The sequence below is a fragment of the Microbacterium canaveralium genome, assembly GCF_047238045.1.
Lineage (GTDB): Bacteria > Actinomycetota > Actinomycetes > Actinomycetales > Microbacteriaceae > Microbacterium.
Map to the genome: position 1 here is coordinate 1,526,803 of NZ_JBDFMA010000003.1, position 114,943 is coordinate 1,641,745.

A 114,943-nucleotide genomic window follows, 5' to 3' on the forward strand; every position below is an offset into this window, starting at 1 on the left:
GTCGAAGGCGACCGCGAGATGCGTGGGCTTCTCGGCCTTCACGAGGTTGACGAACATCGACAGGAAGCCGTAGATGCCGTTCGTGTGCTGACCGTCCTTCGTGGAGAAGTTGTCGACGGGGAGAGCGTAGAACGCCCGGTAGGCCAGCGAGTGGCCGTCGACGACGAGGAGAGTAGGCTTTTCGGCATCCGTCACTCGTCCAGCGTAACGAGAACCACGGACACTCCCCCGGCCGCGGCCCTCGGAAGGCGACGATGACCTCCACGACACCCGACACCACGTCCGGACTCGACTGGGCGAAGCAGCGCGGCATGGGCGCCCTCGCCGAGAAGATGGGCATCGAGTGGGTCGAGTTCTCGATCGAGCGCTGCGTCGCCACGATGCCCGTCGAGGGCAACACTCAGCCCGTCGGTCTCCTCCACGGCGGCGCGTACGTCGTTCTCGGTGAGTCGCTCGGCTCGATGGCGGCCAACCTGCACGCCGGAGCCGGACGGCTCGCCGTGGGCATCGACATCAACGCCACCCACACCCGCTCCGCGACCTCGGGCGTCGTGACCGGCGTCTGCACCCCGATCCACCTCGGCCGCTCGCTCACCGTCCATGAAATCGCCGTCACCGACGAGCAGGGTCGCCGCTGTTCGACGATCCGCATCACGAACATGATCAAGGACGCGCCGGCCTCTTGAGGCCGGAAACAGAAATGGATGCCACCGCGGTGGCATCCATTTCTCGTTGATCTGCGAGCGTCAGCCCTTCTTCGGGGCCAGCTGCTCGATGATGGCCTTCGCCACGTCCTGCATCGTGAGGCGGCGGTCCATGGACGCCTTCTGGATCCAGCGGAACGCCTCGGGCTCGGACAGGCCCATCTTCTCGTTCAGCAGGCCCTTCGCGCGGTCGACGAGCTTGCGCGTCTCGAAGCGCTCGACCATGTCGGCGACCTCGGCCTCGAGCGTGATGATCTGCTCGTACCGGGCCAGGGCGATCTCGATCGCCGGAAGCAGATCGTTGGGCGTGAACGGCTTCACCACGTAGGCCAGCGCGCCGGCCTCGCTCGCGCGCTCCACGAGCTCCTTCTGGCTGAACGCCGTCAGCAACACCACCGGGGCGATGTGGTTCTTGCTCAGCTTCTCGGCCGCGCTGATGCCGTCGAGCTGCGGCATCTTCACGTCCATGATCACCAGATCGGGGCGCAGCTCGGTGGCCAGCTGGACGGCGGTCTCGCCGTCACCGGCTTCGCCGACGACGTCGAAGCCGTTGTCGCGCAGGATTTCGACGATGTCGAGGCGGATGAGCGACTCGTCTTCCGCCACGACGACGCGACGGGGGGCGGTGGGCGCGCTCACCGGCGCGGCTTCGTGATCTGTCACGGTTCCATCCTATGGCTGAGTCTGCGAGGAGCACCGGTACGGCGACCTCGGAGTGCGGTGCTGTCCGGCACCGCGGGGAAAAAGGATATCGGGTCGACCCCGCGAAGGAGCCGACCCGTCATCGTGCCGGTGGTGGGATTCGAACCCACACGCCCTTTCGGACAGAGCATTTTGAGTGCCCCGCGTCTGCCATTCCGCCACACCGGCCGGTGTTTCGCTTCCCCAACCTACCTGGCGGGGAGGAGGCGACGCGCGCCGGCGGAACCGGCGCGCGTCGCCCGAGGGTCAGTTGTCCTTGTAGCCCGGAGCTGCGCCGTGCAGTGCGTCGCCCACGCGGTGCACGCGCAGGTCGTTCGTGGAACCGGCGATTCCGGGAGGGGAACCGGAGATCACGACGACCTTGTCGCCGACCTTCGCGAGGTCGTTCGACAGGAGGTGGTCGTCCACCTGGAGGAACATCTTGTCGGTGTGCGACACGTGCTCGACGAGCGTCGAGCGCACGCCCCACGTCAGCGCGAGACGGCGGCGGATGCCGGGCTCGGGCGTGAACGCGATCATCGGGATCGTGGAACGCAGGCGCGACATGCGGCGGGCCGAGTCACCGGACTCGGTGAACACGCACAGGTACTTGGCCTCGACGAAGTCGGCCACCTCGACGGCGGCGAGCGTGATCGCGCCACCCTGGGTGCGCGGCTTGTTCGTCAGCGGAGCGATCCGCTCCAGGCCGTGCTCCTCGGTGGACTGCACGATACGGGCCATCGTCTCGACGACGACGACCGGGTACGCGCCCACGCTCGTCTCGCCCGAGAGCATCACGGCGTCGGCACCGTCGAGCACCGCGTTGGCGACGTCGCTGGTCTCGGCGCGCGTGGGCACGGGGTTCGTGATCATCGATTCGAGCATCTGGGTGGCCACGATGACGGGCTTCGCCATGCGGCGCGACAGCTCGACCGCGCGCTTCTGCACGATCGGCACAGCCTCGAGCGGGAGCTCCACACCCAGGTCGCCGCGGGCGACCATGATGCCGTCGAACGCGTCGATGATCTCTTCGAGGTTGTCGACCGCTTGCGGCTTCTCGATCTTGGCGATGACGGGGATGTAGCGTCCCTCTTCGCCCATGATCTCGTGCACGCGCTCGATGTCCGTGGCATCCCGGACGAACGACAGGGCGATGAGGTCGGCTCCCGCGCGCAGGCCCCAGCGCAGGTCGGCCTCGTCCTTCTCGCTCAGGGCGGGGACGTTCACGGCCACGCCGGGAAGGTTGATGCCCTTGTTGTTGGACACCGGTCCGCCGACGATGACCTTGGTGGTCACGACGGTGCCGTCGGTCTCGACGACCTCGACCCGGACCTTGCCGTCGTCGATGAGGAGGAAGTCGCCGGGACGCACGTCCTGCGGCAGCCCCTTGAAGGTGGTGCCGACGATCTCCTTCGTGCCGAGGATGTCCTCGATCGTGATCTTGAAGATGTCGCCGGGGGCGAGATCGTGGGGACCGTTCTCGAACTTGCCGAGGCGGATCTTGGGACCCTGCAGGTCGACGAGCGCGGCGACCGGGCGGCCCGCGTCTTCGGCCGCCTTGCGCACATTGGCGAAGTTGGCGTCGTGCACGGAATAGTCTCCGTGGCTCAGGTTCAGTCGGGCGACGTCCACCCCGGCGTCGATGATGGCGCGAACCATTTCATACGACGACGTGGCGGGGCCGAGGGTTGCGACGATCTTGGCGCGTCTCATCCGTTTTCAAGCTCCGTGAGGATATTCGGGAAGTGGCCGATCGGCCCTTGCCAGCTTAGGCGGGCAGGAGGCCGATGGCGACATCGGTCGGGCGCACGGGTGCGGGGAGCACCGTCTCGCCCATGAGGAACGTGTCGACCTCGGACGCCGCGGCACGACCCTCGGCGATGGCCCAGACGATCAGCGACTGGCCGCGACCGGCATCGCCCGCGACGAACACGCCGGGCGCGGTCGTGGCGTAGGTGGCGTCGCGCTCGACGTTCCCGCGAGAGGTGAACTGCGCGCCCAGCTGCTGCTCGAGGTTCTCCCGCTCGGGACCGGTGAAGCCCATCGCGATGAGCACCAGGTCGGCGGGGATCTCGCGCTCGGTGCCGCTCTTGGGCACACGGCGTCCGTCGACGTACTCGGTCTCGGCGACGCGCAGAGCGCGCACCTCGCCCGCGTCGTTGCCGAGGAACTCCACCGTCGAGGCGAGGAACGTGCGCTCCCCGCCCTCCTCGTGTGCGGAGGCCATCTCGAACAGGTTCGGCATCATGGGCCAGGGCTGGTCCATCGGACGCTCGGAGGGCGGCTGCTTGCCGATCGCCAGGTTGGTGACGCTCAGCGCACCCTGGCGGTGGGCGGTGCCGATGCAGTCCGCACCCGTGTCGCCACCGCCGATGACGACGACGTGCTTGCCGTGCGCGGTGATCTGCTGCGGAACCTGGTCGCCCGCGACGACCTTGTTTCCCTCGACGAGGTACTCCATGGCGAAGTGCACGCCGTCGAGGTCGCGGCCGGGGATCGACAGGTCGCGCGGAACGGTGGAGCCCGTGGCCACCACGACGGCGTCGTAGCGGGCACGCAGGTCGCTCCACGAGATGTCGGTGCCGATCTCGACGCCCGCGCGGAAGCGGGTGCCCTCGGCCTGCATCTGACGCAGCCGCAGCTCGAGGTGGCGCTTCTCCATCTTGAAGTCCGGGATGCCGTACCGGAGGAGTCCGCCGATGCGGTCGTCACGCTCGTACACGGCCACCGTGTGTCCGGCGCGCGTGAGCTGCTGAGCGGCGGCGAGTCCGGCGGGACCGGAGCCGACGACCGCGACGGTCTTGCCGGTGAGGCGCTCCGGCGGCTCGGGCTCGACCCAGCCGTTGGAGAACGCCTCGTCGATGATCGAGACCTCGACCTGCTTGATGGTCACGGCCGGCTGGTTGATGCCGAGCACGCACGAGCTCTCGCAGGGCGCGGGGCACAGCCGACCCGTGAACTCCGGGAAGTTGTTCGTCGCGTGCAGGCGCTCGATCGCGGCACGGCCCTCGCCGCGCCACGTGAGGTCGTTCCACTCCGGGATGAGGTTGCCCAGCGGGCAGCCCTTGTGGCAGAACGGGATGCCGCAGTCCATGCAACGACCGGCCTGGCGGCGGATGACGGCCTGGTCACCCGGCTCGTACACCTCTTTCCAGTCCATGATCCGCACGGGAACGGGACGACGCGGCGGAAGCTCCCGCTGCGTGGTCTTGAGAAAGCCCTTCGGGTCAGCCACCCGTCACCTCCAGAATGCGCGTCCAGACGACCTCGCCGTCGGGGTCGAGCCCCTCGGCGACGGCCTCCTGGCGGGTCTGCATCACCGCGGCGTAGTCGCGCGGCAGCACCCGGACGAAGTTCTCCACCTCGGCCTCGAAGTCCGCGAGCAGACGACGGGCGAGCGTGGAATCGGTTTCCGCGACGTGCTTCTCGAGCAGGTCGCGCAGGATCTCGGCATCCCCCGATCCGAGGGGGCCGAGTTCGAGCTCACCGGATGCCACGGCCTCACGGTTCACCAGGTCGGTGTCGAGCTTGTACACGTAGGCCTGTCCGCCGGACATGCCGGCGCCGAGGTTGCGGCCGGTCGCGCCGAGGATGACGGCCAATCCGCCGGTCATGTACTCCAGCGCGTGATCGCCGACGCCCTCGACGACGGCGGTCGCGCCCGAGTTGCGGACGAGGAACCGCTCCCCCACGACGCCGTTCAGGAACATCTGCCCCTGCGTGGCGCCGTAGCCGATGACGTTTCCGGCGATGACGTTCTCGGAGGCCTCGAAAGACGAACCGCGGGGCGGGCGCACGACGATCTTGCCGCCCGACAGGCCCTTGCCGACGTAGTCGTTCGAGTCGCCCTCGAGGCGCAGCGTGATGCCGGAGGGCATGAACGCGCCGAAGGACTGCCCGGCCGATCCGGTGAGCCGCACGTCGATCGCGCCGTCGGGGAGACCGTGCTCGCCGTGCGCCTTGGTGACGTGGTGGCCGAGCATCGTCCCCACCGCGCGTGCGGTGTTGCGCACGGGCAGCTCGATCGTGATCTGACCGCCGTGGGCGACGACGTCCTGCGCGCGCTCGATGAGCTGCACGTCGAAGTGCTCGTCGAGCTCGTGGTTCTGATTGCGGCCGTGGCGACGCGGCTCGTCGTCGGCGAACCGCGGACCCTCGAGGATCGGGGCGAGGTTCAGACCCCGTGCCTTCCAGTGCTCCACGGCGCCGTTGACGTCGAGAAGCTCGGCGCGGCCGACGATCTCGTCGATCGAGCGGTAGCCGAGGGCGGCGAGATACTCGCGCACCTCCTGCGCGATGAACTCCATGAAGTTCACGACGTACTCGGCCTTGCCCGTGAAGCGCTGGCGGAGGACCGGGTTCTGCGTCGCGACGCCGACCGGACACGTGTCGAGGTGGCAGACACGCATCATGATGCAGCCCGAGACGACGAGCGGCGCCGTGGCGAATCCGAACTCCTCGGCACCCAGGAGCGCACCGATGATGACATCGCGCCCGGTCTTCATCTGACCGTCGACCTGCACCACGACGCGGTCGCGCATGCCGTTGAGCATGAGCGTCTGCTGCGTCTCGGCCAGGCCCAGCTCCCACGGCGTGCCCGCGTGCTTGAGAGAGTTCATCGGGCTCGCGCCCGTGCCGCCGTCCTGTCCGGAGACGAGGATGACGTCACTCAGGGCCTTCGCCACGCCCGCCGCGACCGCGCCGATGCCCGACTGGCTCACGAGCTTGGTGTGGATGCGAGCCGCGGGGTTGGCGCGCTTGAGGTCGAAGATGAGCTGCTTGAGGTCTTCGATCGAGTAGATGTCGTGGTGCGGCGGCGGAGAGATGAGTCCGACGCCCGCGGTCGCGTGGCGGGTGCGGGCGACCCACGGGTACACCTTCGTCGGCGGCAGCTGCCCGCCCTCGCCGGGCTTGGCGCCCTGGGCGAGCTTGATCTGGATGTCGTCGGCCTCGGTGAGGTAGAGGCTGGTCACACCGAATCGACCAGACGCCACCTGCTTGATCGCGCTGCGGCGCTCGGGGTCGAGCAGACGATCGACGTCTTCTCCGCCCTCGCCCGTGTTCGACTTGCCGCCGATGCGATTCATCGCGATCGCCAGCGTCTCGTGCGCCTCCTGGGAGATCGAGCCGTAGCTCATCGCCCCCGTCGAGAAGCGCTTCACGATCGCCGAGACCGGCTCGACCTCGTCGATCGGCACGGGCGGCCGCTGGCCGGTGCGCAGCGAGAACAGGCCGCGCAGCGTCTTCAGCTCGTGGGCCTGGTCGTCGATGAGCTTGGTGTACTCGCGGAAGATGTCGTACCGGCGCTCGCGCGTGGCGTGCTGCAGGCGGAACACCGTGTCGGGGTTGAACAGGTGCGGTGCGCCGTCGCGGCGCCACTGGTACTCGCCGCCGGTCCACAGGCGCTCGTGTGCGCGGGCAGCGGCATCCTCGGGGTAGGCGTACTCGTGACGCGCGGCGTTCTCGGCCGCGATCACGTCGAGTCCGACGCCGCCCAGCTTGCTCTCGGTACCGGTGAAGTACGCGTCGACGAACTCGCGCGAAAGGCCGACGGCCTCGAACACCTGCGCACCCGCGTACGACGACACGGTCGAGATGCCCATCTTCGACATGATCTTCAGCACGCCCTTGCCGAGCGCGTAGATCAGGTTCTTCACGGCCTTCTCGGGCGTGACACCGGTGATGAAACCGGCGCGGACGAGGTACTCCACCGTCTCCATGGCGAGGTACGGGTTGACCGCCGACGCGCCGTACCCGATGAGGGTCGCCACGTGGTGGACCTCCCGCACGTCGCCGGCCTCGACCACGAGCCCGACCTTCATACGGGTCTCGTTGCGGATGAGGTGGTGGTGCACGGCCGCGAGCATGAGCAGCGACGGGATCGGAGCCAGGTCCTTGTTCGAGTCGCGGTCGCTGAGCACGATGAACTCGGCGCCGTCCTCGATGGCGTGGTCGACCTCGGAGCACATCTGCGCGATGCGCTTCTGCATGCCCTTGTGGCCGGCCTCGACCCGGTAGAGGCCGCGGATCGTCACCGACGAGCGTCCCGGCAGGGCTGTGTCGATGTGCTGGATCTTCGCGAGCTCGTCGTTGTCGATCACCGGGAAGTCCAGCGTCACGGTACGCGTGTGCTCGGGACCCCAGTCGAGGAGGTTGCGCTCGGGACCGAGTCCCAGCGACAGCGATGTGACGACCTCTTCGCGGATCGAGTCCAGCGGCGGGTTCGTGACCTGGGCGAACTGCTGCGTGAAGTAGTCGAACAGCAGGCGCGGACGGTCGCTGAGCACGGCGACCGGTGCGTCGCTGCCCATGGCGCCGAGGGGCTCGGTGCCGTTCTGGCCCATCGGGGTCAGCAGGATCCGGACTTCCTCTTCGGTGTAGCCGAAAGTCCGCTGGCGGCGGGTGATCGACGCGATCGGGTGCACGATGTGCTCGCGCTCGGGGAGCTCGGACAGGCGCACGCGTCCGGCATCCAGCCACTTCTGCCACGGCTCGAGCGTCGCGAGCTGCTTCTTGATCTCCTCGTCCTCGACGATGCGACCCTCGGCCGTGTCGACGAGGAACATGCGACCCGGCTGGAGGCGCCCGCGCCGCTTGATGCGGTCGGGTGCGAAGTCCAGGACACCGGTCTCGGAACCGATGACGACGAGTCCGTCCGTGGTCTCGGTCCAGCGGCCGGGGCGCAGGCCGTTGCGGTCGAGCGTGGCGCCCACGAGCGTGCCGTCGGTGAAGATGAGGGCCGCCGGGCCGTCCCACGGCTCCATCTGCATCGAGTGGTAGTCGTAGAACGCGCGCAGGTCGGGGTCGATCGTGGCCTGCTTCTCGTAGGCCTCGGGCACCATCATCATGATCGCGTGCGGAAGGCTGCGACCGGTCAGCGTCAGCAGCTCCAGCACCTCGTCGAAGGATGCCGAGTCGCTCGCGCCCTCCGTGCAGATGGGCAGCAGCGGACGCACGTCGCCGATCAGCTCGGACTCGAGCTGCGACTGACGCGCGCGCATCCAGTTGCGGTTCCCCTTGACCGTGTTGATCTCGCCGTTGTGCGCGAGCATGCGCAGCGGCTGCGCGAGCGGCCACGACGGGAACGTGTTCGTCGAGTACCGCGAGTGCACGACCGCGAGCTCGGAGGCGAAGCGCTCGTCCTGCAGGTCGGGGTAGAAGGGCTCGAGCTGCAGCGTCGTGACCATGCCCTTGTAGCCGAGGGTCCGGCTGGACAGCGAGACGAAGTAAGCGTCGAGCTCGTGGCGGGCACGCTTGCGAAGCCGGTACACGCGGCGGTCGAGGGCGATGCCCGACAGTGCAGGCTGGTCGCCCCCCGCGGGGTGCGAGACGAACAGCTGCTCGAAGGCGGGGCGTGCTTCGAACGCGAGCTTGCCGAGGTTCTCGGGCTCGGTAGGCACCTCGCGCCAGCCGAGGACCGTGAGGTTCTCCGCCTGGGCGAGCTTCTCGATGCCCGCCTTCTGCGCCGCGCGCTCCTCGTGACCGACCGGCAGGAAGACGAGACCGGCGGCGTACTCCCCCACCGGCGGCAGGTCGAAGTCCACGACCGCACGGAGGAAGGCGTCGGGCATCTGCGTCAGGATGCCCGCGCCGTCGCCGGTGCCGGCATCCGACCCGATGGCACCGCGGTGCTCGAGGTTGCGCAGAGCCGTCAGCGCCAGGTCGATGATGTCGTGTCCGGGCTCGCCGCGAAGCGTGGCGACCATGGCGAGACCACAGGCGTCCTTCTCGAACGCCGGGTCGTACATGCCCTGCCGGGCGGGGAAAGCGCCACCGACGGCGCCGGAACGGGAGCTCGAAGCCATACCAACCGTCCTCATGTTGATGCTGCGGATGGGACGACGTCGGCCCAGAAAGTTACTTCGTGGCGGGGCTGCTTGTGGCGCTGGTGCCGACGGTGTCGTTCGTCGCGGGCGGCTCGCTCACGTCGACGAAGTCAGTGGGGTCGGTCGAGTCTACAGCCCCGGGAGCCTTCGATTCGCGCCCCGGCTGGTACGGAGAGGGCTCGAGGCCGTGGTGGCGACGCGTCTGCACGATGAAGATCACGATGCCGAGCACGACACCGAAGATCGCAGCCCAGACGTTGGTGCGCAGGCCCAGGATGATGTCGCTGGGGTCGATCCGGATGGATTCCCAGACGATACGGCCCGCGCTGTACCAGACGAGGTACACGGCGAACTGCTTGCCCCACTGGAGGGCGAAGCGCTTGCCGACCCACAGGATCACCGCGGCGCCGAGAAGGTTCCAGATCACTTCGTAGAGGAAAGTCGGCTGGAAAAGAGTGCCGGCTGGCAGTCCGACGGGGATCGCGGAGTTGCCCGGAGCGATCTCCAGACCCCACGGGAGGTCGGTCGGCTGGCCGAACAGCTCCTGGTTGAACCAGTTGCCGAAGCGCCCCATCGCCTGCGCGATGATGAGGCCCGGGGCCAGCGCGTCGGCGAAGGTCCAGAAGCGGATGCCGGTCCACCTGCAGCCGAGGTACGCGCCGATGGCACCGCCGATCAGGGCGCCGTAGATCGCGATGCCGCCTTCCCAGATAGCCCAGACCGAGCCGGGCTGGAACGGGTTCCAAGGGTTGGACCCGGGGCCGAAATAGAAGCCCAGGTGGGTGACGACGTGATAGATCCGCGCGAAGACGATCGCGATGGGTACCGCCAGCAGGCAGATGTCGATGACGACCCACTTCTCGGCCCCGCGACGGGTCAGGCGCGCGTTCGTCAGGAACACGGCCACGATGATGCCCGCGACGATGCACAGGGCATAGAAGTGGATGCGCAGGGGTCCGAGATCGATGTACGAGATCGAGGGGCTCGGGATGCTGGCGAGCACGCCGGAGGCGGCGCTCGAGAGGGCGAACGTCATGCAGACGAGTCTAGGCGCGACGTGCGGTGCCCGCAGACAGCTCCTTCGCGAGGGAGCGGAGGGCATCGACTCCGCCGTCGCGCAACGCCTTCACGAGCGCCGTGCCGACGATCGCGCCGTCGGCGTACTCGATGACACCGGCGACCTGCTCGGCGTTGGAGATGCCGATGCCCACGCACGCGTGCGCCGCGCCGTGGGAGCGGAGACGCTCCACGAGGCCGCGGGCCGCGGCATCCAGCTGTGCCCGCTCCCCCGTGATGCCCATCGTCGACACCGTGTAGACGAAGCCCGTCGATGCTCCGACGATCATCTCGAGACGCTCGTCGGTGGACGTGGGGGCGGCGAGGAAGACCCGGTCTACGCCCGTGCGCTCGCTCACCGCGATCCACGCCGACGCGGCGTCGGGCGTGATGTCGGGCGTGATGAGACCCGCGCCGCCGGCGGCGATCAGGTCATCGGCGTAGCGGTCGACGCCGTACTGCTCGACGAGGTTCCAGTACGTCATCACGAGCACCGGGACGTCGGTGCGGGCCGTGACCTCACGGATGATCGTGAACAGGTCGCGCATGCGGAAGCCGTTGGCCAACGCCGTCTGCGTGGCCTCCTGAATGACCAGGCCGTCCATCACGGGGTCGCTGTAGGGCGGACCCAGTTCGATGACGTCGACGCCCGATTCGGCGAGAGCGACCGCGGCCTCGATGCTCGTCGCCACGTCGGGGAATCCCGCGGGGAGGTATCCGACCAGGGCACCGCGCCCGGCCGCGTGCGCAGCGTCGATCGCCGCCGAGACGCGCGAGGTCACAGCTCGACCCCCGCACCGCTCGCGGCGTCCTGGGCCGGTGTCACGTCGACCGGTGACCCGGAAGCGTCGGCGACCTTTTCGGCCGCGTGCGTCTGGGGCGAACCGCTCGGTGCGTCGGCGGCGTGCTCGGCGTCGTAGAGGTCGAAGTAGCGGGCGGCGGTGTCCATGTCCTTGTCACCGCGGCCGGAGAGGTTCACCGCGATGATGGCATCCGGGCCCAGCTCCTTACCGATGCGGAGTGCGCCGGCCAGGGCGTGGGCGGACTCGATCGCGGGGATGATCCCCTCGGTGCGCGACAGGAGACGCAGGGCCTGCATGGCTTCGTCGTCCGTCGCCGGGATGTACTGCGCGCGGCCGATGTCGGCGAGCCACGCGTGTTCGGGGCCGACGCCGGGGTAGTCGAGACCCGCCGAGATCGAGTGGGACTCGGTGGTCTGGCCGTCTTCGTCCTGCAGCACAAACGTTCGGGCGCCGTGCAGTACGCCGGGACGACCGCGCTCGATCGACGCCGCGTGCTTCGGGGTGTCGACGCCGTCGCCGGCTGCCTCGACGCCGTACAGGGCGACGCCCTCGTCGTCGAGGAACGCGTCGAACATGCCGATCGCGTTCGACCCGCCGCCGACGCACGCGAACACAGCGTCGGGCAGGCGTCCGAGGCGCTCGAGGAACTCGGCGCGCGTCTCTTCGCCGATGACCTTCTGGAAGTCGCGCACCATCGCCGGGAAGGGATGGGGGCCCGCGGCGGTGCCGAAGATGTAGTTCGTCGTCTCGACGGTGGAAACCCAGTCGCGGTACGCCTCGTTGATGGCATCCTTCAGGGTGCGCGAGCCGGTCGTGACCGGTACGACTTCGGCGCCGAGGAGGCGCATGCGGGCGACGTTGAGGGCCTGGCGTTCGGTGTCGACCTCGCCCATGTAGACCACGCAGTCCAGGCCGAACAGCGCGGCGGCGGTCGCGGTGGCCACGCCATGTTGTCCGGCGCCGGTCTCGGCGATGACACGGGTCTTGCCGAGGCGCTTGGTGAGGAGCGCCTGACCGAGGACGTTGTTGATCTTGTGCGAGCCCGTGTGGTTGAGGTCTTCACGCTTGAGGAAGACGCGCGCGCCGCCCGCGTGCTCGGCGAAGCGCGGGACCTCGGTGAGCACGGACGGTCGGCCGGCGTAGTCGTGCAGCAGCGCTGTCAGCTCGGTGAGGAACGCCGGGTCGGCCATCGCCGACTCCCACTCCGCGGTGAGCTCGTCGATCGCGGCGATGAGGGATTCGGGCATGTAGCGGCCGCCGAAGTCGCCGAAGAACGGCCCCTTCTGGTCGCGCAGGCTCACGGTGGTCATGCAGTCTCCTGGAGGAATGCGCGGAGCGTCGCCACGGGGTCGCCGGTGACGAGTGCTTCACCGACGAGGACGACGTCGGCGCCCGCCGCGCGATAGTGGGCGACGTCGGCGGGGGCGAGCACGGCGGATTCGGCGATCTTCACCGCGTCCGCGGGGAAGCGGTCGGCGAGCGAGCCGAACAGGTCGCGGTCGAGTTCGAAGGTGGAGAGGTTGCGCGCGTTGACGCCGATGAGCTTCGCACCCAGGTCGGCGGCACGTTCGAGCTCCTCCTCGGAGTGCGTCTCGACGAGCGCTGCCATGCCCAGGTCGGTCGCGAGTCCGTAGAGCTCGGTCAGCGTCTTCTGGTCGAGCGCCGCCACGATCAGCAGCACCAGATCGGCGCCCGACGCTCGGGCCTCCAGCACCTGGTAGGGCGTCGCGAGGAAGTCTTTGCGCAGAACCGGCACCGACACCGCGGCGCGGACCGCCTCGAGGTCGGCCAGGGTGCCCTTGAACTTACGGCCCTCGGTCAGCACCGAGATCGCGGAGGCGCCACCTTCTTCGTACAGCCGAGCCTGACGGGCGGGGTCGGGAATCGTCGCGAGGTCGCCGCGCGAGGGGCTCGCACGCTTGACCTCGGCGATAATCTTCACGCGTTCGGCGGGGGCGAGCATCGCGAGCGCGTCGCGCGCGGGCGTCTGCGCGAGAGCGTCGCGCTCCACCGTCGCGAGCGGACGCGCCTGTGCGCGCTGCTCGGCGTCTTCCACCGCTCCGGCCGTGAGATCGGCCAGCACGGTCAGTGCGCCTTCGACTGGTACTTGTCGCCAGTGGCGCCGTAACCGGCCTTCGACATGGCCCACCCGACGATCGCGCCCACGATGAGCAGACCGACCGAGGCCCACACGAGAACCGGGAGATCGAACCAGAAGAACAGCGTGCCCAGCGTGATGGCCACCAGCATGATGATCACGGCCGTCCAGGCAGCGGGCGAGTGTCCGTGGCCCGGGTCGCCGATGGGGTTGCTCATGGTTCTCCTTCGAGTCGCGCGCGGGCGCGGGGAACAGCGTCGATCGAGTCTATCGAAACGGACGGGTTCGGCCCGCGCCGTCGTCTCGACGTCGACCGAAGCCGCGGCTCAGGTGGTGGGGTCGGCGCCGCGGGAGAGGTCGTCCCACGAATCGATCGCGTCGTGCGGCCGGGAGGCGTCCGTCGACGCGTCGCCGGACGTCCGGTACTTGCGCCCCGCACTCCCCTGCCACCGTCGAGCCGTGACGAGAGTGAACAGCGCCGCGGCGGCGAGGATCACCTCAGCCAGCAGCGTGATGGCGGGCCAGGGGGTCAGTGACATCGACGACACGAGGTCGGAGATGGCATCCACCCCCGAGATTCCGGTCGCGTCGCTGACCGTTGCCGCCGTCGCCGACACGGGCAGCGTGAAAAGCACCTGCGCCGTCGCGACGCCGACGACGCCCGCGATCGCGAGGGCGATCACGCCGAGCACGTACCGCAGGACGCGGCCGACGATCGACAGCGCAGCCCCGAGCGCGAGGGCGGCGAGGCTCAGCGGGGTGAGCACCGGCACGGCATCCGAACCGGGAACCGCCAAGGTCTGCTGCGCTCCGTCGGCGAGGGTCACGTCGATCCACGTCTGGGTCGACGAGATGACGCCGAGGGCTCCGGCCAGGAGCATCCCGACGACGGCGAGAGAACGGGCTCGACGCATCAGGGCTGCCCGACGACGGGTTCGAGATCGGTGGAGTCGAAGCACGTGTGGTCGCCGGTGTGGCATGCGGCGCCCACCTGGTCGACCTCGATGAGGAGCGTGTCACCGTCGCAGTCGAGGCGCGCGCCCTTGACGATCTGGATGTGGCCCGACGTGTCGCCCTTGCGCCAGTACTCCTGGCGGGAGCGCGACCAGAAGGTCACGCGTCCGGTGGTGAGGGTGCGGCGCAGGGCCTCGGCATCCATCCACCCGACCATGAGCACTTCGCGGGAGTCGAACTGCTGGACCACCGCGGTCGCGAGTCCCTGGGCGTCGTACTTCACGCGTTCGAATGCTTCGACGTTCATCGGCGCACCTCGATTCCTTCGGCGGCCATCGCGTCTTTGACCTGGCCGACCGTGAGCTGGCCGGAGTGGAACACGGATGCCGCGAGCACGGCGTCGGCGCCCGCCTCGACGGCGGGGGCGAAGTGCTCGAGCGCACCGGCGCCGCCCGAGGCGATCACCGGAACCGCGGCGACCTGGCGCATGAGCCGGACGAGCTCGAGGTCGAAGCCCTGCTTCGTCCCGTCGGCGTCGATCGAGTTGACGAGCAGTTCGCCGGCTCCGCGCTCGACGGCCTCGCGGGCCCACTCGAGGGCGTCGAGCGTCGTCTCGGTGCGGCCGCCGTGGGTCGTCACGACGAAACCGGAGGGGGTGGATGCCGCGCGCTTGACGTCGAGCGAGAGCACGATCACCTGCGCGCCGAAGCGGTCGGCGATCTCGTCGATCACGCCCGGGCGCGCGATCGCGGCGGAGTTCACACCGATCTTGTCGGCCCCGACGGAGAGCAGTCGGGCGACGTCCTCGGCGGAGCGCACTCCCCCGCCCACCGTCAGCGGGATGAACACCTGCTCCGCGGTGCGGCGCACGACGTCGTACGTCGTGGCGCGCTCGTCGACGGTCGCGGTGACGTCGAGGAACGTGATCTCATCGGCGCCCTGGTCGAAGTAGAGCTTCGCGAGTTCGACGGGGTCGCCCATGTCGCGCAGGTCGAGGAAGTTCACGCCCTTGACGACGCGACCGGCGGCGACGTCGAGGCACGGGATGACGCGGCGGGCGAGCGTCATCAGAGCCTCGCGGCCAGGATCTCGGTCACCAGGATCGCCCGCGCGCCGATCGCGTACAGCTCGTCCATGACGCGGTTCACGTCGCGGCGGGGGCTCATCACACGCACGGCGACCCACTCCGGGTCGCGCAGCGGCGAGATCGTGGGTGATTCGAGGCCGGGCGCCACGGCGATCGCCTGCTCGATGAGCGCGGTGGGGAGGTCGTAGTCGATCAGCACGTACTTCCGCGCGGCGAGGACGCCGCGGAGGCGCCGCAGCAGCGTGTCGGTGCCCGCGACCTCGTTCGGACCGGCGATGAGCACGGCGTCGCTCTCGAGCAGCACGGGGCCGAAGATCTCGAGCCCCGCCTGCCGCAGCGTCGTCCCGGTCGAGACGACGTCGGCCACGGCATCCGCCACGCCCAGCTGCACCGCGGACTCGACCGCGCCGTCCAGCGGCACGATGTCGACGGCCACGCCGCGCTCGTCGAGGAACGCATCGACGAGACCCGGGTAGGCGGTCGCGACGCGCAGGCCCTGCAGGTCTTCGACGTCGGTGAAGCGGCCGGGGCGACCCGCGAAGCGGAACGTCGACCCGGCGAAGCCGAGCGACTCGACCTCGCGGGCGCCGGGCATGCGGGCGTCCAGCAGCAGGTCGCGGCCGGTGATGCCGACGTCGAGGGCGCCCGAGCCGACGTAGGTCGCGATGTCACGCGGACGGAGGTAGAAGAACTCGACCTCGTTCACGGGGTCGACGGTGTACAGGTCTTTCGAGTCGCGACGTCCGGTGTACCCGGCCTCCGAGAGCATCTCGGCGGCGGTCTCGGCGAGCGACCCCTTGTTCGGCACGGCGATTCGCAGCATGACAGGGGCTTTCGTGTGAGGTGAAGGAAAAGGGCGCGGCGCGGGCTCAGAGATGTCGATAGACGTCTTCGAGCGACAGGCCCTTCGCGAGCATGAGCGTCTGGAGGTGGTAGAGCAGCTGCGAGATCTCTTCCGCAGCGGCCTCGTCGGACTCGTACTCGGCGGCCATCCACACTTCGGCGGCTTCCTCGACGATCTTCTTGCCGATGGCGTGCACTCCGGCATCGAGCTGGGCCACCGTACCGGAGCCGGCGGGGCGCTCGACGGCCTTGGCACTGAGCTCGGCGAACAGGTCGTCGAAGGTCTTCACGCTTCCAGGGTATCGGCTCGGCGGGGGTGGGGCCGTCGCGGGAAGCGCAGCATCGTCGATAAACGGCATCTGTTGCGAGGAACGGCGCGACCCCGCGTGTCTCAGGAGGATCGGCGTTTATCGCGGGAGGAGGGGGGCTCAGTGGCGGTGGCGGGCGGCGGAAGTGCGCAGAGATTGGATGGCGCGGTCGGGGTCGTCGGCACCGAAGACCGCGGAGCCGGCGACGAACGTGTCTGCCCCGGCCTCGGCGGCCTGGGCGATCGTGGACTCGCCGATGCCGCCGTCGACCTGCAGCCAGACGTTCGACCCGCGACGGCGGGCCTCGTCGGCGAGGGTGCGGAGCTTCGGCATGGTCTCCGGCATGAACGACTGGCCACCGAAGCCGGGCTCCACCGTCATGACGAGGATTTGGTCGAACTCGTTGAGCACCTCGAACAGGTTCTCCACGGGCGTCGCCGGCTTCACGGCCACGCCGGCGCGCGCGCCGATCGAGCGGAGAGTGCGCGCGAGCGCGACGGGCGACGCCGCGGCCTCGAGGTGGAAGGTGACGGATGCCGCGCCCAGCTCCGCGTACTCCGGAGCCCAGCGGTCGGGGTCGTCGATCATCAGGTGCACGTCCAACGGCACGGGGCTCGTCTCCTGGATGCGGCCGACCATCTGCGGACCGAAGGTGAGGTTCGGCACGAAGTGGTTGTCCATCACGTCGACGTGCACGAAATCGGCCCCCGAGATGCGGGCGAGCTCCGCCTGCATGTTCACGAAGTCGGCGGCGAGGATGCTCGGATTGATGCGGGGCACGGCTCCATTATCGGCGCCGCACCCGTCGCCCCCTCGCGTGAGGGGTCAGAATCTGTCGCTTCGGGGCCGCTCAGGCGACAGAATGTGACCCCTCACGCGTCAGGTAACTCGACGCAGGAGGGCGATCGACATCGCGTCGGTGCCGTGGCGATGCGGCCAGAGCTGGGCGCGGAGGGAACCGTCGGCCTGCGGCGGCAAGTCGATGTCGGAGCCGGCGATGTCGCGAACGACCGCTCGAGCGTCGACCTCTTCGACGGCGTCGCCGAACTCGCGGCGCACCTCGGCGAGCACCCCGGAGGTCTCGGCCAGGTGCGGCGAGCACGTCACGTACGCCAGCACACCACCGGGCTTCAGCGCCCCGAGCCCCGCGCGCACGAGCTCGAGCTGCAGCGCCGTCAGGTCGGGCACATCCGCAGGGGTCTTTCGCCACCGCGCCTCGGGGCGACGGCGCAGGGCCCCGATGCCCGTGCACGGCGCGTCGACGAGGATGCGGTCGTACTCCCCCGCCGCGCGGGCGGCGCGGTCACGCCCGTCCTCCTCGGTCACCTCGACGGCGAGCGGGACGGATGCCACGGCCCGGCGCACGAGCGCGGCACGATGCGGCGAGATCTCGTTGGCGTCGAGCTGAGCCCCGCCCGCGAGTGCTTCCGCCGCGAGCAACGCGGTCTTGCCGCCGGGACCCGCGCACAGGTCGAGCCACCGCTCCCCCGGTTCGACGGGTCGCACGCGACTGAGCGCGAGGGCGGCGAGCTGCGACCCCTCGTCTTGGACCCGGATGCGCCCTCCCGAGGCGCGGATGAGCGCTTCCGGATCACCGCCCCGTGTCGTGAAGGCCGTGGGGGCGAAGCGGGCGGGGCGAGCGTCGTCGGGGATCTCCGCCAGTCCGGGGAGGGCGACCATCGCGACGCGCGGGGCGTCGTTGTCGGCGGTGAGGAGAGCGTCGAGCTCGTCACTGCGTCCCTCGGCCGCGAGGGCGCGGCGGAAGGCGCGGACGATCCACACGGGGTGCGCGCTCGTGAGGCCCAGACGCTCGTCGTCGCTGCGGGCCGTGGCCGTGATGCGCTCCATCCAGTGCCCGGGGGTCTCGCGCGACACGCGCCGAAGCACCGCGTTCGCGAACCCCGCCGCCCCGCGTCCGCCGCCGTGGCGGCGCGCGAGCTCGACGGACTCGTTCACCGCGGCGTGCGAGGCCACGCGCGTCGACAGGAGCTGGTGCACGCCGAGGCGGAGGGCGTCGAGCACCGGCGGATCGATACGATCCACCGTGCGATCGGCTGCGGCCGCGATGATCGCGTCGTACGTCCCGCGTCGCCGCAGCGTGCCGTACGTCAGTTCGGTCGCGAGACCGGCGTCCTTGGCATCCAGCTTCGCCCGCTCGATCGCATGCGGCAGCGCAAGGTTCGCGTAGGCCTCGTCGGTGGTCACCGCCCGCAGAACGTCATACGCGACCGCGCGGGCGCCCTGGACGCTCACGAGCCCAGCACCGGGTTCTCGCTCCGGAGGCCGCGGAACCAATCGCCCGCGGACATCGCCCCTTTGCCCGCGGGCTGCACGGTGTCGAGCCGCAGCGGGGAGGTCGCCGTGCCGACGAGAATGTCCTTGCCGGATGCCACGACCCGACCCGGCGGGATCGGATCCGCCGCGCTCGCCGCAACCCGCAGCACCTTCACCCGCGCGCCGTCCAGGGTCGTGTGGGCGCCGGGCTCGGGGGTGACCCCGGCGATCCGTGCGCGGAGGGTCTCGGCATCCTGCCGGAAGTCGAGGGCCCCGTCCTCGAGGGACAGCTTGGGCGCCAGGGTCGGTGCGCCGCTCTGCGGGACCGCGACCGCCGAGCCGTCGGCGATGCCGTCTACGACGCGAGCGAGGAGCGGCGCCCCCACCTCGGACAGGGCCTCGAGGAGATCGCCCGCGGTCGCGTTCCACGGCACCTCGTAGCGTTCCTCGGCGAAGACGTCGCCGGCATCCAGTTCGGCGACGAGCTGGAACACGCTCGCACCCGTCTCACGGTCACCGGCGATGAGGGCGCGCTGCACCGGAGCGGCTCCGCGCCAGCGCGGCAGGAGCGAGAAGTGCAGATTGATCCAGCCGTGTGCCGGGGCCGACAGCAGCGGCTCGCGGACGAGACCGCCGTACGCGACGATGACACCCAGATCCGGCTCGAGCGCGGTGATGCGGGCGGTGGCATCGGCATCCAGCCGGTCGGCCTTGATGACGGGCAACGCGAGCTCTTCGGCCGCCTGGGCCACGGGCGACGGCGTCAGCACGCGCTTACGGCCGAGTGGCGCGTCGGACCGCGTGACGACGGCGGCGATCTCGTGCGGACCGTCCGCCAGGGCACGGAGGGAGGGGACGGCGACGGCGGGGGTGCCGGCGAAGACGAGGCGCATGGTTCTCCTCACGCTTCGGATGCGGGTGGGTGGGACCGGGCGGCGGCGCTCAGAGGTCGGGCTCGGGGAGGTCGAGTCGCACTCTGAGTGTATTCCGGGGTCTCGGGCCCTTGTCCTTGGTCGACTTGCGGGCGCGGAGGGCATCGGCGATGACGCTCGCGCGAAGGGCGTCCGCGACGGCCCGCCCGTGGGCGTAGTCGAACCGCACGAGTGCGCGGGACGTGGCGGCGTCGGGGACCGTGGAGGTGTCGACGGGACCGAGGACGGCGAGCGCATCGAGGTCGGGAACGGCCTCGCGGAGTTCCGTCAGGAGGGTGTCGACGCTCCGGGCGTGTCCCTCGACGCTCGCGACGCGGACGGCCGGCGGCATCCGCAGCGGTGCGCGGTCGACCAACTCGGCGCGCGCGTACGCGGGCTGCGTCCACGTCGCGAGCGCTCGCGCCACCGGGCCCGCGACGCCCACGAGATGCACGGGAGCGCCGGGGGCCGCGAGGGCGGCGGCGTTCGACCACCAGCGCAGGCAGTGCTCGCCCACGCGCAGCGCCTCGTTCTGCAGCATGCGGTCGCCGTCCAGGAGGATCACCGCGCGATACCCGCCGCGCGCGAGAGGCTCGGCCCCGCGCGTCGCGATGACCAGGGCGGGAGTGGCATCCACTTCGGCGACCGGGTGCGCGCCGTCGGCGATGATCACGCGCGTGTTCGGGAAGGCGCGGCCCAGCTCATCGGCCGTCCGTTCGCTGCCCGAGGACGCCATGCGCAGCTTCACCGAACCGCAGTGCCCGCAGGTCCAGGCGTGGGCGCTGCGTCCGCACCACGCGCACACCGGAACGGCGCCCGGCCGCGCGGCGCGCAGGGGCCCCGCGCAGTGCGCGCACCGGGCCGGCCGGCGGCAGTCCGCACACACGAGCGACGGCGCATATCCGGGACGCGCGACCTGCACGAGAACGGGGCCGTGCGCCAACGCCTCGCGCGCCGCCGCGAACGCCGACGACGGCACGCGCGCGGTCCGCGACTCCCCCTCGCGCGTCGCGCTGAGCACGACGCGGGGACTCTGGCGCCGCGCCGGCGCCGACTCGCGGACGTAGCCCACCTCGACCAGACGCTGGACGTCGGTGGAGCGAGTGTGGCCCGCGAAGACGAGCGCCGAACCCTCCAGTTCCTGTCGCACCAGCGCCGCGTCGCGTGCGTGCACTCCCGGGGCCAGCGGCTCGGCGAGCAGCGTGTCACCGTCGTCCCACAGCGCCACGAGGCCCGTGTCGTGGGCGGGCGCGTACACCGCTGAACGTCGGCCCACGACGATCACCGGAACCGGGGCGAGCGTACGGAGGTACTGCCCGTAGCGGACCGGGCCGGACTGATCGGCGTCATCGCGCACGATCGCCTCAGGCGGTACCAGGTCGTTCAGCGCCGCCATGAGTTGCGCCTGGTCGCGGTAGTCGGGGACCACGAGCACGGCGCTCCTCCCCCGTGCGAGCGTGTGCGCCGCCGCGGCGGCGAGCAGATCCGCCCACGCCCCGCGGGGCAGATCGCCCGTGGGGTGCGGAGGCGCGTCGACGGCGAGGCGCTCGCCGCCGTCGATGGCGTCGATGAGGCCCACGTAGGGTGCGAGCAGCGTGTCGGCGCGCGCGAGCGCGTCGGCCGAGACCGAGGGTGTCTCGGGCGGAGGGGCGGCGAGCCAGGCCTTCTCGGCTCGCACCATGCGCTTGGGCACCGCGAGACGCAGCACGTCGCTCACCGACCCGGCGGCGCGGTCGGCGACCTTGCGCGCCAGCCGGTACAGGCGCTCAGGAAGGACAGGCATCGTCGACACGACGCTCTCCACCGACGACAACGGACGCTCGGTGCCGTCGTCGGCCACGACCTCGACGACGAAGGCATCCGTCATCCGCCCCGCCGACCGCAGCGGGACCTTCACCCGCACGCCGGGTGCGACGTCCGCCACCAGCGGGTGCGGGACGGCGTAGTCGAACAGGCGGTCGAGCTGGGGAACCGGGGAGTCCAGCTGCACCCGAGCGACCCGGCGGGCGCTCACGCGCGCGCCCCCATGTCAGAGACCGGCGGCGGCGCGCAGCTCGTCGACGCGGTCGGTGCGCTCCCACGTGAAATCGGGCAGCTCGCGGCCGAAGTGCCCATACGCCGCCGTCTGCGCGTAGATCGGCCGGAGCAGGTCGAGCTGGTCGATGATTGCCTTGGGGCGGAGGTCGAACACCTCGCGGATGGCGGTGACGATCGTCTCGTCGGCCACGTGCGCGGTGCCGAACGACTCGACGTACAGGCCGACGGGGTTCGCCTTGCCGATGGCGTACGCCACCTGCACCTCGAGGCGGTCGGCGAGACCGGCGGCGACGGCGTTCTTCGCGACCCAACGCATCGCGTACGCGGCCGAGCGGTCGACCTTGGACGGGTCTTTGCCGCTGAAGGCTCCGCCGCCGTGACGCGAGGCGCCGCCGTACGTGTCGATGATGATCTTGCGGCCGGTCAGGCCCGCGTCGCCCTTGGGGCCGCCGATCACGAAGGGCCCGGCGGGGTTGATGTAGTACTGGACGTCGGGGAGTTCGAGTCCGGTGTCGCGGAGCACAGGGTCGATGACCTCCGCCTGCACGAGCGCGCGCAGCTCTTCCTGCGAGATGTCGGGGTGGTGCTGCGTCGACAGCACGACGGAGTCGACCGTCCGCGGCGTGTGACCGTCGTAGCCGAGGGTGACCTGCGTCTTGCCGTCGGGGCGGAGGAACGGCAGCGTGCCGTCTTTCCGGACGGATGTCAGTCGCTCGGCGATGCGATGCGCCGTCCACACCGCCATCGGCATGAGCTGCGGCGTCTCGTTCGTGGCGAAGCCGAACATGATGCCCTGGTCACCGGCACCCTGCAGGTCGCGCGGATCGATCGAGCCGCGCTCGCGCTGCTCGAACGCCTTGTTGACGCCAGCGGCGATGTCGGACGACTGCGCGCCGATCGAGACGCTCACGCCGCACGACTCGCCGTCGAAGCCGGTGTCGCTGGAGGTGTATCCGATCCGGTTGACGACATCGCGGACGATCGCCGGGATCTCGACGTAGGCACTCGTCGACACCTCACCCGCGACGTGCACGAGCCCCGTGGTCACGAGGGTCTCGACGGCGACGCGCCCCGTCGGATCCTCGCTGAGGATCGCATCCAGGATGCTGTCGGAGATCTGGTCGCAGATCTTGTCGGGGTGTCCTTCCGTGACGGACTCGGACGTGAACAGGCGCAGGTCGGTCAAGACGACTCCCGGTGGGTTTCGGGCTGGGGACGAGCACAAGTATGCCCCGGACGGCGGACAGCCGCCCGGGGCATCGTCACATCTGTGAACGGATCACTCGGCGGCGCGAAGGCGCAGCTTGTCCTCGTGGATCTCGTGCAGTGCGATGGTGAGCGGCTTGTCCTCGACGGTGGAGTCGACGAGCGGCCCCACGTTGTCGAAGAGGTTGCCCTCGTGCAGGTCGGAGTAGTAGTCGTTGATCTGGCGCGCGCGCTTGGACGCGTAGATCACGAGCTGGTACTTCGAGTCGACCTTGTCGAGCAGCGCGTCGATGGGCGGGTCGATGATGCCCTTGTCACGTCCGGCCATGGGGAACCTCCTGGTTCGGCGGGATGGGGTGGATGCGGCGCCCGTCGGCGCCGAAGCATCCTCGTATTCTATCCGACGCCGGGGCGTCGTGCGGCGAGGGCCACGACCTCGGCCGCGGCGCGCGAGACCTCGTCGTTGACGACCCGGTAGTCGAACTCGTTCTGGGCCGCCAGCTCGGTGCGCGCGGTGCGCAGGCGGCGGGCGCGTTCCTCGGCATCCTCGGTCCCGCGGCCGACCAAACGCTGGACGAGTTCGTCCCAGCTCGGCGGCAGAAGGAACACGAGCGTCGCCGACGGATCGGCCGCGCGCACCTGTCGCGCGCCCTGCAGATCGATCTCCAGCAGCGCGGTGCCGCCGTCGGCGAGGACGCGTTCGATCGGCTCGCGCGGCGTGCCGTAGCGGTGGGTGTTGTGCACCGTCGCCCACTCCAGCAGCTCCCCCTCGTCGACCAACCGGTCGAATTCGGCGTCGTCGACGAAGAAGTAGTGCTCGCCGTCGACCTCCCCCGGGCGCGGAGCGCGAGTGGTCGCCGAGACCGAGAGGTGGATCTCGGGGAAGTGCTCCTTGATGTACGCGGCGACCGTGCCCTTGCCGACGGCTGTCGGGCCGGCCAACACCACGAGGCGGCTGCGTCCCTCGCGCGGCCCGGGCTCCGGCCACCGTGCGTCGAGGTACGCGCGCAGGGCGTCGCGCTGCCGCGATCCGAGGCCCCCGAGGCGCTTCACCGGGGAGATGCCCAGCGAGACGAGAATGCGGTCGCGCTTGCTCTCCCCGATCGCGGGGATGGCGGTGAGGAACTCGGTCACGCGCATCGCCCCGGCCGCGGACAGGGGGTCGGCGAGGCCGCGACGGAGGAGTTCCTGCGGGGTGATGACGCGCGTGGAGACGTCGCGCTTGAGGGCGGCGCGCTCCCGGCGGGCGGCGACCGCCCGGCGGGAGGCTGCAGCCCGATCTACCTCGGGGGGACGGCGGGGATCAGTCATTGAGCGCCTCCCGGTACAGGTCGGCGCGTGCCGTGATCCGGTCGGCGAGCCGCGCCGGACCGACGGCCAGGACGCTGCGGCTCTCGTTGGCCACCACCGCCTTGGCGACGTAGCCGAACAGGCGGCCGAGGTCGGCGGGGTCGGCCCCCTGCGCCCCGAAGCCGGGAGCGAGGATCGGCATCCCGGCGAGCGTGATGTCACCGAGGCCGAACGCTGCGCGATCCACCGTCGCCCCGACGACGACGCCGATCGACCCGAGCGCCCCGGGAAGCCCGAGGTTCGCCTCGTTGACGTCGTGCGCCACGCGCGCGGCGACGTGCTCGTGGTCGCCGACGGCCAGAGCGTCGTCGACGATGGCACTCTGCACGGCGCGGGCTTCGGGGTTGCTCGTGGCGGCGAGGACGAACGCGCCCTTGCGCGCCCGCAGGGCGACCGCGAGCGTTTCGCGCAGCGAGTCCGCGCCGAGGTACGGCGTCAGGGTCACGGCATCCGCCTCCAGGGGTGAACCGGGCTCGAGCCAGGCCGAGGCGTAGCCCTCCATGGTGGTGCCGATGTCTCCCCGCTTGGCGTCGGCGATGACGAGGAGGCCCGCCGCGCGGGCGGCGGCCATGACGTCCTCGAGGGCGGCGAAGCCTTTCGATCCGTAGCGCTCGTAGAACGCCACCTGCGGCTTGACCACGCCGACGCGACCCGCGGCGGCGTCGACCACGCGCAGACCGAACTCGCGTGCGCCGTCGGCGGTGGCATCCAGCCCCCACGCCGACAGCAGCGCGGCGTGGGGGTCGATGCCGACGCACAGGGCGCCGTGGGTCTCGAGGGCAGCGGCCAGCCGCTGACCGAACGTCTCGCTCACAGGCGGCCCGCGCGGTCGACCGCGTATTCCTGGAGGCTGCGGACGTCGAACCCGTTCTTCATCGCGCCGAGCGCGCTCACCGCCGCGCCGAGCACGGCCATCGTGGTGAACAGCGCCTTGTCGGCGGCGACGGCCGCGGCGCGGATCTCGTACCCGTCGGCACGCGCCGTGCCCCCGCTCGGCGTGTTGACGATCATGTCGATCTCGCCGGCGTTGATGAGGTCGACCACGTTCCGCTGGCCGGAGCCCTGCGTCTCGGAGTACTTCTCGACGACCTGGACGCGGATGCCGTTGCGGGCGAGGATCTCCGCCGTGCCCTCGGTGGCCATGAGCTCGAAGCCGAGCTCCTGCAGCCGGTGGGCCGGCAGGATCACCGCGCGCTTGTCGGCGTCGGCGACCGAGATGAACACCGTGCCCGAGGTGGGCATGCCGCCGTACGCGGCCTCCTGCGACTTCGCGAACGCGGTCGGGAAGTCGCGGTCGATGCCCATGACCTCACCGGTCGAGCGCATCTCCGGACCGAGCACGGAGTCGACGGTGCGTCCGTCGGCGGTGCGGAACCGCTTGAACGGCAGCACGGCCTCCTTCACGGCCACGGGAGCATCCAGCGGCACGCGCGATCCGTCGCTCTCGGGCAGCAGCCCCTCGGCGATGAGCTCGGCGACGGTGGAGCCGGCCATGATGCGGCTGGCGGCCTTCGCGAGCGGGATGCCGAGCGCCTTCGACACGAACGGCACGGTGCGGCTCGCGCGCGGGTTCGCCTCGATGACGTAGAGCACGCCGGCCGAGATCGCGAACTGCACGTTGAGCAGACCCCGGACGCCGACGCCCTTCGCGATCGCGAGGGTCGCCTCGCGGACCCGGTCGACCTCGGTGCGTCCGAGGCTCACGGGCGGCAGCGTGCACGACGAGTCGCCGGAGTGGATGCCGGCCTCCTCGAGGTGCTCCATGACGCCGCCGATGTACAGGTCGGTGCCGTCGTACAGCGCGTCGACGTCGAGTTCGATCGCGTCGTCGAGGAAGCGGTCGACCAGCAGCGGCAGCCCGGGGCCGATGATGGCCTGGTCGGCCACGCGCACGAAGTAGTCCCGCAGGGCCTCGGTGGAGTACACGATCTCCATGCCCCGACCGCCGAGCACGAAGCTCGGGCGCACGAGGACCGGGTACCCGATCTCCTCGGCGACCGTCACGGCGCCCTCGACGTCGATCGCGGTGCCGCTGCGCGGCGCGACGAGACCGGCCTCGTCGAGCAGACGCGAGAACAGCTCGCGCTCCTCGGCGAGGTCGATGGCCTCGGGGCTCGTGCCGAGGATCGTGTAGCCGGCGGCTTCGATGCCCTTCGCGAGGCCCAGGGGCGTCTGGCCGCCGAGCTGGCAGACGACGCCGAGGATCGTGCCGGACCGACTTTCCGCGTGGAGGACCTCGAGCACGTCCTCCAGGGTCAGCGGCTCGAAGTACAGCCGGTCGGAAGTGTCGTAGTCGGTCGACACGGTCTCGGGGTTGCAGTTGACCATGACGGTCTCGTAGCCGGCCTCCGACAGCGCGAACGAGGCGTGCACGCAGGAGTAGTCGAACTCGACGCCCTGACCGATGCGGTTCGGGCCCGAGCCGATGATGACGACCTTCGTGCGGTCGGACGGCGTGACCTCGGTCTCCCAGTCGTAGCTGGAGTAGTGGTACGGCGTGAGCGCCGGGAACTCCCCCGCGCACGTGTCCACGGTCTTGTACACCGGACGCACATCCAGGGCGTACCGGATGCCGCGCACCTCGGCCTCGTCGAGGCCCCGGATCTGCGCGATCTGGGCGTCGCTGAAGCCGTGCTCCTTGGCGAGGCGCAGGGTCTCGGCATCCAGCTCGCCGGCCTCGCGGATCATCTCGGCGACCTCGTTGATGAGGACGATCTGGTCGATGAACCACGGGTCGATGGCGGTGGCGTCGAAGGCCTGCTCGGGCGTGGCGCCGAAGCGCAGCGCCTGCTGCAGAACGACGATGCGGCCGTCGGTGGGGGTCTTCGAGATCTCGAGGAGCTCGTCGACCGACCGGGACTCCTCGCCCCAGTGGAAGCTCGACCCGCGCTTCTCGAGCGAGCGCAGCGCCTTCTGCAGGGCCGTGCTGTAGTTGCGGCCGATCGCCATGGCCTCGCCGACGGACTTCATGGTGGTCGTGAGCGTCGTGTCGGCGGCGGGGAACTTCTCGAAGTTGAAGCGGGGCACCTTCACCACGACGTAGTCGAGCGTCGGCTCGAAGCTCGCCGGAGTGACCTTGGTGATGTCGTTCGGGATCTCGTCGAGGCGGTAGCCGATCGCGAGCTTCGCGGCGATCTTGGCGATCGGGAAGCCCGTCGCCTTCGACGCCAGGGCCGACGAACGAGAGACGCGCGGGTTCATCTCGATGACGATGATGCGCCCGGACTTCGGGTCGACGGCGAACTGGATGTTGCAGCCGCCGGTGTCGACGCCCACGGCGCGGATGATGTCGATGCCGATGTCGCGCAGCCTCTGGTACTCGCGGTCGGTGAGCGTCAGGGCCGGCGCGACCGTGATCGAGTCGCCGGTGTGCACGCCCACGGGATCGACGTTCTCGATCGAGCAGACGACGACCGTGTTGTCGGCCGTGTCGCGCATGAGCTCGAGCTCGTACTCCTTCCACCCGAGGATCGACTCCTCGAGCAGCACCTCGTGCGTGGGCGAGTCGTGCAGACCCGCCCCGCCGATGCGCCGCAGGTCGGCCTCGTCGTACGCGAAGCCGGAGCCGAGCCCGCCCATCGTGAAGGAGGGACGCACGACCAACGGGTAGCCGAGCTGCTCGGCACCGGCGAGGAGCTCCTCCATGGAGTGGCAGATGACGGATGCCGCGACGTCGGCGCCCGCCTCGATGACCAGCTCCTTGAAGATCTGGCGGTCCTCGCCCTTGTTGATCGCCTCGAAGTCGGCACCGATGAGCTCGACGTCATACTTCTCGAGGATGCCGCGCTTGTGCAGCTGGATCGCCGCGTTCAGAGCCGTCTGCCCACCGAGGGTGGGGAGGATGGCATCCGGCTTCTCCTTCGCGATGATCGTCTCGATCACCTCGGGGGTGATGGGCTCGATGTAGGTCGCGTCGGCGAAGTCGGGATCGGTCATGATCGTCGCCGGGTTGGAGTTGACCAGGATCACGCGCACGCCTTCTTCGCGCAGGACGCGGCAGGCCTGGGTTCCGGAGTAGTCGAACTCGCAGGCCTGACCGATGACGATCGGGCCGGAGCCGATGACGAGGACGGAGTGGATGTCGTCGCGCTTAGGCATTCTTCTTCGTCTCCTGGGTCGCGAGCACCATGTCGCGGAAGCGGTCGAACAGATAGTTGGCATCGTGCGGGCCGGCGGCGGCCTCGGGGTGGTACTGCACGCTGAATGCCGGGATGTCGAGGGCGCGCAGGCCCTCGACCACGTTGTCGTTGAGACCGATGTGGCTCACCTCGACCCGGCCGTAGCCGTGCGGGCTGTCGATGACGGCGTCCAGCGGCGCCTCGACGGCGAAACCGTGGTTCTGCGACGTGATCTCGACGCGGCCCGTGGTCTTGTCGAGCACCGGCTGGTTGATTCCACGGTGACCGAACGGCAGCTTGTAGGTGCCGAAGCCGAGGGCACGGCCCAGCAGCTGGTTGCCGAAGCAGATGCCGAAGAACGGCAGCCCGTCGTCGAGCACCGCGCGGAGCAGCTCGACGTGCTGGTCGCTCGCGGCCGGGTCGCCCGGGCCGTTGGAGTAGAACGCCGCGACCGGCTCGATCGCGCGGATCTCCTCGATCGTCGCGGACTGCGGGAAGACGTGCACGTCGAACCCGCGGCCGGCGAGGTTGTCGATCGTGGACTGCTTGACACCGAGGTCGAGCACGGCGAGGTTGCCGATGCGCTCGGCGGTCGCACGGGTGACCTCGACCTCGGTGACCGACACCTCGGCCGACAGGTTGCGCCCGGCCATCCCGGGGGCGGCGAGGACGCGACGCAGCTGCTCGTCCTCATCGAGGCTCACCGCGTCGCCCGAGAAGACGCCGCCGCGCATGCTGCCCGAGGAGCGGATGCGACGCGTGAGCGCGCGCGTGTCGATGCCGGAGATGCCGACGATCCCGTCCTCGACGAGGGCGTCATCGAGCGAGCGGTTGGCGCGCCAGTTCGAGACGACGCGGGAGGGGTCGCGCACCACGTATCCGGCGACCCAGATGCGACGGGACTCGGGGTCTTCGTCGTTGACACCGGTGTTGCCGATGTGCGGGGCGGTCTGCAGCACGATCTGGCCCGCGTACGAGGGGTCGGTGAGGGTCTCCTGGTACCCGGTCATGCCGGTGGCGAACACGACCTCGCCGAAGGTCTCGCCGCGCGCACCGTAGGCGCGGCCGGGGTAACGGGTGCCGTCTTCCAGCACCAGGACGGCGGGTTCGCGCGAGATGCGCGGAGGGGAGATCAGGGCGGTCATTCGTCGCTTCCTGTCGAGATGAGCGGACGGATGGCGTCGGCGAGGGATCGGGCCGAGGCATCCTGGGGTCGGAGGTAGGTGTCGACGACGGTGTCGTCGTCGATGCGCCAGCTGACGCGCGTCAAGCCGTCGCGCTCGACCACGCGGTCGATCGCGACCGTCGCCTGAGCCGCGTCGACGAGGCGGTCACGGGTGAGCGCGATGCGGGGCTGGCCCGGCAGGTCGAGGGCGATCCCGGCCGAAGTGACCGTGACGTCCACGCGGGAGCGGAACCCGAGGCCACGGATCGCGAGGCGTTCGAGGGGCTCGCCGTGACGCGTGGTCGCGACGTACAGGCCGGGGAACACGCCCGTCTCCACGGCGCCGTCGGGGAGCTCTCCCACCGGGGCGGAGTAGCGCGCATCGCGCCGCGTTCGTCGAAGCCAGGCCACGGCCAGCACGAACAGCACCGCGACGGCGACACCGGCCATGACCAGCAGGGCGCCCTCGCGCGTCACGCGAGCACCCCCGGGGCGTCCAGCACGGCGCCGTCGACGACGGTGGGGATGCCGGCGTTCACGGTCCAGCGGACCTCTCCGGGCAGCTCGCGACCCAGGTACGGCGAGTTCTTGCTGCGACCGCGGAGGTCGTCGATACCGAACGTTCGCGCCGGGCGCGGGTCGTACAGCGTGAAGCTCGCGGATCCGCCCGCGGCCACCGGCGTGCCGTGGCCGTCGAGACGACCGATGCGCGCCGGGGTACGGGACATCACACGGGCGACGTCGGTCCACTCCAGCAGCCCGGTCTCGACCATGGCCTGGTGGACGACGCGCAGCGCGCTCTCCAGGCCCACCATGCCGTTCGCGGCAGCGGCCCACTCGCACGACTTCGCCTCGGCGGGATGCGGGGCGTGGTCGGTGGCCACGATGTCGATCGTGCCGTCGGCCAGGCCCTCGCGCACGGCGAGGACGTCCTCTTCGCGACGCAGCGGCGGGTTGACCTTGAACCGCGCGTCGTAGTCGCGCACCAGCTCGTCGGTCAGCAGCAGGTGGTGCGGCGTCACCTCGGCGGTCACGTTCACGCCGCGCTTCTTGGCCCACCGGATGATGTCGACCGACCCGGCCGTGGACAGGTGGCACACGTGCAGACGCGAACCGACGTGCTCGGCGAGTAGCACGTCACGCGCGATGATCGACTCCTCCGCGACGGCGGGCCACCCGGTGAGCCCCAGTTCCGCCGAAACGGCGCCCTCGTTCATCTGCGCGCCCTCGGTGAGACGCGGATCCTGCGCGTGCTGCGCGATCACGCCGTCGAACGCCTTCACGTACTCGAGCGCTCGCCGCATGATGAGCGGGTCGAAGACGCAGAAGCCGTCGTCGCTGAACACCCGCACGCGGGCGCGGGAGTCGGCCATGGCGCCGAGCTCGGCGAGACGCTCGCCCTTCTGCCCGACCGTCACGGCACCGATGGGCTGCACGTGGACGTAGCCGGCGGCCTCGCCGAGGGCGAGCTCCTGCTCGACGACGCCCGCGGTGTCGGCGACGGGCGAGGTGTTCGGCATGGCGAAGACGGTGGTGAAGCCACCCGCCGCCGCCGCGCGCGATCCCGTCTCCACCGTCTCGGACGCTTCGTAGCCGGGCTCGCGCAGGTGCACGTGCAGGTCGACGAGTCCGGGCAGGGCGATGAGCCCGTCGGCATCCACGACCGTGGCTCCGGCGTGCGAGAGCCCCGTACCGGTCTCGGCGATGATGCCGTCGCGCACGAGGAGGTCGGTGGCATCCCGTCCCTCGATCCGCGCACCGCGCACCAGCAGGGTGTGGGAGGGGGCGTGGCTCATCGAAGGTCCTCTTTCTCGGAGTCGGTCCGCGCGCCCGCCAGCAGCAGGTACAGCACGGCCATGCGCACGGAGACGCCGTTCGCGACTTGCTCGAGAACCGTCGAGCGCGGCGAGTCGGCGGCTTCGGCGGAGATCTCCAGACCGCGATTCATCGGGCCGGGGTGTAGAACGATGCTACCGTCCGGCAGCGCGTCCAGGCGCCGCGCGTCGAGTCCGTACCGTCGGGAATACTCCCGTTCAGTAGGGAAATACGCGGCACTCATCCGCTCGAGCTGGATGCGAAGCATCATCAGGGCGTCGGGACCCTCGGCGATCGCGTGGTCGAGGTCGTAGTCGACCTCGACCGGCCACCCGCTCACGTCCTGCGGGACGAGCGTCGGCGGCGCGACGAGGGTGACGTGGGCGCCGAGGGTGTGCAGGAGCCACACGTTCGACCGGGCCACGCGGGAGTGCAGCACGTCACCGACGATCGTGACCCGGATGCCGTCGAGCCCGCGGCCGCGGCTGTCGTCGCCGAACAGGCGCTTGCGGATCGTGAACGCGTCGAGGAGCGCCTGCGTGGGGTGCTCGTGGGTGCCGTCACCGGCGTTGACGACCCCGGCGGTGATCCAACCGCTGGTGGCGAGGGTCCGCGGGGCGCCGGAGGCTCCGTGGCGGATGACGACGGCATCCGCCCCCATCGCCTGCAGGGTCTGGGCGGTGTCCTGCAGCGATTCGCCCTTGCTGACGCTCGAGCCCTTCGCCGAGAAGTTGATGACGTCCGCGCTCAGGCGCTTCGCGGCCGCCTCGAACGAGATGCGGGTGCGGGTGGAGTCCTCGAAGAAGAGGTTCACCACCGTCTTGCCGCGGAGCGTCGGGAGCTTCTTGACCTCGCGGCGCTGGGTGTCGGCCATGTCTTCGGCGACGTCGAGGATCTCGAGCGCCTTGGGGCGCGTGAGGTGCTGGGTGTCGAGGAGGTGCCTCATGACTCGATCGTCACCTCCTCGATGCCGTCGACCTCGGCAAGACGCACGTTCACGCGCTCGTCCCGGGCCGACGGGAGGTTCTTGCCCACGAAGTCGGGGCGGATGGGCAGCTCGCGGTGGCCGCGGTCGATGAGGGTCGCCAGCCGCACGGCGGCGGGGCGCCCGATGTCCTGCAGAGCATCGAGGGCGGCCCGGATGCTGCGGCCCGAGAACAGCACGTCGTCCACGAGCACGACGACCTTGCCGTCGATCCCGCCCGCGGGGATACGCGTCGCCTGCGGTGCCCGCGTGGGATTGCGGTGCAGATCGTCGCGGTACATCGTCACGTCGAGGGCGCCGACCGGCACGGCCGCTCCCCCGAACTCGCTGATCAGCGGGGCGATGCGATCGGCGAGGGTGACACCGCGCGTCGGGATCCCGAGGAGGACGAGTCCTTCCGGTCCTTTGTTGGACTCCAGGATCTCGTGGGAGATTCGCGTCAAAGCGCGGGCGATATCGGCATCGTGCATGACGGTGCGCGTACTCATCCGCTGCTCCCTTCTCCGCCTCACGGGACGGGGTTAAAGGTTGCTGTGGTTCCGGTTCGAGTGTAGCGGGTGTGGAGAACGGATGCCGGGTGCGCCGGGCTGTGCAGGAGGTGAGCCACCGCCGAGGGAGGAGATTCGGCGGGCGGAGGATGGAAGCCGCGGATGCGGTCCTCCCGCGACGAATTCTCCTCCGCTCGTGCGGTGATTCAGCCCGCGGCGATCTCGGCGGCCTTCTCCTTCGCCAGTCCCGACGGCGTCGAGCGGATCGGGTGACCGGTCGTCGTCAGGCAGCGGCCCGAGGCGAGGTCCCACTTCCAGTCGTGCAGCGAACACGTGAGGATGCCGTCCTCGATCTTGCCGGTCATGGTGAGGTCGGCGCGCAGATGCGGGCAGCGACGCTGCACGGTCCAGCCGTCGATCTCGGCATCCTCGGTCTGATCGGACTGCTCGGCATACCAGTTCTCGACGTACTCGATGCGGTCGCGCGACAGGCACTTGAGGAACGTCGTGAGGAACTCGTTGAACTTGCCCGAACGGCCCACCTCGAACTGCATGGACAGGAAGATCGAGTTCGACCAGTCGATCTCGTGGTCGCGGATGTTCGTCGAGACGAGGTCGGCGGGGATCGTGTACCAGTAGATGCACTCCTCGCCGGCGTACTCGCGGAGCTTCGCCTTCGGGAAGTCCACGACCATGTCGAGCTCGCCGATGCGGAACCGGACCATGCCACCGACGCCGTTGCGGATCGTGCGCGCGCGGCGCAGCAGCGGCTCCCACCACGCCTTCAGAGCCGCGAGCATCTCGTCCGGCGGGATGATCTCGGCCCGGGATGCCTCTTCCGCCTCGATCTCGGCCTGCCGGCTGTCGCGCTGCTCGGCGAGGTAGTCCCACTTGTCGCCGAAGATGCGGTCGATCTCGGCGTCGCTGTACAGCGTCTGGGTCACCGTCACGTCGGAACCCTGGACCTCGACTTCGGTGCCGGGGAGGAACAGGTAGCCCTTCTGATCGGGCCGCTGCTCTTTCATGTAGGCGAGGAACTCGCGCTGGTCGGTGAAGATCGAGTCGTCGTCGAGACCCGTGCCGTTGTACCGGAACAGCGCTTCGCGCAGGAACATCGGCGGGCCCGCCATGGGGAAGACGTGCGCCGCGTCGACCTTCTCGATGTAGTGCATCGCCCGCTTGTTCTGCGCGTCGCGCTTGAGCTGGGCGAAGTGCTGCTTGGAGTCCTGGGGCAGGTCGTAGACCATGGGCCACCAGATCGCGCCGGAGACCTGGGTGAAGTAGGCGTCGGGCGTGCCGAACGACATCAGCTTCGCGAGGTCGAGGGGGTGCGAGTCGTTCTGGTTCAGGATGGATGCCGTGCCGTCATCGACCGACAGCGACGAGTCGCCGATGGGGCCGTCGGAGGGGGCGCGGAGCGGGGTGATCATGAGCTTCAGGTCGCCGAACTGGAGCGGGACACCCGCCTCGGTGCGGACGAGGTTGGTGTAGCCGAGGGCCAGGAGGTCGTTCTCGAGGTCGTCGGTCGGATACTCGGGCAGCAGGACCTTGATGTCTTTCGAGACGTAGCGCTCGAGCATCGCCGGGTCGAAGTGATCGCGGTGGCGGTGCGAGATGTAGAGGAAGTCGGCCTGGCCGAAGCGCTCCCAGTCGAGCGCGCGATTGTCGGGGAACGGGAACCACGAGCCGAAGAAGCTCGGACCGATCACGGGGTCGCAGAGGATGCTGCCGCCCGCGGTCTCGATGAACATTCCCGCGTGGCCGAGGCCGGTGATCTTCATGTCGCTCCTGTCCGTGAGAACCCGTCGAGTCTACCCGCGGGCCGGTCGCGCGCTCGCCCGGGCCGCGCGCCGCGTCAACCGATCACCCAGCGAGGATTCCTCGGATGTCATCGGCATCCAGCGCGTTCGCGAACGCTTCGCCGTCGTCGAGCACCGCCCGCGAGAGGGCCGCCTTGCGCTGCTGGAGCTCGAGAACCTTCTCTTCCACGGTTCCCGCCGCGATGAGGCGATACACGAAGACGCTGTTCGTCTGCCCGATGCGGTGGGTGCGGTCGATCGCCTGCGTCTCGGCGGCGGGGTTCCACCACGGGTCGAGCAGGAAGACGTACTCGGCCTCCACGAGCGTCAGCCCGAAACCGCCCGCCTTGAGGCTGATGAGGAACACCGGGGCGTCTCCTCCGCGGAATCCCTCCACGACCTCGCCGCGCCGGGTGGTCGACCCGTCGAGGTGGGCGTAGGCGAGGCCGGCGGCATCCAGGCGTTCCGCCGCCAGATCGAGGAACGACGTGAACTGGCTGAAGACGAGGGCGCGATGACCCTCGGATGCCACCTCGACGAGCCGCTCGAGCAGCACGTCGAGCTTGGCCGATCCGAGGGGCGCGTCGCGCTCGTCGACCAGGGCGGGGGCGAGCGCGAGCATGCGAAGGAGCGTGATCGAGCGGAAGACGATGAAGCGCTGACGGTCGAGATCGTCGAGGAGCCCGAGTACTTTCTGACGCTCGCGCTGCAGCACGCGGTCGTACAGCTCGCGGTGCGCGGGGGCGAGCGGCACCGCGATCGTCTGCTCTTGCTTGGGCGGCAGGTCGGCGGCGACGACGTCCTTCGTGCGGCGCAGCAGGAAGGGACGGACGCGCGAGCGCAGGCGCGCCAGACTGCCGCGGCGGTGTTCGGCGGCCGCGGCGGCGGAGAGTTCGGTGGGGGCGTCGGAGGGGAGCTGCTCGATCGCGCGGACGTACTCCTCGCGGAAGCGTCGCGCCGAGGGATACAGGCCCGGGGCGGTCAGCGCCAGGAGCGCCCACAGATCGTCGAGTCCGTTCTCGATCGGCGTGCCGGTGACCGCGAACACCGAATCGGCCCGCAGCGCGGCCACGGCACGGTGGATGCGGGTCGCGGGGTTCTTCACGAACTGCGCCTCGTCGAGCACCACGCCTGCCCATTCGGGCACGGCGAACTCGGCGTCATCCGTCCGGACCACGCCGTACGGGGCGACGACGATGTCGGCTCCCCCGGCGAGCTGAGCGATCGTGCGCGTTCGACGCACGGCGGTGGCCTCGACGGTCACGACGCGCAACCCGGGCGCGAACCGCGCGGCCTCGGCGCTCCACGTCGGGAGCACGGACGTGGGCGCGATCACGAGCCACGGCCGACGTTCGCCCGCCGCCCGCGCGTGCGCGATGAGCGCGAGGATCTGCACCGTCTTGCCCAGGCCCATGTCGTCGGCCAGGATGCCGCCCAGCTTGTGCGCGTGCAGGAGCGCGAGCCACGACAGGCCGTCGCGCTGATACGGCCGCAGCTCCGCGAGGAACCCCGGCGGCGTGGCGACGGCGGGCACCTCGGAGACGTCGCGCAGCGCCCGCGCGAGGTCGCGCCACTCGACCGCGGCGGCGGATTCATCCGCGAGGTCCTCGAAGTCGCTCCACAATGCGAGGTGCCGTCGCGGGATGCGCGGGCCCGTCTCCCATTCGTCGAGTTCGGCTGCTTCTTCGAGCAGATCCCGGAGGCGCTGCAGCGACGGATGGGCGAGCGAGAACCACGCCCCGTCCGAGAGCTTGATCCGTGTGCGCCCGCGCGAGAGCGCGGTGAAGAGCGTGCCGAAGGGGATCGTGCGCCCGTCGATGACCACCACGATGCCGAGATCGAACCAGTCGCGGTCGGGAGACGGCACGGCGGTGATCGTCAGCGACGGATCTCCGCGCAGCTCGCGGAACCCCGGGACGGTTCCGCGCGTGACCACCCGGACGTCGGCGAGGAGGTCGAGGGCGGGCAGCAGCCGCGTCGCGAAGACCGCCGCGTCCGCGTCACGGAGCATCGCCCGTGCCCGCAGGGGCAGGTCGACCCGCTCGGTCCAGGTCGCCTCGACCCGGCCCGCGATCTCGGTCTCGGCGTGGGCGTCGCGCTCGCCGTCCGCCGGGGTGCCGTAGGCGGCGCGGATGCCGCCCGGGTAGACCCAGTCCAGCGCGTACTCGACGGCCTCCTCGTCGAGGTACGACGCGGTCACCTCGAGAACGGGCAGTGGAGGCGGCGGAGCGGGGACACCCGGGGCGACGGCAAGCGGCACTCGACGCGCGAGCCTCGGGTACGTGTCGGCGAGGAACTCCCCCGCGTCCTCGGTCGGCACGACGACGGGTCCGTCGGCCAGCAGCGACGGCAGGGGCGACGGCAGGGCGACAGGGGCGAGGACGAGCGGCACCGGATCGCGGTCGATCTCGAACGTGAACACCCCCGCCGTTCCGAGCGGCCGCACGGAACCGGCATCCATCGCCTGTCCCTCGATCTCGATCGCGGCCGCGAGGCGGAGCGCGCCGCCGTCGCCGGGCTCGACGGACACGCGCGCGGTCGCCTCCTCCGCGAGCCGGACGCTCTGCTGCGGATGCATCGACACGAGAGGGATGCCGAGGTCCCTCGCCGCGCGAAGGTGCGGCCACAGCAGCGGCGAGGTGATCGCGTCGAGGCCGACGGTGTCGCTGGCCGCGACGAACGGACCCGTCGTGCGCATCGCCTGTGCGAGGGCGTGGAGTTCGGCGAACCACCCGACGTGGGCGGGATCGAAGCGGCCGGTGGATCGACGGACCGTGTCCCACGTGGCATCCGCCCGGATCCACGTCTCGCGCGCGCCGCGCACGAGCGGTCGCGCGACGAGCTGCAGGTCTTCCTGCCGCCGCGCGAGCATGCGGGGCGTGACCGGATCGATCGACCGTGCCTCCCACCGCGCCGGGTCGTATGCCTCGCGCTGGCGCAGCTCGACGCCCAGGGCGAGAGGCTCGAAGCCGGGACGCTCGGCGTCGGGCAGGAGGCCGCGCCAGTCGCTCATGCCGCGATCCTGCCGCGAAGGTCCGACATCGCCGGGCTTCCGCCCCGATCCGGTGTCGGGGTCACGAGGAGGTGTGAGCCTCGATAAACGCGGTCCGTGACGAGAAACGGGCTGCCCTCGCGTTTCTCGTCACGGACCGCGTTTATCGGCGGATGAGGAGGTCGCGACGCCCGCCGGTTGCCCGTGCGCGTCGGCACACGCCACCACGCGACCCGCGAGGAACGCGAGCCGCGTCGGAACACGTCGGCGGAACTCAGGACGAGCGGGCGATCCGGGCGAGGACGCCGTGCACGAACGAGCCGGAGTCGTCGGTCGAAAACTCCTTCGCGAGCTCGACCGCTTCGTCGATCGCGACCGCGGTCGGCACCTCGTCGTTGTACAGGATCTCCCACGTCCCGATCCGCAGGAGGGCACGGTCGACGGCGGGCATGCGCTGGAGCGACCAGTCCTTCGCGAACGTCGTGATCTGCTCGTCGATCACGTCGCGGTTGTCGATGACGCCGTCCACGATGTCGCGGGCGTAGAGCCACGACGCCTGACGATCGGGCTCGGACGCTGCACGCTTGGCCTCGACGGCCAGCATGACGGGGAGTTCCTCACCGCGAACGTCGGCCTGGAAGAGGATGTCGAGGGCGCGCTTGCGCGCCTTGGTACGGGCGCTCAAGGTCAGCTGATGCGGCCGAGGTACTCGCCGGTGCGAGTGTCGACCTTGATCTTGGTGCCGGTCTCGAGGAACAGCGGGACCTGCATCTCGTAGCCGGTCTCGACGGTGGCGGGCTTGGTGCCGGCCGACGAGCGGTCGCCCTGCAGGCCGGGCTCGGTGTAGGTGACCTCGAGCACGACGGACGAGGGAAGCTCGATGTAGAGCGGGTTGCCGTTGTTCAGCGCGATCTGCACCTGCTGGTTCTCGAGCAGGAAGTTCGCGGCGTCACCGACCGTCGCGGCGCCTACGGTGATCTGGTCGTAGTCGGCCACGTCCATGAAGACGAAGCCTTCGCCGTCGTTGTAGAGGTAGGTGAAGTCGCGGCGATCGACGTTCTCGATGTCGATCTTGGCGCCGGCGTTGAACGTCTTGTCGACGACCTTGCCCGACATGACGTTCTTCATCTTCGTGCGGACGAACGCGCCGCCCTTGCCGGGCTTGACGTGCTGGAACTCCACGATGCTCCAGAGCTGACCGTCGATGTTCAGGACGACGCCGTTCTTGATGTCTGCGGTGGATGCCATGAGCTTCGATGTTCCGTTTCGTGAGTCGGTGGGGCGTCGCGTCGGCGCTCGCCCAGCGATCCAGTCTACGCGATGGGTCGCTCAGCCGTCGGCGCGGCCGCTGATGACGTCGACGAGCAGGTCGACGGCGCGCGCATACCCGGGAACGCCCTCCCCGATGACGTGGACCACCGCGACCTCCTCGATGTAGGAGAAGTGCCGGAAGCTCTCGCGCTCCTTGATGTTGGAGATGTGCACCTCGGCGACGGGAAGCGCCACGGATGCCAGAGCGTCACGGAGCGCGACGGACGTGTGCGTGAGCCCCCCGGCGTTGATCACGATGCCGGCGCAGTCGAGGCGGGCGGCGTGGATGGCGTCGAGGAGCACACCCTCGTGATTGCTCTGGATCGCGCGGAGCTCGAGCCCGTGGCGACCGGCGGCTTCGGCCGTGACGCGCTCGACGTCGGCGAGGGTGTCGCGTCCGTAGATCTCGGGCTGGCGCGTCCCGAGCAGGTTGAGGTTCGGACCGTTGACGAGGAGGAGGCGGCGTGGCGTGCTCACCCCAGGCACGCTATCAGCGCCCCCGCTGCGCGGTCAGTCGCACCGGCGCCGTGCCGGCCGCGAAGCCGCTGTACCCGCCGATGCGCTCGACGAACTCGAGGAACACCTCGCCGATGGTCCGTGTGTAGAAGTGCAGGTACTCGCCCTCGGCATCCCGGTCGTAGGCGAGGTGCAGGTCGCGCAGCTCCTCGACGAAACCGTCCGGCAGGTCGAAGCGGGCGGCGATGTCGTCGTAGTAGTTCGCCGGCATGGTCAGGGCACGGAACCCGCGAGCGCGAGACGCGCGAGCGAGTGCGCGCACGTCGGTGCAGCGGAACGCGGCGTGCTGCGGCAGAACGGATCCTTTCTCGCTCCCCCGCTCCGTGAGGATCGGCGGCGCCACGTTCAGCGGGATGCGGATCGCTCCGTTGGGGGCGGTGAGCACGCGGCTCTCGACCAGCCCTTGGGGTCCTGGAACGTCGGTACGGCTGTCGAGGGTCAGGGCGAACCCGGCGGTGTAGAACAGGGTCGACTCCTCCACCACCTGCCACGGCTGAGTCAGGCTGATGTGGTCGACACCGAGGATCGGGCTCTCGCGCGGCGGTTCGCCGTGCTCGAACTCGCTCACCCACGCGGGGTCGCCCTCATCGGCCGCCTGCGCCCAGTAGACCTCGGTGCCGTCGGGCGCCACCGCGCCGTCGAGCCGTTCTTCCCTGGCGTAGGTGCGCCGGTACGCCCGCGGCACCCGCAGGTCGTGCATGCGCAGGTCGACCGCCTCGGCGTCGTCGACCTCGAAACCGATCGCGGCGAGTTGCGGCACGCGGCCGCGGGCGTGCTGCTCGTTGAGGATGACTCGGGCCTCCCCCGCGGTCCAGAGCGTGACGGGCTTCGTGCGGTGGCGACCGCGCGGGGTGAAGCCGAGCTGAGCGAGCAGCTCCTCCACGTCGGACGTGTCCTCGGCGAGGATCTCGACGAAGTCGACCTCGGACGGCGCCGCCGAATCGGGCAGCATCTCGATGTCGGGGCGCTCGGCGACGGCATCCGGGGCGATCCGGGCGACCGCGTCCTCGAGCCACCGGAGGGACCGCCGCGCGTGCAGAGCCGTGCGTCGGGGGTCGGTCTGCCGGAACGTGTCGTTGAAGACCTCCAGCGACCACGGGCCCGTGTATCCCGCCGCCACCACGCGAGCGGTGAAGTCGGCGAGGTCGAAGCCTCCCTCGCCGGGGAAGAGCCGGTGGTGGCGGCTCCACGACAGCACGTCCAGGGTCAGCAGCGGCGCGTCGGCGAGCTGCACGAAGAAGATCCGGTCACCGGGGATGTCCGCGATGCCTGCGGGGTCGTGGCCCCGCGAGAGCATGTGGAACGAGTCGAGACAGATCCCCACGGCGGGGTGGTCGGCCTTCTCGACGATGCGCCACGCGCGACGGTAGTCGTCGACGAAGCGGCCCCACGCGAGCGCCTCGAAGGCGATCCGGATGCCATATCGCTCGGCGAGGTCGCCGAGGCGCCGGAGCTGGCCGGCCGAGACGTCGTCGTCGTCGATCGTCGCCGACGCGACGTTGCTGCAGCACAGCACGAGATCCATGCCCAGGCGGCGCATGAGGCGGAACTTCGCCTCGGCTCGTCGGAGCACGCCGCTGAACGTCTCCTCGTCGACGCCCTCGACGTCGCGCAGGGGCTGGTACAGGTCGAGGCTCAGCCCGAGACGCGCGGCCAGGGCGGCGATCTCCTCGGGGCTCTCGGGAGCCGCCAGGAGGTCGGGCTCGAAGATCTCCACGCCGTCGAAACCGGCGTCGGCGCAGGCGTGCAGCTTGTCGACGAGAGTCCCGCTGACGCCTACGGTCGCGATCGAGGTCTTCATGGGCGCCGAATGTACCATCCGGTACATAGCCCGTCCACTAGTCTGGGCCGATGCCCGAGGTCCGCCGAGACGCCGAGCGCACCCGCGCCGAGCTCCTCGCCGTCGCCACCGAGGTCTTCGCCGAAGACGGCTACTCCGGCGCCCGTGTCGACGAGATCGCGGCCCGCACGCGCACGACGAAGCGCATGATCTACTACTACTTCGGCGGCAAAGAAGGCCTGTACCGGGCGGTCCTCGAAGAGGCGTACCGCGGCATCCGTGAGGCCGAACGCGGCATCGACGTCGACCACTCCGACCCCGTCCAAGCTGTGCGCGCGCTCGCCGAGGTCACGTTCGATCACCACGTGCAGCACGACGCGTTCATCCGGCTCGTCGCGATCGAGAACATCCACCGCGGCGAGTTCATCCGTCAGATCGACGGTCTGCGCGAGGCGTCGAAGCCCGCGCAGGACGTTCTGGACGAGATCCTCCAGCGCGGTCGCGCCGCCGGACTCTTCCGCGAGGACGTCGAAGCGATCGACGTGCACCTGGTCATCAGCGCCTACTGCGTCTTCCAGGTCGCCAACCGCTACACGTTCGGCCACCTCTTCGACGTGGATCTCGCGGAGCCCGCTCGTCGTGCCCACCTGCGGACGGTCATCGGCGACGTCGTCGTCGGGTGGCTCACCGCCCCCGCGGCCTGACGCGCGTCGACGCGCGTTGTTGACACGCGTCGCTCGTCGTGCTTTTCTGTGAACGTACCGGTTAGTACATAACGCGAGAGCGTCGCCGACCGGGATCCGGAGACGAAGGAGTACCGTGATCGACTCGCACCCCTACCTCGTAGGCCTCATCGGCGCGGGGGTCCTGCCCTCGCTCACCCCGCCGATGCACATGGCCGAGGCGCGGGCGCTCGGTCTGACCTACGTCTACCGGCCGATCGACCTCCCCACCCTCGGCATCGAGCCCGAGCGCATCGGCGACGTCCTCGCGTGGGCCGAACGCCTCGGCTACGACGCCGTCAACGTCACGCACCCGTGCAAGCAGAGCGTCCTGGCCCATCTCGATCGGATCGACCCCGTAGCCGCAGCGCTCGGCGCCGTGAACACGGTGCTGTTCACGCCCGCCGGACGCATCGGCTACAACACCGACACGACCGGCTTCGCCGCGGCATTCGGCGAGGGGCTTCCGGATGCCGCCACCGACCGCGTCGTCCAGCTCGGCGCAGGCGGGGCCGGGTCGGCCGTCGCCGACGCGCTGCTGCGTTCGGGCACGGCGCACCTCACCGTGGTCGACCTCGACACGCAGCGCGCGGGGGCACTCGCCGACGACCTGGCGGCGCGGCATCCGGCCGCCGTCGTCGCAGCCGCCGCCCCCGCCGATCTCGCCGCGGTCCTCGCCGGAGCCGACGGACTCGTGCACTGCACACCGATCGGCATGGCGGAGCACCCCGGACTCCCCCTGGATGCCGACCTGCTGCGACCCGACCTCTGGGTCGCCGACATCGTCTACCGGCCGCTCGACACCGAGCTGCTGATCGCGGCGCGCGAACGTGGCTGCCGCACCCTGAGCGGCGGACGCATGGCGGTCCACCAGGCCGTCGACGCCTTCGCCCTCATCACCGGGACGCGACCCGACCCCGACCGCATGACCGCGCACTTCCTCGACCTCGTCGCCGCCGGCGACGTCCTCGCCCGCTAAGGAGCACACGTCCATGACCACCACCGCAACGACGCGGAAGACTCCCGTGAAGGCCGCCGCCGCGAGCTTCATGGGCAGCGCCGTGGAGTACTACGACTTCTTCCTGTTCGGCTCGGCGGCCGCGCTGATCTTCCCGACGGTGTTCTTCCCGTCGGGTGATCAGGCGGCGCTGGTGATGTCGTTCGCGACCTTCGGGTTCGCATACGTCGCGCGCCCCGTCGGCGCTGTCATCCTGGGTCACTTCGGCGACCGCATCGGCCGTCAGAAGGTGCTGATGTTCACGCTCCTGTTGATGGGCCTGTCGACGTTCATCATCGGATGCCTCCCCGGCTTCGCGCAGATCGGGTGGTTTGCTCCGGCCCTGCTCGTGGTCTGCCGCCTGATGCAGGGCCTCTCCGCGGCCGGCGAGCAGGCGGGCGCGTCCTCGCTCACTCTCGAGCACGCGCCCGAGAATCGCCGCTCGTTCTTCACGTCCTGGACCCTGACGGGAACGCAGGGTGGGCAGATCCTCGCGGCGCTCGTCTTCATCCCCGTCGTCGCCCTCCCCGACGACATCAAATTCAGCTGGGGCTGGCGCGTGCCGTTCTGGCTGAGCGCGGTCGTGGTCATCGTGGCGTTCTTCATCCGACGGAGCCTGCACGAGACCCCCGAGTTCGAAGAGGCCAAGGCGACCGGACAGATCGCCCGGATGCCTCTCGTCCCGCTGCTGCGCGACCACTGGCGCGACGTGCTGCGCGTGATCTGCTGCGCGTTCATCGCCGCCGTCTCGACCGTGTTCGGCACCCTCGCGATCGCATACGGCAAGGAGCAGGGGCTCGACGCGAGCGTGACCCTGTGGCTCGTGGTGGTGGCCAACATCGTTGCCCTCGGCACGCAGCCCCTGTTCGGTCAGCTCGCCGATCGGATCGGCCGCAAGCCCGTGTTCGTCTACGGGGCGCTGTCGTCGGCGGTCTTCATGCCCTTCTACATCCTGTCGATGGGCGCCGGGAACACCCTCGTCACGTTCGCCCTCGCGATCCTCACGTTCTCGTTCGGGTACGCCGCGGCCAACGCGGTCTGGCCCTCGTTCTACGGCGAGATGTTCTCGACGCGGGTCCGCTTCTCGGGCATGGCGATCGGCACGCAGCTCGGCTTCCTCATGGCCGGCTTCGCACCCAGCATCGTCGCGGCCCTCGGTGGGAGCGGCGAGAACGGCTGGATCGTGATCAGCGTGTTCACCGCGGTCATCGCGATCATCGCCGCGCTCAGCGCCCTCACCGCCCGCGAGACGAAGAACGTTCCCACGGCGCGTCTCGGCCTGGTGGCCGAGGAGCGCGTCCCCGCGAACGTCTGACCCCGGAACGTCGACGGCCCCGTCTCCCGAGGGAGGCGGGGCCGTTCGCGTGAGCGGAGACTACGCGCCGACCTCCTGGTACGCCGCGAACAGCAGCGACTCGTCGGGGGCCTGCAGCACCGTTGGACGCGCCAGATCGTCGAGCACGATGAAGCGCAGCATGCTGCCGCGGCTCTTCTTGTCGCGCTGCATCGTGGCCTTCAGCGTCTGCCAGGCGCCGGCGCGATAGGTCGTGGGCAGGCCCAGCGACTCGAGCACGTCGCGGTGGCGCTGGGCGACGTCGTCGGACAGGCGCCCGGCCAGGCGCGAGAGCTCCGCGGCGAACACCATGCCGACCGAGATCGCGGCGCCGTGGCGCCACCGGTACCGCTCGGCGTGCTCGATCGCGTGGCCGAGCGTGTGACCGTAGTTCAGCACCTCGCGCAGGCCCGCCTCGCGCAGGTCTTCGCCGACGACGCGCGCCTTCATGTCGATCGCGAGCTCGATGCACCGGCGGAACGCGTCGCCGCGGGGGTCGACGATGTTCTCGGGGTCGGCCTCGATGAGATCCAGGATCTCGGGATGCCAGATGAATCCCGCCTTGACCACTTCGGCGAAACCGGCCGTCGCTTCGTTCTTCGACAGGGTGTCGAGCAGATCAAGGTCGCAGACCACCGCGACCGGCGGCCAGAACGCGCCCACCAGGTTTTTGCCCTCGGCGGTGTTGATGCCGGTCTTGCCGCCGACGGCGGCGTCCACCATGCCCAGCACCGTCGTCGGCACCTGCACGAGCGCGACGCCGCGGAGCCACGTCGCGCCGACGAACCCCGCGAGGTCGGTGACGGCTCCCCCGCCGAAGCCGATGACGGCATCCGTGCGGGTGAAGTCGGCCTGGCCCATGACCTGCCAGCAGAACGCCGCCACCTCGACGCGCTTGCCCGCTTCGGCATCCGGGATCTCGGCGAGCAGTACCTGCCGGTCGCCGACGAGCTGCGCGCGCAGAGCCTCGGCCTGCGCCGCCAGGGTCGGCGGGTGCACGATGAGCACCTTCTGCGCGTTCGCGGGCAGTCTCTCGCCCAGGGTCGCGAGCAGGCCTCGCCCGATCGTGATGTCGTAGCCGGGGTCGCCGGCGACGGAGACGGTGGTGGTGTCGGTCATGGGGTCTCCTGGGCCGGGACGCGTCGCGCCCAGGCCACGATGTCGTCGACCACGCCGGCGAGAGGGCCCGACGACGTGTCGAAGGCGATATCGGCGGCCGCTTCGTAGATCGGTCGCCGTTCTTCGTAGATGCGGAGCCAGCGCTCCGCCGGGTCTTCGCCGCCCAGGAGCGGCCGCTCATCGCCATGGATCCGGGATGCCACGACGTGCGGCGCCACGGTCAACAGCACGACGCGATGATGGGTCAGGCGCTCGCGCGTCACGGGGTCGAGCACGGCTCCCCCGCCGAGCGCGACGACACCGCCACGATCGAGCGCCTCGGCGACGGCGTCGCGCTCGACCGCACGGAAGTGCGCCTCGCCGTGCGCGAGGAACAGATCGCGGATGGGTCCGTGGTCGCGCACGACGATCTTGTCCGTGTCGCTGAACATCTCGCCGAGGGCGCGTGCGACGCGCCGACCGACGCTGGTCTTGCCCGCCCCCATCGGTCCGATGAGCACGAGTGCGCCGGTGCCGGCCTCAGCCGAGGTCATGCGCGAGCAACGCCGCGTCGGAGGCGTCGGTGGTGCGCAGCGTCTCGGGCAGGTGCGCGAGGTACGACTCGAGGTTGCGGCGCGTCTCGGCGACGTTGTCGCCACCGAACTTGTCGAGGACGGCGTCGGCGAGGGTGATCGCGACCATCGCCTCGGCGACGACACCGGCCGCGGGCACGGCGCAGACGTCGGAGCGCTGGTGGTGCGCGGCGGCCGTGTCGCCCGTCGCGACGTCGACCGTGCGCAGCGCGTGCGGGATCGTCGCGATGGGCTTCATGCCCGCCCGCACCCGCAGCACGGTGCCCGTCGACATGCCGCCCTCGGTGCCACCGGCGCGGTCGGACGAGCGGGTGATGCCGTCCTCGGTGGCGAACAGCTCGTCGTGGGCCTGCGACCCGCGGCGCGTCGTGGTGAGGAAGCCGTCGCCGACCTCAACCCCCTTGATCGCCTGGATGCTCATGAGGGCCTGGGCGAGCTTGGCATCCAGTCGACGGTCCCACTGGACGTGCGATCCCAGCCCCGGGGGCAGGCCGTAGGCGAGCACCTCGACGATGCCGCCGAGGGTGTCTCCGGCCTTCTTCGCGTCGTCGACCTCGGCGACCATCGCGGCGGAGGTCTCAGGGTCGAAGCAGCGCAGCGGATCGGCGTCGAGGAGGTCGACGTCGTCGGGCGTCGGCAGCGCGGCGTCCTCGGGCACGCGCACCGGACCGATCGACAGCGTGTGGCTGACGAGCCGGATGCCCAGCTCGGCGAGGAACGCGCGCGCGACGGCGCCGAGGGCGACGCGTGCGGCGGTCTCACGTGCCGACGCGCGCTCGAGAATCGGCCGTGCCTCGTCGAAGCCGTACTTCTGCATGCCGACGAGGTCGGCGTGGCCCGGGCGCGGGCGCGTGAGCGCGGCGCCGCGACCGCGCGAGCGGTCGGAGAGTTCGACCGGCTCGGGGCTCATGACCTCGACCCACTTCGGCCATTCGGTGTTGCCGATGCGCAGCGCGATGGGGCTGCCGATCGTGAAACCGTGCACGATGCCGGTGGAGAGCGTCAGCTCGTCTTCCTCGAACTTCATCCGTGAGCCGCGGCCGTAGCCGAGCTTGCGACGAGCCAGATCCGCGCGGATCTGCGCGGGAGAAATCGGGACACCGGCCGGCATCCCCTCCATGAGGGCGACCAGTTCGGGGCCGTGGGATTCCCCGGCCGTGAGCACGCGAAGCATGCCCCTATCCTCCCACGATCGCGGCGCGCATCGAGGCGAGCACGGCGTCCTCGTGCTCGAGCGGGAGAGCGGCGTCGCCACCGACGAACACGCGCACCTGAAGAAGGGCCTGATGCAGCAGCATCGGGAGGCCGTTGATCGCCTCGTTCCCCGCGTCGTGCCACGCGCGGGCGAGGCTGGTCGGCCAGCCCCCGTAGACGACATCGAGGAGCAGTCCACCGCGTTCGGCGTAGGGACGGATGCCGTCGCCCACATCGACGTTCCCGGGCAGAGCTCCGACGGTCACCGCGACCTCCGCGGGATCGGCGGCGGCGGCGAACGGGGCTCCGACGACATCCACGCCGATGCTCGCTCCCAGATCGCGCAGGACGAGCACGGGGCCGGGTCGCCGCGCGACGACCTCGACGCGCTCCACACCGAGCTCCGCCAGCGACAGCAGCGCCGACGTGGCGGTGGCGCCGGCGCCGAGGATGCGCGCGCGCTCGGCCCGTTCGATGCCCGCCTCACGCAGCGCGCGCGCCAGCCCTCCGACGTCGGTGTTGAACCCGCGCGGGCCGTCCTCCGTCAGCAGGAGCGTGTTGACCGCGCCGGTGAGCCGTGCCGCGTCGTCGAGGGAGACCGCGGCACGTGCGGCGACCTTCTTCAGCGGCATCGTGAGCGAGAGGCCGCGCCACGTGGCATCCAGCTCGTCCAGCGCCCCGACGAATTCGGCCTCGGCGACCTGGCGTCGCCCGTACTCCCACGGCAGACCCAGCTCGCGGTACGCCGCCGCGTGCAGCGCCGGCGACCGCGAGTGGTCGATCGGGTCCCCCCAGACGGCGAGCCGGGCCGGAGTCAGCATCCGCCGTCGGGGTTGTCGCGGCACCACTGCTGGAACTGGTCGACCGCCTTGAGCTGGTCGGCGTACGTGGTCGAGAACACGGTCTCGCCCGTGGCCAGGTTCACCGTCGTGAAGTAGTACCACGTGCCGTCGACGGGGTGCATGGCCGCGTCGATGGCGAGGTCGCCGGGATTGGAGATCGGCCCGATCGGCAGTCCCGGGTGGATATAGGTGTTCCAGGGGTTGTCGCTGGTGAGGGCGTTCTCCGATGACGACGAACTTCCGGCACCGATCTCCCCCACGCCGTACTGAGCCGTCGAGTCCATCTGCAACAGGCCGTGAGTTTCGTCGTTGTCGGGCTGCAGGCGGTTCTCGATCACGCGCGAGACCTTGTAGAAGTCGTCGGGGTTGCGCGCCTCGCGCTCGATGATGGAGGCGACGATGAGGATGCGCTCGCGATCGGATTCGGGGACCCCCGCCTGGTCGAGGGACTGCACCGTGCGCTGCACCATGCGCTGGATGACATCGGTCGCGGTGACACCGTCGTCGAAGTCGTACGTCGCGGGGAAGATCCAGCCCTCGAGCGTGGATGCCGGCACGCCGTACTGCGACGGATCGGCGGTGGCCGCATCGAAGTCGGCGCGCGGAATGCTCAGCTGCTCCGACATGGCATCGAGCGACTGCGTGAGCGTCAGCCCCTCCCGGAGCTGCACCGTGTGGTTCAGGCGGTTCGCGGGGTCGCGGAGAGCCGCGATCACCGCGGCGGAGGACATCTGCTGCTGCAGCTTGTAGACACCGGGTTGGAAGGTGAAGGCCACGGAGTTCTTGACCATGTAGGAGTACAGCGAGTCCGACTGCTTGGTCACGCCGGCCTCGAACAGCTTCGGCGAGACGGACTCGCCGGTGTCGCCGGACACGATCGTGACGCGGGCTTCGCCCGTGGCCATTCCCTCGGCGTAGTCCGTGGGCTCCCCGGTGCCGAAGAACGCCTGGACGCGCTCCCCGTAGGCGTTCCACAGGGCGAAGCCACCGCCCACCAGACCGCCGATGAGGATGAGCACGATAGCGAGCGCGATCCAGGCGCCCGTCCGACGGCGGCGCCGTGGCGGGCGGGTGGCGCCGCGCACCGCATCGGTGGTGGCGTGTCCGGTGAAGAGGTCTTCCAGAGAGCCGGATGCCGGTGCGCGACCGTCTCCGGATCGTCCGGCGGCGTGGGCGCCGGCGCCGACGAGCACCGGCGCTTCCTCGCGCGGAGACTCGACTCGGGCGGCGGGACGGGGCTCGGATACCCGCGCGGCCGGTTCAGACGGGGCGGCGGCCCGCGGAGCGGATGCGTGCTGTGGTTCCGGCGCGGACGTCGGCGTCTGCGCGGACTCGGGCCGGGCGGCGGGGAGTGCGGCGGTGGCCGCGGGCGACTCGGCGGCGGTGCCGTTCGCGGATTCCGGCGTGCCGGCGGCGGTCGGGCCGGTTTGTGTGCGTCGGGCCTCACGAGCGGCACGGCGCGAGGGAGGTGCGGGCGCGTCGGGAGACGGGGCCGCGGCCCTGTCGTCGCCGCGAGACGCGGCATCCGACGTCCCCGTACGCGGGTCGGGCAGACGACGGTAGAGGTCGGCGAAGGGGTCGGTGGGGTCGTTCTCGGGCATGTCAGGCGGGCTCCTGTCCCGGTGCTACAGCGGGTCCGACCGGGTCGCCGGACCGTCGCTCGACGTCGAGCGCCTGCTGCAGCAGCACCACAGCGGCGACTTGGTCCACAATGCTACGAGAATCCCGCTGGGAGCGGCCTGCCTGCCGGAGGACGTCGTGCGCCGAGACGGTGCTGAGTCTCTCGTCGACGAGGCGGACCGGTACGGTCAACGCCGCGGCCAGCTCGGCGGCGAAGCCGCGCGCATCGGTGGTGGAGGGTGTGTCCTCGCCGCGGAGATTCAGCGGAAGACCGACGAGGACCTCGAACGCGTCGTATTCGGCCGCGAGGGCGACGATCCGGCGTACGGGCTCGCCCTTGCGCGGGACGGTCTCGACGGGCACCGCGAGAAGACCGTCGGGATCCGACCGGGCGACGCCGACGCGCGCGCGTCCCACGTCGATGCCCAGCCGGATGCCTCGGCGGAACTCCGTCACGCCGTGGTCGCCCGGACGTCCGTGACGATGCCCTCGAGCGCCTGCGGAAGGGCCGCGGCATCCGTTCCGCCGCCCTGCGCGACGTCGGGACGACCGCCGCCCCCACCGCCGAGGACGCCCGCAGCGGCCTTGGCCAGGGCTCCGGCGGCGAGACCGCGTTCGCGGGCGGCGTCGTTCGTGACGACGACGACCGTCGCACGGCCTCCGGCGACACTCCCGAGGGCGACGACGGCGGGGTCGGAACCGAGTCGGTCGCGGACCTGCAGCGCGAGGGAGCGCACGTCGTCGGACGACGCGCCCTCACCGAGGGACTGCGCGACGACGCGGACGGTGCCCACGGCGACCGCGGACTCCGCGAGCTGCGGCAGACGGTCGGAGAGCGCCCGCGCCTCGAACGCGGCGATCTTCTTCTCGGCGGCCTTCAGGCTCGCGGCGAGCTCGGCGATCCGGGTCGTGAGCTGCTCGCGCGGGGTCTTCAGCGACGTCGTCAGCTGCGACACGATTGCGCGTTCGGCGGCCAGGTCGCGGAAGGCGTCCAGGCCCACGAGCGCCTCGACCCGGCGGTTGGACGCACCGACCGACGATTCGCCGACGAGATTGACCAGACCGATCTCCGCGCTGCGGGCGACGTGCGTGCCACCGCAGAGCTCTCGCGACCACGGGCCGCCGATGTCGACCATCCGCACGGTGTCGCCGTACTTCTCGCCGAACAGCGCCATGGCGCCCGCGGCCTTCGCCTCGTCCAGCGACAGGACGCGCGTGGTGACCTCGAGGTTGTCGCGCACCGCGTTGTTGGCGATGTCCTCGATCTCGGTGCGGGTCTCGGGCGACAGCGCCGCACCCCAGCTGAAGTCGAAGCGCATGTAGCCCGCGCGATTGAGCGAACCGGTCTGCGTCGCGGACTTGCCGAGGGTGTCGCGGATCGCCGCGTGCACGAGGTGCGTCGCCGAGTGCGCCTGCTGCGCCGAATGGCGGTTCAGAGCATCGACCACGGTCGTTGCGGGGGCGTCGATCGAAACCTCGCCGCTCGTGACCTCGACGGTGTGGCTGATCAGGCCCGGAACGGGACGCTGCACGTCGAGTACCTCGAGCTCGTAGCCCGGGCCGACGATGACACCCTTGTCGGCGACCTGGCCGCCGGACTCGGCGTAGAGCGCCGTCTCGGCGAGCACGACCTCGGCGATCTGTCCCTGCGACGCGCGATCGGTGCTGCGCCCGTCGATCAGGATGCCGAGCACCTTCGACTCGGTCTCCAGGTCGGTGTAGCCGGTGAACACCGTCTCACCGAGCGCGCGGAACTCGCGGTACACGCTCTGATCGGCGATCGCGCCCTTGCGGGAGCGGGCGTCGGCCTTCGCCCGCGCGCGCTGCTCCTGCATGAGGGTGTCGAACGCGCCGCGGTCGACGGTGAGGCCCGCTTCTTCGGCGATCTCGAGCGTGAGGTCGATCGGGAAGCCGTACGTGTCGTGCAGCAGGAAGGCCTCGGAGCCGGACAGCGTCGTGGCCCCGCCGTGCTTGGCATCCGCCACGGACTGGTCGAGGATCGCCGACCCCGCGGCGAGCGTGCGGAGGAAGGTCTGCTCCTCAGCGATCGCGTACGCGGACAGACGCGCGTAGTCGGACGCGACCTCGGGGTACGACTCCTTCATCGCGTCGCGCGACGCGGCGAACAGCTCCGGGAAGGTCGGGCCCTCGACGCCGAGAAGGCGCATCGAACGGATGGCGCGTCGCATGATGCGGCGCAGGATGTAGCCGCGACCCTCGTTCGACGGCGTGACGCCGTCGGCGAGCAGCATGAGCGAGGAACGCACGTGGTCGGCGACGATGCGCAGCCGCACGTCGTCCTCGTGCGATTCGGCGCCGTACGCCTTGCCCGCGAGCTTTGCCGCCAGGTCGAGGACGGGACGCACCTGGTCGGTCTCGTACATGTTGTCGACGCCCTGCTTGATGAACGCGATGCGCTCCAGGCCCATGCCGGTGTCGATGTTCTTCGCCGGCAGCTCGCCGACGATGTCGAAGTCGTACTTCGATCGCACGTTCGTGATCTCGTACTGCATGAACACGAGGTTCCAGATCTCCACGTAGCGGTCGTCGTCGGTGGCCGGTCCCCCGTCGATGCCGTACGCCGGGCCACGGTCGAAGAAGATCTCGGAGCACGGGCCGGCGGGCCCCGGAAGCCCCGTCGACCAGTAGTTCGTGTCCTTGCCGAGGCGCTGGATGCGCTCCTCGGGCAGATCGGTGAGGCTACGCCAGAGGTCGTGGGCCTCGTCGTCCTCTTCGTAGACCGTGACCCACAGGTCCTTCGGGTCGAAGCCCAGGCCGCCCTCGGCATCCGGGGTGGTCAGCAACTCCCACGCGTAGCGGATCGCGTCTTCCTTGAAGTAGTCGCCGAACGACCAGTTGCCCAGCATCTGGAAGAAGGTGCCGTGGCGAGGGGTCTTCCCGACCTCCTCGATGTCGTTCGTGCGGATGCACTTCTGGACGTCGGCCGCGCGGGGGTAGGGAGGAGGAACGACACCGCTGAGGTACGGGATGAACGGAACCATGCCGGCCACGGTGAACAGCAGGGCCGGGTCGTCGGTGACGAGCGAGGCCGACGGCACGATGGTGTGGTTCTTCTTCTCGAAGTAGTCGAGGAAGCGCTGAGCGATCTCGGCGGTTTTCATGTCGGGTCTTTCCGTGGGCGTGCGGATCCGCCCCGGTGAAGGGGGCGGGATGCCGGGAGGTCAGTCGGTGGGGGCGGCGTTCTTGGCGGCCGCGGCGACGGTCGCGGCCGCGTCGGCCGCCGTGTCGGCGGCGCTGGCCGCCACGGTCTTGGCGTCGTCGAGGACGTCGGACAGGCGCGTCTCCTGCTCGTGGTAGGCCTCGCTCATGCGGTCGGCGAACTCGCCGATCCGGGCGTCGACCTGGGCCAGCAGCTCCTGACCGCGGGGGTCCTTGTTGACCAGGTGCGCGGCCACGAAGCCTCCGGCGATGCCCAATACGAACCAGACGAGGCTTCTCACGTTCACCACTTCTTCCTCGAGCGAGCGCCGCGGGCGCGGCATCCCTTCATCGTAGGCGACAGGGTCGCGCGAGCGCGCGTCCGGACGATGGATGCCATCCGCCCCGGGACCGCGACCGGGAACGACGAAGGGCGCCGGGAGAACCCGACGCCCTTCGGCTCGTGAGTGCGGGACTCAGCGAGCGGCGTAGTACTCGACGACGAGCTGCACGTCACACGTGACGGGCACCTCGGCACGCTTCGGGCGACGCACGAGACGTGCCTGCAGCGTCGAGAGGTCGACCTCGAGGTAGCCCGGAACGGGGGGCAGGACCTCGGCGTGTCCGCCGGCGGCCGCGACCTGGAAGGGCTCGAGGCCCTCGCTCTTGGGCTTGACGTGCACGAGCTGACCCGGCTTCACGCGGAAGGACGGGCGGTCCACGAGCTGGCCGTCGACCAGGATGTGGCGGTGCACGACGAGCTGGCGTGCCTGAGCCGTGGTGCGGGCGAAGCCCGAACGAACGACCAGGGCGTCCAGACGCATCTCGAGGAGCTCGACCAGGTTCTCACCGGTCAGGCCGTCGGTGCGGCGGGCCTCGTTGAACGCGATGCGCAGCTGCTTCTCGCGGATGCCGTACTGCTCGCGCAGACGCTGCTTCTCGCGAAGACGGACGGCGTAGTCGCTGTCAGCCTTGCGCTTGGTGCGGCCGTGCTCGCCGGGAGCGTAGGGACGCTTCTCGAGGTAGCGGGCGGCCTTGGGGGTGAGCGCGACGCCGAGGGCGCGCGACAGACGGACCTTGCGGCGGTCCTGAGACTTCGTTGCCACGAAGTACTCCTTCCGATGACGTGGCCGCGCCTTTCGCGGCTCACGGACGTATCGCCCCCTTCCGCCCGATCCGGAACGCACGCCGGGGCGCACCGGAAGGTGATCACAGGAAGGAGGGGATGCCCGAAAACCCTGTTTCGAGCCGGTTCATGTTATCAGAGGCGCCTGCGCGGCCGTTTCAGCCGCCGTCGAGGATGCGGCGGATCTTCTCCAGCCGCGCGGAGACGTCTCGTTCCGCGCCGTGGGAGGTGGGCTGGTAGTACTGCTTCCCCCGCAGCTCGTCGGGCAGATACTGCTGCGCGACGATGCCAATCTCGCTGTCGTGGGCGTATTTGTACCCCTTGCCGTGCCCGAGCCGCTTGGCGCCGGGATAGTGCGCATCGCGGAGGTGCAGCGGGACGCGCCCGAACCCGCCCGCGCGGACGTCGGCGATCGCGGCGTTGATCGCGTTGTACGCGGCGTTCGACTTCGCCGTCGTCGCGAGGTACACCGTGGCTTCGGCCAGGGGTATGCGTCCCTCGGGCATACCGATGAAGGCCACGGCGTCGGCGGCCGCGACCGCGATCTGCAGTGCCTGCGGGTCGGCGAGCCCGATGTCTTCCGCGGCCGAGATCACGAGGCGCCGCGCGATGAAGCGGGGGTCCTCCCCCGCTTCGATCATGCGCGCGAGGTAGTGGATGGCGGCGTCGACGTCGGATCCGCGCACCGACTTGATGAACGCGCTGATGACGTCGTAGTGCTCGTCGCCCTGACGGTCGTAGCGCAGCAACGCACGGTCGACGGCCTGCGCGATGTGGTCGCCGGTGATCACCGGGCGCGGGTCGGCGGCATCCGAGGGGTCGCGGTCGTCGTCTTCCTCGTCGCCGGGTGCCGCGCGGCTGGCGTCGTCGGCCGCGACGGAGGCCGCGGCCTCGAGCGCGGTCAGCGCGCGCCGGGCGTCACCGGAGGCGAGGCGCACGAGCGCGGATCGTGCGTCGTCGCTGAGGACGACGGCGTCGCCGAGGCCGCGCGGGTCGGTGACAGCGCGATCGACGAGGGCGCCGAGGTCGTCGTCTCCGAGAGGGCGGAGGGTGAGGAGCAGCGACCTGGACAGCAGAGGGGAGATGACGGAGAACGACGGGTTCTCAGTGGTGGCGGCGATGAGCACCACCCAGCCGTTCTCGACCCCGGGAAGCAACGCGTCCTGCTGGGCCTTCGTGAAGCGGTGGATCTCGTCGAGGAACAGGATCGTCGACTGCCCGTACAGGTCGCGCTGGGTGAGTGCCTCCTGCATGACCTCGCGGACGTCCTTCACCCCCGCGGTGATCGCGGAGAGCTCCACGAACCGTCGCCCCGAGGAACGCGCGATGGCCTGCGCGAGCGTGGTCTTGCCCGTGCCCGGCGGTCCCCACAGGATGACCGACACCGCCGACCCGGATGCCGAGGAGTCGGCGCCCGCGAGCGTCACGAGGGGCGAGCCGGGGCGCAGCAGATGACCCTGGCCGGCGACCTCGTCGAGACTCGTCGGGCGCATGCGCACCGCGAGCGGGGTCTGGCCCTGGAAGAGGGCGGAAGCAGAGGTCACCGACCCAGGCTAATCGCGACCGCCGACACGGGATCGGGCTTCTTTGTGGGCTCATCGCGACGATGCGTAGGATCGGGGCGGTCCGCAGGCGGTGAAGAGAGGTCGATGTGGCAACGGGTGGCAAGGATCGGCAGAGCCGCGAACAGCGCGAGCGCGCCCGGGCGTATCAGGCCCGCCAGGAACTGCATCGTCGGCAGACGAAGCGTCGGACGCGCGACAACGTCCTCGCGCTGATCGTCGGGCTCGTGGTGATCGCCGGCGCCGTCGGCCTGCAGACGGTGTACTTCGTCAGCGGGCCCGGCGCGCCGACGCCGGAGCCCACGGTCGCCGACACTCCCACTCCGCAGCCCAGCGCCCCTCTGCTCGACCCCACGGTGGCGCCGACCCCCTGATCCTGTGGCGACGGCATCCGTCGTACTAGGCTCGGAGGGTCCTTCTCCCCCAGGCGGCCCTGCCGCGATGAGGTGCTTCCCGTGACTTCCGTTCCCTCCTCCGACCCCACCGACACCACTCCCGCCGTCGCCGACGACGCCGAGACGTCCGACCAGACCATCGAGTCCCCCACCGATGAGACGGTGACCGAGACCGTGTCGGATGACGCGATCCCTGCGACAGACGAGCCCGAGACGGAGGCAGCCGCCGCCGACGAGATCGCGGCGACCGAGGATGCTCCCGTGACCGAGGACGCTCCCGCGACCGAGGATGCTCCCGCGACCGAGGAGGCCGAGGGCGACTCCCCTGTCGCCGACGAGGCGCCGAACCAGGTGGCTCCGAAGGCGACGCCCGCTCCGGGCCCTCGCCCCGGACCGCGACCGGGCGCGCGCGTTGCCGCACCGGTCGCACCGTGGGGTCGCGTGGACGAGGACGGGACGGTATCCGTCCGCGAGGGTGAGGAGTGGCGCGTCGTCGGGCAGTACCCCGACGGCACGCCCGACGAGGCTCTCGCCTACTACACCCGCAAGTTCGCCGATCTGGCGGGTGAGGTGACCCTCCTCGAGGTGCGCCACCGCCGGGGCGGCGCCTCCGCCTCCGACCTGCGCTCCACCGCCGCGACCGTTCGCGCCAAGGTCGACGGCGCCGCCGCGGTCGGCGACCTCGCGGCTCTGCTCGCGCGCCTCGATGCGCTGACCGCCGAACTCGCCGAGGCCAGTGAGACCGAGGCCGCCGCGGCCAAGGAGGCCGTCGAGGACGCGGTACGCGAGCGCACCGAGATCGTGGAGCAGGCCGAGGCTCTCGCCGCGCGTGACCCGCAGTCCGTTCAGTGGAAGCAGATGACGGCCGACATGACGGCCCTCTTCGACCGCTGGCAGGCCCACCAGCAGAACGGTCCGCGTCTGCCGAAGTCGACCGCTCAGCAGTTGTGGCGCCGCTTCCGCGACGCGCGCGCGACCGTCGACCGGCACCGCCGAGAGTTCTTCTCGGCCCTCGACGAGACGCACAAGTCGGCGCGCGACGTCAAGACGCGGCTGGTCGAGCGAGCCGAGGCGCTCGCTCCGCGCGGCGAGGACGGCATCCCCGCGTACCGCGACCTGCTCGACGAGTGGAAGGCGTCGGGACGAGCCGGCCGCAAGGTCGACGACGCGCTCTGGGCTCGATTCAAGGCCGCGGGCGACGCGCTCTACAGCGCGCGGATCGAGCGCGAGACGGCGGACGCCGAGGCATCGAAGGAGAAGATCGAGCAGAAGCGTGCCCTCCTCGAAGAGGCGGCGCCGATCGTCGACGAGAAGAACCTGGCGACCGCTCGTCAGAAGCTGACCGCGATCCAGCGGCAGTGGGACGAGATCGGACGCATCTTCCCGCGTGACAAGGAGCGCGTGCTCGACGACGAGCTCCGCAAGATCGAGCAGAGCGTCCGCGCCCGTGAGGACGCCGACTGGAAGCGCAACGATCCCGAGCAGAAGGCGCGTGCGAACGACATGACGCGTCAGCTCACCGATGCGATCGAGAAGCTCGAGGCCGAGCTGGCCGCGGCCGAGGCCAAGGGTGACAAGCGCGCCGCTGCCCAGGCGTCGGAGGCTCTCGAGGCTCGGCGCACGTGGCTGCGCGCTCTGGGCGGCTGAACGTTCTCCACAGTCCGGCGTCCGTAGACGCCGAGCGAGAGACCATCCCGGCACACTGTCGGGATGGTCTCTCCCTTTCTGTACTTCCCCGGAGAACGACTCTCCCTGACCGAGCTGACCGCTGCGTGCCTCGACGGGCTCCTCACACCGATCGGTGAGGGCTTCATGCCGGCGGATGCGGTCGAGACGACGTGGATGCGCGCGCGGAGCCTGGCCCCTCTCCTCGGCGATCGTTGGGCAGCCGTTCGAGCAAGCGCCGCGTGGGTTCACGGGGGCATCGTTCTCGAGCCGACGCGCCACCACGTCCAGCGGGCGTCCGCCGAGAGGACACGGCCGGTCCGGTGGGCGGGCGTGATCTCGCACGATGTGCGCGTACCGCCGGGCGACGTCGTCACGATCGCCGGAGTGCAGGTCACGAGTCCCGGTCGGACGCTCGTCGACCTTGCCCGATCAGCGGATGCCGACGACATCGCCGCCGCGTCCTCCTGGGGTGTCGCGAGCCCCGAGCTCGTCGCCGACGCACGGGCCTGGATCGCCCGGCATCCCCGATTCCCCTACGGTCGGCGCGCCGACGAGGTTCTCGCCTCCGTCGGCAGCCCGTGAGCGCAGCTGCTCAGGAGGAGGTGACGCGGTACACGTCGTAGACGGCGTCGATGCGCCGCACGGCGTTGAGGACGCGGTCGAGGTGGACGGTGTCGCCCATCTCGAACACGAACTTGCTGAGCGCCAGGCGGTCGTTCGTCGTGGACACCGTGGCCGACAGGATGTTGACGTGGTGCTCGCTCAGGACGCGCGTCACGTCGCTCAGCAGCCCCGACCTGTCGAGCGCCTCGACCTGGATCTGGACGAGGAAGACGCTCTTCGTGGTCGGTGCCCACTCGACGTCGATGAGCCGCTCGGGATCTTCGCGGAGCGACTTGACGTTCGTGCAGTCGGAGCGATGCACGGACACGCCGCTGCCGCGGGTGACGAAGCCGACGATCTCGTCGCCCGGCACGGGCGTGCAGCACTTCGCGAGCTTGACCAGGATGTCGGGGGCGCCCCGCACCAGCACGCCCGAGTCGCCGCCGCGCGGTGCGCGACTGCGCCCGACCTGCGGCAGGTCGATCGGGCCGGTCGAGGTGTCGTCGGCGCTGACGAGGGCCGTGACCTTCTCGATGACCGACTGCGTCGAAACGTGGCCCTCGCCTACGGCTGCGTACAGCGCGGACACGTCCTCGTAGTGGAACCCGCGTGCGACCTCGGTGAACGAGTCCTGGTTCATGAGGCGCTGCAGGGGAAGATTCTGGCGGCGCATCGCGCGCGCGATGGAGTCCTTGCCCTGCTCGATCGCCTCTTCGCGGCGTTCCTTCGTGAACCAGCCGCGGATCTTGTTGCGTGCGCGCGTGCTCTTGACGAACCCGAGCCAGTCCTGACTCGGCCCGGCGTCGGGGTTCTTGGAGGTGAAGACCTCGACGACGTCGCCCGACTGCAACTCGGTCTCCAGCGGCACGAGCCGGCCGTTGACCTTCGCGCCCATCGTGCGGTGGCCGATCTCGGTGTGGACGGCGTACGCGAAGTCGACCGGCGTGGCGCCCTTCGGCAGACCGATGACGCGCCCCTTCGGCGTGAAGACGTAGACCTCTTTCGCGCCGATCTCGAAGCGCAGAGAATCGAGGAACTCGCCCGGGTCGGCGGTCTCCGCCTGCCAGTCGGAGATACGGGCGATCCACGCCATGTCGGTGTCGGAGGCCTTGGCATCGGTCTTACCGCCGGCCATCCGCTCTTTGTACTTCCAGTGCGCCGCGACACCGAACTCGGCCTGCTGGTGCATCTCGTGCGTGCGGATCTGGATCTCGACCGTCCGCCCGCTCGGACCGATCACGGTCGTGTGCAGCGACTGGTAGAGGTTGAACTTCGGCGTGGCGATGTAGTCCTTGAACCGGCCGGGCAGCGGCGTCCATCGGGCGTGGATCGCGCCGAGCACCGCGTAGCAGTCGCGCACCGTGCCGACGAGAATGCGGATGCCGATGAGGTCGTAGATGTCGTCGAACTCGCGGCCCCGCACGACCATCTTCTGGTACACCGAGTACAGCTGCTTCGGACGGCCCATGACCCGGCCGCGCACCCGCAGTTCGCGCAGGTCTGCGTCGATCGCGTCGATCACCGTCTGCACGTACTGCTCGCGCTGCGGCGTGCGCTGGCGCACCAGGCTCTCGATCTCGGCGTAGAGCTTGGGGTGCAGCACCGCGAAGGAGAGGTCTTCGAGCTCGCTCTTGATCGCTTGGATACCGAGACGGTGGGCCAGCGGCGCGTAGATCTCGAGCGTCTCGGTCGCCTTCTTGGCGGCCTTGTGCGGAGGGACGAATCCCCACGTGCGCGCGTTGTGCAGCCGGTCGGCGAGCTTGATGAGGAGCACACGGATGTCGCGCGACATCGCCACGATCATCTTGCGGACGGTCTCGGCCTGGGCGCTCTCGCCGTACTTGACCTTGTCGAGCTTCGTGACGCCGTCGACGAGCATCGCGACCTCGTCGCCGAAATCGGCGGCGAGCTGGTCGAGCGGGTAGTCGGTGTCTTCGACGGTGTCGTGCAGCAGCGCCGCGGCGATGGCCTTGGGGCCGAGGCCGAGCTCGGCGAGGATCTGGGCGACCGCGAGCGGATGCGTGATGTATGGCTCGCCGCTCTGACGCTTCTGACCCTCGTGGGCCTTGTCGGCCACGGCGTACGCGCGCTCGATGATGCCGAGGTCGCCCTTGGGGTGGTGCGTGCGCACCGTCCGCAACAGCTTGTCGACGTCGTCACGCCGGGCCGCGCGCGAGAAGATGCGCGGAACCAGTCGCCGAAGGGATGACGGCGGCGGCGCGGGGGACGTGGTCTCGGTCATCGATCCCCTCCCCCCGGTGCTGCGGTCAGTCTTCCCATCCTACGCCGCGTGAGGCCGGTGCCCGCCCGTCAGGCGGGGACACCGGCCTTCTCGCGGGCGGAGCGCACGCGGGTGTCGCGCGCCGCGATGGCGGGCTCGCGCTCGCGCAGCAGCGCGTACAGCGGGACCGCGACGAACAGAGTCGAGTAGGCCGCGACGATCGTGCCGACGAAGATCGACAGCGAGATGTCGCTGAGGGTGCGAGCGCCCAGCGGAACACCGATGAACAGGATCGCGCCGACCGGCAGGATCGCGACCACGGTGGTGTTGATCGAGCGGATGAGCGTCTGGTTCGCCGCGAGGTTGACCGACTCGGCGAACGTCCGGCCCGACAGCTCGCCGTCCTGGCGGGTGTTCTCGCGCACCTTGTCGAACACGACGGTCGTGTCGTACAGCGCGTACGACAGGATCGTGAGGAAGCCGATGACGGCCGCGGGCGAGATCTCGAAACCGAAGATGGCGTAGACGCCGATCGTGATCACGAGGACGTCGACGAGACCGATGATCGCGGCCACCGACATCTTCCACGTGCGGAAGTACAGGGCCAGGATGACGAACGTCAGCGCGAGGAAGATCGACAGGCCCCACAGGGACTGACGAGTGACGTCCGCACCCCACGTGGGTCCGATGAACGAGTTCGTGATCTCGCTCGACGGCACTCCGTATCCTTCGGCGAGGGCGTTGGACACGGCCTGTGTCTGCTGATCGTCGAGCTGATCGGTCTGCACGCGCACGGCCTGATCGCTGATCGTGGAGACGCGCGTCGTGGTGCCCGGGACGACCGAGGTGACGGCATCCGTCGCGATGGCTTGGTCGAAGGAGGTGGGATTCGAGACCGTGAACTGCGACCCGCCGGTGAACTCGATCGAGAACTGGACGGGGCGGAAGAGCGGCACGAGTGCCGCACCGATGACGAGGACGGCGGCGATGATGAACCACAGGCGCCGACGCTGGACGAACGGGAACGAGGTCTTCCCCGAGTACAGATCGTTGCCGAGCTGCGACATGGAGCGCATCAGTCGTCTCCCTCCTTCGTGGGGCGCGTATTGCTCTGTGCGGCGGCGAGCTCGGCGCGCTTGCGCTCGGCGATCGTCTGGCGCCGCTGCGCCTCTCCGCGGGAACGGTTGGCGCGGCCCGAGACGGCGGTCGCCGCCGGGGCGCGGAACTGCGCGCGGCCGCGGTAGACGGCACCGAGCGCCTCGGGATCCATGCCCGAGAGCGGGTGGCCCGAACCGAAGAAGCGCGTGCGCGCCAACAGTTGCATGACCGGGTGCGTGAACAGGATGAAGATCAGGATGTCGATCGCGGTCGTCAGGCCGAGCGTGAACGCGAAGCCCTTCACCGTGGCATCCGCCAGGATGTACAGCACGATGGCGGCGAGGATGTTGATCGACTTCGAGATGTAGATCGTGCGCTTCGCTCGCGACCAGCCGTCCTCGACGGCCGCGGTGATCGACTTCCCGTCGCGCAGCTCGTCACGGATGCGTTCGAAGTAGACGATGAACGAGTCCGCGGTGAAGCCGATGGTGACGATGAGGCCCGCGACACCGGCGAGGGACAGGCGGAAGCCCATACGCCAGGCCAGGATGCACAGGGTCACGTACGTGAGCACCGCCATGACGCCCAGCGACGCGATGATCACGGTTCCCAGCGCGCGGTACACGATGAGCGAGTAGATCGCGACGAGGCCGAGGCCGATGAGACCGGCGATGAAGCCGACCTGCAGCTGCTGCGAACCGAGGGTCGCCGACACCGTGTCGGAGCTGACGACCGTGAAGCTCAGCGGCAGGGCGCCGTACTTGAGCTGGTCGGCGAGGGCCTTCGACGTCTCCTGCGTGAAGCTGCCCGTGATGCTGGGGCGGCCGTCGACGATGATGCCGTTCATCGAGGGAGCCGACAGCACCGAGCCGTCGAGGACGAAGGCGAACTGGTTGAGCGGCGCCTGAGCACCGTACAGGCGCTGGCTGATCTCGGAGAACTTCTGCGTGCCCTGGTCGTTGAAGACGAGGTTGACCGCCCACTGGCCGGTGTTCTGTTCCTGACCGTTCGTGGCGTTGCTGATGTCGGTGCCGTCGAGCTCGACGGGGCCGAGGATGTACTTGACCGATCCGTCGTCGCTGCACGTGATCAGCGGCTGGTCGGCGGGCGCCTGCGCGGGGTTGTTCGTGGGGTTGGCGCAGTCGTACGAGAGGAACTGCGCCTGCAGGGCCGGAGTCACCCAGGACAGGTCGCTGCCGTTGGTCGGGGAGGCGGTGGGCGTCGACGGCAGCGACGGGTCGGGCGTCGGGTACGGCGTGTTCTGCCCGTCCTGACCGACGAACGACGTCGCCGGCGATCCCGTGTACAGCACCGCGCGCAACTGCAGCTGAGCGGAACTCTGAATGCGCTCACGCGTGGCCTCGTCGGCCTGCCCGGGGATCTGCACGACGATGTTGCGGCCGCCCTCGGTGGCCACGTCGGCTTCGCCCACGCCCGAGGCGTCGACGCGCTGCCGGATGATCGACACCGCCTGCTGCAGCTGGTCGGCGTCAGGGTTCGCGCCGTCTGTGGTCTGGGCGGCCAGGATGATCTGCGTCCCGCCCTGCAGGTCGAGGGCGAGGTCGGGGGTCCAGGAGCTGGCCTGGAAGGCGTACACGCCCAGCGCGTTGATGCCGAACAGCACGCCGGTGATGGCGAGCAGTCCGGTCAGCACGCGCCAGGCGTGGCGGACGGGAGTCGAGGGCGCCACGGAGTCGGCTTTCTGTGCGGCGGTGAACGGAAGGGGCGGAGGGTCAGACCTGCGGACGGTCCTTGTCGTCGCGCTCGGTCTCGGCCTGGCGGGCCGCGCGGTGGTCGTCGCTGATCGAGCTGATGTCGCCGTCGGCGACGCCCGCGACGTACTCGGCCTCGGACTCCTCGGCCTCGATGAAGTCGTCTTCGGTCACGAAGCCCTGAGCCGGGTTCACGATGCGCAGCACGGCCTGGCTGTGGACCTTGATGACCACGCCCGGTGCGATCTCCACCTGAGCGGGCTTGTCGAGGTCTTCACCGTCATACTCGACGATCGTTCCGTACAAGCCACCCTGCAGCAGCACCTCGGAGCCCGGAACGGTCTGACGGGCCTTCTCCTCCTGCTCGAGCTTCTGCTTCTGCATGCGGCGACGCGAGCTCCAGAACATGAAGACCAGCAGGCCGATCAGCAGGATGATCAGGCCGTAGTTGGCGAAGAAGTTCGCGAAATCCATGGAGGCGGTGCACCTTTCGATTCAGGCGAGCCGTGCGGCACTGCCTAAGGGGGTCGGGGAATCCCTCGCCGAGTATAGGTCATCCCCCTTGACTGAACCGGAGCAGTCCGTCGGGGTGCGGAGCGCCGAGGTGGTCGTACGCCTCGGGGGTGGCGACGCGTCCGCGGGGGGTGCGTCCCATGAAGCCGATGCGCACGAGATAGGGCTCGACGACCGACTCGATCGTCTCGGGCTCTTCGCCGACGGCGACCGCGAGGGTGCTGAGCCCGACCGGGCCGCCTCGGAAGCGTCGCACGAGCGCGTCGAGCACCGCCCGGTCGAGGCGGTCGAGGCCGATGGCATCCACGTCGTAGAGGTCGAGCGCCGCGTCAACGGTGCGAACGTCGGCGTCGCCGGCATCCGTCCCCGTCGACGGGCCGTACACGACGAGGTAGTCGCGGACGCGTCGGAGCAGCCGGTTGGCGATGCGCGGGGTGCCGCGGGAGCGACGCGCGATCTCGGAGCGGGCGGTACCCGGTAGTCCGACGTCGAGCATGGATGCCGAGCGCGAGACGACGCGTTCGAGCTCTTCCGGCTCGTAGTACTCCAGGTGGGCGGTGAATCCGAACCGGTCGCGGAGAGGGTTGGGGAGGAGTCCCGCGCGGGTGGTCGCGCCGACGAGCGTGAACGGGGCGAGATCGAGCGGGATGCTGGTCGCCCCGGCGCCCTTGCCGACCATGATGTCGATGCGGAAGTCTTCCATCGCGAGGTACAGCATCTCTTCGGCCGAGCGCGCCATCCGGTGGATCTCGTCGATGAAGAGCACCTCGCCGGGCGTGAGCGATGACAGCAGGGCCGCGAGGTCTCCGGCGTGCTGGATGGCCGGACCGCTGGACAGTCGCAGCGGGCGGCCGCTCTCGTGCGCGACGATCATCGCGAGCGTCGTCTTGCCGAGACCGGGTGGACCCGAAAGCAGGATGTGGTCGGGCGAGCGCTGCTGGATGCGCGCCGCATCGAGCAGAAGCTGCAGCTGGCCGCGCACCTTCTGCTGCCCGACGAACTCGCTCAGCGAGGTCGGGCGCAGCGCACCCTCGATCGCGAGCTCAGTCTCGTCGTCGGGCGAACCGGCGTCGCGCACGACGTCAGCCACCGACGGGTTCCTTGCGCGCGGGCCCCAGCATCGCGAGCGTCAGACGCAGCAGCGCCTGCACCGACGCGCGGTCGGCCTCGGCGGCGTCCTCGGCGACGGATGCCACGGCCTCGGCGGCGACGCGCTCGCTCCACCCGAGCCCGATGAGGGCTTGCGTGACCTGCAGCGGCACCTGCCCGTGCGCGGCCACCGCGGCGGGTGCCTGAGCCGTGGGCACGGCGAGCTTGCCGGCGAGCTGCACGACGATGAGTTTCGCCGTCTTCGGGCCGATCCCGGACACGCGCTTGAAGGGGGCGTCGTCGTCATCGGTGACGGCCTGCGCGATCTGCGGCACCGTCAGATACGACAGCACCCCCAGCGCGGACTTCGGGCCGACGCCCGTGACGCCGATCAGCTGCGTGAACACGGTCAGTTCTTCGCGCGTCTCGAAACCGAAGAGCGACAGGGCGTCTTCGCGCACGACCAGGTGCGTGTGCAGGTGCACCTGATCGCCGACGTGGGTCGCGCGAGCGACCTGCGGCGTGACGGCCACGGAGAGCCCCACTCCCCCGACGACCACGACGAGCGCGTCGTCGCCGACGTGCGCGGCGACACCCTGCAGCGAAGAGATCATGCGACGAGCCTACGCGCCGGTTCGGACCTTTGTTCGAGCGACACGCGTCGCTGTGGACGGCTGACGCTTCTCGGCATCCCGCCAGGCCTTCTGTGCGGGAGTGAGGTCGCCGCCGGTCGCGGCCGTCGCCGCTCCCCCGCGCCACGCGTGGCACAGGGCCAGGGCGAGCGCGTCGGCGGCGTCCGCCGGCTGCGGCAGGGCGTCGAGGCGGAGCACGCGCGCCACCATCGTCTGGACCTGCAGCTTGTCGGCGGATCCGTAGCCGGTGATGGCGGCCTTGACCTCGCTGGGGGTGTGGGTGGCTGCCGGGATGCCGTGCTCGGCGGCGAGCAAGAGAGCGATGCCGCTCGCCTGAGCGGTGCCCATCACCGAGTGGCGGTTGTTCTGCGCGAACACGCGCTCGACGGCGACCACCTGGGGCTCGTGCGCGGCGAGCACCTCCCGGATGCCGGCGGCGATCGTCGCGAGACGCTTCTCGATCGGATCGGTCACGGCCGAACGCACGACGCCGACGTGCACGAGCGAAGCGGAACGATCGGGCGCGACGTCGACGACCCCGATGCCGCAGCGCGTCAGACCGGGGTCGATGCCGAGGACGCGCAGAGAACGAGACACGACCCCCACGCTAGGCGCAGGGGTCGTGGAGTCGAGCAGGGCGCGCCCTTACTCGTCGTTCTCGAGCTCGGCCTGCACCTCGGGGCTCATGTCGAAGTTCGTGTAGACGTTCTGGACGTCGTCGCTGTCTTCGAGCGCGTCGATGAGGCGGAAGACCTTGCGGGCGGTGTCGGCGTCGACCTCGACCTTGAGCGAGGGGACGAACTCCACATCGGCGGAGTCGTATTCGATGCCGGCCTCTTGCAGTGCCGAACGGACGGTGACCAGGTCGCTCGCCTCGGTGATGACGCCGAAGCCGTCGCCGTGGGGCTCGACCTCTTCCGCGCCGGCCTCGAGGACCGCGAGCATGACGTCGTCCTCGGTCGTGCCCTCGGAGGGAACGACGATGACACCCTTACGGCTGAAGTTGTACGCCACGCTGCCAGGGTCGGCGAGTGTGCCGCCGTTGCGGCTCAGCGCGGTACGAACCTCGGCTGCGGCGCGGTTCTTGTTGTCGGTCAGACATTCGATGAGGAACGCGACGCCGTTGGGCCCGTATCCCTCGTACATGATCGACGCGTACTCGACGGCCTCGCCGCCGATACCGGCACCGCGCTTGATGGCGCGGTCGATGTTGTCTTTGGGGACCGAGGTCTTCTTGGCCTTGAGCACCGCGTCGAAGAGCGTCGGGTTGCCCTGGAGGTCCGCCCCACCGAGCTTGGCGGCGACCTCGATGTTCTTGATGAGCTTGGCCCACGACTTGGCGCGGCGGGCGTCGACGACCGCCTTCTTGTGCTTGGTCGTGGCCCATTTGGAGTGTCCGGACATGGGTTCCAGTCTAGAACGAGGGCGCCGTCATCCCGGCGCGGCTGCGGACGCGGCCGAGGAACCGCGCATGGAAGCGCGTCTCGCCCGTCGACTCCGGGTGGAAGGCGATGCCGAGGAGGTTGCCCTGCTCGACCGCCACGACGCGTCCGTCGGGCAGCGAAGCGAGCGCGGTGGCATCCGGGCCCGTCTCGACCACCACGGGCGCGCGGATGAACACGGCGTGCACGGGCGGATCCCCGAGGACGGGCACGGGGAGGTCGGTCTCGAACGACTGCGTCTGGGAGCCGAAGGCGTTGCGCTGGACAAGGACGTCGAGTCCGCCGAAAGTGCGCTGGCCCGCGATCGCGCCGTCGATTCGGTCGGCGAGGAGGATGAGCCCCGCGCACGTGCCGAGCACGGGCAGCCCCGCGGCGATCGCCGCGCGCACGGGGTCGAAGAGGTCGAACGCCCGCGCGAGCTTGTCGATGACGCTGGACTCGCCGCCCGGGAGGACGAGGCCGTCGACCTCCGCGAGTTCGGACGCCCGCCGGACGGGCCGAGCGTCGGCGCCCAGGTCCGCGAGCACGCGCAGGTGCTCGCGGACGTCGCCCTGGAGGGCGAGGACGCCGACGCGAGGGGTGTTACCAGCCACGCTCGGCCAGGCGGTGCGGGGCCGGGAGGTCGGCGACGTTGATGCCGACCATGGCCTCGCCGAGACCGCGCGAGGCCTCGGCCACGATCTTGGGGTCGTCGTGGAACGTGGTCGCCTTCACGATCGCGGCGGCACGCTGCGCGGGGTTACCCGACTTGAAGATGCCCGAGCCGACGAAGACGCCGTCGGCGCCCAGCTGCATCATCATCGCCGCGTCGGCCGGGGTCGCCACGCCGCCCGCGGTGAAGAGGACGACGGGGAGCGTCCCGGTCTCGGCGATCTCGGCGACGAGTTCGTACGGGGCCTGCAGCTCCTTCGCTGCGACGTACAGCTCGTCCTTGGTCTTGGCCCGGAGCGCGTTGATCTCGCCCGTGATGGTGCGGATGTGCTTGGTCGCTTCGGAGACGTCGCCGGTTCCGGCCTCGCCCTTGGAGCGGATCATCGCGGCACCCTCGGTGATCCGGCGGAGTGCTTCGCCGAGGTTGGTCGCGCCGCACACGAACGGCACGGTGAAGTTCCACTTGTCGATGTGGTTGACGTAGTCGGCGGGTGAGAGCACCTCGGACTCGTCGATGTAGTCGACGCCGAGTTCCTGCAGCACCTGCGCCTCGACGAAGTGTCCGATGCGGGCCTTGGCCATCACGGGGATGGACACCGAAGCGATGATGTCGTCGATCAGGTCGGGGTCGCTCATGCGGGCGACGCCGCCCTGCGCGCGGATGTCGGCGGGAACGCGCTCGAGGGCCATGACGGCAACGGCGCCGGCATCCTCGGCGATGCGGGCCTGGTCCGCGGTGACGACGTCCATGATCACGCCGCCCTTGAGCATTTCGGCGAGTCCGCGCTTGACGCGGGAGGTTCCGGTGTCGGTCATTGTCGATTCCCTTCGCGCTCCGGGGCGCTTGTTTTGGCTTAGGCCAAACCGTAGCACGGCGCAGGACATACGCTGGATGAAGCGAGAGGGGACGCATGACCGTCGACATCACCGGGCGCTCGGCATCCGAGATCTCCGTCGATCTGCGCGAACGCATCGAGCGGGGGCAGCTTCAGCCGGGAGACGCCCTCCCGCCGGTCCGCTCGCTGGCGGCCGACCTCGGAGTGAATCGCAACACCGTGGTCTCCGCGTACCGGATGCTCGCCCAAGCCGGGCTCGTGGTCGCCCGGGGACGCGGCGGCACGCGTGTCGCCGGGCGCGCCCCGGTGGCGCAGGAGGGGTACGCGGCGGGAACCGTCCTCCGCGACGTCGGCACCGGCAACCCCGATCCCGCGCTCATCCCCGATCCCGCCGCCGCGCTCGCTCGCTCGGGCCGTCCTGTGCTGTACGGCGAGCCGGTCGTCGATCCGGGACTCGAGGCGTGGGCGCGCGAATGGATGGCCGAGGGCCTTCCCGACCGTGACTGGCGCATCACGGTCACGAGCGGGGCCAGTGATGCGATCGAACGACTCCTCGCCCAGGCGCTCCAGCGCGACGACGCCGTCGCCCTGGAGGATCCGTGTTTCCTCTCGGCCCTGCACACCGTGCGACAGGGCGGGTATCGCGCGGTGCCGGTGGCGGTGGATGCCGAGGGGATGACGGTCGAAGGGCTCCGGGCCGCTCTCGCCGACGGCGTTCGCGCCGTCATCTGCACCCCGCGCGCCCACAATCCGACCGGTGCGAGCCTCACCGAGACGCGGGCCGCGCAGCTGCGGGACGTGCTCGCCGACCACCCGTACGTGCTCGTGATCGAGGACGACCACTTCTCGCTGCTGTCGCGCGCTCCCCTGCGCTCGATCATCGGCGAGACGCAGCAGCGGTGGGCCCGCATCCGGTCGGTGTCGAAGTTCCTCGGGCCCGACATGTGCCTCGCCGTCGTGGCATCCGATGACGAAACCGCCGAGCGGCTCGCGCTGCGGCTGACGCCCGGCACCACGTGGGTGAGCCACATCCTGCAGCGACTCACGCTCGCTCTCGTGACCGACCCGGAGGTACGCACGGGGATCGATCGCGCCGCGGAACACTACGCCGAACGCAACGACGCCTTCGCGGGGGCGCTGGCCGCGCGGGGACTGCCCCTCACCGTCGGAGACGGCCTGAACCTCTGGGTGCCGCTTCCCGCCCCCGCCGCGCTCGTCCGCGAGGACCTCATGCGGCGGGGATGGCTCGTGCGTGATGGTGATCACTTCTTCCTCTCCCCCGACAGCGCCGGAGACTATCTGCGGCTGACGGTTCATCACCTCGACGACGACGAAGCGGCGGCGCTCGCGGACGACCTGGCGAGCGCGGTGGCCGCGCTCCGGCCCTCCGTTCGGGGTGGGAGGATCGAAGGATGAAGGTCCTCTCGATCCAGTCCGCCGTCGCCTACGGCCACGTCGGAAACTCCGCCGCCGTCTTCCCTCTGCAGCGCATCGGCGTCGAGGTGCTGCCGGTGTACACGGTCAACTTCTCCAACCACACCGGCTACGGCGCGTGGCGCGGACCGCTCATCTCCCCCGCCGACGTCGCCGAGGTCATCACGGGGATCGAAGAGCGCGGGGTCCTCGGCGAGATCGACGTGGTGCTGTCGGGCTACCAGGGCGGCGAGGGCATCGCCGACGTCATCATCGACGCGGTCGCGCGGGTGAAGAAGGCGAACCCGGATGCCGTCTACGCCTGCGACCCGGTCATGGGCAACGCCAAGTCGGGCTGTTTCGTCGCCCCGGCGATCCCCGATCTTCTGCGCGAGCGGGTGATCCCCGTCGCCGACATCATCACGCCCAACCAGTTCGAGCTCGGGTTCCTCACCGGCACGGACCCCGGGAGCATCGAATCCACTCTCGAATCGGCCGATCTCGCGCGCGCCCGCGGCCCCCGGACCGTGCTCGTGACGAGTGTGGAACGACCCGACCGCGAGCCCGACACGATCGAGATGCTGGTCGTCGACGACGACGGCGCATGGATCGTGCAGACCCCCCTCATCCCGATGAAGGCCAACGGGTCGGGCGATGTCACGGCGGCGCTGTTCACCGCCCACTACCGTCGGACCGGCGATGCCGCCGATGCCCTTGCGCGCACGGCATCCAGCGTCTTTGACCTGCTCTCGAACACGTTCGAGTCGGGCTCGCGCGAACTGCTTCTCGTCGAGTCGCAGGAGGCGTACGCCCATCCGCGCCTGCAGTTCTCGGTGCGGCAGGTGCGCTGACCGGTCCCGGCGTCAGCCGCCGTAGACCTCGGTGTACGCGCTGATCCAGGCGTCGCCGTCGTCGGGGCACAGGAAGGTCGCCCCGAAGACCATAACGCTCGCGATCGGCGCCTCGGCGTAGGTGCGGTCGTCGCCCTGCAGGTCCGCGGGCACGAGCTGGGCGAACAGGGGGGACGTAGCCACGTGGGTGCGGAGGAGATCCGCGTCGATGGCGTGGTTGTTGAGGATCGCGGTCTCGCACGCGTCGGCGGCGAGGGCGAGCGAGAGGCTCTCATCCTCAGCGGTCCAGGCCACGCCCTGCTCCTCGACGTAGGCCTTCTGCTCGGCGATGAACTCCTTCTGTTCGGGGGTGACGGCCACGAGCGGCGTGCCGTCGAGGGGCAGCTGCTGCTCTTCGAAGAACTTCTCGCGCTCGGCGAACGCGTCGCCGACATCATCGCCCGCGTCGGGGCTCGCGGACTCGCCCGGGAACGGCGTCGGGTCCGTCGACTCGCCGGGGGCCGTCAGAGGCGCGCTCATCCCGTCGGGTCCCAGCGGGCTGGGCAGTCGGAGGCATCCGGTGGTGGTGCCGAGCGCGGTCGCGACGATGAGCGTCAGGACGAGGGGACGGAGGCGAGCCTTCATCACCCCACCGTAGCGTCGGGAGTCGGCGGCCCCGCGTGGGCTTGCGGTCGCGTCCTCAGGCGTTCCAGGCTTCGGCGACGGTGCGGCGCACGTCTCCGAGCAACTGCGGCAGCGCCTTGGTCTTGGCGATGATCGGGAAGAAGTTGGCGTCCGATGCCCAGCGCGGAACGATGTGCTGGTGCAGGTGCCCGTCGACGCCGGCTCCCGCGATGGCGCCCTGGTTCATGCCCAGGTTGAAGCCGTCGCAGCGGGAGACGGCTCGGAGCACCCGCATGCCGCGCTGTGTCAGCGCGCCGATCTCGGCGACCTCTTCGTCGGTCGCCTGGTCGTACGTCGCGATATGACGGTACGGGCAGACCAGCAGGTGCCCGGAGTTGTACGGGAAGAGGTTGAGCAGCACGTAGGCGCTCTTTCCGCGGGCGACGATCAGACCGTCCTCGTCGGACTTGCCGGGAGCGGCGCAGAACGGACAGTTCTGCTCCATCGGTTCACGCCCGGCTTGGATGTAGGCCATCCGGTGCGGTGTCCACAGGCGCTGGAACTCGTCCGGCACGCCGGGAAGCTCCGAGGCGGCGATGATCTCCGCATCGCCGACCGCGGAGGCATCCGGTTCGGTCGTCACGCGAGATCCTCGGCGGTGTCCACGAGTGCCCGGGTCGAGATGGCGCCGGTTATGCGGGCGATGGCCTCATCGACCCGGATGCCGTTGAGCTGGGTGCCGTCGCGGAACCGGAACGACACCGTGCCCCCCGCGCGGTCGGCCTCGCCGGCGATGAGCTGGAGCGGCACCTTCTGCGTGGTGTGCGTGCGGATCTTCTTCTGCATGCGGTCGTCGCTGTGGTCGACTTCGGCGCGCACGCCCTTCGTGCGCAGCTCGGCCACGATGCCGTCGAGGTACTCGCCGTACTCCGCGGCAACCGGCACGGCCACGACCTGCACAGGCGAGAGCCACACCGGGAACGCTCCGGCATAGTGCTCGAGCAGGATCGCGAAGAAGCGCTCCACCGAGCCGAAGAGCGCGCGGTGGATCATCACCGGGCGGTGCTTCTCGCCGTCGGGGCCGGTGTACTCCAGCTCGAAACGCTCGGGCTGGTTGAAGTCCAGCTGGATCGTCGACATCTGCCACGTGCGGCCGATGGCGTCGCGGGCCTGCACCGAGATCTTCGGGCCGTAGAACGCCGCCCCACCCGGGTCGGGCACCAGCTCGAGACCGGAAGCCTCGGCCACCTCGCGCAGCGTCTCGGTTGCCTCGGCCCACAGCGCGTCGTCGCCGATGAACTTGGGGTTCCCCTCCTCCTTCGTCGAGAGCTCGAGGTAGAAGTCGTGGAGGCCGTAGTCGCGCAGCGTCTGCAGCACGAAGTCGAGGCTGTGGGTCAGCTCGTCCTTGACCTGGTCGGCCGTGACGTAGATGTGCGTGTCGTCCTGGGTCAGGCCGCGGACGCGGGTGAGGCCGGAGAGCGTTCCGCTCTTCTCGTAGCGGTAGACCGAACCGAACTCGCTCAATCGAAGCGGCAGCTCACGGTAGCTCCGTCCGCGCGAGCGGAAGATCAGGTTGTGGAACGGGCAGTTCATGGGCTTGAGGTAGTACTCCTGGCCCTCGCGCGACACGTGCCCGTCGGCATCCACGACCTCGTCGAGCACCATCGGCGGGTACATGCCGTCGGCGTACCACTGCAGGTGGCCGCTCGTGATGAACAGATCGCCCTTGGTGATGTGCGGCGTGTTCACGACCTGGTAGCCGCTGGCGAGCAGGCGCTCACGCATGTAGCGCTCGATCTCGTACCGGATGATTCCGCCCTTGGGGTGGAACACGCTCAGGCCGGGGCCGATCTCGTCGGGGAACGAGAACAGGTCGAGCTCTTTGCCGAGCTTGCGGTGGTCGCGCTTCGCGGCCTCCTCCAGGCGGTGCTGGTAGGCGCGCAGGTCGTCCTTGGTCGCCCACGCGGTGCCGTAGATGCGCTGCAGCTGCGGGTTCTTCTCGCTACCGCGCCAATAGGCGCCGGCGATGCGGGTGAGGTCCCAGCCGTTGCCGATGAGGCGCGTACCGGGGACGTGCGGACCGCGACACAGGTCTTTCCAGACCGTCTCGCCGTCGCGGTTGACGTTGTCGTAGATGGTGAGCTCGCCCGCGCCGACCTCGACGTTCGCCCCCTCGGCGGCCTCGGCGGAGCCGCCCTTCAGGCCGATCAGCTCGAGCTTGAACGGCTCGTCGGCGAGTTCTGCGCGGGCCTCGTCGTCCGTCACGACGCGGCGGACGAAACGCTGGTTCTCGCGGACGATCCGCTCCATCTCCTTCTTGATGACCTTGAGGTCTTCGGGAGTGAAGGGGTCGTCCACCTGGAAGTCGTAGTAGAACCCGTCGGTGACCGGCGGTCCGATGCCGAGGTTGGCCTGCGGCTTGACACGCTGGACGGCCTGCGCCAGCACGTGCGCCGTCGAGTGCCGCAGGATCGACAGGCCCTCGGGGCTGTCGATCATGACCGGCTCGATCTCATCGTGGACGTGGACCGTCGTGGCGAGGTCTTTGAGCTCACCGTTCACGCGCAGGGCGACGACCGAACGGTCGGGGAAGAGGGCGAAGCCGTCGGCGGGATAGGTCTGCTCCGACGGCAGGGCGGCATCAGTCAAGGCGGTCTCCTGGATGGGTCGATTCCAGGCTACCCGCCGGGCGTGGCCTCGACGGCACACCGCGTGCCCCATAGTGGAGCGGTGACTCTGGCCATCATCGGCGGCGTGCTGTGGATCCTCGGCATCATCGCTCTCCTCGTCGGCATCTTCCCCGCCGACCAGGCTCTCGCCGTAGCCGACCGTGTCTGGCCCATCCTGTTGTTCGTCGTCGCGGTCACGGTGGTGGCGGAGCTGGCATCCAAGGCGGGGCTCTTCGACGTCGTCGCCGCGCGCCTCGCCCGGTTGGCGCGAGGACGGACGGTGTGGCTGTGGGCGCTCGTCGTGGCGTTGGCCACGGTGGCGACGGCCTTCCTGTCGCTGGATACCACCGCGGTGCTGCTGACGCCCGTCGTCGTCGCGATGGCGGTGGCTCGCAAGCTCGACCCGCTCCCGTTCGCGTTCGTCACCGTCGTGCTCGCCAACACCGCGTCGCTCGTGCTGCCGGTGTCGAACCTGACGAACCTGCTCGCGTCCGATGCTCTCGGCGGCCACGACCCCGTGGCGTTCCTCTCGCTGCTCGGGCCGTCGGCGCTCATCGCCATCGCGGTCTCGGTCGTGGTGCTCACGGCCGTGTTCCTGCGGAGGCTCCCGAAGAGGTACGCGGATGCCACGCCCCCGGCCGTCGCCGACCGAGTGCTGCTGAGGGTGTCCGCCGTGGTCACCGTGGCACTGCTGCCACTCCTGGTCATCGGACTCGACCCGTGGATGCCGGCCCTCGCCGCCGCGGTCGTCCTGATGGGGGTTTTCGCGTGGCGTGCTCCTCGGGCTCTCGGCATCCGCCTCGTTCCGTGGTCGCTGCTGGTGTTCGCCGGCGGGCTGTTTCTCGCCGTCGGTGCGTTGGAAGCCCTCGGGATCGGGCGCATCACGTCGGTGCTCGCCGGTTCGGGCGACGACCTCGTTTCGCTGTGGCAGGTCGCGGGCGTCGGCGCACTCGCGGCCAACGGGATCAACAACCTTCCGGCCTACCTCGCGATGGAGTCGGTGGCGGGGTCTCCCGTGCGCCTGGCGGCTCTCCTCATCGGCGTGAACGCCGGGCCCATCGTGACGCCGTGGGCGTCGCTCGCGACGCTGCTTTGGCACGACCGGCTCGTCGCGGCCGGGGTCGAGGTGCGCTGGAGTCGGTTCGTCGTTCTCGGTGCGGTGATCGCTCCGGTGATCCTGGTGCTGGCCGTTCTGCCGCTCGCGCTGTGACTCAGCTTTCGTACGCGCGAGCCCACGACTTCCGCGGGTCGATGAGCCAGACCGCGAGGCCCTCGCGGAGCTCGTACGGTTCGCCCGTGTAGAGCGTCGAGATGCGGTCGACGTAGGGAAGGGCGCGGTCTCCGGCGATCCTCTCGACGGCTTCGCCGCGCACGAACGCCATGGCGTACGGGTCGTCGGCGCCGGTCACCGAGATCGCGACGCGCGGATCACGGGAGATGTTGCGGTCTTTGAGAGTGCCGGCCTCCATGAAGATCGCGAGGCGTTCGCCCTCCACACCGACCCAGACGGGAACCGTGTGCGGGGAGCCGTCGCGCATCAACGTCGCGAGATGTGCCACCGCCCGGGTCTCGAAGTACGGCTTTGCGGTCGTCCAGTCGCTCATTCTGTGGCGAACCGTTCGATCACTTTCGTCATTCCCGGATTACGAGCGGATCGCCACGGGCGCCTGATCGTTCGGGACTTCGCTGAACACCATTTCTGCGCGCTGCTGTGGCTCGCGCGGCGTCGATTCGTCAGGCTCAGGAATCACGTAGAGTCCGCGACCGGAGTTCGCGTTGTAGGTCAGGGCGTGCAACCACGAGCTCGAGAGCTGTGGGTTTCGGCTGCCGTGATATTTGAAGACCAATGACACATTCGGGTGCACGTACACCGTGGTGCGGCCGCCGCCGATGCTGATGTCGTCCTTCCACGTGAAGGGGAAGCTCTCGCCGCGCCGCACCTTCGCCATGATCACCGCCTGCAGGTGTGCAAGGAGGCGGTCCTCGAACTCGACCTTGATGTCACCGTCGTAGATGAATTTGCCCACGCGAACCTCCGGAATGGCACTCCGATGACCGCGCATTTCTGGCGAGAAATGTGGGACGCGGCCGAAGGGGGATGCCACCGCTCTTTGCTGAAACATCTCGTGGTTCGCCGCAAAACGCAAGCCCACTTGTGCGAGTACCGGATCGGGGCTAGCGCCTCAATCGGCGCGCGAGATGCGGAGGATGACGCGCTCTCCCGCGCGGCGCTGGACGCGACGCACGAGCGCCTCGAATCCGATGATGGCGCGGAACTGCCACCCGTATTTACGCCGCAACGCGGAGTTGGCGCGGTCGTCTTCGGTGCTCGGGCTGGCGATCCGCGCCCTGCCCTGGACGGTGATGGCATCCTGGGCGACTGTCCCCATCCGGGAACACGGCCGGAGGGTGACGCGGTCGTCGTTGCGCAGGCGCTTGACCTTGCCGGTCTTGCGTTCGGTGGTGACGATCAACTCGTCACCGTCGCGCGCGATCCAGACGGGTGTCGCCACCGCGCTGCCGTCGCGGCGGTACGTGCTGAGAGAAACGAACGGTGACGAGGCGATCTCACGCCACAGCGTGTCGGGAACGGGCATGGCGTGACCGTACCGCGGGTACGCCAATGGACCGCGGGGCTTGCGTCTTCGTATTCAGAGGATCGATCTGCGTTCATACGAAACGTTGAGCATTGTTCACACGACTGGAACACATCGTGCATCGAGGCTCTCGGTCGCGCGTGCGACTCTGCCAAGAGAGGAGGTTCGCATGTCTCGCCACCACATCGCGACCCACGCCTACGACTTCCGCACGGGCTGGGTGCGCATCCCCCCGACCACGATGACTCCCGACCAGGCGGAAGCGCTGCGTGACCGAGGATTCACCATCGTGCGCTCCCGACGGGGGTGGTTCGGTATGCGCGAACTCCCGTTGACCTGGTACATCCCCCGATCCGACACTTCCGGCGGCTCGCGTATCCCGATCGCACCCGCCGACGAGCAGTCCGCGAAATTGCGGCAGCGTCTCAGCGCGTCGGCGGATGCCGAGTCGGAAGCGGATTCGGTCGTCGCACCGCTCCCTGCGACGCGTCGGGCACGTCAGCGCGCGGGCGAGGACGAACGGTAGTCCCGCATCGGTGCCGCTGCCAATACGAGGCGGGAAAGCGAAAACCCCCGGCGAGCCGGGGGTTTCAGGTGGTGCGCGATACTGGGATCGAACCAGTGACCTCTTCCGTGTCAGGGAAGCGCGCTACCGCTGCGCCAATCGCGCCTATGAAGGCTGTTCAGTTGTAAGCGAGGTGGCGACGGGATTCGAACCCGTGTAAACGGCTTTGCAGGCCGGTGCCTAGCCGCTCGGCCACGCCACCGTGTGTGGTTCGACCCACGTGTCGTGATCCCCCGTCGGAAAACCTGACGGCGATCTTCACACTCGAGCGGATGACGAGACTCGAACTCGCGACCCCAACCTTGGCAAGGTTGTGCGCTACCAACTGCGCTACATCCGCATTTCGTTCCCGGGGCTTGCCCCGAGCACTCGTAAGACATTACCCGATTCCCGCGCCCTCGCAAAACCAGACGCGACCCGCGCGTGTCCATCCCGGCGGTCGGAACGGCGCCCGCGGATCGGGTAAGGTAATGAAGTCCCGTTCGGGACGAGGGCGATTGGCGCAGTTGGTAGCGCGCTTCCTTCACACGGAAGAGGTCGTCGGTTCGAGTCCGGCATCGCCCACCACCACACCCCCGGTTCACCGGGGGTTTCGTCTTTCCCGGTTCGCCCGCTCCACGGTCGCCTCGTCGCCTATGCTCGCGCTATGGAGCAGACCGACACACGGCCTATGCCCGGAACGCGCCTTCACGCCTAAGGGCCCGTACCCCTGCGCGAAACATCATCGCGCCGACATCGGTGCGGCACGCTGTCGGCGAGTTGTCGGCGGGATGCAGTCTCGCGGATACCGACCACCTCTCACACCGCAAGACGACCCGCGCGACACCGGCCACGCCGACGGCTGGGTCAGCCCTGCACCCAGCCGTACCGGGCGTGAAGCGCGGATGCCACGGCGTCGAAGCGGCGGCGGTCCAGAGCAGCGGCCTCGCGACGCATGCCGGCGTCGTGCACGAGGTAGACCTGCTCGATATCGACCCACGACGGGCGGTTCTGGGGATCCCACTCCCCCGCGCCGAGCGCGAGGTAGTCGCGATCGCCGGCGTGCGGCTTGCTCGTGAGGCGGACCGCGTACGAGCGGGTGGCATCCGCCCGACCGATGATGAGCACCGGACGGTCCTTGCCGCGCCCGTCGCGCTCCTCATACGGCACCCACGTCCACACGATCTCGCCGCCGTCCGGCTTGCTGTCGCGCTCGGGGGCGTAGGTGAGGGTGAGTCGTCGAGGCGGATCGACTTCCACCGTCGCCGTCTCTCCCGCGCCCGCCCCGGGCGTCAGCGGCGTGGAAGCAGCCTCACGCCGTTGTGGCGCCGACGAGGGCCGAAAGGCGCGCAGGAGGGCGGAGACGAGGCGCGAGGCGGTTCCCATACCCACACCCTAGACACCGCTCCGCCGACTCCCGCGCACGAAGAACGGGGCGCCACGGACGAATCCGTGACGCCCCGTCAGAGGGAGCGAGTGTCAGCGCGCGTCGCTGAGGACGTAGCCCTCTTCGCCGTGCACGACGGTGTCGATGCCGGCGATCTCGTCCTCGTTCTTGACGCGGAAGCCCATGGTCTTCTCGATCGCGAAGCCGATGACGTAGGCCAGCACGAACGAGTAGATCAGGACCGCGAAGGCGGCGATGGCCTGAACCAGCAGCTGCGTGAACTCACCGCTGTAGATGAGGCCCGTGCCGTTGGCGAAGAAGCCCAGGTACAGGGTTCCGAGCAGACCACCGACGAGGTGGATGCCGACCACGTCGAGCGAGTCGTCGAAACCGAGCTTGAACTTCAGCTCGATCGCCAGGGCGCAGACCGCACCGGCGAGCAGGCCGAGCACGATGGCCCAGAAGGGCGTCAGCGAGCCGCAGGCGGGGGTGATCGCGACGAGACCCGCGACGGCACCGGAGGCGGCACCGACCGACGTAGGCTTGCCGTCCTTGATCTTCTCGACGATCAGCCAGCTCAGGAGCGCAGCGGCCGGAGCAGCGATCGTGTTGACGAAGGCGAGGGAGGCCGTGTTGTCCGCGGCGAGCTCGGAGCCCGCGTTGAAGCCGAACCACCCGAACCACAGCAGACCGGCACCGAGGAGCACGAACGGCGGGTTGTGGGGGACGTGCGCGCCCTTCTGGAAGCCGACGCGCTTGCCGAGGACGAGCGCGAGGGCGAGGGCAGCGGCACCGGCGTTGATGTGGACCGCGGTACCACCGGCGAAGTCGATCGCCCCGACACCGAACACGTCTTGCAGCCCGTGCGTGATCCACCCGCCGTATGCGAAGGATCCGTCGTCGGCCAGGCCGAAGTTGAAGACCCAGCTGGCGACCGGGAAGTAGACGATCGTCGCCCAGACGAAGGCGAAGACCATCCACGAGCCGAACTTGGCGCGGTCGGCGATCGCGCCCGAGACCAGGGCGACCGTGATGATGGCGAACGTGGCCTGGAAGGCGACGAAGGCCAACGGCGGGTAAGCGGCGCCTTCAGGCGTCTCGAGGATGCCGGACAGGCCGACCTCGGTGAAGTCGATGGTCCACGGAACCTGGGTGGTGCCCGCTTCCGTGGTGGGGAAAGCGATCGCGTAGCCGTACAGCACCCACAGGACTCCGATGAGTCCGAGGGCGCCGAAGCTCATCATCATCATGCTGATGACGCTCTTGGCCTTGACGAGTCCGCCGTAGAAGAACGCCAGTCCTGGCGTCATGAGCAGCACGAGTGCCGCTGCTAGCAGGATGAATGCGGTGTTGCCTTGATCCATCTCGGAGGGAACCTCTCTGCAGGGACGCAGGTGTAGCGTCGGGTCCCCTCAGTGTTCCCAGCCCCGGTTCCATCGCGGTTCGACTCGTGTTTCACGCACGTTACAGCCGTGGGGGTCATGTAAACATTGCGTTTCGCGCGGCCGCGAAGCCGGTGAAGAACTCCTCAGGAGTGCGTCAGCGCCACCAGGCGCGACACGGCGCGGAGGTACTTCTTCCGATACCCGCCCGCGAGCATTTCGTCGGAGAAGACGGCGTTCAGCGGCACCCCTGTGGCGCGGATCGGGATCTGCGCGTCGTAGGCGCGGTCGACGAACGCCACGAGGCGCAGCGCCGCCGACTGGTCGTGCAGAACCTGCACGTCGCGCAGCCCGATGGTGTCGATGCCGTCGATGAGGCGGATGAACCGGGACGGGTGCACGCGGGCGAGGTGCGCCACGAGGTCGGTGAACGCGTCGTCGGTCGCGACGCCGTGTGCGGCGGCATCCTGGATGGCATCCGCGTAGTCGGCGTCCGAGAGCACGCGTGCCTCGCCGTCGATCGCACGCTGGCGGAAGTCGGTGCCGTCGATGCGGATGGTTCGGAAGCTGTCGGCCATCGACTGGATCTCGCGCAGGAAGTCCTGCGCCGCGAAGCGCCCTTCGCCCAGCGCGTTCGGCGGGGTGTTTGAGGTCGCCGCGAGCCGGGTTCCGGATGCCACGAGCTCGCCGAGCAACCGGGTCATCACCATCGTGTCGCCCGGGTCGTCGAGTTCGAACTCGTCGATGCACAGGAGGTCGGAGCCGCGGAAGAGTTCGACCGCCTTGGCGTAACCGAGGACTCCCACGAGCGCCGTGTACTCGATGAACGAGCCGAAGTACTTCCGACGGGCGGGCATGGCGTGGTAGATCGAGGCCAGGAGGTGCGTCTTGCCGACGCCGAATCCGCCGTCCAGGTACACGCCCGGCTTCACCGGGGGCGTCTTCTCGGCACGGCGGAAGAACCCGCCCTTCTTCGTCGGCGTGCTCGTGCGTCCGGCGAACGCTTCGAGCAGCTCTTTCGCCTCCTGCTGCGACGGGTATGCGGCATCCGCCCGGTAGGACTCGAACGTCGCGCCGTCGAACTGCGGCGGCGGGACGAGCGCACTCACCATCTCGGCGCCGGAGATGGCCGGCTCGCGGCCGATGAGGTGCACGACGCCGGTCGTCGCGGGCGTTGAGGTCATGGCCGTCCTGTGTCGCAGTCTTACGGAGAGGTGCCTGCTTCGACGCGGCGGTCCTAGGGTCGAAGGTGCGGTGTCCACCCTACGCCGCCCGCTTCCCCACCCCGACCGAGGAGACATCGTGACCGTCGAGTTCGACACCACCTCCCCCAAGTTCGCCGCGTATGCCGAACCCGGCCGTCTCGTGACCGGCGACTGGCTGCAGGAACGCCTCGGCCAGCCGGGTCTGGTCGTCGTGGAATCCGACGAGGACGTGCTCCTCTACGAAACGGGACACATCCCCGGCGCGGTCAAGGTCGACTGGCACACCGAGCTCAACGACCCGGTCGTGCGTGACTACGTCGACGGCGAGGGGTTCGCGAAGCTCCTGAGCCGCAAGGGCATCGCGCGCGACGACACCGTCGTCATCTACGGCGACAAGAACAACTGGTGGGCCGCATACGCCCTGTGGGTCTTCTCGCTGTTCGGGCACGAGGACGTGCGTCTGCTCGACGGCGGTCGTGACAAGTGGATCGCCGAGGGTCGTCAGATCACCACCGAGCCGACCACTCGCGAGCCGGTCGAGTACCCGATCGTCGAGCGGGACGACGCTCTCATCCGCGCCTACAAGGACGATGTCCTCGCGCACCTCGGCAATCCGCTGATCGACGTCCGCTCCCCCGAGGAGTACTCGGGCGAGCGCACGTCCGCCCCCGCCTACCCGGAAGAGGGCGCGCTGCGCGCCGGTCACATCCCCAGCGCGCAGAGCGTGCCGTGGGCCAAGGCCGTCGCCGAGGACGGTGGCTTCAAGTCGCGCGAAGAACTGGATGCCATCTACCGAGACGGCGCGGGGCTGAAGGACGGCGACAAGATCGTCGCGTACTGCCGCATCGGTGAGCGTTCCAGTCACACGTGGTTCGTGCTCAAGCACCTCCTCGGGTTCGAGGACGTGCGCAACTACGACGGCTCCTGGACCGAGTGGGGCAGCGCGGTGCGCGTGCCGATCGTGTCGGGCGCCGAACCGGGCGAGGTTCCCGGGCGCTGAGCCGACGCGGTGCGGGCGTGGGAAACTAGCGGTGATGTCCGAAAACACCCTCCCCGCCCGTCTCGCCGAGATCCGTGACGAGTTCCTCGAGCTCGACGAGCCCGACCGCCTGCAGCTCCTGCTGGAGTTCTCGCAGGAGCTCCCCGATGTTCCGGAGCGATATGCGGATCACCCGGAGATGTGCGAGCGCGTCGCCGAGTGCCAGTCGCCGGTGTACATCGTGGTCGACGTGGACGACGCGGGACGAGTGGCCATGCACGCAACAGCGCCGGCCGAGGCGCCCACGACCCGCGGGTTCGCGAGCATCCTCGCGCAGGGGCTGACCGGACTCACCGCCGAGGAGGTGCTCGCGGTACCGGACGACTACCCCCAGAGCATCGGGCTGACGCGCGCGGTGAGCCCGCTGCGCATCGCCGGCATGACCGGAATGCTCATGCGCGCGAAGCGTCAGGTGCGCGCGAAGAGCGGCGCCTGACGCACGGCATCCGTTTTACTCCGCCACCGCGAATCCGTGCGACCGGACCCAGTCCTTGATGGTGCGCGTCCACCGCGTCTCGTCGTAGTTCCAGAGCTTGGTGTGGCGCGCGACGGCGAACGTCTCCATCGTGACGAGGTCCGGGCGGGCCGCGGCCAGGGCGTGTGAGGCATCGCTCGGGACGAATCCGTCGTCGTCGCTGTGGAGGACGAGCACGGGATGCCGGAGCTCAGAGGCCCGCGCGACGGCGTCGAGTCGGTCGAGGGGGATGGCCGACCCGGCGCCGGTGAGGACGGCGCCCCAGTCGGAGCCCAGGATGCGCTGAGCGAACGCCAGCACGGGGGTCGGGAGGCGCAGGAGCCGCCCCTGGTAGCGCAGGACGGTCCGCCAGTCGGCGACGGGCGACTCGAGGATCAGGCCGGCGATCACATCGCGATGGGGCGAGGAGAACTCGGTCTGCAGGCAGATCGCCCCTCCCATCGACCACCCCATCAAGAGGATGCGGCGCGCACCCTGGCGCCGTGCGTATCCGATCGCGGCATCCACGTCCCGCCATTCGGTCGCGCCCAGTGCATACGTGCCCGTGCGGCTCCGCGGTGCGTCGCCGTCGTTGCGGTACGACACGACGAGGCTGGTGATGCCGAGGTCGTGGAACACGGGGACGGCGCGGAGCGTCTCCGCCCGGGTGGTACCACGGCCGTGCACCTGGATGACCCACACGTCGGTGTCGACGGCGGAGGGGAACTCCCACGCCGGGCACGGGCCGACCGGCGTGCCGATCAGCGCGTGGCGGTACGGGATCTGCAGATCGTCGGGCTTGTCGTAGTACCAGCCGCTGAAGGCCGCCATCGGGGCCAGATGGGCATCGGCGGCGACGTGCGTGAGGAGCTTCCGCGTGACGCTGGTGCCGTCGTCCTTCACGACCGACCCCAGGCGCAGGTAATCGAGCGTCCCCGTGGTGAACAGCCCGTATCGGCCGGGCAGCGCCGTGTCGTCGGTGCGATCGAGGGTCACGGTCTGCGCGGCGGCATCGAGCGAGCGGAGGTGGACGTCGGGGATGCGCCCGGCGGGGGTGACGACCGTACGGGCCATGCGCAGCGACACCGCGCCGAGGGCGGTGGCGCTCAGCCCCAGGGCGGTGGTCAACGCGGCGATGGCGACCCGCAACGGTGCGGCCGCGGGATGCGGGGCACGGCGCCTCGCGGCGCGCCTGGGAGCGTTCATCGAGGCCTCACTCTAGTCTGTGGCCGTGACTGACCCCCGCTCACCCGAGGCGGCGACCCCTTTCGCCCGGGCGACCGACGAGTTGCGCGCGACGCCGTTCCGCGACGACTTCGTGGTGCGCGAGATCCCGTCTCCTGCGGGGCTGGCCCCGCAGTCGTTGGCGCTCGCGGGCGATGTGCGCCCGGAGGCGCACGCGACCGACTCGCTCTTCGGGACGGGACGCTTCATCCTGCTGCACGACCCGGAGGAGCCGGAGCAGTGGGGTGGCGCGTGGCGCGTCGTCTGCTTCGCGCAGGCGCCGCTCGAGCCCGAGATCGGGGTCGACCCGCTCCTCGCCGAGGTCGCGTGGTCTTGGCTCATCGACGCGTTGGATTCGCGGGGTGCCGAACGACACTCCGAATCGGGGACGGCGACCAAGACGCTGTCGACCGGATTCGGTGCGCTCGCGGCGCAGGGTGAAGGGTCACAGATCGAACTCCGCGCGTCGTGGTCGCCGCGCGGTCCGTTTCGCCCGCACCTGGAGGCGTGGGCCGAATTGGTCTGCATGCTCGCCGGACTCCCCCCGGGGTCCGAGGGTGTCGCGGTCCTCGGAGCCCGGAGGCCCCCGCGTGGTTGAGTACACCGTCATCGAGGATGCCGAAGGCCTGGCCGCGGCGTCGCAGTCGCTGGCATCCGGGGTCGGTCCCGTCGCCGTCGACGTCGAACGTGCGTCGGGATTCCGGTACTCGCAGCGGGCCTACCTGATCCAGGCGTTCCGTCGTGGCGCCGGGGTGTTCCTGTTCGACCCGTCGACGATCGATGACTTCTCGCCGCTGCAGGCGGCCATCGGCGACGTGCAGTGGGTATTCCACGCGGCGAGCCAGGATCTTCCGTCGCTGCGCGAGCGGGGGCTCGAACCCCCCGAGATATTTGACACCGAGCTCGGTGCTCGTTTGCTCGGACACGAGCGTGTCGGCCTCGGTGCCGTGGTCGAGGAGACGCTCGGCATCACGCTCGCCAAGGCCCACTCCGCCGCCGACTGGTCCACGCGCCCGCTGCCCGCGTCGTGGTTGGAGTACGCGGCGCTCGACGTCGAGCACCTGGTCGACGTGCGGGACAAGCTGGCCGCCGAACTCGACGAGCAGCAGAAGACCGAGTTCGCGCGACAGGAATTCCAGGCCGTGCTCGAGCGGCTCCCGAAGCCGCCGCGCGAGGACCCCTGGCGTCGCCTCAGCGGCCTTCACACCGTGCGCGGCCGCCGCTCGCTGGCCGTGGCGCGCTCGCTGTGGCAGGCGCGCGAGGACTACGCCCGCGAGCAGGACGTCGCGCCGGGTCGGCTCGTGCCCGACCGCGCCCTGGTGGCGGCCGTCCTCGCGGACCCGTCGAGCAAGCAGGCCCTCGCGGGGGTCAAGGAGTTCAACGGGCGGGCGAGCCGGACGCAGCTCGATCGCTGGTGGAACGCGATCGTCGCCGGGCGCGAGACCACCGACCTTCCGCCGGATCGTGTGCCGAGCGACACTCTGCCCCCGCCGCGCGCGTGGGTCGACCGCAACCCCGAGGCCGATCGTCGTCTCAAGGCCGCGCGTCCCGCGGTGGAGGCACGCGCGGAGGAGCTCCGGATGCCGACCGAGAACCTGCTCACCCCCGAGACCCTCCGGCGTGTCGCGTGGACTCCCCCGGCCGAGATCACGGCCGACGCCATCTCCGCCGCCCTCGCGGAGCTCGGAGCGCGCCCGTGGCAGATTGAGCAGACTGCACAGGTCATCGCCGATAGCTTTGTAGCTTCCGTCAACGAGCCTGCGGACGTCGCGGAGACGGATTCGTAGGTTCGGACAACCGATTCTTCGCGTCGCGGAGGCTTTCCTAGGCTGGCTGCATCCCAATGTATGGAGGCAGAGTGGCCGAGATGTCAGACGTCTTCTTCGTCGATGGTGTGCGAACCCCGTTCGGGCGCGCCGGCGAGAAGGGCATGTACTGGAACACCCGCGCGGACGACCTTGTCGTCAAGGCGATCATCGGGTTGATGGAGCGCAACGGCGATGTGCCGAAGGACCGGATCGACGACGTGGCGATCGCCGCGACGTCGCAGACCGGTGACCAGGGCCTCACGCTCGGACGCACGGCGGCGATCCTCGCCGGGCTGCCGATGACCGTGCCCGGCCTCGCCATCGAGCGCATGTGCGCGGGAGCGATGACGAGCGTCACCACGATGGGCGCCTCGATCGGCGTCGGAATGTACGACCTCGCCCTCGCGGGCGGCGTCGAGCACATGGGGCACCACCCCATCGGCGCGAACGCCGACCCGAACCCGCGCTTCGTCGCCGAGAAGCTGGTCGACCCGGGCGCGCTGAACATGGGCGTGACCGCCGAGCGCATCCACGACCGCTTCCCGCACTTGACGAAGGAGCGGGCGGACCGTTTCGGCATGGCCAGCCAGCACAAGGTGCAGGCGGCTTACGAGGCCGGCAAGATCCAGCCCGACCTCATTCCGGTGGCCGTCAAGGATGCCGAGGGCGCCTGGGGCCTCGCCACCGAGGACGAGGGGCGCCGACCCGAGACGACCCTCGAAGGTCTGGCATCCCTCAAGACCCCCTTCCGGCCGCACGGTCGCGTCACGGCCGGCACGTCGTCGCCCCTCACCGATGGAGCGACGATCAGCCTGCTCGCCGGCTCGGACGCGGTGAAGGAGCTCGGCCTCACGCCGAAGATGCGGATGGTCTCGTTCGCGTTCGCCGGTGTGCAGCCCGAGATCATGGGCATCGGCCCGATCCCGTCGACCGAGAAGGCGCTGAAGAAGGCCGGCCTGACGATCGACGACATCGGCCTGTTCGAGCTGAACGAGGCGTTCGCGATCCAGGTCATCTCGCTGCTGGACCACTTCGGCATCGCCGACGACGACCCGCGCGTGAACCCCTGGGGCGGCGCGATCGCTCTCGGCCACCCGCTCGCGGCATCCGGCGTCCGCCTCATGATCCAGCTCGCCGCGCACTTCGCCGAGCGCCCCGACGTGCGCTACGGCCTCACCGCCATGTGCGTCGGCCTCGGCCAGGGCGGCTCCGTGATCTGGGAGAACCCGTTCTTCGACGGAAAGAAGAAGCGCAAGTGACCGACTACTCCGCGATCGACTTCTCGCCCCTCGACGCCCTCACCGGCGACGAGGTCGTCACCCACTCCCCCGTCCGCGACGTGCGTCTGCCCTCGGGCAACGTCGTCGCCCTCGTCACCCTCGACAACGGGCGCGACCACACCCGGCCGAACACGCTGGGCCCGGCGACCCTCGCAGAGCTCGGACAGACGCTCGAGACCCTGAAGCAGCGGGCGGCGGCGGGCGAGATCCACGCCGTGGCGATCACCGGCAAGCAGTACATCCTCGCCGCCGGTGCCGACCTGTCCGACGTGGCGAAGCTTCCGTCGAAAGACATCGCGCGCCTCATCGCGCAGCGCGGTCACCAGGTGCTCGGGTCGCTCTCCGACCTCGGGGTTCCCTCGTTCGCGTTCGTCAACGGTCTCGCCCTCGGCGGCGGCCTGGAGATCGCGCTGAACTCGACCTACCGCACGGTCGACGCCTCGGCCGCCGCGATCGCGTTGCCCGAGGTGTTCCTGGGCATCATCCCCGGCTGGGGCGGCGCCTACCTGCTGCCGAACCTCATCGGCATCGAGAACGCGCTCGAGGTCGTGGTGTCCAACCCGCTCAAGCAGAACCGGATGCTCAAGCCCCAGCAGGCCTACGACCTCGGGATCATGGATGCCATCTTCCCCGCGGCGTCCTACCTCGAGGACTCGCTGCGCTGGGCGGACGGCGTGCTCACCGGGCGCGTGAAGGTCGAGCGGAAGAACGAGCCCGGCAAGATCGAACGTCTCACCAAGTGGCCCATCGCCATCAAGGTCGCGCGCGGCATGCTCGAGTCGAAGATCGGCACGGTCCCCCGCTCCCCCTACGTTGCACTCGACCTGCTCGAGAAGGCCAAGGGCGGCACCAAGGCGGAGGGGTTCGCCCGCGAGGACGAGGCTCTCGCCGACCTCATCACGGGCGATCAGTTCGCGGCATCCATGTATGCCTTCGACCTCGTGCAGAAGCGCGCGAAGCGTCCGGTCGGCGCGCCCGACAAGGCGCTGGCGAAGAAGGTCACGAAAGTCGGTGTGATCGGTGCGGGGCTCATGGCGTCGCAGTTCGCGCTGCTCTTCGTCCGGAAGCTGCGGGTCCCCGTCGTCATCACCGACCTCGACCAGGGGCGCGTCGACAAGGGCGTGGCCTCCATCCGTGAGGAGATCGGGAAGCTCGAGGCGAAGGGCCGGCTCGACTCCGACACCGCCAACCAGCTGCGCGCCCTCGTGCACGGCACGACCGACCGCGGTGAGTTCGCCGACTGCGACTTCGTCATCGAGGCCGTGTTCGAGGAAGTGGGGGTCAAGCAAGAGGTGTTCTCGGCGATCGAGAAGATCGTCTCGGACGACACGATCCTCGCGACCAACACCTCCTCGCTGTCGGTCGCCGAGATCGGTTCGGCACTGGAGCACCCCGAGCGGCTCGTCGGCTTCCACTTCTTCAACCCGGTCGCGGTCATGCCGCTCATCGAGGTCGTGAAGACGGATGCCACCTCCGACGCCGCCCTGTCGACCGCGTTCGTCGTGGCCAAGGGCCTCGGCAAGAACGCCGTGCTCACCGCCGACGCCCCCGGATTCGTCGTCAACCGTCTGCTGGCCAAGGTCATGGGCGAGGCCGCGCGCGCCGTCTACGAGGGCACTCCGATCACGGTGGTCGAGAAGGCGTTCGCTCCGCTCGGTCTGCCGATGGGGCCGTTCCAGCTCATCGACCTCGTCGGGTGGAAGGTCGCCGCACACGTGCAGGACACGATGGCGGGAGCCTTCCCCGACCGCTTCTTCGCGTCGGAGAACTTCCACGAGCTCGCCGCCCTTCCCGAGGTCGTCGAGAAGGACAAGGGCGGCCGGGTCACGGGCTGGACGAAGGCCGCGCAGAAGGTGCTCGTCACCGGCAAGACGCCCGTCGCCCCCGAGACGATCCTCGCCCGCGTGCAGGACGGTCTCGCGCAGGAGATCAAGATCATGCTCGACGAGGGCGTCGTGCCCGAGGTGCAGGACATCGACCTGTGTCTCATCCTGGGCGCCGGCTGGCCGTTCATCGACGGCGGCGCGTCGCCCTACCTCGACCGGGAGGGAGCGTCGGAGCGCGCCTTCGGCGACACGTTCCACCACCCGCCCATCCGCGGCATCGGCGGGTGAAACACCACAGCGGCGCCGTCCCCTGAGGGGGCGGCGCCGCTGTCGAGCGTGGCGGGGCTTACGGGCGGGACTTCTCCCACTCCTCCAGCGTCGGGATCGAGCCGGTGGGCGTCTGCCGCGCCATGGGAACCCGCGTTCCGAGCACCTGGGCCACCACGTCATGAGCGATCTTGGATGCCGTGAGCCCGGCATCCTCGAGGATCTGCTCGCGCGTGGCGTGGTCGATGAATTCGTCCGGGATGCCGAGCTCGTCCACGGCCGTGTCGACCCCGGCCTCGCGCAGAACCTGACGGACGCGAGTGCCGACGCCGCCGACGCGGATGCCGTCCTCGATGGTGATCACGAGCCGGTGCTCGCGCGCGAGGTCGATGATCGACGGCTGCACGGGGATCGCCCACCGGGGGTCGACGACCGTGGCTCCGATCCCCTGCGCGCGAAGGCGTTCCGCAACCTCCATGGCGAGATGGACCATCGGGCCGATGCCCACGAGGAGCACGTCGTCCGACGAACCGCGGGCCAGAACGTCGACGCCGTCGGGCAGACGTTCGATCGCCTCGAGATCCGCGGGCACACCGCCCTTCGGATACCGCACGACCGTGGGGGCGTCGCCGACCGCGACCGCTTCGCGGAACTCCTCGCGCAAGCGCGTCGCGTCGCGCGGAGCGGCGATCCGGATGCCGGGCACGAGCTGCAGCATCGCGAGGTCCCAGATGCCGTGATGGCTCGGCCCGTCGGGGCCGGTGACACCGGCGCGGTCGAGCACGAACGTGACGCCGGCCTTGTGCAGGGCGACATCCATCATGACCTGGTCGAACGCGCGGTTCATGAACGTCGCGTAGATCGCGACGACCGGGTGCAGCCCGCCGAAGGCGAGGCCCGCGGCCGAGGCGACCGCGTGCTGCTCGGCGATGCCGACGTCGTACACGCGCTCGGGGAAACGCTCCGCGAAGGCCTGCAAGCCGGTGGGTCGCAGCATCGCGGCCGTCATGGCGATGACATCGTCGCGCTCCGCGCCCACGGCGGTGAGCTCGTCCGCGAAGACGTCCGTCCACTGCGGGCCCCCACTCGAGCTCAGCGCTTCGCCCGTGATGGGGTCGATCTTGCCGACCGCGTGGAACTGGTCGGCCTCGTCGCTGAGCGCCGGGGCGTAGCCGCTGCCCTTGTCGGTGATCGCGTGCACGATCACGGGGGCTCCATACGATTTCGCCAACTCGAGCGTCTCGATGAGCGACTCGAAGTCATGACCGTCGATGGGTCCGAGGTACTTGATGTCGAGGTTGCTGTACAGCGCCTCGTTGTTCGTGAAGCGCGACAGGAAGCCGTGCGTGCCGCCGCGAACGCCGCGGTAGACCGCCCGCGCCGCCGGCCCCAGGCGACGGAACAGCGTGTCGGAGCTCTGATGCAGGTGCCGATACGCCTCGTTCGTGCGCACGCGGTTGAGGTAGCGGGCCATGCCGCCGATGGTCGGGGCGTACGACCGGCCGTTGTCGTTGACGACGATGACGAGGTTGCGGTCGTTGTCGTCGCTGATGTTGTTCAGCGCCTCCCACGTCATACCTCCCGTGAGGGCACCGTCGCCCACGACGGCGACGACGTGGCGGTCTCGGCGGCCGGTGCGTGAGAACGCCCGCGAAACGCCGTCGGCCCAGCTGAGCGAGCTCGACGCGTGCGACGACTCGACGATGTCGTGCTCGCTTTCGGAGCGCTGCGGGTAGCCGGCCAGGCCGCCGCGGGAACGCAACTGCGCGAAGTCCTGGCGTCCGGTGAGGATCTTGTGCACGTACGACTGGTGCCCGGTGTCGAAGATGATCGGGTCGGCCGGGGAGTCGAAGACGCGGTGCAGAGCGATCGTCAGCTCGACGACGCCCAGGTTGGGGCCGAGGTGGCCGCCCGTGCGGGCGACGTTCTCGACGAGGAACGAGCGGATCTCGGCGGCGAGCTGCCGCAGCTGATCGGGAGTGAGACCGTCGAGGTCACGCGGACCGTGGATGCCGGGTAGGAGAGCCATCTGACTCCTCTCGTGCGGTGCGCGCGGAGGTCCGCGCGTCTGTCGATTCTAGTCTCGGCACCCGGACGGGGCCCGGCAAAGGCTTGCCAGCGAGCGATTCAGGGTGTCGGGAAACGCGACCGCGCCCCGGAAGCCGAGGCTCCCGGGGCGCGGAGGATGCGGGATCAGACCAGCGAGCGCAGCACGTACTGCAGGATGCCGCCGTTGCGGTAGTAGTCGGCCTCACCGGGGGTGTCGATACGGACCACGGCGTCGAACGTCACGGTCTGCTTGCCCTCGGGCGAGAACTCGCTCGGTTCGGCGGTGACCTTCACCGTCTTGGGGGTCACGCCCTCGTTGAGCTGCTCGAGGCCCTCGATCGAGACGATCTCGGTGCCATCGAGGCCCAGCGACTTCCAGCTCTCGCCGGCGGGGAACTGCAGCGGGACGACGCCCATGCCGATGAGGTTCGAGCGGTGGATGCGCTCGAAGCTCTCGGTGATGACAGCCTTCACGCCGAGCAGGTTCGTGCCCTTCGCCGCCCAGTCGCGCGACGAGCCCGAGCCGTACTCCTTGCCACCGAAGATGACCAGCGGGGTGCCCTGCGCCTGGTAGTTCTGGCTCGCGTCGAAGATGTACGACTGCGGTCCGCCGGGCTGAGTGAAGTCACGGGTGTAGCCGCCCTCGACGACCGTGCCGTCGTTGACCGCGGCCGTGAGCTCGTTCTTCAGGCGGATGTTCGCGAACGTGCCGCGGATCATGACCTCGTGGTTCCCGCGACGCGAGCCGTAGGAGTTGAAGTCCTTCTGCGCGACGCCGTGCTCGATGAGGTACTGCGCGGCGGGCGTGCCCGCCTTGATGTTTCCGGCCGGGGAGATGTGGTCGGTGGTGACCGAGTCTCCGAGCGTCGCCATCACGCGCGCACCGGAGATGTCGGTGACCGGCGAGGGCTCCATCGACATGCCGTCGAAGTAAGGGGCCTTGCGCACGTAGGTGGAGTCGGCATCCCACTCGAAGATCGGACCGGTCGGGGTCGGGAGGTTCTTCCAGCGCTCGTCCCCCTCGAACACGGTGGCGTACTGCTGGATGAACTGCTCGCGCGAGATCGACGCGTCGATGATCGTCTGCACCTGGTCGGGGGCCGGCCAGATGTCCTTGAGGAAGACGTCGTTACCGTTCTGGTCCTTGCCCAGGGCGTCGGTCTCGAAGTCGAAGTTCATCGACCCGGCCAGTGCATAGGCGACCACCAGCGGCGGGGATGCCAGGTAGTTCATCTTCACGTCGGGGCTGATGCGTCCCTCGAAGTTGCGGTTGCCCGAGAGGACAGCCGTGACGGCGAGGTCGTTCTCGTTGATCGCCTCGGAGACTTCCTCGATGAGGGGGCCGGAGTTGCCGATGCAGATCGTGCAGCCGTAGCCGACGGTGTAGAAGTCCAGGCCCTCGAGCGCCTTGTCGAGACCCGACTTCTCGTAGTAGTCGGTGACGACCTTCGAGCCGGGGCCGAGCGTGGTCTTGACCCACGGCTTGCGCTTGAGGCCCTTGTCGACGGCGTTCTTCGCGAGGAGACCCGCCGCGATCATGACCGACGGGTTCGAGGTGTTGGTGCACGACGTGATCGCCGCGAGGGTGACCGCACCGTTGTCGAGCAGGTACGACTGCCCCTCCGGCGTGGTGACCTTGACCGGCTTCGACGCGTTGACGGGGTGACCCGACGAGATGAGCACCTCACCGGTGTGGGTGTGCTCGTCGCCCGGCACGGGGCCCGGGTCGGAGGCCGGGAACGACTGGTCGCTCTCGAGGTCGACGATGGAATCCGACGTCACGGCGGCGTAGTTGAGGATGTCCTTCTCGAACTGCGACTTGGCCTCGGACAGAAGGATGCGGTCCTGCGGACGCTTCGGACCGGCGATCGAGGGGACGACCGTCGAGAGGTCGAGCTCCATGTACTCGCTGAAGACGAGCTCGCGGGCCGGGTCGTGCCAGAGCTTCTGCTCCTTGGCGTACGCCTCGACGAGGGCGACGGTCTGCTCGTCGCGACCGGTGAGACGGAGATACTCGAGCGTGACGTCGTCGATGGGGAACATCGCGGCCGTCGAGCCGAACTCGGGGCTCATGTTGCCGATCGTCGCGCGGTTGGCCAGCGGCACGGATGCCACGCCCTCGCCGAAGAACTCGACGAACTTGCCCACGACGCCGTGCTTGCGCAGCATGTCGGTGATGGTGAGGACGACGTCGGTCGCCGTGACGCCCGCCGGGATCTCGCCGCTGAGCTTGAAGCCGACGACGCGCGGGATGAGCATCGACACGGGCTGACCGAGCATCGCCGCCTCGGCCTCGATGCCACCGACGCCCCAGCCCAGCACGCCAAGGCCGTTGACCATCGTGGTGTGCGAGTCGGTGCCGACGCAGGTGTCGGGGTAGGCGCGCAGGACGCCGTCGACCGTGCGGTCGTAGACCACCTTGGCGAGGTGCTCGATGTTGACCTGGTGGACGATGCCGGTTCCCGGCGGGACGACCTTGAAGTCGTCGAAGGCCGTCTGGCCCCAGCGGAGGAACTGGTAACGCTCACCGTTGCGCTCGTACTCGATCTCGACGTTGCGCTCGAGCGCGTTCTCGCTGCCGAAGAGGTCGGCGATGACCGAGTGGTCGATGACCATCTCGGCGGGCGAGAGCGGGTTGATGCGGTTGGGGTCTCCGCCGAGGGCCGTCACGGCCTCGCGCATGGTGGCGAGGTCGACGATGCAGGGGACGCCGGTGAAGTCCTGCATCACGACGCGTGCGGGCGTGAACTGGATCTCGGTGTCGGGCTCGGCATCCGGGTTCCAGGAGCCGAGGGCACGGATCTGCTCCGCGGTGACGTTGGCCCCGTCCTCGGTGCGGAGCAGGTTCTCGAGCAGCACCTTGAGGCTGAACGGGAGCTTCTCGTACCCGGCGACGGTGTCGATGCGGAAGATCTCGTAGTCGGTGCTGCCGACCGTCAGGGTGCTCTTGGCACCGAAGCTGTCAACCGTGGACACGATCGTCTCCTTCGTCGGCGTATGCGCAGGCGTCGGCCCGCCCTCTCCCATCTTCCCCTCGCGATGGGGAGGATGCCAGGAAGGCCGACCTAACCGCGAGGGAGGGAGATTTATCTTGATATCAAGATAAATATATCAGGACTCGCGGCGCGGCGAGAGAGCGCGGACGGCGAGCCACGTCACGGCGACCATCGGGGCGAACAGGGGCAACCCCATGATGATCTTGAGCGTGCCGAGGGCCGTCACGTCGCCGGCGAAGTAGAGCGGGAGCTGCACCGCGAGGCGGGCGATGAACAAGGCCGCCCACCCGAGCGACAGCAGCGAGTACACGCGTCGCTTGCGCTTGTCGGTGCGCCAGGCGGTCCCCTCGCCGAGAAGGTAGCCGGCGGCCAAGCCGATCAGCGGCCACCCGACGAGGACGGACACCAGAAAAGCGGTCCCGTACGCACCGTTGGTGAAAAACCCGAAGACGAAGTTGTCTTGACCGCGGCCCGTGAACAGGGCGAGGAGCGCGGCTGCGACGGTGGCGACGAGCCCTCCGATCGCCGCGCTCGGCGGCGATTTCGTCAGCAGGCGCACGATCGTGAAGACGAGCGCCAGGCCGACCGAGACGCCGAGGCTCAGCGGCAGATTCCCCTGCCGCGACTCGGGATCGGTCGTGACGGTGAACAGGATGACGAATGCAAGGGAGGGCAGGACGGATTCCAGGATGCCGCGCACGCCGCCCATCGCCGCCCACACGGCCGCGCCGGTCGAGGAGTGCTTCGACGGGTCGAGCCCCGCGCGACGCGCGGCGCTCCCCAGCGCGGCCGAGACGCTGTCGGCCGCGGACGGCGGCTCGAGCGGGACGCGGTCGGCGTCATCCGGGCGTGCGGAGTCGCTCATGTCGTGGCGGGGGTGCCCGGCATCCGGAGCGGGATCAGATCACGCGGGGGCATCGGCGACCCGCCGCGCACGACGACGATCGAACGGAAGAGGTCTTCCACCGCCGTCGCCGCGTCGACGTCCGACGTCGCGGCGCCGCCGATGACGCCGCGAAGGAACCAGCGCGGGCCGTCCACCCCGACGAAGCGGGCGAGCCGCTTGGTGGCGCCGTCGGGTCCGGCCACGACCGGAACCTCGGCGAGCAGCTCGGGACCGAGCGGTCCTTCGCGTTCCTCGACACGACCGCCCTGCTGCTTGATCTGCTGGCGGATCTGGTCGCGGGTCTCGGCCCACAGGCCACTCGAGCGCGGCGCCGCGAACGGCTGCACCTGGAGGGTGGACTCGGCGTAATCCAAGCCCACGGCGACGATGCGCTTGGTCTGCTCTTCGACCTCGAGCCTCAGGTTCAGGCCCTCACGCGGGAGGATCTTGATTCCGCCCAGGTCGATGTACGGGCGCACCGCGTTCGCCTCGGACTCGTCGAAGGGTCCGGCGGTCTCGCGGTCGACGGGCCCGCTCTTGGCGGGTGGCGCGGCCTCGATCTGCGGCTCGGAGTCGTCGGTCATCGGGTGCTCCCTGAGGGGGTCTGGTAGCCGCTGGATCCGAAGCCGCCTTCTCCTCGCACGCTGGCGGGGAGCTCGTCGACGGGGATGAAGCGCACGGGTGGGACGGGCATGACGATGAGTTGCGCGATGCGGTCTCCGACCGCGATCTCGTAGGCCTCGTCGAGGTCGGTGTTCAGCAGCGCCACTTTGATCTCGCCGCGGTAGCCCGCGTCGATCGTGCCGGGCGAATTGACGATGGTGATCCCGTGCTTCGCCGCCAGTCCGCTGCGGGGGACGACGAAGGCGGCGTACCCCTCGGGCAGGGCGATGCGCACGCCGGTCGGGACGAGCGCACGCCGACCGGGCTCGAGACGAACCGCCTCGGCGGCGACGAGGTCGGCTCCGGCGTCGCCGGGGTGGGCGAAGACCGGAATCTCGGATGCGACAATGAGGACGTCCACCGTTTCGGTCACCCCACGAGGGTAATGCAGAAGAGGGGGTGCGGCATCCGCACCGGAATCGAGTACCGCGAACGCCTGAGCCCATCGCTGTGGGCGCTCGTCGCCGCGGCGGTCTGCGGGCCGATGGCGGCCCTGGTCTTCTCTCCCATCGACACGACCGTCGCCCTCGTCGTGGGCCTGTTGGTCTCGGTGGGGATCGTGGCTGCCCTCGTCGCACTCTCCCCCGTGATCGAACTGCGCGACGGAGAGTTGCGGGCGGGCCGCGCGCACATCCCGGTGGAGTATCTCGGGACGCCGGCAGGCGTGGTGGCGGACGAAGCGCGGACGGCCCGTGGGAGTGGTCTCGACCATCGGGCCTGGCATGTCATCCGGGGAGGGATCGACGGGATCGTCACGGTGCCCGTGACCGATCCCGATGATCCGACTCCCCTGTGGGTGGTCTCCACCCGGACGCCGGATCGCCTCGTGGCGGCGATCCAGCGCGCTCAGGTCAGGCTGCGCACTCCAGGCAGATGAAGCCGGAGCCGCTCTCTTCGGCGATCTGGGAACGGTGCTTCACCAGGAAGCAGTTCATGCAAGTGAACTCGTCCTCCTGGGGGGGAAGCACGACGACATCGAGCTCGATGTCCGACAGATCGGCTCCGGGCAGTTCGAAGCCCGAGGGGTTGTCGGCATCCTCGTTGTCGATCGACCCCGACGTCTTGTCGGGCACGCGCTCCTTGAGGGCCTCGATCGACTCGCTGTCGTCCTCGGTCTTGCGCGGTGCGTCGTAATCGGTGGCCATGCGTGAAGGTCTCTACTTCCGGTTTTTCGTGGTGCATCGCCCGAACGGGCGGCCATAGTTTGCATGACCCGACCCCGATTAGCAAATGCGCTTGTCTGGGATGGTGCGGGCTGCGAGGCGTCAAACTCGCGGCGCGCCCGCGTTATTCCCGCCTCCGGCGCCACGGCCGTGTCAGCATGGGGCTCGACCGCAGATCGGAGGGGTGTTTCGTATGGAACAGCTCAAAGTCATCGGAACCGAGGATGACGTCCTCGTCGTCGCGACCGAAGCGGGCGAACGATTCGCCCTGCCGCTCGACGAGGTGCTGCGCGCCGAGGCGCGTCGTGCGCGCCGTGGGCGCGAGCACGACGACGAGCGCGCGCCCCGTGCCAGCCCCCGTGACATCCAGGCGCACATCCGCGCAGGACTCTCGGCCCGCGAGGTCGCGACCCTGCTGAACGCCCGCGTGGAAGACGTCCAGCGCTTCGAAGGCCCCGTCCTGGCCGAGCGAGAGCACGTCGTCGCGCAGGCGCTGGCCGTGCCCGTGCTCCTCGGGGGCGCGCTCGAGCACGACGCGCCGATCACCTTCGGTGCCGCCGTCCGCGCGAAGCTCAGCGAGGCCGGTGCGTCGTCCGAGCGCTGGACCAGCTGGAAGGACTCCTCCGGCTGGATGGTCAAGCTGGAGTTCGTCGCCAACGGCATCGATCACGACGCCCGATGGGGCTTCGACCCCCGCCGCAGCACCCTGTCGCCGCAGAACTCGGACGCGATCCAACTCTCACGCCAAGGTTCGTTGCCCGAGGGACTCATTCCCCGCCTGCGCGCGCTGGACACCCCGCTTCCCAAAGACGACTCGCGGTTCGACAGCGGCGCATTCGGTCCGCGTCGACTCGACATCGAGGACGAACCCGGGGTGGAGGCCACGGGTCCGGTCGCCGCAGCCGTGCAGGCGGCGGCCATCAAGCGCGCCCCCGACGCTCCGGTGACCTCGTCCGAGACCGCCGACCTCCTGGAGGCGCTGCGCCGCCGCCGCGGTCAGCGTGAACCGCTGCCCGGTGCCGCAGAGGTGCGGGAACCCGAGCCGCGCGTACCCAGTGCGCCCGTGGCGCTCTTCGACGCGCTGGAGCCCGAATACCGCGCCGACGAGCCCGACGTCGAACCCGAGCGGACCACCGCTCCCCCGGCATCCTCCGACTCCGGTCGCCGGGCGAAGGGGCGGCCGTCGATGCCGTCGTGGGACGAGATCGTGTTCGGGGCGCGCACCGACGAGAGCTGATCCGCTCGTCGTCAGGCGAAGGCGCCGAGGCGCAGCAGGGGGACGGTGCGTTCCTCGTCGGTGAGCGACCCGTGCTGACCGACCATGCGTTGCGGGCGCTTGTCGGTCTCGCGGTCGTCGTAGTACGCGAAACGTCCGCGCGCAGCGACGAGGACGTCTCCGATGCGGTCGTGCACGGCGGGATCCACGCGACCGAACAGCCCGGCGGCGATCGCCTCGTCGCGTGTCAGTACCCAGGCCCGCGCCTGCTCCCGCTCGCGCCAGCGTGAGGCAACGGCATCCCGTTCGCCGTCCGCGGTGTACAGGTGCAGCATGCGCGGTTCGCCGCCGACGATGTCGACGCCCTCGACGAGCGGGTCGCCGTGCGTGAGCAGCACGTGCTTCCGGGCGGGCACGTCGACCATGCCGTGGTCGGCCGTGACGATCACGCCGGTGCCGGGACCGATCGCGCCGGCGAGATCGCGCGCGGCGATATCGACGCGCTCCAGGGCGTCGATCCAGCGCTCGGACTCCCACCCGTCGCGGTGCCCCGCGGTGTCGAGGTCGGGTGCGTAGAGGTAGACGAGAGCGCCCGGATGCCGACCCGCGAGGTCGGCCGCGATCGCGGCGCGTTCACGCACGTCCGTGGCGGAGACGAACTCCGCGCCCCGCAGCGTCGCCTCCGTGAACCCGGTGCCGGTGTAGTCGGGACGGGAGACGACGAAGCACGGGCGCCCGCGTTCCGCTTCGATCTCGAAGAGCGGGCGGCTGCGCTGCCACGTGTGCGGGTCGAGGCCGTCGGTCTCCCAGCCGTGCAGCTGGTTCGCCGCGACGTCGGTGCCGGGGATGCGCGTGCGGTAACCGACGATCCCGTGCTCCCCCGGGTCGGTGCCGGTCAGCATGCTCGTCAGAGCGGCGGCGGTCGTCGAGGGGAAGACCGTGCGGGCCACATCGCGGCGCGTCCCGGCGGAACCGAGGAACCGGGCATGACCGCGGCGCTCCGCGAGGTTGTGCGACCCGAGCCCGTCGACGACGAACACGACGGCGCTCCGGGCCGGCGCAAACCACTCGGACCGACCGTCGAGGGCCGAGATCGCCTGGCTCACCACACCGGTGAGGCTCCGGGCGCGCGGCGGGCCCGCCGGTAGGCTGATAGACATCGGGGCCAGTCTTCCACACGACATTCCGCCCCCGTCGAGATCGACGCCCGCCCGACCCGAGGCCGCACCTATGCCCGATTCCCGTTCCTCCGCCGCTTCCCCCGCACGCGAGCGCATCGAAGACGTCGATGTCTCGGCCGAGATGCAGGGGTCGTTCCTCGAGTACGCGTACTCCGTGATCTACTCGCGCGCACTGCCCGATGCGCGCGATGGGCTCAAGCCGGTGCAGCGTCGCATCCTGTACCAGATGGCCGAGATGGGCCTGCGTCCCGATCGCGGGCACGTGAAGAGCGCACGCGTCGTCGGTGAGGTGATGGGAAAGCTCCACCCCCACGGCGATGCCCCGATCTACGACGCCCTGGTACGTCTCGCGCAGCACTTCTCGCTCCGTGTGCCGCTGATCGACGGGCACGGCAACTTCGGCTCGCTCGACGACGGCCCGGCCGCCCCCCGCTACACCGAGGCGCGACTGGCGCCGCCCGCCCTCGCCCTCACGGAGAACCTCGACGAGGACGTCGTCGACTTCGTGCCGAACTACGACGGACAGTTCCAGCAGCCCGATGTGCTGCCGGCCGCCTTCCCGAACCTGCTGGTCAACGGCGCGACCGGCATCGCGGTCGGCATGGCCACCAACATGGCGCCGCACAACCTGATCGAGGTCGTCGGGGCGGCGACGCATCTCCTGCGGAACCCGGATGCCACGGTCGAGGAGCTCATGGAGTTCGTCCCCGGCCCCGACCTGCCGTCGGGCGGCATCATCGTCGGTCTGGACGGCATCAAGGACGCGTACACGAACGGCCGCGGGTCGTTCCGGACGCGCGCGAAGGCGTCGATCGAGTCGCTGGGACCCCGCCGCACCGGCATCGTCATCACCGAACTCCCCTACCTCGTCGGCCCCGAGCGGGTGATCGAGAAGATCAAGGATGCCGTCCAGTCGAAGAAGCTCGCCGGCATCGCCGACGTCACCGACCTCAGCGACCGTCAACACGGGCTGCGTCTGGTCATCGGCATCAAGACGGGCTTCGACCCCCAGGCGGTGCTCGAGCACCTCTACCGACTGACTCCGCTCGAGGACTCCTTCGGGATCAACAACGTCGCGCTCGTCGACGGACAGCCCCAGACGCTCGGTCTGCGCGAGATGCTGCGCGTGTACCTCGACCACCGCATCCGCGTCATCACGCGGCGCAGCGAGTACCGCTTGGCCCGCAGACGCGAGCGTCTCCACCTCGTCGAGGGTCTGCTCATCGCGATCCTCGACATCGACGAGGTCATCCAGGTCATCCGTTCGTCCGACGACGGCGAGCAGGCACGGATGCGTCTGCAGGAGGTCTTCGACCTGTCGCACCCGCAGGCGGAGTACATCCTCGAACTGCGCCTGCGACGCCTCACGAAGTTCTCCCGCATCGAGCTCGAGGCGGAGCGCGACCAGCTCAAGGCCGAGATCGACCAGCTCGTCGAGTTGCTCGGCAGCGAGGTCCTGTTGCGCGCCCAGGTCGCGACCGAGCTCGAGGCCGCGGCCGAGGCCTACGGCACGCCCCGCCGCACGATGCTCCTCAACGGTGGTCCCGTGCAGCCCCGGTCGGCCAAGGCCGCCGCGGCCGCTGATCTGCAGATCGCGGATGCGCCCTGCCGCGTCTTTCTCTCGGCGACCGGCCGCATGGTGCGCGCCGAGCTCACCGTCGATGCGCCGGGCGGCGGGGTCGTCGCTCCGACGCGACGCGCCAAGCACGACGCGATCCGCTCCTCGGTGGACACGACGACGCGTGGAGACATCGGCGCCGTGACCTCGGCCGGGCGTCTCGTCCGCTTCTCCCCCGTCGACCTGCCGTCCGTGCCGGGGAACGCGGTGCAGCTGTCCGCGGGAACCAAGGTCGAGCAGTACCTCACCCTCGGCAAGGGCGAGCAGGTGGTCGCGCTCGTGCCGTTGACCGACGGTGCCCCCATCGCGCTCGGCACGACCCAGGGGATCGTGAAGCGCGTCGCGGCGAGCGAGCTCGGCACGAAGCCCGAGATCGAGATCATCGCCCTCCGCGACGGCGACCGGGTGGTCGGGGCGGCCCCGGCCTCCGATGCGGCGGAGCTCGTGTTCATCGCCGACGACGCGCAACTCCTCCGCTTCGATGCGTCGTCCGTGCGGCCCCAGGGGCGCTCGGCCGGGGGCATGGCCGGCATCCGCTTGTCCGACGGTGCGCACGTGATCGCCTTCGCCGTGGTCGGTGGCTCGGCGTTCGACGCGGTCGTCGTCACGATCGCCGGCTCGACCACCGCGCTGGCGGGAACGGATGCCGGAAGCGCCAAGGTCTCGGCGTTCGCGGAGTTCCCGGCCAAGGGGCGCGCGACCGGAGGCGTCCGCGCTCAGCGGTTGCTCCGTGGCGAAGACGCGCTGACGCTCGCGTGGGTCGGGTCCGACCCGCGGGCCGTCGGCTCCGACGGGTCGGTGCGCTCTCTTCCGGAACCGGGAGCCAAACGCGATGCGTCGGGGCAGCCGCTCGACGCGGTCGTCGGCGCGATCGGCACCGCGATCCGCTGAGCTCCACGGCGCCGAACCGGCCGGTGCGCGCCGGTTCGGCCCGGGGACTCAGACGTCGATGCGCTCGCGCGCGAGGCGGTCGCTGGAGTCGACGATGAACTCGCGGCGCGGGGCGACGTCGCTGCCCATGAGCAGGTCGAAGACCTTGGCCGCCTCCTCGATGTCGCGCACCTGCACGCGGCGGAGGGTTCGGCCCGCGCGGTCCATCGTGGTGGTCGCGAGCTGGTCGGCATCCATCTCGCCGAGTCCCTTGTACCGCTGGATGGGCTCCTGCCAGCGCTTGTTCGCCTTCTTGAGCTTGGCCAGCAGGCCGTGCAACTCTTGCTCGCTGTAGGTGTAGATCGTCTCGTTCGGCTTCGAGCCGGGGTTCATCACGATCACCCGGTGGAGCGGCGGCACGGCGGCGAAGACGCGCCCGGCCTCGACGAGAGGCCGCATGTAGCGGAAGAACAGCGTCAGCAGCAGCGTGCGGATGTGAGCGCCATCGACGTCGGCGTCGCTCATCAGGATGATCTTGCCGTAGCGGGCAGCGTCGAGGTCGAACGAGCGACCGGAGCCGGCCCCGATGACCTGGATGATCGAGGCGCATTCGGCGTTGGACAGCATGTCGCTGATGGACGCCTTCTGCGTGTTGAGGATCTTGCCGCGGATGGGGAGGAGTGCCTGATATGCGCTGTTGCGCGCGTCGCGGGCGGTGCCGAGCGCCGAGTTGCCCTCGACGATGAACAGCTCGGAGTCGGCGACGTCGTTCGAGCGGCAGTCGACGAGCTTGGAGGGCAGCGAGGACGACTCCAGCGCATTCTTGCGACGCTGCGTCTCTTTGTGCGTGCGCGCGGAGATCCGCGCCTTCATCTCGGAGACGACCTTCTCGAGCAGCAGCGCGGTCTGCGCCTTGTCGTCGCGCTTGGCGGAGGTGAACCGTTCCGTCAGGGCTTTGGACACGACCTGCGTGACGATCTGGCGCACGGCGGGTGTTCCGAGCACCTCCTTCGTCTGCCCCTCGAACTGCGGCTCGGGCAGGCGAACAGTGAGGACGGCGGTGAGGCCGGCGAGGATGTCATCCTTCTCGATCTTGTCGTTGCCGACCTTGAGCTTCCGAGCGTTCTGTTCGACCTGAGTGCGCAGGATCTTCATCAGGCCCTGCTCGAAGCCCTGTTGGTGCGTGCCGCCCTTGGGGGTGGCGATGATGTTGACGAACGACCGTGTCGTGGTGTCGTAGCCGGTGCCCCAGCGCACAGCGATGTCGACCTCGCACTCGCGCTGCACCTCGGTCGGAATCATCGATCCGCCGGGCTGCAGGACGGGAACCGTCTCGGCGAACGTGCCGGTGCCGGTCAGGCGCCACGTGTCGGTGATGGCGGAGTCGGGCGCGAGGAAGTCGGCGAACTCGGAGATGCCGCCGTCGAATCGGTAGCTCGTCTCGACGGGCTCGTCGCCCCGTTCATCGGCGATGACGAGCTCGAGCCCGGGCACGAGGAACGCGGTCTGCCGCGCGCGCTGCACGAGCTCGTCGAACCCGAAGGCCGCGTCCTTGGTGAAGATCTGCCGATCGGCCCAGTAGCGGATCCGCGTACCCGTGACGCCGCGGGCGGCCTTGCCCACGACGCGCAGCTCGCTGCTGCGCTCGAACGGCGTGAACGTCGAGTCGGGACCGGGCCCCGCGAAGACGCCGGGCTCGCCGCGGTGGAAGGACATCGCGTAGGTCTTGCCCCCGCGGTCGACCTCGACGTCGAGGCGCTCGGACAGGGCATTGACCACGGAGGCGCCGACGCCGTGCAGGCCGCCCGAGGCCGCGTACGAGCCGCCACCGAACTTGCCACCGGCGTGCAGCTTCGTGAAGACGACCTCGACACCGGTGAGCCCGGTGCGGGGCTCGACGTCGACGGGGATGCCGCGGGCGCGGTCGCGCACCTCGACACTGCCGTCGCCGTGGAGCACGATGTCGATGCGCGACCCGAAACCGCCGAGGGCCTCGTCGACGGAGTTGTCGATGATCTCCCACAAGCAGTGCATGAGGCCGCGGGAGTCGGTGGACCCGATGTACATGCCCGGGCGCTTGCGCACCGCCTCGAGTCCTTCGAGGACCTGGAGATGATGGGCGGAATACTCGGACGTCACGATCTCCCAGCGTAATCGCGGGCTCCGACATCGACTTGCAGACACACGGTCCGGCGGGGCCGACGTACGCGCACAGCGAAATGTTATGCGCGCGCGGCATGGGGGAAACATCCGCGTGGTTCTATTGACAGACTCGCCCAACGAGCCACCGAGGAGGGCACCCGAGATGACCACTACGACTGCACCCGACGCGTCCGTCGTCCTCGACCACCGTCTGACGGCGGCTGATCGCTGTGACTCCTGCGGAGCGCAGGCCTACATCGCCGCCGAGGTGAACGGCAGCGAACTGCTCTTCTGCGCCCACCACGGACGCAAGTACGAAGAGAAGCTCCGCAGCATCGCCACGTCGTGGCACGACGAGACCGCGCGTCTCAACGCCACCGAATGATCTTTCGTCCGAACGGGCCCCGAGCCGCTCTCAGCGAGCGGAACGGGGCCCGTTCGTCGTATAGCGACGGGGCACGACCGGCGAGACCCGGAGCGCGATCTCCTCACCGATCGTGTCGATGAGTTCGGCCAGGTCGGTCGCGGATGCCACTCCCCCGCGCCCGAACACGATCGCGGTGTCACCGACGGAGGCATCCGGCCATCCGTCGACGGTCATCGCGACCGCGTCGATGCGGCGCACGCGACGAGGCCCGGCAGGGGTCGCGACGGAGAATCGCCCCTGCAGTGTCGACGGCAGGCCGTGGAGGTGGCCGAGGTCCACGCGCACAGCGTCACCCTCGACCGCGACGACCGAGGCGACCAGCGTCGAGATCGGCTCGATCCCGAGCTCCGCTTCCCCCGGGCCACCGGCGGGGCGGATGCCGTAGGAGAACGCTCCGACACGGACGAGGTCCTCGCGGAACGGGGCACGGGCGAACCCGGCCGCGCTGGCGGCCAGGTGCGAGAACCGCGGCGTCAGGCCCGCGTCGACGGCGGCGGTGCGGGCGGCGAGGAAGATCTCGCGGGCGTCGTCGTCGTCGGCATCCGACGCTTCCGAGATGTGCGACCAGACGCCTTCGAACTGCGCCGCTCCCGCGTCGACGAGGGTCGAGAGCAGACCGAGCGCGGCACTCCATCGTTCGGGTCGGATGCCGTTGCGGTGCAGGCCCGTGTCGATCTTGAGGTGCACGCGCGCCGGCGACGGACCCGCGGGGATCCGCGCCAGGTCGTTCAGGAGCTCTTCGTCGCCGATGCCGAGGTCGAGGTCTGCGGCGATCCCGGCGATGAGGTCGTCGGGACCGCCGAGCAGCCAGACGAAGATGCGGGCTTGCGGACCGACGGCTGCGCGCACGGCGCGGCCGGTCTCGACATCGAAGGCGCCGAACCACGACACACCCTCGGCGCTCGCGCGCCGGACGATCTCGGGGATGCCGTGCGCGTACGCGTCATCCTTGACCACCAGCATGTGCTGCGCGGGAGCGATGGCCTCCCGCACGCGCGCGAGGTTGCGGGAGAAGACGTCGAGATCGACGAGGTACTCGGCGCTCATGCGTGGACCGCCCGAACGGCGTGGGACCCCACGGACGCCACGATTTCTCCGGCACTCCAGCCGGTGGCATCCGTCCACTCCGCCAGAGACGGATAACCGTGGTCGGGGTCGCCGAAGAACACCACGTCCGTCCCCCGAGCGGGACGGGTCTCGCCGACGTCGACGACGCAGACGTCCATGGCGACACGGCCGACGATCCGATGACGGTGCCCGTCGATGACGACGTCGGCCACGTTGCCGAGCGAGCGGACGACGCCCTGCGCGTACCCGCCGGTCACGAGGGCCACGGTCGTGTCGCGCGGAGCGCGATGCGTGTAGCCGTACGAGACGCCCTCCCCCCGGAGGAGCGGCTTCGTCCCGAGCACCTGTCCGCGGAGGGACAGAACCGGTCGTGCACGGAGGTCGCCGCCGGGCAGACCGAAGAGGGTCGCCGCGTCGAGATCCCGTGCGTCGACACCCAGTGACGACAAAACGGATGCCACCCACTCGGCGCCGTGCCCCCACGCGTCGGCCGTGAGCACATCGTCCGCGGGGGCGATCGGCGCGAGCCCGGCATTCGCGCGGAGGTTCCGCTCCGACAGGTGAGCCACCGGGGTGACTCCCCCGGCGACATCGGGAGTCGCGGGCATCGCGGTGTCGGGAGTCATCAGCGGTGGAGCGCGGCGCCCATCAGTCGTTCGTGACGGGGCCGCGACCCCTCGCGAATGCCCGTCGTGCTGACGCGCGTCTCGTAGAGTCCCGGAATCCAGTTGCCCTCGATGAGGACGGGACCGTCGGGGCCCACCGCGACATCCCATCCGACGTAGGGCACCTGGGGGATCCGCCGGGCGGCCTTGTCGACCAGTGCGAGGGCCTGGTCCCACAGCGGCACCTGGAAGTCCACGATCGACTGCTGCGACTCGGGATGCACCTCGTAGCTGCTCTTGTGCTTGCCGGTGTGCCCGGGTCCCACCGAGTGGCCGTCGTCGTCGAGCATCGTGAAGAAGCCGCCCCACGTGAACTGGTCGCTCACCGCGCCACGCCCGAACTTCTGGACCATGACCATGGGGTGGACGGTTTCGCCGTCGAAATAGGTCGTGATGCGGGTGGTGTTCACCGTTCCCGCGCAGTACGCGGCGAGGTAGGGGTGCTGCACGATCGGCTGCTCGATGAGGATCTGCCCCTTCTCGATGAGCTCCGCGCGGAAGGCCTCCCAGTCCGTGACCTCCGCGGTGTCGTAACGGAAGACGCCCTTCCCCTCACGGCTGACGGGAACCTTGGCGATGATCACTGGGTGCCGAGCGGCGAAGTCCTGGAGCGCGGCGGTGTCGGTCGTGTCGAGCTGCAGCCACTCGCGGCCCAGGAATTCCTCGAACGCGCGGTTGAAGTTGAGCTTGTTCTCCAGCGTCTTCGCGACCTCGCGGTCGTTGACCGCGGTGGCCAGGTGGTGCTGGATGAGCGAGGTCATGAAGGTCTTGCGCTCCCGGCGATTCAGCAGCGCGAAGTCGGCCTCGTAGTAGTCGATGTACGCCGTGTCGTGGAACGCGGCCCACCACAGCATGTCCACCAGCACCAGCGGCGCCCACTTGCCCTGCTCCTGGCCGATCTGGCGGGCGAAGGTCCAGACTCGCGCGGGGCGGAATGCGGCGGCACGCTTGAGGAAGTAGGCGGCGCGCGCCTTCGGGGAGATGTCCATCGGCAGGCTGATCGCTTTCTCGGTCGGAGGTCCGACGCCGCCGGTCGACGTCCGTCGGCAGCGCGTCCGAAGTACCCATCATACGAGGCCGGTCACGCCTTCCCCCGCGTCCGGCCGCGCTCCGGAGGCCGTGGGGACGCTGTGTTAGCGTGTCGAGGTGTCACAGAGTTCTCTGCGCGTCCGCTACCTGCTGCAGCGAGCTCGACGCCTGAGCCTGGGCAATGTCACGGAGTTCGCCGGCCAGGTCAAGAAGGTCTCCCGCGCACCTCTGCCCGTCATCATCGCCGACATGCTCTGGTCATCCGTGCGGTACGAGATGGGCTTCCGCGACTACGCGGTCTGGGACATCCGGCTCCTGAACGGCCGAGAGCGGCGCACCTGGATGACGCACCCCAAGGCCATCCGTCTGAACAACACGCTCAACGGTCCCGACTCGGCGGCGCTGCTCGGTGACAAGCCGCGGTTCTACCGCGACTTCGCCGACATGATCGGCCGCGAATGGATCGACGCGTCCACGGCGACCGATCAAGAGCTGACGGACTTCCTCGCGAGGCATCCGCGTGTGCTGGTCAAGCCCGCTCTCGGCGAGGGAGGTCGCGGTATCACGACGTTCGCCGCCGACGAGATCTCCGACGTCGCCGCCTGGCGCGAGACCCTCGTCGCCGAGGGCCGCGCGTTGGTCGAGGAGATCCTCCCCCAGCACGAGGAGATGGCGCGTCTGTACCCGGGCAGCGTCAACACGCTCCGCCTCATCACCTACCGACGCCAGGACGGCAGCTTCCACCTGATCGCCTCGGTGCTGCGGATCGGCAACGGCGGGGTCGTCGACAACTTCGCCGGCGGCGGGATGTTCACCATGGTCGACGACGACGGCGTGGCGCAGTGGGCGGGGGTCGACAAGAACTCCAACGTCTTCTCCCGGCATCCCGTGACGGGTGTGGAGATCGCCGGATTCCACGTACCGCTCTTCGCCGAAGCGGTCGCGATGGTCGAGGAGGCGTCGCGACGCCTGCCGACCGTGCCCTACGTCGGCTGGGACGTCGCGATCACACCCTCGGGCCCCGCCCTCATCGAGGCCAACCACAACTCCAGCGTCTTCCAGATGAAGCCGAGCGTGTCCGGCATCCGGACCGGTCTGCTCCATCGCTACCGCGACGCCATCGGCCCGGGCATCCTCGAACGACGCCGGTGATCCCGCGCCCGACCGCGAGCGGACGCCGCGGTCAGCCGCGACCGAAGCGCGCGCGGACGAGGGAGACGGCCGAAGTCAGTTCGGGCGTGCGGAGAGCCGCGAGGATCCCCAGGTAGATCGCCCCGGCCACGGCGCAGATGAGCGCCGTTCCGGCTGCGCCGAGGAACAGGTTGTCGAGCATCCATCCGTCGTTCCCGCCGGACCACACGTAGATGCCCCAGCCGGCGAGGGCCGATGGCAGCGCCGCGGCGAGGAAGATCGACAGTGAGGTCACCGCCTTCCGGAGCCCGAGCGGACCGATCTTGCGGCGCAGGAGCCAGATGGCGAGGACGAGCTCGAGGATGCCGCACAGCGTCTGCACGGACGCCACGGTGGCCGTGAGGTACTCCTTGGGGGCCATGCCGGCCACGAGCGTCAGGACGACGACGAGAGCGCCCTGCGCGAGCGTGAAGAAGAACGGTGTCCGGGTGTCGCCGTACGCGTAGAACGTCCGCTGGATGATGAACAGCACGGCCATCGGAATGAGGCCGATGAGGAACGCGACCAGAACCGGAGCGGCCAGGAGTGCGTCGTCGGCGCTGCTGGTGAAGATGCGGGACGCCGGGGCGGCGGCCGCGATGAGGGCGGCGGCCGAGATCACCACGAAGAGGCCGAGCGTGCGGATGGCCGCGGTGATGTCCGCGCGGACGTCGTTCCCGCGTCCCGCCGCGGCGTGCTCGCTGATGCGCGTGAAGTACGGCGTCCCGATCGAGAGGACGACCAGAGCGTACGGCACCATGTAGATCAGCCATGCGTTGCCCCAGACGGCGACGGAGGCATCCTCCCCCGATGCGGCGCTCATGATGTTTACCTGCACGAGACCCGCGAGAAGGGTCACGACGACCATTCCGAACGTCCAGGTGGCCAGGCTCCCCATGCTGCCGAAGCCGACGCCCCGCCAGCGGAAGTCAGGACGCAGCGGGATGCCGGACCGACGCCAGGAGATTGCCAGGACGACCGTCTGCGCGATGATGCCGAGTGTCGCGGTGCCGCCCACGAGGGCGATCGCCGACGGCGTCCACCAGCCGACCTCGTTCCGGTGGAACCCGAAGAGAACGATGAACAGACCGAAGCCGGCGATCGAGACGATGTTGTTCACGACCGGTGCCCAGGCGTAGGGCGTGAAGATGCGGCGGGCGTTCAGACTCTCGCCGATGAGCGCGAACATGCCGTAGAAGAAGATCTGCGGCAGGCACCAGTAGGCGAAGGCGACCGTCAACTCGCGCTGGGTGGAGTCGTAGCCGCTGGCCATCACTGCGACCAGCACCGGAGCGAGGGCCATGGCGACCGCGGTGGTGAGCAGCAGGATCGATGCCCCGGCGGTGATGAGCTTCGGCAGGAAAGTGCGAGCGCCGTCCGGCTGCGCGCTCACCGCGACCACGCGTGGGACGATGACGCCGGTCAGAAGCCCCGTCGAGATCAGCGTGAGGACGGTGTTCGGCAGCTGGTTGGCGACGTAGAACGCGTCTGCCGAGGCTCCCACCGAGCTGATCGCGGCGACCAGGACGATGGTGCGCACCAGACCCGTCAGACGCGAGACCAGCGTGCCCGCGGCGATGAGACCGCTCGCGCGTAGCAGGTTCATCGAGTGAGCGTCAGGCCGCGGCGCGGACGATACCCAACGGCGTGGACTCGTGTCCCTGGCCGAGCGGGTTGTCCTTGAGGATCGCGACGAGACGCTTCTCCCCCGCCTTGTCCATCGTCGAACCGAGGATGTTCCCCCCCAGGTCGTTGATGTCGACCACGGCGACGTCCAGGTCGATGCCGAGCAGCGCCCTGAGGCGCTGAGCGACTTCCCGCGGCCGGTCGGGCCCGAGCACGACGGCCTGGTTGTACGGCGGGATCGTGCCCTTGGTGGGGCCGTCGATCGCGCGCGCCTTGTCCCCCGCGATGCGGTAGAAGTCGCCCTTGCGCCCGAACGCCTTCGTGACGGCCGACACGGCCGCAGCCAGAAGGATGCGCGGCGTGCCGCACTCGCGCAGCGCCATCTCCATCGTCTCGGGCATGCCGAGACCGATGCCGTACGGCGTCCGGGTCACGTACTTCGACAGGAACAGCGCGAGCTTGCGGGGCTTGATGCTGTCGAGCTTGAAAGAGCGACCCTGCGTGATGGCCACGATCTTCTCGGTGACGAACAGCAGGTCGCCCGGCTGCACGGCATCCTTCGCGTACTCGAGGATGAAGGCGTCGAGGTCGTCGCCCGGCATCACGACCCGCGTACGGATCGGGATGCGGGCGTACGTGGTCCCCTCGACTGAAACAGTGAGTGCCTTGCCGGCGTTCGCCTGACCGCTCATTCGAGGTAGTCCCGCAACGACTGCGACCGGCTGGGGTGCCGGAGCTTGGCCATCGTCTTGGACTCGATCTGACGGATGCGCTCACGCGTCACGCCGAACGTGTCTCCGATCTGGTCGAGCGTCTTGGGCTGCCCGTCGCCGAGGCCGAAGCGCATGCGGATGACGCCCGCCTCACGCTCGCTGAGCGAGTCGAGAAGCGACTCCAGCTGGCGCTGGAGCATCGTGAAGCCGACCGCGTCGGCCGGGACGACCGCCTCGGTGTCCTCGATCAGGTCACCGAACTCGCTGTCGCCGTCCTCGCCGAGCGGGGTGTGGAGCGAAATGGGCTCGCGGCCGTACTTCTGCACCTCGATGACCTTTTCCGGGGTCATGTCGAGTTCGCGGCTGAGCTCTTCCGGAGTGGGCTCGCGACCGAGATCCTGGAGCATCTGACGCTGGACACGAGCGAGCTTGTTGATGACCTCGACCATGTGCACGGGGATGCGGATCGTGCGGGCCTGGTCGGCCATGGCGCGCGTGATCGCCTGACGGATCCACCACGTGGCGTACGTGGAGAACTTGAATCCCTTGGTGTAGTCGAACTTCTCGACCGCGCGGATGAGGCCGAGGTTGCCCTCCTGGATGAGGTCGAGGAACTGCATGCCCCGACCGGTGTAGCGCTTGGCGAGCGACACGACCAGACGCAGGTTCGCACCGAGCAGGTGGCTCTTGGCTCGCTGACCGTCGCGGGCGACCCACTGGAGGTCGAGACCCAGCTGGCTGGTCTTCTCGGCCGCCGACATGTTCGACAGCTTCTCTTCGGCGAACAGCCCGGCCTCGATACGCATGGCGAGCTCGACCTCTTCGGCCGCGTTGAGGAGGGGGACCTTACCGATCTGCTTCAGGTAGTCCTTGACCGGGTCGGCGGTTGCCCCGGTGATCTGCGCCGAGTAGACGGGGACGTCGTCCTCATCACTCGACGAGATGACGATCGCCCCGGTGGGGAGGGCTTCGGCGGGAGCAGCCGGAGTTTCATCGTCGTCGTCGTCATCGCTGTCGTCGGTCTTCTTCGCGACCGGCTTGGCCGCATCGTCGCCGTCGGCGTCGTCATCGACCTCGTCGGAATCCTCGGTGACCTCGATCTCTTCGTCGATGTCTTCCTCGATGTCATCCTCTTCGAGGTCGTCGTCAGCCTTGGCCTTCGACTTCGCCTTCGCGGGCGTCGCCTTGCCCTTGGCGGGGGCCTTCTTGGCCGCGGTCTTCTTCGACGCGGTCGTGGTCTCTTCCGCAGTGTCGGGGTCGGTGTCCTTCTCACTGCGGGAGCGGGTCTGAGTGTTCGTGCCTGCCACGTTTCGCCTTTCACCGGGAACGTACGTTGCACGGCCGCCGGTCGTTCTCGGACACTAGTAAGACCCTTGTCAAGTCCGTTCCGGTGGAGCGGGCTCCAGGTTCGGCCGACAATGGGTCAGGTTCTTTATTGTCTCACATTCCCGGCGCGGGACTTGACGCGCACCAGGCATCTATGCCTAGACAACGACTCGCGCGGCTGACGTATTCCGTTCCCTGCGGTTCCGCGCGCGGAACGGTGTCAGCCCAGACGACCGCGGCGGTCGTCATCACCGGGCCGGGACGCGAGGAACCGCTCGAGCTCCGCCGCCAATTCGTCGGCACTCGGGAGATCGCCCGTGTGGATGATCGGTGTCGCGCGTGTCGAGCCCGCCATGTAGGAGTCGTAACGCTCTTCCAGTCCCTGCAGCATGCGCGTGAGTTCATCGCTGCCCTCGACCTGTTCGGTGACCTTGCCGAGGAACTCGCGATTCTCTTCGCGGAGGACCTCCCCCGAAAACACCAGGCCGGTCGCGACGGTGAGGCTGTCGAGGGCCGCCAACGCGGCCGCGGGGTATTCGGTGTCGCCGAGGTAGTGCGGGACGAGCAGCGCGAAACCCGCGACCTTCGCCCCCGCCTCGGCAAACCGGTACTCGAGGAGATGTCCGACCGTCGAGGGCACCTGGGTGTGCGGTCGCCAGACGGAGTGGGCCTCGGCGAGGTCGGACCGTGTTCCGCTGACCGTCGTGCCGATCGGGCGCGTGTGCGGGACGGGCATCGGGATGGCGTGCACCCAGGTGATCGAGGACACCTGGAGACCGGCGCTCAGTTCGAGGACGCTCTCCGCGAACGCCTCCCACAGGAAGTCGGGCTCGTACCCGGCGAGCAACAGGAAGGGATGGCCGAGCGAGTCGTGTGCGAGAGACAGCTCGAGCCGCGGCGGCCGGTAATCGGTGAGGTGGTCTTCGACGAACGTGATGAGCGGGCGGCGCGCGCGGTAGTCCAAGAGGACGTCGTTGTCGAACGCCACCACGGGATGCGGTTCGAGATCGTCGCGGAAGTACTCCACCAACCGAGTCACCGCGCCACCGGCATCGGTGAAGCCGGTCAGTGCGATGACGAGCGGCAGACCGGACGGCACCGGCGGCGCGGCGGGAGCGCGATCGTACAGCGGTGCGGGATACGGCATATCTCCACTCTACGAGCCGCTGCGGACACCGTGGCGGCGGTGCGTCCCGCTTCTAGCGAACACCCGCGAACCTAGGATGGGAGGCATGCCTTTTCCCTCCGTGACGCACACCGATGTCCCCGCGCTCGAGTCTGGAGCCGACGCGATCTTGCTGGTGGTCGCGAAGTCCGATGGCGCCGCGCCCGACCCGAACGGCTGGGACGGCCTCAACGCTTCTCTCTCCGCGATCGGTTTCACCGGTGCCGCGGGCTCGTTCCAGCGCGTGCACGTCCCCGGTGTGGCGCTTCCCGTCGCCGTGGTCGGTGCCGGCGCGGATCCGGATGACGCAGCTCTGCGTGACGCCGCCGCCATCGGTCTGCGACAGCTCACCGGTTTCGAGCACGTCGCGGTCGAGCCGCTCGTCGAGGCGTCGTGGGCGCCCCTCGCGGAGGGTGCCGCTCTGGGCGGATACCGTTTCGCCGGCTACAAGACCGAGGCACCCAAGATCCGCGCCTCGCGGGTGACGGTCCACACGTCTGCCGTGCCCGGCGAGGGCGAGCAGGCCGCGGTGGGCGCTGTCGCCGGTGCGGTGGCGCTGGTGAAGGATCTCGTGACCACGCCGGCCGAGTGGCTCGGTCCCGCCGACTTCGCCGATGCCGCGGTGGCCGCGGTCGACGGGCTTCCCGTCACGGTGGAGGTGCTCGGCGAGTCCGCGCTGAGCGAGGGCGGCTACGGCGGCATCCTGGGTGTCGGCCAGGGGTCCGACCGGCCGCCCCGTCTGGTCCACCTGGAGTACTCCCCCGACGACGCCGAACGACACGTCGCCCTCGTCGGCAAGGGCATCACGTTCGACACGGGTGGACTTTCCCTCAAGCCCGCGGCATCCATGGTCGGCATGAAGTACGACATGGCCGGTGCGGCGACCGTTCTCGCGGTGCTGCGTGCCGCGGCGGAATTGCGGCTCCCGGTCCACGTCAGCGCGTGGCTGTGCATCGCTGACAACATGCCGTCGGGGCGCGCGACGCGTCCGGGCGACGTGTTGCGAATGCTCGACGGAACGACCGTCGAGGTTCTGAACACGGACGCGGAAGGCCGTCTCGTTCTCGCGGACGGTCTCGTCGCCGCGAGCCGTGAGAACCCCGATCTCATCGTCGACGTCGCGACCCTCACGGGTGCGATCACGGTCGCGCTCGGCAACCGCCACACGGGCGTCATGGGCGACGACGAGTCCGTGGCCCAATACCTGGCGGCCGCTGACCGCGTCGGTGAGCTCGCCTGGCAGCTGCCGCTCCCCGCGCACATGGTCGATGAGCTGGACTCCCCCATCGCCGATCTGCAGAACGCGAAGATCGGCGACCCCGCGGGTGGCTCGCTCTTCGCAGGCCTCTTCCTCCGGCATTTCGTCGGGCGCGTTTCGGAAGAGCCGGACGCGCCGCGCATCCCATGGGTGCATTTGGACATCGCGGGTGTGGGCATGAACAAGGGCGCTCCGTTCGGGGTGACCGACAAGGGCGTGACCGGCGCGACGGTTCGTTCGCTCATCGATCTCATCTCGGCGGGCGGCGCGCGGTGACCGAGTACACCGCCGACGTCGTCGTTCTCGGTGGCGGCAGCGGTGGCTATGCCGCCGCGTTGCGTTTGGCCGAACTCGGAAAGGATGTCGTCCTGGTCGAGAAGGACAAGCTCGGCGGCACGTGTCTGCATCGCGGATGCATCCCCACAAAGGCTCTCCTGCACGCGGCCGAGGTCGCCGATGCCGCCCGGGGAGCGTCCGACATCGGCGTGCGGGCGTCCTTCGACGGGATCGACCCTGCGCGAGTCCGCGCCTACCGCGAGGGCATCGTCGTGAAGAAGTTCAAGGGACTGGAAGGCCTGATCTCCACCCGCGGCATCCGAGTCGTCCGGGGCGAGGGTGCCCTGGAGACCGGACCCGCGGTCCGGGTGGGCGAGGATCTCTACCGGGGGTCCGACGTGATCCTCGCGACCGGGTCGTACAGCCGTACGCTCCCCGGCCTCGAGATCGGCGGGAGAGTCCTCACCAGCGAACAGGCGCTGGATCTGGATGTCGTGCCCGACCGTGTCGTGGTTCTCGGCGGGGGCGTCATCGGCGTGGAGTTCGCCAGCGTCTGGCGGTCGTTCGGCGTCGAGGTCACGATTGTCGAGGCGCTTCCGCACCTGCTGCCGGCGGAGGACGTCTCCTCCAGCAAGGCGCTCGAGCGGGCATTCCGCAAGCGCGGCATCGGGTTC

104 protein-coding genes and 5 tRNA genes (2 of these 109 running past the window's edge) are annotated in these 114,943 nt (G+C 69.6%); 25 read left to right on the top strand and 84 right to left on the bottom strand.

Going from position 1 to position 114,943, the window contains the following annotated elements:
* A protein-coding gene (polA, locus tag ABC271_RS08260) for a DNA polymerase I (RefSeq protein ID WP_412924413.1) crosses the window boundary here: on the bottom strand, positions 1–195 show its 5' end (the start). Its footprint begins 2,445 nt before the window's first position; the window shows 195 of its 2,640 coding nt (coding positions 1–195); it begins with the start codon at positions 193–195; its stop codon lies beyond the left edge, outside the window.
* 59 nt (positions 196–254) lie between these two features.
* Between polA and ABC271_RS08265 the strand changes: the two genes are divergently transcribed.
* Entirely contained in the window at positions 255–686 is a 432-nt protein-coding gene (locus ABC271_RS08265; protein ID WP_412924414.1) for a hotdog fold thioesterase, read from the top strand.
* 60 nt (positions 687–746) lie between these two features.
* On the opposite strand, the gene ABC271_RS08270 is transcribed toward ABC271_RS08265, so the two are convergent.
* From ABC271_RS08270 to ABC271_RS08440, 35 genes are all read right to left on the bottom strand, one after another.
* Positions 747–1,367 carry an ANTAR domain-containing response regulator gene (locus tag ABC271_RS08270; protein WP_022877510.1) on the bottom strand — a complete coding sequence of 207 codons (621 nt, stop codon included), beginning with the start codon at positions 1,365–1,367 and terminating at the stop codon, positions 747–749.
* Positions 1,368–1,491: 124 nt separating this feature from the next.
* Positions 1,492–1,574: transfer RNA gene (locus ABC271_RS08275), tRNA-Leu, on the bottom strand.
* A gap of 78 nt (positions 1,575–1,652) precedes the next feature.
* Positions 1,653–3,098, bottom strand: a complete 1,446-nt coding sequence (gene pyk, locus ABC271_RS08280) for a pyruvate kinase (RefSeq protein WP_412924415.1) — start codon at positions 3,096–3,098, stop codon at positions 1,653–1,655.
* 55 nt (positions 3,099–3,153) lie between these two features.
* Positions 3,154–4,620: a glutamate synthase subunit beta gene (locus ABC271_RS08285; RefSeq protein WP_412924416.1), complete on the bottom strand. Its 1,467-nt coding sequence runs from the start codon at positions 4,618–4,620 to the stop codon at positions 3,154–3,156.
* Positions 4,613–9,190: a glutamate synthase large subunit gene (gene gltB, locus ABC271_RS08290; protein WP_412924417.1), complete on the bottom strand. Its 4,578-nt coding sequence runs from the start codon at positions 9,188–9,190 to the stop codon at positions 4,613–4,615. Before gltB ends, ABC271_RS08285 begins: the two co-directional genes overlap by 8 nt.
* Positions 9,191–9,242: 52 nt before the next feature.
* The gene (gene lgt / locus ABC271_RS08295; RefSeq protein WP_412924418.1) at positions 9,243–10,247 is read right to left on the bottom strand and encodes a prolipoprotein diacylglyceryl transferase; all 1,005 of its coding nucleotides are present in this window, start codon (positions 10,245–10,247) and stop codon (positions 9,243–9,245) included.
* Between the two features lie 10 nt (positions 10,248–10,257).
* Positions 10,258–11,049, bottom strand: coding sequence for a tryptophan synthase subunit alpha (trpA, locus tag ABC271_RS08300; RefSeq protein WP_412924419.1), 792 nt, complete (start codon positions 11,047–11,049; stop codon positions 10,258–10,260).
* Positions 11,046–12,371, bottom strand: coding sequence for a tryptophan synthase subunit beta (gene trpB / locus ABC271_RS08305; RefSeq protein ID WP_412926122.1), 1,326 nt, complete (start codon positions 12,369–12,371; stop codon positions 11,046–11,048). The genes trpA and trpB overlap by 4 nt, the downstream gene beginning before the upstream one ends.
* A gap of 5 nt (positions 12,372–12,376) precedes the next feature.
* Positions 12,377–13,153 (bottom strand): indole-3-glycerol phosphate synthase TrpC, encoded by a 777-nt coding sequence (gene trpC / locus ABC271_RS08310; protein WP_412924420.1) that lies wholly within the window; start codon positions 13,151–13,153, stop codon positions 12,377–12,379.
* A gap of 2 nt (positions 13,154–13,155) precedes the next feature.
* Positions 13,156–13,386 (bottom strand): DUF6704 family protein, encoded by a 231-nt coding sequence (locus tag ABC271_RS08315; RefSeq protein ID WP_412924421.1) that lies wholly within the window; start codon positions 13,384–13,386, stop codon positions 13,156–13,158.
* 108 nt (positions 13,387–13,494) lie between these two features.
* Positions 13,495–14,082, bottom strand: a complete 588-nt coding sequence (locus ABC271_RS08320) for a Trp biosynthesis-associated membrane protein (RefSeq protein WP_412924422.1) — start codon at positions 14,080–14,082, stop codon at positions 13,495–13,497.
* Entirely contained in the window at positions 14,082–14,429 is a 348-nt protein-coding gene (gene hisI / locus ABC271_RS08325; protein ID WP_412924423.1) for a phosphoribosyl-AMP cyclohydrolase, read from the bottom strand. Before hisI ends, ABC271_RS08320 begins: the two co-directional genes overlap by 1 nt.
* Positions 14,426–15,190, bottom strand: coding sequence for an imidazole glycerol phosphate synthase subunit HisF (hisF, locus tag ABC271_RS08330; protein ID WP_412924424.1), 765 nt, complete (start codon positions 15,188–15,190; stop codon positions 14,426–14,428). Before hisF ends, hisI begins: the two co-directional genes overlap by 4 nt.
* A complete protein-coding gene (hisG, locus tag ABC271_RS08335) occupies positions 15,190–16,032 on the bottom strand; it encodes an ATP phosphoribosyltransferase (RefSeq protein WP_412924425.1) in 843 nt (280 codons plus the stop codon). Before hisG ends, hisF begins: the two co-directional genes overlap by 1 nt.
* A 46-nt stretch (positions 16,033–16,078) precedes the next feature.
* Positions 16,079–16,342 carry a phosphoribosyl-ATP diphosphatase gene (locus ABC271_RS08340; RefSeq protein ID WP_150956431.1) on the bottom strand — a complete coding sequence of 88 codons (264 nt, stop codon included), beginning with the start codon at positions 16,340–16,342 and terminating at the stop codon, positions 16,079–16,081.
* 138 nt (positions 16,343–16,480) lie between these two features.
* Positions 16,481–17,140, bottom strand: coding sequence for a ribulose-phosphate 3-epimerase (rpe, locus tag ABC271_RS08345; RefSeq protein WP_412924426.1), 660 nt, complete (start codon positions 17,138–17,140; stop codon positions 16,481–16,483).
* Positions 17,141–17,239: 99 nt separating this feature from the next.
* Complete coding sequence (locus tag ABC271_RS08350) at positions 17,240–18,613, bottom strand: RsmB/NOP family class I SAM-dependent RNA methyltransferase (RefSeq protein ID WP_412924427.1); 1,374 nt, start codon at positions 18,611–18,613, stop codon at positions 17,240–17,242.
* Entirely contained in the window at positions 18,610–19,527 is a 918-nt protein-coding gene (gene fmt / locus ABC271_RS08355; protein ID WP_412924428.1) for a methionyl-tRNA formyltransferase, read from the bottom strand. Before fmt ends, ABC271_RS08350 begins: the two co-directional genes overlap by 4 nt.
* 49 nt (positions 19,528–19,576) lie before the next feature.
* Positions 19,577–21,559 carry a primosomal protein N' family DNA-binding protein gene (locus tag ABC271_RS08360; RefSeq protein ID WP_412924429.1) on the bottom strand — a complete coding sequence of 661 codons (1,983 nt, stop codon included), beginning with the start codon at positions 21,557–21,559 and terminating at the stop codon, positions 19,577–19,579.
* A gap of 15 nt (positions 21,560–21,574) precedes the next feature.
* Positions 21,575–22,768, bottom strand: coding sequence for a methionine adenosyltransferase (gene metK, locus ABC271_RS08365; protein ID WP_412924430.1), 1,194 nt, complete (start codon positions 22,766–22,768; stop codon positions 21,575–21,577).
* Positions 22,769–22,861: 93 nt separating this feature from the next.
* The gene (gene rpoZ / locus ABC271_RS08370) at positions 22,862–23,116 is read right to left on the bottom strand and encodes a DNA-directed RNA polymerase subunit omega (protein ID WP_055837405.1); all 255 of its coding nucleotides are present in this window, start codon (positions 23,114–23,116) and stop codon (positions 22,862–22,864) included.
* Between the two features lie 68 nt (positions 23,117–23,184).
* The gene (gmk, locus tag ABC271_RS08375) at positions 23,185–24,099 is read right to left on the bottom strand and encodes a guanylate kinase (protein ID WP_412924431.1); all 915 of its coding nucleotides are present in this window, start codon (positions 24,097–24,099) and stop codon (positions 23,185–23,187) included.
* The gene (gene pyrF / locus ABC271_RS08380) at positions 24,092–24,952 is read right to left on the bottom strand and encodes an orotidine-5'-phosphate decarboxylase (protein WP_412924432.1); all 861 of its coding nucleotides are present in this window, start codon (positions 24,950–24,952) and stop codon (positions 24,092–24,094) included. The genes gmk and pyrF overlap by 8 nt, the downstream gene beginning before the upstream one ends.
* Positions 24,949–28,236 (bottom strand): carbamoyl-phosphate synthase large subunit, encoded by a 3,288-nt coding sequence (gene carB / locus ABC271_RS08385; RefSeq protein WP_412924433.1) that lies wholly within the window; start codon positions 28,234–28,236, stop codon positions 24,949–24,951. The genes pyrF and carB overlap by 4 nt, the downstream gene beginning before the upstream one ends.
* Complete coding sequence (gene carA, locus ABC271_RS08390) at positions 28,229–29,401, bottom strand: glutamine-hydrolyzing carbamoyl-phosphate synthase small subunit (RefSeq protein ID WP_412924434.1); 1,173 nt, start codon at positions 29,399–29,401, stop codon at positions 28,229–28,231. The genes carB and carA overlap by 8 nt, the downstream gene beginning before the upstream one ends.
* Positions 29,398–29,898 (bottom strand): PH-like domain-containing protein, encoded by a 501-nt coding sequence (locus ABC271_RS08395; protein ID WP_412924435.1) that lies wholly within the window; start codon positions 29,896–29,898, stop codon positions 29,398–29,400. Before ABC271_RS08395 ends, carA begins: the two co-directional genes overlap by 4 nt.
* A complete protein-coding gene (locus ABC271_RS08400; RefSeq protein WP_412924436.1) occupies positions 29,895–31,217 on the bottom strand; it encodes a dihydroorotase in 1,323 nt (440 codons plus the stop codon). The genes ABC271_RS08395 and ABC271_RS08400 overlap by 4 nt, the downstream gene beginning before the upstream one ends.
* Entirely contained in the window at positions 31,214–32,182 is a 969-nt protein-coding gene (locus tag ABC271_RS08405; RefSeq protein WP_412924437.1) for an aspartate carbamoyltransferase catalytic subunit, read from the bottom strand. Before ABC271_RS08405 ends, ABC271_RS08400 begins: the two co-directional genes overlap by 4 nt.
* The gene (gene pyrR / locus ABC271_RS08410; RefSeq protein ID WP_412924438.1) at positions 32,179–32,709 is read right to left on the bottom strand and encodes a bifunctional pyr operon transcriptional regulator/uracil phosphoribosyltransferase PyrR; all 531 of its coding nucleotides are present in this window, start codon (positions 32,707–32,709) and stop codon (positions 32,179–32,181) included. Before pyrR ends, ABC271_RS08405 begins: the two co-directional genes overlap by 4 nt.
* 206 nt (positions 32,710–32,915) lie before the next feature.
* On the bottom strand, positions 32,916–34,490 hold the full coding sequence (locus tag ABC271_RS08415) for a Rieske 2Fe-2S domain-containing protein (protein WP_412924439.1): 1,575 nt from the start codon (positions 34,488–34,490) through the stop codon (positions 32,916–32,918).
* An 82-nt stretch (positions 34,491–34,572) separates the two neighbouring features.
* Entirely contained in the window at positions 34,573–37,521 is a 2,949-nt protein-coding gene (locus ABC271_RS08420; protein WP_412924440.1) for a DEAD/DEAH box helicase, read from the bottom strand.
* 253 nt (positions 37,522–37,774) lie between these two features.
* Positions 37,775–38,185, bottom strand: a complete 411-nt coding sequence (nusB, locus tag ABC271_RS08425) for a transcription antitermination factor NusB (protein WP_412924441.1) — start codon at positions 38,183–38,185, stop codon at positions 37,775–37,777.
* 2 nt (positions 38,186–38,187) lie between these two features.
* Positions 38,188–38,748, bottom strand: coding sequence for an elongation factor P (efp, locus tag ABC271_RS08430; protein ID WP_412924442.1), 561 nt, complete (start codon positions 38,746–38,748; stop codon positions 38,188–38,190).
* 81 nt (positions 38,749–38,829) lie between these two features.
* The gene (locus ABC271_RS08435) at positions 38,830–39,288 is read right to left on the bottom strand and encodes a type II 3-dehydroquinate dehydratase (RefSeq protein ID WP_412924443.1); all 459 of its coding nucleotides are present in this window, start codon (positions 39,286–39,288) and stop codon (positions 38,830–38,832) included.
* Between the two features lie 13 nt (positions 39,289–39,301).
* Complete coding sequence (locus tag ABC271_RS08440; RefSeq protein WP_412924444.1) at positions 39,302–41,128, bottom strand: sugar phosphate isomerase/epimerase and 4-hydroxyphenylpyruvate domain-containing protein; 1,827 nt, start codon at positions 41,126–41,128, stop codon at positions 39,302–39,304.
* A 50-nt stretch (positions 41,129–41,178) separates the two neighbouring features.
* On the opposite strand from ABC271_RS08440, the gene ABC271_RS08445 reads away from it, so the two are divergent.
* The 3 genes from ABC271_RS08445 (at position 41,179) to ABC271_RS08455 (ending at position 44,141) form a co-directional block, all read left to right on the top strand.
* The gene (locus tag ABC271_RS08445) at positions 41,179–41,811 is read left to right on the top strand and encodes a TetR/AcrR family transcriptional regulator (RefSeq protein WP_412924445.1); all 633 of its coding nucleotides are present in this window, start codon (positions 41,179–41,181) and stop codon (positions 41,809–41,811) included.
* A gap of 115 nt (positions 41,812–41,926) precedes the next feature.
* The gene (locus ABC271_RS08450; protein WP_412924446.1) at positions 41,927–42,808 is read left to right on the top strand and encodes a shikimate dehydrogenase; all 882 of its coding nucleotides are present in this window, start codon (positions 41,927–41,929) and stop codon (positions 42,806–42,808) included.
* Positions 42,809–42,821: 13 nt separating this feature from the next.
* Positions 42,822–44,141: an MFS transporter gene (locus tag ABC271_RS08455; RefSeq protein ID WP_412924447.1), complete on the top strand. Its 1,320-nt coding sequence runs from the start codon at positions 42,822–42,824 to the stop codon at positions 44,139–44,141.
* A gap of 60 nt (positions 44,142–44,201) precedes the next feature.
* Here the strand turns inward: ABC271_RS08455 and aroB are convergent, their stop codons facing one another.
* The 10 genes from aroB to ABC271_RS08505 all read right to left on the bottom strand — a co-directional run bounded on the left by aroB (position 44,202) and on the right by ABC271_RS08505 (position 55,335).
* Complete coding sequence (aroB, locus tag ABC271_RS08460; protein ID WP_412924448.1) at positions 44,202–45,278, bottom strand: 3-dehydroquinate synthase; 1,077 nt, start codon at positions 45,276–45,278, stop codon at positions 44,202–44,204.
* Positions 45,275–45,811 carry a shikimate kinase gene (locus ABC271_RS08465; protein ID WP_412924449.1) on the bottom strand — a complete coding sequence of 179 codons (537 nt, stop codon included), beginning with the start codon at positions 45,809–45,811 and terminating at the stop codon, positions 45,275–45,277. The genes aroB and ABC271_RS08465 overlap by 4 nt, the downstream gene beginning before the upstream one ends.
* Positions 45,798–47,024, bottom strand: coding sequence for a chorismate synthase (aroC, locus tag ABC271_RS08470; RefSeq protein ID WP_412924450.1), 1,227 nt, complete (start codon positions 47,022–47,024; stop codon positions 45,798–45,800). Before aroC ends, ABC271_RS08465 begins: the two co-directional genes overlap by 14 nt.
* 4 nt (positions 47,025–47,028) lie before the next feature.
* Positions 47,029–47,865, bottom strand: a complete 837-nt coding sequence (locus tag ABC271_RS08475; protein ID WP_412924451.1) for a shikimate dehydrogenase family protein — start codon at positions 47,863–47,865, stop codon at positions 47,029–47,031.
* Positions 47,859–49,487, bottom strand: coding sequence for an endolytic transglycosylase MltG (gene mltG / locus ABC271_RS08480; RefSeq protein WP_412924452.1), 1,629 nt, complete (start codon positions 49,485–49,487; stop codon positions 47,859–47,861). The genes ABC271_RS08475 and mltG overlap by 7 nt, the downstream gene beginning before the upstream one ends.
* A gap of 1 nt (position 49,488) precedes the next feature.
* Positions 49,489–49,962: a Holliday junction resolvase RuvX gene (gene ruvX, locus ABC271_RS08485; protein WP_412924453.1), complete on the bottom strand. Its 474-nt coding sequence runs from the start codon at positions 49,960–49,962 to the stop codon at positions 49,489–49,491.
* Positions 49,959–52,628, bottom strand: a complete 2,670-nt coding sequence (gene alaS, locus ABC271_RS08490) for an alanine--tRNA ligase (RefSeq protein WP_412924454.1) — start codon at positions 52,626–52,628, stop codon at positions 49,959–49,961. Before alaS ends, ruvX begins: the two co-directional genes overlap by 4 nt.
* Positions 52,629–52,688: 60 nt before the next feature.
* A complete protein-coding gene (locus ABC271_RS08495) occupies positions 52,689–53,009 on the bottom strand; it encodes an ATPase (protein ID WP_412924455.1) in 321 nt (106 codons plus the stop codon).
* Between the two features lie 132 nt (positions 53,010–53,141).
* Positions 53,142–53,771 carry a 30S ribosomal protein S4 gene (gene rpsD, locus ABC271_RS08500; RefSeq protein ID WP_412924456.1) on the bottom strand — a complete coding sequence of 210 codons (630 nt, stop codon included), beginning with the start codon at positions 53,769–53,771 and terminating at the stop codon, positions 53,142–53,144.
* A gap of 178 nt (positions 53,772–53,949) precedes the next feature.
* Positions 53,950–55,335, bottom strand: a complete 1,386-nt coding sequence (locus tag ABC271_RS08505) for a replication-associated recombination protein A (protein WP_412924457.1) — start codon at positions 55,333–55,335, stop codon at positions 53,950–53,952.
* Between the two features lie 107 nt (positions 55,336–55,442).
* On the opposite strand from ABC271_RS08505, the gene ABC271_RS08510 reads away from it, so the two are divergent.
* The 3 genes from ABC271_RS08510 to ABC271_RS08520 all read left to right on the top strand — a co-directional run bounded on the left by ABC271_RS08510 (position 55,443) and on the right by ABC271_RS08520 (position 57,998).
* The gene (locus ABC271_RS08510) at positions 55,443–55,727 is read left to right on the top strand and encodes a dioxygenase (RefSeq protein WP_412924458.1); all 285 of its coding nucleotides are present in this window, start codon (positions 55,443–55,445) and stop codon (positions 55,725–55,727) included.
* A 462-nt stretch (positions 55,728–56,189) separates the two neighbouring features.
* Positions 56,190–57,395 carry a DUF349 domain-containing protein gene (locus ABC271_RS08515; protein ID WP_412926123.1) on the top strand — a complete coding sequence of 402 codons (1,206 nt, stop codon included), beginning with the start codon at positions 56,190–56,192 and terminating at the stop codon, positions 57,393–57,395.
* 63 nt (positions 57,396–57,458) lie between these two features.
* Positions 57,459–57,998 (top strand): type IV toxin-antitoxin system AbiEi family antitoxin, encoded by a 540-nt coding sequence (locus tag ABC271_RS08520; RefSeq protein WP_412924459.1) that lies wholly within the window; start codon positions 57,459–57,461, stop codon positions 57,996–57,998.
* A gap of 10 nt (positions 57,999–58,008) precedes the next feature.
* On the opposite strand, the gene ABC271_RS08525 is transcribed toward ABC271_RS08520, so the two are convergent.
* From ABC271_RS08525 to pdxS, 10 genes are all read right to left on the bottom strand, one after another.
* Complete coding sequence (locus ABC271_RS08525) at positions 58,009–60,261, bottom strand: RelA/SpoT family protein (protein ID WP_412924460.1); 2,253 nt, start codon at positions 60,259–60,261, stop codon at positions 58,009–58,011.
* A gap of 68 nt (positions 60,262–60,329) precedes the next feature.
* Positions 60,330–61,316 carry a protein translocase subunit SecF gene (gene secF / locus ABC271_RS08530; protein ID WP_412924461.1) on the bottom strand — a complete coding sequence of 329 codons (987 nt, stop codon included), beginning with the start codon at positions 61,314–61,316 and terminating at the stop codon, positions 60,330–60,332.
* Positions 61,316–63,028 (bottom strand): protein translocase subunit SecD, encoded by a 1,713-nt coding sequence (gene secD / locus ABC271_RS08535; protein ID WP_412924462.1) that lies wholly within the window; start codon positions 63,026–63,028, stop codon positions 61,316–61,318. The genes secF and secD overlap by 1 nt, the downstream gene beginning before the upstream one ends.
* 43 nt (positions 63,029–63,071) lie before the next feature.
* The gene (locus tag ABC271_RS08540; RefSeq protein ID WP_412924463.1) at positions 63,072–63,524 is read right to left on the bottom strand and encodes a preprotein translocase subunit YajC; all 453 of its coding nucleotides are present in this window, start codon (positions 63,522–63,524) and stop codon (positions 63,072–63,074) included.
* A 79-nt stretch (positions 63,525–63,603) separates the two neighbouring features.
* Complete coding sequence (gene ruvB, locus ABC271_RS08545) at positions 63,604–64,653, bottom strand: Holliday junction branch migration DNA helicase RuvB (protein ID WP_412924464.1); 1,050 nt, start codon at positions 64,651–64,653, stop codon at positions 63,604–63,606.
* Positions 64,646–65,266 (bottom strand): Holliday junction branch migration protein RuvA, encoded by a 621-nt coding sequence (gene ruvA / locus ABC271_RS08550; RefSeq protein WP_412924465.1) that lies wholly within the window; start codon positions 65,264–65,266, stop codon positions 64,646–64,648. The genes ruvB and ruvA overlap by 8 nt, the downstream gene beginning before the upstream one ends.
* 9 nt (positions 65,267–65,275) lie before the next feature.
* Positions 65,276–65,881, bottom strand: coding sequence for a crossover junction endodeoxyribonuclease RuvC (gene ruvC, locus ABC271_RS08555; protein ID WP_412924466.1), 606 nt, complete (start codon positions 65,879–65,881; stop codon positions 65,276–65,278).
* Positions 65,882–65,929: 48 nt separating this feature from the next.
* The gene (locus ABC271_RS08560) at positions 65,930–66,688 is read right to left on the bottom strand and encodes a YebC/PmpR family DNA-binding transcriptional regulator (RefSeq protein ID WP_412924467.1); all 759 of its coding nucleotides are present in this window, start codon (positions 66,686–66,688) and stop codon (positions 65,930–65,932) included.
* 10 nt (positions 66,689–66,698) lie between these two features.
* A complete protein-coding gene (gene pdxT, locus ABC271_RS08565; RefSeq protein WP_412924468.1) occupies positions 66,699–67,319 on the bottom strand; it encodes a pyridoxal 5'-phosphate synthase glutaminase subunit PdxT in 621 nt (206 codons plus the stop codon).
* On the bottom strand, positions 67,309–68,193 hold the full coding sequence (gene pdxS / locus ABC271_RS08570; RefSeq protein WP_412924469.1) for a pyridoxal 5'-phosphate synthase lyase subunit PdxS: 885 nt from the start codon (positions 68,191–68,193) through the stop codon (positions 67,309–67,311). The genes pdxT and pdxS overlap by 11 nt, the downstream gene beginning before the upstream one ends.
* Before the next feature lie 95 nt (positions 68,194–68,288).
* Here pdxS and ABC271_RS08575 point away from each other — a divergent pair, with 95 nt between their 5' ends.
* Both ABC271_RS08575 and pdxY read left to right on the top strand, forming a co-directional pair.
* On the top strand, positions 68,289–69,629 hold the full coding sequence (locus tag ABC271_RS08575; protein ID WP_412924470.1) for an aminotransferase class I/II-fold pyridoxal phosphate-dependent enzyme: 1,341 nt from the start codon (positions 68,289–68,291) through the stop codon (positions 69,627–69,629).
* Positions 69,626–70,477 (top strand): pyridoxal kinase PdxY, encoded by an 852-nt coding sequence (pdxY, locus tag ABC271_RS08580; RefSeq protein ID WP_412924471.1) that lies wholly within the window; start codon positions 69,626–69,628, stop codon positions 70,475–70,477. The genes ABC271_RS08575 and pdxY overlap by 4 nt, the downstream gene beginning before the upstream one ends.
* Positions 70,478–70,489: 12 nt before the next feature.
* Here the strand turns inward: pdxY and ABC271_RS08585 are convergent, their stop codons facing one another.
* From ABC271_RS08585 to thrS, 3 genes are read right to left on the bottom strand one after another with little or no spacing between them, the layout of a single operon-like run.
* Positions 70,490–71,101, bottom strand: coding sequence for a hypothetical protein (locus ABC271_RS08585; protein ID WP_412924472.1), 612 nt, complete (start codon positions 71,099–71,101; stop codon positions 70,490–70,492).
* Between the two features lie 55 nt (positions 71,102–71,156).
* Positions 71,157–71,723, bottom strand: a complete 567-nt coding sequence (locus ABC271_RS08590; RefSeq protein ID WP_412924473.1) for an HIT family protein — start codon at positions 71,721–71,723, stop codon at positions 71,157–71,159.
* The gene (thrS, locus tag ABC271_RS08595; RefSeq protein WP_412924474.1) at positions 71,720–73,729 is read right to left on the bottom strand and encodes a threonine--tRNA ligase; all 2,010 of its coding nucleotides are present in this window, start codon (positions 73,727–73,729) and stop codon (positions 71,720–71,722) included. Before thrS ends, ABC271_RS08590 begins: the two co-directional genes overlap by 4 nt.
* 81 nt (positions 73,730–73,810) lie before the next feature.
* Here thrS and ABC271_RS08600 point away from each other — a divergent pair, with 81 nt between their 5' ends.
* Positions 73,811–74,959 (top strand): ArsB/NhaD family transporter, encoded by a 1,149-nt coding sequence (locus ABC271_RS08600; protein WP_412924475.1) that lies wholly within the window; start codon positions 73,811–73,813, stop codon positions 74,957–74,959.
* Position 74,960: 1 nt separating this feature from the next.
* Here the strand turns inward: ABC271_RS08600 and ABC271_RS08605 are convergent, their stop codons facing one another.
* From ABC271_RS08605 to ABC271_RS08615, 3 genes are all read right to left on the bottom strand, one after another.
* On the bottom strand, positions 74,961–75,353 hold the full coding sequence (locus tag ABC271_RS08605; RefSeq protein WP_412924476.1) for a TIGR03618 family F420-dependent PPOX class oxidoreductase: 393 nt from the start codon (positions 75,351–75,353) through the stop codon (positions 74,961–74,963).
* Positions 75,354–75,392: 39 nt separating this feature from the next.
* A complete protein-coding gene (locus ABC271_RS08610; RefSeq protein ID WP_412924477.1) occupies positions 75,393–75,854 on the bottom strand; it encodes a DUF7882 family protein in 462 nt (153 codons plus the stop codon).
* 78 nt (positions 75,855–75,932) lie between these two features.
* Positions 75,933–76,346: a PPOX class F420-dependent oxidoreductase gene (locus ABC271_RS08615; RefSeq protein ID WP_412924478.1), complete on the bottom strand. Its 414-nt coding sequence runs from the start codon at positions 76,344–76,346 to the stop codon at positions 75,933–75,935.
* A gap of 169 nt (positions 76,347–76,515) precedes the next feature.
* Between ABC271_RS08615 and ABC271_RS08620 the strand changes: the two genes are divergently transcribed.
* The gene (locus ABC271_RS08620) at positions 76,516–76,872 is read left to right on the top strand and encodes a hypothetical protein (protein WP_412924479.1); all 357 of its coding nucleotides are present in this window, start codon (positions 76,516–76,518) and stop codon (positions 76,870–76,872) included.
* Between the two features lie 69 nt (positions 76,873–76,941).
* On the opposite strand, the gene ABC271_RS08625 is transcribed toward ABC271_RS08620, so the two are convergent.
* From ABC271_RS08625 to ABC271_RS08635, 3 genes are all read right to left on the bottom strand, one after another.
* Positions 76,942–77,016 (bottom strand) — tRNA-Val (locus ABC271_RS08625).
* A gap of 26 nt (positions 77,017–77,042) precedes the next feature.
* Positions 77,043–77,113 (bottom strand) — tRNA-Cys (locus ABC271_RS08630).
* A 65-nt stretch (positions 77,114–77,178) separates the two neighbouring features.
* Positions 77,179–77,251: transfer RNA gene (locus ABC271_RS08635), tRNA-Gly, on the bottom strand.
* Between the two features lie 151 nt (positions 77,252–77,402).
* Here ABC271_RS08635 and ABC271_RS08640 point away from each other — a divergent pair.
* Positions 77,403–77,478: transfer RNA gene (locus ABC271_RS08640), tRNA-Val, on the top strand.
* A 279-nt stretch (positions 77,479–77,757) separates the two neighbouring features.
* On the opposite strand, the gene ABC271_RS08645 is transcribed toward ABC271_RS08640, so the two are convergent.
* The 3 genes from ABC271_RS08645 to zapE all read right to left on the bottom strand — a co-directional run bounded on the left by ABC271_RS08645 (position 77,758) and on the right by zapE (position 80,843).
* Entirely contained in the window at positions 77,758–78,276 is a 519-nt protein-coding gene (locus ABC271_RS08645) for a type II toxin-antitoxin system PemK/MazF family toxin (protein ID WP_412924480.1), read from the bottom strand.
* A 93-nt stretch (positions 78,277–78,369) separates the two neighbouring features.
* Positions 78,370–79,641 carry an ammonium transporter gene (locus ABC271_RS08650; RefSeq protein ID WP_412924481.1) on the bottom strand — a complete coding sequence of 424 codons (1,272 nt, stop codon included), beginning with the start codon at positions 79,639–79,641 and terminating at the stop codon, positions 78,370–78,372.
* A 164-nt stretch (positions 79,642–79,805) separates the two neighbouring features.
* Complete coding sequence (zapE, locus tag ABC271_RS08655) at positions 79,806–80,843, bottom strand: cell division protein ZapE (protein ID WP_412924482.1); 1,038 nt, start codon at positions 80,841–80,843, stop codon at positions 79,806–79,808.
* A 118-nt stretch (positions 80,844–80,961) separates the two neighbouring features.
* Here zapE and ABC271_RS08660 point away from each other — a divergent pair, with 118 nt between their 5' ends.
* Both ABC271_RS08660 and ABC271_RS08665 read left to right on the top strand, forming a co-directional pair.
* Entirely contained in the window at positions 80,962–81,864 is a 903-nt protein-coding gene (locus tag ABC271_RS08660; protein WP_412924483.1) for a sulfurtransferase, read from the top strand.
* A 34-nt stretch (positions 81,865–81,898) separates the two neighbouring features.
* A complete protein-coding gene (locus ABC271_RS08665; protein WP_412924484.1) occupies positions 81,899–82,339 on the top strand; it encodes a SufE family protein in 441 nt (146 codons plus the stop codon).
* Positions 82,340–82,354: 15 nt separating this feature from the next.
* Here ABC271_RS08665 and ABC271_RS08670 read toward each other — a convergent pair whose 3' ends face one another.
* Entirely contained in the window at positions 82,355–83,563 is a 1,209-nt protein-coding gene (locus tag ABC271_RS08670; RefSeq protein ID WP_412924485.1) for an alpha/beta hydrolase family protein, read from the bottom strand.
* Positions 83,564–83,588: 25 nt separating this feature from the next.
* On the opposite strand from ABC271_RS08670, the gene ABC271_RS08675 reads away from it, so the two are divergent.
* The 4 genes from ABC271_RS08675 to ABC271_RS08690 all read left to right on the top strand — a co-directional run bounded on the left by ABC271_RS08675 (position 83,589) and on the right by ABC271_RS08690 (position 88,783).
* The gene (locus ABC271_RS08675) at positions 83,589–84,179 is read left to right on the top strand and encodes a DUF3000 domain-containing protein (protein WP_412924486.1); all 591 of its coding nucleotides are present in this window, start codon (positions 83,589–83,591) and stop codon (positions 84,177–84,179) included.
* The gene (locus tag ABC271_RS08680) at positions 84,172–85,368 is read left to right on the top strand and encodes a ribonuclease D (RefSeq protein WP_412924487.1); all 1,197 of its coding nucleotides are present in this window, start codon (positions 84,172–84,174) and stop codon (positions 85,366–85,368) included. Before ABC271_RS08675 ends, ABC271_RS08680 begins: the two co-directional genes overlap by 8 nt.
* A gap of 71 nt (positions 85,369–85,439) precedes the next feature.
* On the top strand, positions 85,440–86,648 hold the full coding sequence (locus tag ABC271_RS08685; protein ID WP_412924488.1) for a thiolase family protein: 1,209 nt from the start codon (positions 85,440–85,442) through the stop codon (positions 86,646–86,648).
* The gene (locus ABC271_RS08690) at positions 86,645–88,783 is read left to right on the top strand and encodes a 3-hydroxyacyl-CoA dehydrogenase NAD-binding domain-containing protein (RefSeq protein WP_412924489.1); all 2,139 of its coding nucleotides are present in this window, start codon (positions 86,645–86,647) and stop codon (positions 88,781–88,783) included. Before ABC271_RS08685 ends, ABC271_RS08690 begins: the two co-directional genes overlap by 4 nt.
* 58 nt (positions 88,784–88,841) lie before the next feature.
* Here the strand turns inward: ABC271_RS08690 and dxs are convergent, their stop codons facing one another.
* The 5 genes from dxs to dut all read right to left on the bottom strand — a co-directional run bounded on the left by dxs (position 88,842) and on the right by dut (position 95,729).
* A complete protein-coding gene (gene dxs, locus ABC271_RS08695; protein WP_412924490.1) occupies positions 88,842–90,791 on the bottom strand; it encodes a 1-deoxy-D-xylulose-5-phosphate synthase in 1,950 nt (649 codons plus the stop codon).
* A gap of 164 nt (positions 90,792–90,955) precedes the next feature.
* On the bottom strand, positions 90,956–93,787 hold the full coding sequence (gene acnA / locus ABC271_RS08700) for an aconitate hydratase AcnA (protein ID WP_412924491.1): 2,832 nt from the start codon (positions 93,785–93,787) through the stop codon (positions 90,956–90,958).
* Between the two features lie 135 nt (positions 93,788–93,922).
* On the bottom strand, positions 93,923–94,672 hold the full coding sequence (locus ABC271_RS08705; protein WP_412924492.1) for a DUF3159 domain-containing protein: 750 nt from the start codon (positions 94,670–94,672) through the stop codon (positions 93,923–93,925).
* Entirely contained in the window at positions 94,669–95,277 is a 609-nt protein-coding gene (locus ABC271_RS08710; RefSeq protein WP_412924493.1) for a DUF3710 domain-containing protein, read from the bottom strand. Before ABC271_RS08710 ends, ABC271_RS08705 begins: the two co-directional genes overlap by 4 nt.
* A complete protein-coding gene (gene dut / locus ABC271_RS08715; protein WP_412924494.1) occupies positions 95,274–95,729 on the bottom strand; it encodes a dUTP diphosphatase in 456 nt (151 codons plus the stop codon). Before dut ends, ABC271_RS08710 begins: the two co-directional genes overlap by 4 nt.
* A 12-nt stretch (positions 95,730–95,741) precedes the next feature.
* On the opposite strand from dut, the gene ABC271_RS08720 reads away from it, so the two are divergent.
* Positions 95,742–96,233, top strand: a complete 492-nt coding sequence (locus ABC271_RS08720) for a DUF3093 domain-containing protein (RefSeq protein ID WP_412924495.1) — start codon at positions 95,742–95,744, stop codon at positions 96,231–96,233.
* Here ABC271_RS08720 and ABC271_RS08725 read toward each other — a convergent pair.
* A complete protein-coding gene (locus ABC271_RS08725; RefSeq protein ID WP_228162853.1) occupies positions 96,208–96,501 on the bottom strand; it encodes a DUF4193 domain-containing protein in 294 nt (97 codons plus the stop codon). The two genes, ABC271_RS08720 and ABC271_RS08725, sit on opposite strands and share 26 nt — an antisense overlap.
* A 211-nt stretch (positions 96,502–96,712) precedes the next feature.
* On the opposite strand from ABC271_RS08725, the gene sepH reads away from it, so the two are divergent.
* The gene (gene sepH / locus ABC271_RS08730) at positions 96,713–97,756 is read left to right on the top strand and encodes a septation protein SepH (protein WP_412924496.1); all 1,044 of its coding nucleotides are present in this window, start codon (positions 96,713–96,715) and stop codon (positions 97,754–97,756) included.
* Positions 97,757–97,767: 11 nt separating this feature from the next.
* Here the strand turns inward: sepH and ABC271_RS08735 are convergent, their stop codons facing one another.
* Positions 97,768–98,895, bottom strand: a complete 1,128-nt coding sequence (locus ABC271_RS08735; RefSeq protein WP_412924497.1) for an alkaline phosphatase family protein — start codon at positions 98,893–98,895, stop codon at positions 97,768–97,770.
* 70 nt (positions 98,896–98,965) lie between these two features.
* On the opposite strand from ABC271_RS08735, the gene ABC271_RS08740 reads away from it, so the two are divergent.
* Positions 98,966–101,425 carry a DNA gyrase/topoisomerase IV subunit A gene (locus tag ABC271_RS08740; protein ID WP_412924498.1) on the top strand — a complete coding sequence of 820 codons (2,460 nt, stop codon included), beginning with the start codon at positions 98,966–98,968 and terminating at the stop codon, positions 101,423–101,425.
* 48 nt (positions 101,426–101,473) lie between these two features.
* Here ABC271_RS08740 and ABC271_RS08745 read toward each other — a convergent pair whose 3' ends face one another.
* Positions 101,474–103,546 (bottom strand): DNA gyrase/topoisomerase IV subunit B, encoded by a 2,073-nt coding sequence (locus ABC271_RS08745; protein ID WP_412926124.1) that lies wholly within the window; start codon positions 103,544–103,546, stop codon positions 101,474–101,476.
* 163 nt (positions 103,547–103,709) lie between these two features.
* Here ABC271_RS08745 and ABC271_RS08750 point away from each other — a divergent pair, with 163 nt between their 5' ends.
* Positions 103,710–103,931 (top strand): DUF7455 domain-containing protein, encoded by a 222-nt coding sequence (locus ABC271_RS08750; protein WP_412924499.1) that lies wholly within the window; start codon positions 103,710–103,712, stop codon positions 103,929–103,931.
* A gap of 30 nt (positions 103,932–103,961) precedes the next feature.
* Here the strand turns inward: ABC271_RS08750 and ABC271_RS08755 are convergent, their stop codons facing one another.
* From ABC271_RS08755 to ABC271_RS08765, 3 genes are read right to left on the bottom strand one after another with little or no spacing between them, the layout of a single operon-like run.
* A complete protein-coding gene (locus tag ABC271_RS08755) occupies positions 103,962–105,020 on the bottom strand; it encodes an alanine racemase (protein ID WP_412924500.1) in 1,059 nt (352 codons plus the stop codon).
* A complete protein-coding gene (locus tag ABC271_RS08760; protein WP_412924501.1) occupies positions 105,017–105,667 on the bottom strand; it encodes an alanine racemase C-terminal domain-containing protein in 651 nt (216 codons plus the stop codon). The genes ABC271_RS08755 and ABC271_RS08760 overlap by 4 nt, the downstream gene beginning before the upstream one ends.
* Positions 105,667–106,695 (bottom strand): sugar-transfer associated ATP-grasp domain-containing protein, encoded by a 1,029-nt coding sequence (locus ABC271_RS08765; RefSeq protein WP_412924502.1) that lies wholly within the window; start codon positions 106,693–106,695, stop codon positions 105,667–105,669. The genes ABC271_RS08760 and ABC271_RS08765 overlap by 1 nt, the downstream gene beginning before the upstream one ends.
* A gap of 157 nt (positions 106,696–106,852) precedes the next feature.
* Between ABC271_RS08765 and ABC271_RS08770 the strand changes: the two genes are divergently transcribed.
* A complete protein-coding gene (locus ABC271_RS08770) occupies positions 106,853–107,887 on the top strand; it encodes a sugar-transfer associated ATP-grasp domain-containing protein (protein WP_412924503.1) in 1,035 nt (344 codons plus the stop codon).
* Positions 107,888–107,918: 31 nt separating this feature from the next.
* Here the strand turns inward: ABC271_RS08770 and murJ are convergent, their stop codons facing one another.
* The 4 genes from murJ to ABC271_RS08790 form a co-directional block, all read right to left on the bottom strand.
* Positions 107,919–109,511, bottom strand: a complete 1,593-nt coding sequence (gene murJ, locus ABC271_RS08775) for a murein biosynthesis integral membrane protein MurJ (protein ID WP_412924504.1) — start codon at positions 109,509–109,511, stop codon at positions 107,919–107,921.
* A gap of 10 nt (positions 109,512–109,521) precedes the next feature.
* Positions 109,522–110,223, bottom strand: a complete 702-nt coding sequence (locus ABC271_RS08780; RefSeq protein WP_412924505.1) for a coenzyme F420-0:L-glutamate ligase — start codon at positions 110,221–110,223, stop codon at positions 109,522–109,524.
* The gene (locus tag ABC271_RS08785) at positions 110,220–111,551 is read right to left on the bottom strand and encodes an RNA polymerase sigma factor (protein ID WP_412924506.1); all 1,332 of its coding nucleotides are present in this window, start codon (positions 111,549–111,551) and stop codon (positions 110,220–110,222) included. The genes ABC271_RS08780 and ABC271_RS08785 overlap by 4 nt, the downstream gene beginning before the upstream one ends.
* A gap of 239 nt (positions 111,552–111,790) precedes the next feature.
* The gene (locus ABC271_RS08790; RefSeq protein ID WP_412924507.1) at positions 111,791–112,717 is read right to left on the bottom strand and encodes a proteasome assembly chaperone family protein; all 927 of its coding nucleotides are present in this window, start codon (positions 112,715–112,717) and stop codon (positions 111,791–111,793) included.
* An 85-nt stretch (positions 112,718–112,802) separates the two neighbouring features.
* Here ABC271_RS08790 and ABC271_RS08795 point away from each other — a divergent pair, with 85 nt between their 5' ends.
* Complete coding sequence (locus ABC271_RS08795) at positions 112,803–114,269, top strand: leucyl aminopeptidase (protein WP_412924508.1); 1,467 nt, start codon at positions 112,803–112,805, stop codon at positions 114,267–114,269.
* Positions 114,266–114,943: the 5' end (the start) of a dihydrolipoyl dehydrogenase gene (gene lpdA / locus ABC271_RS08800; protein ID WP_412924509.1), read on the top strand. Its footprint extends 696 nt past the window's final position; only the first 678 of its 1,374 coding nucleotides appear in the window; the start codon lies at positions 114,266–114,268; its stop codon lies beyond the right edge, outside the window. Before ABC271_RS08795 ends, lpdA begins: the two co-directional genes overlap by 4 nt.

Excerpts from the sequence above, each read along its gene's own strand:
- ABC271_RS08265 (WP_412924414.1), top strand. The coding sequence starts at position 255 with ATGACCTCCACGACACCCGACACCACGTCCGGACTCGACTGGGCGAAG.
- pyk (WP_412924415.1), bottom strand. The coding sequence starts at position 3,098 with ATGAGACGCGCCAAGATCGTCGCAACCCTCGGCCCCGCCACGTCGTCG.
- gltB (WP_412924417.1), bottom strand. The coding sequence starts at position 9,190 with ATGGCTTCGAGCTCCCGTTCCGGCGCCGTCGGTGGCGCTTTCCCCGCC.
- lgt (WP_412924418.1), bottom strand. The coding sequence starts at position 10,247 with ATGACGTTCGCCCTCTCGAGCGCCGCCTCCGGCGTGCTCGCCAGCATC.
- ABC271_RS08315 (WP_412924421.1), bottom strand. The coding sequence starts at position 13,386 with ATGAGCAACCCCATCGGCGACCCGGGCCACGGACACTCGCCCGCTGCC.
- ABC271_RS08320 (WP_412924422.1), bottom strand. The coding sequence starts at position 14,082 with ATGCGTCGAGCCCGTTCTCTCGCCGTCGTCGGGATGCTCCTGGCCGGA.
- hisI (WP_412924423.1), bottom strand. The coding sequence starts at position 14,429 with ATGAACGTCGAAGCATTCGAACGCGTGAAGTACGACGCCCAGGGACTC.
- hisF (WP_412924424.1), bottom strand. The coding sequence starts at position 15,190 with ATGACGCTCGCCCGCCGCGTCATCCCGTGCCTCGACGTCGCCGCCGGT.
- hisG (WP_412924425.1), bottom strand. The coding sequence starts at position 16,032 with ATGCTGCGAATCGCCGTGCCGAACAAGGGGTCGCTCGCCGAGACCGCC.
- fmt (WP_412924428.1), bottom strand. The coding sequence starts at position 19,527 with ATGCGCCTCGTCTTCGCCGGCACCCCCGCCGTCGCCGTCCCCTCCCTC.
- rpoZ (WP_055837405.1), bottom strand. The coding sequence starts at position 23,116 with ATGGCCGGACGTGACAAGGGCATCATCGACCCGCCCATCGACGCGCTG.
- gmk (WP_412924431.1), bottom strand. The coding sequence starts at position 24,099 with ATGACTGATCCCCGCCGTCCCCCCGAGGTAGATCGGGCTGCAGCCTCC.
- carB (WP_412924433.1), bottom strand. The coding sequence starts at position 28,236 with ATGCCTAAGCGCGACGACATCCACTCCGTCCTCGTCATCGGCTCCGGC.
- carA (WP_412924434.1), bottom strand. The coding sequence starts at position 29,401 with ATGACCGCCCTGATCTCCCCTCCGCGCATCTCGCGCGAACCCGCCGTC.
- ABC271_RS08400 (WP_412924436.1), bottom strand. The coding sequence starts at position 31,217 with ATGAGCCACGCCCCCTCCCACACCCTGCTGGTGCGCGGTGCGCGGATC.
- ABC271_RS08405 (WP_412924437.1), bottom strand. The coding sequence starts at position 32,182 with ATGAGGCACCTCCTCGACACCCAGCACCTCACGCGCCCCAAGGCGCTC.
- pyrR (WP_412924438.1), bottom strand. The coding sequence starts at position 32,709 with ATGAGTACGCGCACCGTCATGCACGATGCCGATATCGCCCGCGCTTTG.
- ABC271_RS08415 (WP_412924439.1), bottom strand. The coding sequence starts at position 34,490 with ATGAAGATCACCGGCCTCGGCCACGCGGGAATGTTCATCGAGACCGCG.
- ABC271_RS08420 (WP_412924440.1), bottom strand. The coding sequence starts at position 37,521 with ATGAGCGACTGGCGCGGCCTCCTGCCCGACGCCGAGCGTCCCGGCTTC.
- efp (WP_412924442.1), bottom strand. The coding sequence starts at position 38,748 with ATGGCATCCACCGCAGACATCAAGAACGGCGTCGTCCTGAACATCGAC.
- ABC271_RS08440 (WP_412924444.1), bottom strand. The coding sequence starts at position 41,128 with ATGAAGACCTCGATCGCGACCGTAGGCGTCAGCGGGACTCTCGTCGAC.
- ABC271_RS08445 (WP_412924445.1), top strand. The coding sequence starts at position 41,179 with ATGCCCGAGGTCCGCCGAGACGCCGAGCGCACCCGCGCCGAGCTCCTC.
- ABC271_RS08455 (WP_412924447.1), top strand. The coding sequence starts at position 42,822 with ATGACCACCACCGCAACGACGCGGAAGACTCCCGTGAAGGCCGCCGCC.
- aroB (WP_412924448.1), bottom strand. The coding sequence starts at position 45,278 with ATGACCGACACCACCACCGTCTCCGTCGCCGGCGACCCCGGCTACGAC.
- ABC271_RS08465 (WP_412924449.1), bottom strand. The coding sequence starts at position 45,811 with ATGACCTCGGCTGAGGCCGGCACCGGCGCACTCGTGCTCATCGGACCG.
- aroC (WP_412924450.1), bottom strand. The coding sequence starts at position 47,024 with ATGCTTCGCGTGCTCACGGCCGGGGAATCCCACGGCCCCGAACTGGTC.
- ABC271_RS08475 (WP_412924451.1), bottom strand. The coding sequence starts at position 47,865 with ATGCTGACTCCGGCCCGGCTCGCCGTCTGGGGGGACCCGATCGACCAC.
- mltG (WP_412924452.1), bottom strand. The coding sequence starts at position 49,487 with ATGCCCGAGAACGACCCCACCGACCCCTTCGCCGACCTCTACCGTCGT.
- alaS (WP_412924454.1), bottom strand. The coding sequence starts at position 52,628 with ATGAAAACCGCCGAGATCGCTCAGCGCTTCCTCGACTACTTCGAGAAG.
- ABC271_RS08495 (WP_412924455.1), bottom strand. The coding sequence starts at position 53,009 with ATGCCGCGCCCGCGGCGCTCGCTCGAGGAAGAAGTGGTGAACGTGAGA.
- ABC271_RS08520 (WP_412924459.1), top strand. The coding sequence starts at position 57,459 with ATGGTCTCTCCCTTTCTGTACTTCCCCGGAGAACGACTCTCCCTGACC.
- ABC271_RS08525 (WP_412924460.1), bottom strand. The coding sequence starts at position 60,261 with ATGACCGAGACCACGTCCCCCGCGCCGCCGCCGTCATCCCTTCGGCGA.
- secF (WP_412924461.1), bottom strand. The coding sequence starts at position 61,316 with ATGCGCTCCATGTCGCAGCTCGGCAACGATCTGTACTCGGGGAAGACC.
- ABC271_RS08540 (WP_412924463.1), bottom strand. The coding sequence starts at position 63,524 with ATGGATTTCGCGAACTTCTTCGCCAACTACGGCCTGATCATCCTGCTG.
- ruvA (WP_412924465.1), bottom strand. The coding sequence starts at position 65,266 with ATGATCTCTTCGCTGCAGGGTGTCGCCGCGCACGTCGGCGACGACGCG.
- ABC271_RS08560 (WP_412924467.1), bottom strand. The coding sequence starts at position 66,688 with ATGTCCGGACACTCCAAATGGGCCACGACCAAGCACAAGAAGGCGGTC.
- pdxS (WP_412924469.1), bottom strand. The coding sequence starts at position 68,193 with ATGACCGACACCGGAACCTCCCGCGTCAAGCGCGGACTCGCCGAAATG.
- ABC271_RS08575 (WP_412924470.1), top strand. The coding sequence starts at position 68,289 with ATGACCGTCGACATCACCGGGCGCTCGGCATCCGAGATCTCCGTCGAT.
- pdxY (WP_412924471.1), top strand. The coding sequence starts at position 69,626 with ATGAAGGTCCTCTCGATCCAGTCCGCCGTCGCCTACGGCCACGTCGGA.
- ABC271_RS08585 (WP_412924472.1), bottom strand. The coding sequence starts at position 71,101 with ATGAAGGCTCGCCTCCGTCCCCTCGTCCTGACGCTCATCGTCGCGACC.
- ABC271_RS08605 (WP_412924476.1), bottom strand. The coding sequence starts at position 75,353 with ATGAGCGACTGGACGACCGCAAAGCCGTACTTCGAGACCCGGGCGGTG.
- ABC271_RS08615 (WP_412924478.1), bottom strand. The coding sequence starts at position 76,346 with ATGCCCGTTCCCGACACGCTGTGGCGTGAGATCGCCTCGTCACCGTTC.
- ABC271_RS08620 (WP_412924479.1), top strand. The coding sequence starts at position 76,516 with ATGTCTCGCCACCACATCGCGACCCACGCCTACGACTTCCGCACGGGC.
- ABC271_RS08645 (WP_412924480.1), bottom strand. The coding sequence starts at position 78,276 with ATGGGAACCGCCTCGCGCCTCGTCTCCGCCCTCCTGCGCGCCTTTCGG.
- ABC271_RS08650 (WP_412924481.1), bottom strand. The coding sequence starts at position 79,641 with ATGGATCAAGGCAACACCGCATTCATCCTGCTAGCAGCGGCACTCGTG.
- zapE (WP_412924482.1), bottom strand. The coding sequence starts at position 80,843 with ATGACCTCAACGCCCGCGACGACCGGCGTCGTGCACCTCATCGGCCGC.
- ABC271_RS08665 (WP_412924484.1), top strand. The coding sequence starts at position 81,899 with ATGTCCGAAAACACCCTCCCCGCCCGTCTCGCCGAGATCCGTGACGAG.
- ABC271_RS08670 (WP_412924485.1), bottom strand. The coding sequence starts at position 83,563 with ATGAACGCTCCCAGGCGCGCCGCGAGGCGCCGTGCCCCGCATCCCGCG.
- dxs (WP_412924490.1), bottom strand. The coding sequence starts at position 90,791 with ATGGCTCTCCTACCCGGCATCCACGGTCCGCGTGACCTCGACGGTCTC.
- ABC271_RS08705 (WP_412924492.1), bottom strand. The coding sequence starts at position 94,672 with ATGAGCGACTCCGCACGCCCGGATGACGCCGACCGCGTCCCGCTCGAG.
- ABC271_RS08710 (WP_412924493.1), bottom strand. The coding sequence starts at position 95,277 with ATGACCGACGACTCCGAGCCGCAGATCGAGGCCGCGCCACCCGCCAAG.
- ABC271_RS08720 (WP_412924495.1), top strand. The coding sequence starts at position 95,742 with ATGCAGAAGAGGGGGTGCGGCATCCGCACCGGAATCGAGTACCGCGAA.
- ABC271_RS08725 (WP_228162853.1), bottom strand. The coding sequence starts at position 96,501 with ATGGCCACCGATTACGACGCACCGCGCAAGACCGAGGACGACAGCGAG.
- sepH (WP_412924496.1), top strand. The coding sequence starts at position 96,713 with ATGGAACAGCTCAAAGTCATCGGAACCGAGGATGACGTCCTCGTCGTC.
- ABC271_RS08735 (WP_412924497.1), bottom strand. The coding sequence starts at position 98,895 with ATGTCTATCAGCCTACCGGCGGGCCCGCCGCGCGCCCGGAGCCTCACC.
- ABC271_RS08740 (WP_412924498.1), top strand. The coding sequence starts at position 98,966 with ATGCCCGATTCCCGTTCCTCCGCCGCTTCCCCCGCACGCGAGCGCATC.
- ABC271_RS08750 (WP_412924499.1), top strand. The coding sequence starts at position 103,710 with ATGACCACTACGACTGCACCCGACGCGTCCGTCGTCCTCGACCACCGT.
- ABC271_RS08755 (WP_412924500.1), bottom strand. The coding sequence starts at position 105,020 with ATGAGCGCCGAGTACCTCGTCGATCTCGACGTCTTCTCCCGCAACCTC.
- ABC271_RS08760 (WP_412924501.1), bottom strand. The coding sequence starts at position 105,667 with ATGACTCCCGACACCGCGATGCCCGCGACTCCCGATGTCGCCGGGGGA.
- ABC271_RS08765 (WP_412924502.1), bottom strand. The coding sequence starts at position 106,695 with ATGGACATCTCCCCGAAGGCGCGCGCCGCCTACTTCCTCAAGCGTGCC.
- murJ (WP_412924504.1), bottom strand. The coding sequence starts at position 109,511 with ATGAACCTGCTACGCGCGAGCGGTCTCATCGCCGCGGGCACGCTGGTC.
- ABC271_RS08780 (WP_412924505.1), bottom strand. The coding sequence starts at position 110,223 with ATGAGCGGTCAGGCGAACGCCGGCAAGGCACTCACTGTTTCAGTCGAG.
- ABC271_RS08790 (WP_412924507.1), bottom strand. The coding sequence starts at position 112,717 with ATGCCGTATCCCGCACCGCTGTACGATCGCGCTCCCGCCGCGCCGCCG.
- ABC271_RS08795 (WP_412924508.1), top strand. The coding sequence starts at position 112,803 with ATGCCTTTTCCCTCCGTGACGCACACCGATGTCCCCGCGCTCGAGTCT.